78 protein-coding genes and 1 other RNA gene (1 of these 79 cut by a window edge) are annotated in these 83493 nt (G+C 57.2%); 44 read left to right on the forward strand and 35 right to left on the reverse strand.

The features are described 5' to 3' along the window. The 5 genes from RT657_RS15235 to RT657_RS15255 form a co-directional block, all read left to right on the forward strand. Positions 1 to 553, forward strand: the 3' portion of a protein-coding gene (locus RT657_RS15235) for a YfgM family protein (RefSeq protein ID WP_313655460.1). The gene continues 65 nt to the left of window position 1, outside the view; only the last 553 of its 618 coding nucleotides appear in the window; its start codon lies beyond the left edge, outside the window; its stop codon occupies positions 551 to 553. 19 nt (positions 554 to 572) lie between these two features. Next, on the forward strand, positions 573 to 1754 hold the full coding sequence (bamB, locus tag RT657_RS15240; RefSeq protein WP_313655461.1) for an outer membrane protein assembly factor BamB: 1182 nt from the start codon (positions 573 to 575) through the stop codon (positions 1752 to 1754). A 174-nt stretch (positions 1755 to 1928) separates the two neighbouring features. Next, positions 1929 to 3419, forward strand: coding sequence for a ribosome biogenesis GTPase Der (gene der / locus RT657_RS15245; protein WP_313655462.1), 1491 nt, complete (start codon positions 1929 to 1931; stop codon positions 3417 to 3419). Positions 3420 to 3511: 92 nt separating this feature from the next. Continuing rightward, the gene (locus RT657_RS15250) at positions 3512 to 3700 is read left to right on the forward strand and encodes a zinc-ribbon domain-containing protein (protein ID WP_313655540.1); all 189 of its coding nucleotides are present in this window, start codon (positions 3512 to 3514) and stop codon (positions 3698 to 3700) included. 300 nt (positions 3701 to 4000) lie between these two features. Beyond that, entirely contained in the window at positions 4001 to 6442 is a 2442-nt protein-coding gene (locus RT657_RS15255; RefSeq protein ID WP_313655463.1) for a glucose/quinate/shikimate family membrane-bound PQQ-dependent dehydrogenase, read from the forward strand. 40 nt (positions 6443 to 6482) lie between these two features. Here the strand turns inward: RT657_RS15255 and RT657_RS15260 are convergent, their stop codons facing one another. From RT657_RS15260 to xseA, 3 genes are all read right to left on the reverse strand, one after another. Next, positions 6483 to 6815, reverse strand: a complete 333-nt coding sequence (locus RT657_RS15260; protein WP_313655464.1) for a protealysin inhibitor emfourin — start codon at positions 6813 to 6815, stop codon at positions 6483 to 6485. Further along, entirely contained in the window at positions 6812 to 7825 is a 1014-nt protein-coding gene (locus RT657_RS15265) for a M4 family metallopeptidase (RefSeq protein WP_313655465.1), read from the reverse strand. The genes RT657_RS15260 and RT657_RS15265 overlap by 4 nt, the downstream gene beginning before the upstream one ends. Positions 7826 to 7933: 108 nt before the next feature. Beyond that, positions 7934 to 9307, reverse strand: coding sequence for an exodeoxyribonuclease VII large subunit (gene xseA, locus RT657_RS15270; RefSeq protein WP_313655466.1), 1374 nt, complete (start codon positions 9305 to 9307; stop codon positions 7934 to 7936). Between the two features lie 168 nt (positions 9308 to 9475). Here xseA and guaB point away from each other — a divergent pair, with 168 nt between their 5' ends. From guaB to RT657_RS15285, 3 genes are all read left to right on the forward strand, one after another. Next, on the forward strand, positions 9476 to 10942 hold the full coding sequence (gene guaB / locus RT657_RS15275; RefSeq protein ID WP_313655467.1) for an IMP dehydrogenase: 1467 nt from the start codon (positions 9476 to 9478) through the stop codon (positions 10940 to 10942). 68 nt (positions 10943 to 11010) lie between these two features. After that, positions 11011 to 12591 carry a glutamine-hydrolyzing GMP synthase gene (guaA, locus tag RT657_RS15280; protein ID WP_313655468.1) on the forward strand — a complete coding sequence of 527 codons (1581 nt, stop codon included), beginning with the start codon at positions 11011 to 11013 and terminating at the stop codon, positions 12589 to 12591. 299 nt (positions 12592 to 12890) lie between these two features. Continuing rightward, entirely contained in the window at positions 12891 to 13664 is a 774-nt protein-coding gene (locus RT657_RS15285) for a DUF3750 domain-containing protein (RefSeq protein ID WP_313655470.1), read from the forward strand. A 30-nt stretch (positions 13665 to 13694) separates the two neighbouring features. On the opposite strand, the gene RT657_RS15290 is transcribed toward RT657_RS15285, so the two are convergent. Then, positions 13695 to 13874, reverse strand: a complete 180-nt coding sequence (locus RT657_RS15290; protein WP_128085702.1) for a DUF2158 domain-containing protein — start codon at positions 13872 to 13874, stop codon at positions 13695 to 13697. Between the two features lie 192 nt (positions 13875 to 14066). Between RT657_RS15290 and RT657_RS15295 the strand changes: the two genes are divergently transcribed. Continuing rightward, complete coding sequence (locus RT657_RS15295; protein WP_313655471.1) at positions 14067 to 14312, forward strand: hypothetical protein; 246 nt, start codon at positions 14067 to 14069, stop codon at positions 14310 to 14312. Positions 14313 to 14332: 20 nt separating this feature from the next. Further along, a complete protein-coding gene (locus tag RT657_RS15300; RefSeq protein ID WP_313655472.1) occupies positions 14333 to 14830 on the forward strand; it encodes a DNA-binding protein in 498 nt (165 codons plus the stop codon). Here the strand turns inward: RT657_RS15300 and mgtE are convergent, their stop codons facing one another. The 5 genes from mgtE to ppk1 all read right to left on the reverse strand — a co-directional run bounded on the left by mgtE (position 14831) and on the right by ppk1 (position 20922). After that, positions 14831 to 16264: a magnesium transporter gene (gene mgtE / locus RT657_RS15305; protein WP_313655474.1), complete on the reverse strand. Its 1434-nt coding sequence runs from the start codon at positions 16262 to 16264 to the stop codon at positions 14831 to 14833. Positions 16265 to 16387: 123 nt separating this feature from the next. Further along, the gene (locus RT657_RS15310; RefSeq protein ID WP_313655476.1) at positions 16388 to 16573 is read right to left on the reverse strand and encodes a YfgG family protein; all 186 of its coding nucleotides are present in this window, start codon (positions 16571 to 16573) and stop codon (positions 16388 to 16390) included. A 100-nt stretch (positions 16574 to 16673) separates the two neighbouring features. After that, the gene (gene tehB / locus RT657_RS15315; RefSeq protein ID WP_313655477.1) at positions 16674 to 17288 is read right to left on the reverse strand and encodes a tellurite resistance methyltransferase TehB; all 615 of its coding nucleotides are present in this window, start codon (positions 17286 to 17288) and stop codon (positions 16674 to 16676) included. Positions 17289 to 17329: 41 nt separating this feature from the next. Further along, the gene (gene ppx, locus RT657_RS15320) at positions 17330 to 18856 is read right to left on the reverse strand and encodes an exopolyphosphatase (protein WP_313655478.1); all 1527 of its coding nucleotides are present in this window, start codon (positions 18854 to 18856) and stop codon (positions 17330 to 17332) included. A gap of 5 nt (positions 18857 to 18861) precedes the next feature. Continuing rightward, a complete protein-coding gene (ppk1, locus tag RT657_RS15325; protein ID WP_313655479.1) occupies positions 18862 to 20922 on the reverse strand; it encodes a polyphosphate kinase 1 in 2061 nt (686 codons plus the stop codon). Between the two features lie 151 nt (positions 20923 to 21073). On the opposite strand from ppk1, the gene RT657_RS15330 reads away from it, so the two are divergent. The 3 genes from RT657_RS15330 to pstB are packed head-to-tail and all read left to right on the forward strand — an operon-like array spanning position 21074 to position 25578. Next, positions 21074 to 23167: an ABC transporter permease subunit gene (locus RT657_RS15330; protein WP_313655480.1), complete on the forward strand. Its 2094-nt coding sequence runs from the start codon at positions 21074 to 21076 to the stop codon at positions 23165 to 23167. Further along, positions 23164 to 24798, forward strand: a complete 1635-nt coding sequence (gene pstA / locus RT657_RS15335) for a phosphate ABC transporter permease PstA (RefSeq protein ID WP_313655481.1) — start codon at positions 23164 to 23166, stop codon at positions 24796 to 24798. The genes RT657_RS15330 and pstA overlap by 4 nt, the downstream gene beginning before the upstream one ends. Before the next feature lie 12 nt (positions 24799 to 24810). Further along, a complete protein-coding gene (pstB, locus tag RT657_RS15340) occupies positions 24811 to 25578 on the forward strand; it encodes a phosphate ABC transporter ATP-binding protein PstB (RefSeq protein ID WP_409521007.1) in 768 nt (255 codons plus the stop codon). A 202-nt stretch (positions 25579 to 25780) separates the two neighbouring features. Here the strand turns inward: pstB and purN are convergent, their stop codons facing one another. Continuing rightward, entirely contained in the window at positions 25781 to 26419 is a 639-nt protein-coding gene (gene purN, locus RT657_RS15345) for a phosphoribosylglycinamide formyltransferase (RefSeq protein ID WP_313655483.1), read from the reverse strand. Beyond that, on the reverse strand, positions 26416 to 27456 hold the full coding sequence (purM, locus tag RT657_RS15350) for a phosphoribosylformylglycinamidine cyclo-ligase (protein ID WP_111139321.1): 1041 nt from the start codon (positions 27454 to 27456) through the stop codon (positions 26416 to 26418). Before purM ends, purN begins: the two co-directional genes overlap by 4 nt. 228 nt (positions 27457 to 27684) lie before the next feature. On the opposite strand from purM, the gene upp reads away from it, so the two are divergent. The 3 genes from upp (at position 27685) to hda (ending at position 30549) form a co-directional block, all read left to right on the forward strand. Beyond that, positions 27685 to 28311 (forward strand): uracil phosphoribosyltransferase, encoded by a 627-nt coding sequence (upp, locus tag RT657_RS15355; RefSeq protein WP_111139322.1) that lies wholly within the window; start codon positions 27685 to 27687, stop codon positions 28309 to 28311. Positions 28312 to 28456: 145 nt separating this feature from the next. Then, entirely contained in the window at positions 28457 to 29740 is a 1284-nt protein-coding gene (gene uraA / locus RT657_RS15360; protein WP_313655541.1) for a uracil permease, read from the forward strand. A gap of 107 nt (positions 29741 to 29847) precedes the next feature. Further along, positions 29848 to 30549 (forward strand): DnaA inactivator Hda, encoded by a 702-nt coding sequence (gene hda / locus RT657_RS15365; protein WP_313655542.1) that lies wholly within the window; start codon positions 29848 to 29850, stop codon positions 30547 to 30549. On the opposite strand, the gene arsC is transcribed toward hda, so the two are convergent. Together arsC and RT657_RS15375 are read right to left on the reverse strand one after the other, a co-directional pair. Beyond that, positions 30546 to 30887 (reverse strand): arsenate reductase (glutaredoxin), encoded by a 342-nt coding sequence (gene arsC, locus RT657_RS15370; RefSeq protein WP_313655484.1) that lies wholly within the window; start codon positions 30885 to 30887, stop codon positions 30546 to 30548. The two genes, hda and arsC, sit on opposite strands and share 4 nt — an antisense overlap. Before the next feature lie 28 nt (positions 30888 to 30915). Beyond that, positions 30916 to 32379: a M48 family metallopeptidase gene (locus tag RT657_RS15375; protein WP_313655485.1), complete on the reverse strand. Its 1464-nt coding sequence runs from the start codon at positions 32377 to 32379 to the stop codon at positions 30916 to 30918. 759 nt (positions 32380 to 33138) lie between these two features. Here RT657_RS15375 and RT657_RS15380 point away from each other — a divergent pair. The 3 genes from RT657_RS15380 to RT657_RS15390 all read left to right on the forward strand — a co-directional run bounded on the left by RT657_RS15380 (position 33139) and on the right by RT657_RS15390 (position 36320). Continuing rightward, complete coding sequence (locus RT657_RS15380) at positions 33139 to 33744, forward strand: DsrE family protein (RefSeq protein ID WP_313655487.1); 606 nt, start codon at positions 33139 to 33141, stop codon at positions 33742 to 33744. 31 nt (positions 33745 to 33775) lie between these two features. Then, positions 33776 to 34384, forward strand: coding sequence for a DsrE family protein (locus tag RT657_RS15385; RefSeq protein ID WP_313655488.1), 609 nt, complete (start codon positions 33776 to 33778; stop codon positions 34382 to 34384). A gap of 370 nt (positions 34385 to 34754) precedes the next feature. Further along, on the forward strand, positions 34755 to 36320 hold the full coding sequence (locus tag RT657_RS15390) for a sensor domain-containing diguanylate cyclase (RefSeq protein WP_313655489.1): 1566 nt from the start codon (positions 34755 to 34757) through the stop codon (positions 36318 to 36320). A gap of 64 nt (positions 36321 to 36384) precedes the next feature. Here RT657_RS15390 and bcp read toward each other — a convergent pair whose 3' ends face one another. Together bcp and RT657_RS15400 are read right to left on the reverse strand one after the other, a co-directional pair. Then, positions 36385 to 36852 carry a thioredoxin-dependent thiol peroxidase gene (bcp, locus tag RT657_RS15395; protein WP_111139330.1) on the reverse strand — a complete coding sequence of 156 codons (468 nt, stop codon included), beginning with the start codon at positions 36850 to 36852 and terminating at the stop codon, positions 36385 to 36387. Between the two features lie 154 nt (positions 36853 to 37006). Continuing rightward, positions 37007 to 37588 carry a glycine cleavage system transcriptional repressor gene (locus tag RT657_RS15400; RefSeq protein ID WP_313655490.1) on the reverse strand — a complete coding sequence of 194 codons (582 nt, stop codon included), beginning with the start codon at positions 37586 to 37588 and terminating at the stop codon, positions 37007 to 37009. Positions 37589 to 37731: 143 nt separating this feature from the next. On the opposite strand from RT657_RS15400, the gene dapA reads away from it, so the two are divergent. The 6 genes from dapA to ypfH all read left to right on the forward strand — a co-directional run bounded on the left by dapA (position 37732) and on the right by ypfH (position 44252). After that, positions 37732 to 38610 (forward strand): 4-hydroxy-tetrahydrodipicolinate synthase, encoded by an 879-nt coding sequence (dapA, locus tag RT657_RS15405; RefSeq protein ID WP_128086592.1) that lies wholly within the window; start codon positions 37732 to 37734, stop codon positions 38608 to 38610. Positions 38611 to 38624: 14 nt separating this feature from the next. Next, a complete protein-coding gene (gene bamC, locus RT657_RS15410; RefSeq protein WP_313655491.1) occupies positions 38625 to 39656 on the forward strand; it encodes an outer membrane protein assembly factor BamC in 1032 nt (343 codons plus the stop codon). Between the two features lie 145 nt (positions 39657 to 39801). After that, the gene (purC, locus tag RT657_RS15415) at positions 39802 to 40515 is read left to right on the forward strand and encodes a phosphoribosylaminoimidazolesuccinocarboxamide synthase (protein ID WP_313655492.1); all 714 of its coding nucleotides are present in this window, start codon (positions 39802 to 39804) and stop codon (positions 40513 to 40515) included. Positions 40516 to 40640: 125 nt separating this feature from the next. After that, the gene (locus RT657_RS15420; RefSeq protein WP_313655494.1) at positions 40641 to 41510 is read left to right on the forward strand and encodes a neutral zinc metallopeptidase; all 870 of its coding nucleotides are present in this window, start codon (positions 40641 to 40643) and stop codon (positions 41508 to 41510) included. Next, complete coding sequence (locus RT657_RS15425; protein WP_313655544.1) at positions 41510 to 43498, forward strand: GNAT family N-acetyltransferase; 1989 nt, start codon at positions 41510 to 41512, stop codon at positions 43496 to 43498. The genes RT657_RS15420 and RT657_RS15425 overlap by 1 nt, the downstream gene beginning before the upstream one ends. Positions 43499 to 43571: 73 nt before the next feature. Then, positions 43572 to 44252: an esterase gene (ypfH, locus tag RT657_RS15430; protein ID WP_313655495.1), complete on the forward strand. Its 681-nt coding sequence runs from the start codon at positions 43572 to 43574 to the stop codon at positions 44250 to 44252. A gap of 32 nt (positions 44253 to 44284) precedes the next feature. Here ypfH and RT657_RS15435 read toward each other — a convergent pair whose 3' ends face one another. The 6 genes from RT657_RS15435 to narQ form a co-directional block, all read right to left on the reverse strand. Beyond that, positions 44285 to 44473 carry a YpfN family protein gene (locus RT657_RS15435; protein ID WP_111139338.1) on the reverse strand — a complete coding sequence of 63 codons (189 nt, stop codon included), beginning with the start codon at positions 44471 to 44473 and terminating at the stop codon, positions 44285 to 44287. A 22-nt stretch (positions 44474 to 44495) separates the two neighbouring features. Continuing rightward, positions 44496 to 45623 carry a succinyl-diaminopimelate desuccinylase gene (gene dapE, locus RT657_RS15440; protein ID WP_313655496.1) on the reverse strand — a complete coding sequence of 376 codons (1128 nt, stop codon included), beginning with the start codon at positions 45621 to 45623 and terminating at the stop codon, positions 44496 to 44498. 1 nt (position 45624) lies between these two features. Further along, on the reverse strand, positions 45625 to 45993 hold the full coding sequence (locus RT657_RS15445; protein WP_313655497.1) for an ArsC family reductase: 369 nt from the start codon (positions 45991 to 45993) through the stop codon (positions 45625 to 45627). Positions 45994 to 46566: 573 nt separating this feature from the next. Continuing rightward, complete coding sequence (acrD, locus tag RT657_RS15450; protein ID WP_313655499.1) at positions 46567 to 49683, reverse strand: multidrug efflux RND transporter permease AcrD; 3117 nt, start codon at positions 49681 to 49683, stop codon at positions 46567 to 46569. Positions 49684 to 49850: 167 nt separating this feature from the next. Then, complete coding sequence (gene narL / locus RT657_RS15455; protein WP_313655501.1) at positions 49851 to 50480, reverse strand: two-component system response regulator NarL; 630 nt, start codon at positions 50478 to 50480, stop codon at positions 49851 to 49853. Between the two features lie 110 nt (positions 50481 to 50590). After that, entirely contained in the window at positions 50591 to 52279 is a 1689-nt protein-coding gene (narQ, locus tag RT657_RS15460; protein ID WP_313655502.1) for a nitrate/nitrite two-component system sensor histidine kinase NarQ, read from the reverse strand. Positions 52280 to 52541: 262 nt separating this feature from the next. On the opposite strand from narQ, the gene RT657_RS15465 reads away from it, so the two are divergent. The 5 genes from RT657_RS15465 to RT657_RS15485 all read left to right on the forward strand — a co-directional run bounded on the left by RT657_RS15465 (position 52542) and on the right by RT657_RS15485 (position 56555). Beyond that, entirely contained in the window at positions 52542 to 52814 is a 273-nt protein-coding gene (locus RT657_RS15465) for a YdgH/BhsA/McbA-like domain containing protein (protein ID WP_313655503.1), read from the forward strand. 279 nt (positions 52815 to 53093) lie between these two features. Next, complete coding sequence (gene ansP, locus RT657_RS15470) at positions 53094 to 54590, forward strand: L-asparagine permease (protein WP_313655504.1); 1497 nt, start codon at positions 53094 to 53096, stop codon at positions 54588 to 54590. Positions 54591 to 54733: 143 nt separating this feature from the next. Further along, positions 54734 to 55312, forward strand: coding sequence for a GDP-mannose pyrophosphatase NudK (gene nudK, locus RT657_RS15475; RefSeq protein WP_313655505.1), 579 nt, complete (start codon positions 54734 to 54736; stop codon positions 55310 to 55312). 123 nt (positions 55313 to 55435) lie between these two features. Next, on the forward strand, positions 55436 to 55588 hold the full coding sequence (locus RT657_RS15480; RefSeq protein ID WP_313655548.1) for a hypothetical protein: 153 nt from the start codon (positions 55436 to 55438) through the stop codon (positions 55586 to 55588). Next, entirely contained in the window at positions 55551 to 56555 is a 1005-nt protein-coding gene (locus tag RT657_RS15485; RefSeq protein WP_313655545.1) for a DUF1176 domain-containing protein, read from the forward strand. The genes RT657_RS15480 and RT657_RS15485 overlap by 38 nt, the downstream gene beginning before the upstream one ends. On the opposite strand, the gene ampH is transcribed toward RT657_RS15485, so the two are convergent. From ampH to amiA, 5 genes are all read right to left on the reverse strand, one after another. Then, the gene (gene ampH / locus RT657_RS15490; RefSeq protein WP_313655506.1) at positions 56552 to 57715 is read right to left on the reverse strand and encodes a D-alanyl-D-alanine-carboxypeptidase/endopeptidase AmpH; all 1164 of its coding nucleotides are present in this window, start codon (positions 57713 to 57715) and stop codon (positions 56552 to 56554) included. The two genes, RT657_RS15485 and ampH, sit on opposite strands and share 4 nt — an antisense overlap. A 256-nt stretch (positions 57716 to 57971) precedes the next feature. Then, on the reverse strand, positions 57972 to 59972 hold the full coding sequence (gene tkt / locus RT657_RS15495) for a transketolase (protein ID WP_313655507.1): 2001 nt from the start codon (positions 59970 to 59972) through the stop codon (positions 57972 to 57974). 57 nt (positions 59973 to 60029) lie between these two features. Then, a complete protein-coding gene (gene tal / locus RT657_RS15500) occupies positions 60030 to 60980 on the reverse strand; it encodes a transaldolase (RefSeq protein WP_128086606.1) in 951 nt (316 codons plus the stop codon). Between the two features lie 345 nt (positions 60981 to 61325). Continuing rightward, a complete protein-coding gene (gene hemF / locus RT657_RS15505; protein WP_313655508.1) occupies positions 61326 to 62240 on the reverse strand; it encodes an oxygen-dependent coproporphyrinogen oxidase in 915 nt (304 codons plus the stop codon). A 99-nt stretch (positions 62241 to 62339) separates the two neighbouring features. Further along, positions 62340 to 63188, reverse strand: coding sequence for an N-acetylmuramoyl-L-alanine amidase AmiA (gene amiA / locus RT657_RS15510; protein WP_313655509.1), 849 nt, complete (start codon positions 63186 to 63188; stop codon positions 62340 to 62342). A 208-nt stretch (positions 63189 to 63396) separates the two neighbouring features. On the opposite strand from amiA, the gene RT657_RS15515 reads away from it, so the two are divergent. From RT657_RS15515 to RT657_RS15560, 10 genes are all read left to right on the forward strand, one after another. Beyond that, positions 63397 to 63822, forward strand: coding sequence for a GNAT family acetyltransferase (locus tag RT657_RS15515; RefSeq protein ID WP_111139352.1), 426 nt, complete (start codon positions 63397 to 63399; stop codon positions 63820 to 63822). Beyond that, a complete protein-coding gene (locus RT657_RS15520) occupies positions 63812 to 64279 on the forward strand; it encodes a DUF2919 domain-containing protein (RefSeq protein WP_313655511.1) in 468 nt (155 codons plus the stop codon). The genes RT657_RS15515 and RT657_RS15520 overlap by 11 nt, the downstream gene beginning before the upstream one ends. A gap of 65 nt (positions 64280 to 64344) precedes the next feature. Continuing rightward, entirely contained in the window at positions 64345 to 64962 is a 618-nt protein-coding gene (locus tag RT657_RS15525; RefSeq protein ID WP_313655512.1) for an RpoE-regulated lipoprotein, read from the forward strand. Between the two features lie 261 nt (positions 64963 to 65223). After that, positions 65224 to 66225: a sulfate ABC transporter substrate-binding protein gene (locus RT657_RS15530; RefSeq protein ID WP_409521010.1), complete on the forward strand. Its 1002-nt coding sequence runs from the start codon at positions 65224 to 65226 to the stop codon at positions 66223 to 66225. After that, entirely contained in the window at positions 66225 to 67058 is an 834-nt protein-coding gene (cysT, locus tag RT657_RS15535) for a sulfate/thiosulfate ABC transporter permease CysT (RefSeq protein WP_313655546.1), read from the forward strand. Before RT657_RS15530 ends, cysT begins: the two co-directional genes overlap by 1 nt. Continuing rightward, the gene (cysW, locus tag RT657_RS15540; protein WP_313655515.1) at positions 67058 to 67933 is read left to right on the forward strand and encodes a sulfate/thiosulfate ABC transporter permease CysW; all 876 of its coding nucleotides are present in this window, start codon (positions 67058 to 67060) and stop codon (positions 67931 to 67933) included. The genes cysT and cysW overlap by 1 nt, the downstream gene beginning before the upstream one ends. Beyond that, positions 67923 to 69011, forward strand: coding sequence for a sulfate/thiosulfate ABC transporter ATP-binding protein CysA (gene cysA, locus RT657_RS15545; RefSeq protein WP_313655517.1), 1089 nt, complete (start codon positions 67923 to 67925; stop codon positions 69009 to 69011). The genes cysW and cysA overlap by 11 nt, the downstream gene beginning before the upstream one ends. A gap of 81 nt (positions 69012 to 69092) precedes the next feature. After that, on the forward strand, positions 69093 to 69977 hold the full coding sequence (cysM, locus tag RT657_RS15550) for a cysteine synthase CysM (RefSeq protein ID WP_313655519.1): 885 nt from the start codon (positions 69093 to 69095) through the stop codon (positions 69975 to 69977). 166 nt (positions 69978 to 70143) lie between these two features. Further along, a complete protein-coding gene (locus tag RT657_RS15555; protein WP_313655521.1) occupies positions 70144 to 70824 on the forward strand; it encodes a response regulator transcription factor in 681 nt (226 codons plus the stop codon). Next, entirely contained in the window at positions 70821 to 72161 is a 1341-nt protein-coding gene (locus RT657_RS15560) for an ATP-binding protein (protein ID WP_313655522.1), read from the forward strand. Before RT657_RS15555 ends, RT657_RS15560 begins: the two co-directional genes overlap by 4 nt. A gap of 59 nt (positions 72162 to 72220) precedes the next feature. Here RT657_RS15560 and crr read toward each other — a convergent pair whose 3' ends face one another. The 6 genes from crr to cysZ form a co-directional block, all read right to left on the reverse strand. Further along, on the reverse strand, positions 72221 to 72721 hold the full coding sequence (gene crr, locus RT657_RS15565) for a PTS glucose transporter subunit IIA (RefSeq protein ID WP_008926530.1): 501 nt from the start codon (positions 72719 to 72721) through the stop codon (positions 72221 to 72223). 42 nt (positions 72722 to 72763) lie between these two features. Beyond that, positions 72764 to 74491, reverse strand: a complete 1728-nt coding sequence (gene ptsI, locus RT657_RS15570) for a phosphoenolpyruvate-protein phosphotransferase PtsI (RefSeq protein WP_313655524.1) — start codon at positions 74489 to 74491, stop codon at positions 72764 to 72766. Between the two features lie 161 nt (positions 74492 to 74652). Further along, entirely contained in the window at positions 74653 to 74910 is a 258-nt protein-coding gene (gene ptsH / locus RT657_RS15575; protein ID WP_003848868.1) for a phosphocarrier protein Hpr, read from the reverse strand. Between the two features lie 172 nt (positions 74911 to 75082). Next, complete coding sequence (locus RT657_RS15580) at positions 75083 to 75277, reverse strand: hypothetical protein (protein ID WP_313655525.1); 195 nt, start codon at positions 75275 to 75277, stop codon at positions 75083 to 75085. 19 nt (positions 75278 to 75296) lie between these two features. Beyond that, positions 75297 to 76268 (reverse strand): cysteine synthase A, encoded by a 972-nt coding sequence (gene cysK / locus RT657_RS15585; RefSeq protein WP_313655526.1) that lies wholly within the window; start codon positions 76266 to 76268, stop codon positions 75297 to 75299. Between the two features lie 141 nt (positions 76269 to 76409). Continuing rightward, a complete protein-coding gene (gene cysZ / locus RT657_RS15590) occupies positions 76410 to 77177 on the reverse strand; it encodes a sulfate transporter CysZ (RefSeq protein WP_293772843.1) in 768 nt (255 codons plus the stop codon). Between the two features lie 218 nt (positions 77178 to 77395). Between cysZ and zipA the strand changes: the two genes are divergently transcribed. From zipA to RT657_RS15605, 3 genes are all read left to right on the forward strand, one after another. Continuing rightward, the gene (zipA, locus tag RT657_RS15595; RefSeq protein ID WP_313655527.1) at positions 77396 to 78409 is read left to right on the forward strand and encodes a cell division protein ZipA; all 1014 of its coding nucleotides are present in this window, start codon (positions 77396 to 77398) and stop codon (positions 78407 to 78409) included. Between the two features lie 75 nt (positions 78410 to 78484). Continuing rightward, positions 78485 to 80503, forward strand: coding sequence for an NAD-dependent DNA ligase LigA (gene ligA, locus RT657_RS15600; RefSeq protein WP_313655528.1), 2019 nt, complete (start codon positions 78485 to 78487; stop codon positions 80501 to 80503). Between the two features lies 1 nt (position 80504). After that, positions 80505 to 80723 carry a putative quorum-sensing-regulated virulence factor gene (locus RT657_RS15605; RefSeq protein ID WP_313655530.1) on the forward strand — a complete coding sequence of 73 codons (219 nt, stop codon included), beginning with the start codon at positions 80505 to 80507 and terminating at the stop codon, positions 80721 to 80723. Between the two features lie 24 nt (positions 80724 to 80747). On the opposite strand, the gene RT657_RS15610 is transcribed toward RT657_RS15605, so the two are convergent. After that, positions 80748 to 81758, reverse strand: a complete 1011-nt coding sequence (locus tag RT657_RS15610) for a bile acid:sodium symporter family protein (protein WP_313655532.1) — start codon at positions 81756 to 81758, stop codon at positions 80748 to 80750. 95 nt (positions 81759 to 81853) lie between these two features. On the opposite strand from RT657_RS15610, the gene RT657_RS15615 reads away from it, so the two are divergent. Continuing rightward, positions 81854 to 82774, forward strand: a complete 921-nt coding sequence (locus RT657_RS15615) for a LysR substrate-binding domain-containing protein (protein WP_313655533.1) — start codon at positions 81854 to 81856, stop codon at positions 82772 to 82774. Between the two features lie 2 nt (positions 82775 to 82776). Here the strand turns inward: RT657_RS15615 and RT657_RS15620 are convergent, their stop codons facing one another. Both RT657_RS15620 and RT657_RS15625 read right to left on the reverse strand, forming a co-directional pair. Further along, the gene (locus RT657_RS15620; RefSeq protein WP_313655534.1) at positions 82777 to 83118 is read right to left on the reverse strand and encodes a FlxA-like family protein; all 342 of its coding nucleotides are present in this window, start codon (positions 83116 to 83118) and stop codon (positions 82777 to 82779) included. A gap of 137 nt (positions 83119 to 83255) precedes the next feature. Beyond that, a non-coding RNA gene (locus tag RT657_RS15625) (RtT sRNA) lies at positions 83256 to 83387 on the reverse strand. Positions 83388 to 83493 lie beyond the last annotated feature (106 nt).

Here is an 83493-nt window from a genome sequence, read left to right on the forward strand (position 1 = left end):
TAAAGCGTTAGCCATTGGCGTGGTAATCGGCATTGCTGCGCTGGGGGGCTGGCGTTACTGGAGCAGTCATCAGGACGATACGGCGAAGACAGTCTCCGCAGAGTATCAGCAGCTCACCACCGCCATGCAGGCGGGCAAACCTGAGACGCTGGAAGCGGTTAACCGCTTTGCCAGCGAAAACAGCAATACTTACGGTGCGCTGGCTGCGATGGACCTGGCGAAACAGTATGTTGATGCCGGTCAGCTTGATAAGGCTGCAGCGCTGCTGCAAAACGGACTGAAAGATACTAAAGATGCCAATCTGCAGGCGGTGATCAACCTGCGCCTGGCACGCATTCAACTGCAACAGAATCAGGCGGACGCGGCGCTTAAGACCCTTGACGGTGTGAAGGGTGATGGCTGGACAGCCATTGTGGCCGATATCCGCGGCGAAGCGCTGCTGACCAAAGGCGACAAGCAGGGCGCGCGCGATGCCTGGAGTAAAGGGGTGGAATCTGACGCCTCTCCGGCACTGAAGCAAATGATGCAGATGAAGATGAATAACTTAAGCTAAGCCAGTCAAGAGAGAGCGCATGGAATTACGTAAATACCTGCTGCCGGGACTGATTTCAGTCACTTTGCTCAGCGGTTGTTCGCTGTTTAGCGGCGAAGAAGATGTAGTGAAAATGGCCCCGTTGCCTCAGGTGGAAAACCAGTTTACGCCACAGAAAGTGTGGAGCACCTCGGTAGGCGATGGCGTCGGTGATTTCTACTCAAACCTGCATCCTGCCTGGCAGGACAGCACGGTTTACGCTGCTGACCGCTTTGGTATTGTCAAAGCGCTGGATGCCGCAGACGGTAAAGAAAAATGGAAAGTCGATCTCTCTGAGAAAACCGGCTTCTTCTCGAAAAATCGCTCCGCGCTGTTATCGGGCGGCCTGACGGCGGATGGCGATCGCGTCTATGTCGGCAGTGAACGCGGCCAGGTGTATGCTCTGAACAGCAGTGATGGCAGCCTAGCCTGGCAGACCAAAGTGGCCGGTGAAGCGATGTCGCGTCCGGTCGTCAGCGATGGTCTGGTGCTGATTCATACCAGCAACGGTATGCTGCAGGGTCTTGACCAGAGCAGCGGCGTCGTGAAGTGGAGTGTCAACCTGGATATGCCTGCGTTGTCTCTGCGCGGTGAGTCTGCCCCTGCGGTCGCATTTGGTGGCGCCATCGTCGGTGGCGACAACGGACGCGTCAGCGCGGTCGTGATGAATCAGGGTCAGTTAATCTGGCAGCAGCGTATTTCCCAGGTGAGCGGCGCTACGGAGATCGACCGTCTGAATGATGTTGACACCACGCCAGTCATTGTCAACGGCGTGGTTTATGCGCTGGCTTACAATGGCAACCTGACGGCGCTGGATCTGCGTTCCGGCCAGATTTTGTGGAAGCGCGAAATTGGCGGCGTGAAAGATCTTATCGTCGATGCGGGCCGCATTTATCTGGTCGATCAGGATGACCGTGTGATCGCCCTGAACGCTGATGGCGGCGTGGCGATCTGGCGTCAGAGCGATCTGCTGCATCGCAACCTGACCTCACCGGTGCTCTACAACGGCTATCTGGTGGTCGGCGACAGCGAAGGCTATCTGCACTGGCTGAACACCACCGATGGTCGGTTCGTCGCGCAGCAGAAACTGGACAGCTCAGGCTTCCAGACCGAGCCGGTGGTCGCCAGCGATAAGCTGCTGATCCAGTCGAAAGACGGTGAGGTTTATGCGATTACCCGCTAACGGGTAAACGTCCGGCAGGTAAAATCCTCCGTTCCGACGGCTCCTGATTTCATCAGGGGCCGTTTCGTTTTTAGTCAGGCATGGTATTCTTTGCGCCTTAAGCCTGAACTTGACGGCCAGAGCCGTTATAATCACGCCATTCGGGCGATTCATTTTCAATTGAGGCATTTTGTTATGGTACCTGTGGTCGCGCTGGTTGGGCGTCCCAATGTGGGAAAATCTACGCTATTTAACCGCTTAACCCGCACACGTGATGCGCTGGTAGCGGATTTTCCTGGACTGACTCGCGATCGCAAATATGGTCGCGCCGAAGTGGAAGGGCGCGAATTTATTGTTATTGATACCGGCGGTATCGACGGCACTGAAGAGGGTGTCGAAACGCGGATGGCCGAGCAGTCACTGCTGGCGATTGAAGAAGCGGACGTCGTACTGTTTATGGTCGACGCGCGTGCCGGCATGATGGCGGCCGATCAGCAAATCGCGAAACATCTCCGTTCCCGTCAGAAAGCGACCTTCCTGGTGGCGAACAAAACGGATGGACTGGATCCGGATCAGGCGGTGATCGACTTCTACTCCCTGGGTCTGGGCGAAATCCATGCGATTGCCGCGTCCCACGGTCGTGGCGTCACCAGCCTGATTGAAACGGCGCTGCTGCCGTGGATGGAAAAGGTTGAAGAGGTCGAACTCACGGAAGAAGAAGAGAACCAGGCTTACTGGGCGGCGCTGGACGCTGAAGAGTCGGCGGAACAGCAGGCTGCAGAGGAAGAAGAGAATTTTGATCCGACTGGCCTGCCGATTAAACTGGCGATTGTCGGCCGTCCAAACGTAGGTAAGTCAACGCTTACTAACCGTATCCTCGGTGAAGACCGCGTTGTGGTTTATGACATGCCGGGCACCACCCGTGACAGCATCTATATTCCGATGGAGCGCGACGAACGTGAATACGTTCTGATCGACACCGCAGGCGTGCGTAAGCGTGCCAAAATCTCGGACACCGTTGAGAAATTCTCGGTCATTAAGACGCTGCAGGCGATCGAAGATGCCAACGTAGTCATGCTGGTCATCGACGCCCACGCCGGTATTTCCGATCAGGACCTTTCGCTGCTGGGCTTTATCCTCAACAGTGGTCGTTCGCTGGTGATTGTGGTCAACAAATGGGATGGCCTGTCGCAGGAAGTGCGTGACGAAGTCAAAGAGACACTGGACTTCCGTCTGGGCTTTATCGATTTCGCACGTATCCACTTTATCTCTGCGCTGCACGGCAGCGGTGTGGGTAATCTGTTCGAGTCCATTACCGAAGCCTATGACTGCTCGACCCGTCGCGTAAACACCTCGCTGCTGACCCGTATCATGAACATGGCAGCAGATGACCATCAGCCACCCCTGGTGCGCGGCCGTCGCGTAAAGCTGAAGTATGCGCATGCCGGCGGCTATAACCCGCCTATCGTCGTGATTCACGGTAATCAGGTTAAGGATCTGCCGGATTCTTATAAACGCTACCTGATGAACTACTTCCGTAAATCACTGAACGTGATGGGCACGCCTATCCGTATCCAGTTCAAAGAGGGTGAAAACCCTTATGAAGGCAAGCGTAACCTGCTGACACCGACTCAACAGCGTAAGCGTAAGCGTCTCATGGCGCACATGAAAAAGAACAAGCGTTAAACGGAGAGGGCCAGCAGGCCCTCTTTTTTTTGCCTGAAATCGGCTACCGGAGGCGTGGCAGATGTGAGCATTGTGAAACCTGCCAGTAACCGCTGTCGCCCCGCGACGGCGAATTGTTCTGTCCTTGCTGTGGAGCCCATTTTCCCGCACAGCCCTGCTGCCCGACGTGCCACGCTCCCCTTGAGGTAAGCAGAGCCTGCGGCGCAATGGACGCTTTCTGCCGCAACAGACATGGCCTGAACTCCCGCTCTCGCCTGCGTTTCCGCTTACCGGCTTGCTGAACCCGCTGTCCACCCTCTGCGGCAGCAGGATGAATCCCCGCTTATTTTGTAGCAAAAATGCTATTGCATCGTAACAAATGGGTTGTACATGTTCACTCTGTAATGTACCAGGTGGTACAATCCTGCCGCGTCGTGGGAGAGGCAGCGCAATTTATGCTCTTCCGGCCCCCAGAAACTCACGGACGCGGGTCTGTTTATATTCGATTTGAAACCGAGCGATGCTCTGTGCCGCGTTAATCGCGTGGCGGAGTCCGGATGCGTCCTGTCTGGCCGCTCTGTTTATTCAGGAGAGTAAGTGTTATGGCTGAAACATCCTCCCGCTCCGGAAAGGGGCTGGGAATTGCATCCGTACTGCTCGGGCTGGTGCTGCTTGCCACCGGTCTGTTTTTTGCCATCGGCGGCGGTAAGCTGGTCGCCCTTGGTGGCAGCGGATACTTTTTAATTGCGGGTATCGTCACGGTCCTCTCCGCAATTCAGTTCTTCCGGCGCAAATCGTCGGCAGTGGTTCTGTTCCTGCTGGTCTTCCTCGGCACCCTGATCTGGTCCCTGTTTGACGCGGGTCTGGCGTTCTGGCCGCTGGTCTCCCGTCTGATGGTGCCTGCCGGACTGATGCTGCTGGCCTTCCTGATCTGGCCTTCGCTGCGTAAGCACGAAGGTAAGCCCTCACTGGCAAAACCCGCTTACCTCTTCTCTGGGCTGCTGGCGGCTGGCATGGTGGCGACGCTGGTGCAGATGTTCCAGCCGCATCCGACCGTGGCAGCCACAGGCCAAGAGCTGCCGCTGATCCCCGTGGATAAGGCTAAACAGCAGAAAGACTGGGATAACTACGGCAATAACCCTGAGGGCAGCCGCTTTGTCGCGCTGGATCAGATCACCCGCGACAACGTGAAAGATCTGCAGGTGGCCTGGACCTTCCGCACCGGCGATACTCCGATCAGCCCGACCGGTAACGGCGCAGAAGACCAGCAGACCCCTCTGCAGGTCGGCAACACACTTTACCTCTGCACACCGCACAACAACGTCATCGCCGTGGAAGCCAACACCGGTAAGCCGATCTGGAAACGCGAAATCAACGCACAGGCGGAAGTCTGGCCACGCTGCCGTGGTCTGGCCTATTTTGATGCGACTAAACCGCTGCAGCAGCCAGACAAGCCAGGCTCCACGCCGGTGCCTGCCGCTGTGCTGCCCGCCGGAGACAGCTGTCAGCGCCGTATCCTGATGAACACCATCGATGCGCGTCTGATTGCCATCAACGCAGATAACGGTGAGTTCTGTGAGAACTTCGGTAATCACGGCACGGTCGATCTCAAAGCGGGCCTGGGTCAGGCACCGGATCCGCAGTATCAGCTGACGTCCGCGCCAACCCTGGCGGGTACCACCGTGGTAGTCGGCGGTCGCGTTGCTGACAACGTACAGACCGATATGCCGGGTGGGGTGCTGCGTGGCTTCGACGTTATCACCGGTCAGATGCGCTGGGCGTTTGACCCGGGCAATACCGACCCGAATGCGATTCTGATGCCGGGGAAAGATTACACCCGCAGTACGCCGAACTCCTGGGCACCGATGTCTTATGACCCGGCAATGAACACCGTCTTTATCCCGATGGGCAGCTCGTCGGTTGACCTCTGGGGCGCGAATCGTACCGAACTGGATCACAAATATGGCGCGTCAATTCTGGCGCTGGATGCGACGACCGGCAAAGAGAAGTGGGTCTATCAGACGGTTCACAACGATCTGTGGGACTTTGACCTGCCGATGCAGCCCAGCCTGATTGATTTCCCGCAGAAAGATGGCAGCACCACGCCAGCGGTCGTCATTGGGGGGAAAACCGGCATGATCTTCGTGCTTGACCGTATGACCGGCAAGCCGCTGACCAAAGTCGAAGAACTGCCGATGCCGCAGGGCCAAATCCCGAACGAGCAGTACACCAAAACCCAGCCACACTCGACCGGCATGCCGCAGATTGGCAATCAGACGCTGAAAGAGTCTGATATGTGGGGCGCGACGCCGTTTGACCAGCTGGCGTGCCGCATTGGTTTTAAATCAATGCGCTACAACGGCCTGTTCACGGTGCCGGGCACCGACAAGTCTCTGAGCTTCCCGGGTTCACTGGGAGGAATGAACTGGGGCAGCATGTCGACAGATCCGAACAACCATCTGTTGTTCGTCAATGATATGCGTCTGGGCCTGTGGGTACAGATGATCCCGGCTGACACCAACAACATTTCACGTGGCAGCAACGGTGGTGAAGCGATCAACACCGGCATGGGCGCGGTTCCGCTGAAAGGTACGCCTTATGCCGTGAACAAAAACCGCTTTATGTCACCGCTGGGCATCCCCTGTCAGAAGCCGCCATTTGGTACGCTGTCAGCGATTGATATGAAAACTCAGAAAATCGTCTGGCAGGTTCCGGTCGGCACGGTGCAGGATACCGGTCCGTTTGGTATCAAGATGCGCATGAAAATGCCAATCGGTATGCCAACGCTGGGCGGTACGCTGGCCACCCAGGGTGGACTGGTGTTTATCGCCGGTACGCAGGATTACTATCTGCGCGCCTTTGATGCCTCAACCGGTAAAGAGGTGTGGAAAGCACGTCTGCCGGTCGGCAGCCAAGGCGGCCCGATGAGCTACGTCTCACCGAAAGATGGTAAGCAGTACATCCTGATCTCAGCGGGCGGCGCACGTCAGTCACCCGACCGCGGTGATTATGTGATTGCTTACGCGCTGCCAGACAGCAAGTAACCGCTGACAAGCAAAAGGGCCGACATTGTCGGCCCTTTTTTTATTTCCCGTCACGCCAGAGCGCCTGCAGTTCAGGTGGCGCCACCTGTTCCGGAATCAGCAGCACAATGGTGCCCGACTCCCGGCGGGTTGCATACTGAATCTGAATGCGAAAATAGCGCTGATCGCCGCTGCCCACCTGCGCGGCTTTCTCCTCCGGTTCACCCAGAGGCATGGCCTGCTCCAGCGCGTGACAAACCCGCTGCTTTTCAGGCGCAGGCAGCTCGCCCAGCATAAAGCGCCGCTCGGCGCGCAGCCCCGGAATAAAAGCCATGCCGCCTTCCCGTGCGACGACGACGGTAGCATCATCGGTAAGTTCGGGCAGGTCACTCATAGCACGCCAACCTCCTTCCACGCCTGTTCAATAGCTTTGCTGACCGACTGATTAAACCGTTTTTCGCCGTGCTGAACCGTGAAGCGGGCAAAGGTTTTGAAGTCCGCATCCTGCGGGAGTTCGTCGTCACACAGGGTGTCATACCAGGCGTAGCCCGCCTGTTCCCACGCATAGCCGCCCAGCGCCGTGGCCGCCAGATAGAACGCCCGGTTAGGAATGCCGGAATTGATATGCACGCCGCCATTATCCTCGCGCGTCTTCACATAGTGATCCATGTGCGCAGGCTGCGGGTCTTTGCCCAGCATCGGGTCATCATACGCCGTGCCCGGTTCAGACATCGAGCGCAGGCCACGTCCATTGATGCCTTTTGCCAGCAGACCTTCGCCGATGATCCAGTCTGCCTCATCAGCACGCTGCTTTTTACTGAACTGCTTCACCAGCGAGCCGAAGACATCCGACAGCGATTCATTCAGCGCACCCGCCTGCTCGAAGTAGATCAGCCCGGCTTCATTTTCCGTGACGCCGTGGGCCAGTTCATGTGCCACTACGTCGATCGCAATCGTGAAGCGATTGAAGATCTCGCCGTCACCATCACCAAAGACCATCTGCTGACCGTTCCAGAAGGCATTCTGATATTTCTCACCGTAGTGGATGGTGCCCAGCAGCTTCAGGCCCTGACCATCCAGTGAGTTACGCTGATAGGCCTGCCAGAAGAAATCATAGGTGACGCCCAGATAGTCCCAGGCTTCATCTGCCGCCACGTCGTCATTGCCCGGCTGGCCCTCCTGACGGATGAGCTTGCCCGGCAGGGTCTGCTGACGTTGTGCATCATAAATTTCACGATCCACCTGACCGCCGACGGCCGTTTTTGCCACCGTGGGTTTTTGCCAGTGTTCGGCCATCAGGTGCTGAACGTGTGTCAGGGTGCGGCGCGCCTGCTCCTGCTGGTGGCCGGAACCGTGAGCAATGATCTTACGAAGGATATAGGGAGGAATAACGCAGTAAGCCATGTGAGACTCCTTGGCATCAGGGATGGTCCGGAAAGTATAGACTCTGAGGCGGGATGGGCCTCATGATTGAGGCCAGCGTTAATCAGGGAAACAGGCAGGGCGGCAGAATCAGGCGAGGTTTTTGCGACGGCGTTTTTTTTCTGGCACTAACTGCGTGACCTGGCTTTCGACCCAGCCATCATCAAGACGGGTGCGCAGCAGGTCGCCGCTCTGAAGCTGTCCGGTATTTTTCACCACCTGACCGGCCGTGTCGGTGGTCACGCTGAACCCCCGCGCCAGCGTGGCCAGCGGACTGACGCCTTCCAGCTGAGCGACCCGCTGACCAAAGATCTGTTTACGGCTGTTCAGCTGTTTTTCCATGCTCTGCTGCAGGCGATAGTGCCAGCTCTGCAGCTGTTTCTGCGCCTCAAACAGACGCTGCTGCGGCTGCTGCGCACTGAGGCGATGGAGCAGGCGATCCTGCTGGCGCGTGGCGTGACGCAGACGGTTTTCCATCGCTTCACCCAGACGCTGCTGCAGGCGGAACAGAGCGGTCTGCTGGCGCGCCAGGCGCAGCTGAGGATGCTGCTGTTGCAGACGATGCTCAAGACGGCTATAGCGCCGCTGCTGGCGGGCCAGATAGTAATCCATCGCCATCTCCAGCCGCTGCTGTTGCGACTGCAACTGGCGCAGCAGCTCAACCTGATTCCGGCTGACCAGCTCGGCGGCGGCGGAGGGGGTCGGCGCACGCAGGTCCGCCACAAAGTCGGCAATGGTGACGTCAGTTTCATGGCCGACCGCGCTGACAACAGGAATGCAGCTGGCAAAGATAGCGCGCGCAACGCGTTCGTCGTTAAAGCTCCACAAATCTTCCAGCGACCCGCCACCGCGACCGACAATTAACACGTCGCATTCGTTGCGCAGGTTGGCGATTTCGATCGCCCGGACGATAGCCGCCGGGGCATCAACGCCCTGAACTACGGTGGGATAGATCACGACGGGCAGGGAGGGATCGCGGCGATGCAGCACGCGCAATACATCATGCAGCGCCGCACCGGTGGAGGAGGTGATCACCCCGACCTGACGCGCCGGGTCCGGCAGCGGTTGCTTGTGCTGCGGCTCAAACAGGCCTTCGGTTGCCAGCTTTGCCTTCAGCCGTTCAAACTCCTGCTGGAGCAGCCCTTCGCCCGCCGGATGCATGCTTTCGGCAATCAGCTGATAGTCGCCGCGAGGCTCATAGAGGGTAATGCTGGCGCGGACCAGCACCTGCTGACCATGCTGAGGCCGGAAGGTCACGCGCCGGTTGCTGTTGCGGAACATGGCACAGCGAACCTGCGCGCCATCATCCTTCAGCGTGAAGTACCAGTGACCGGATGCGGGCTGGCTGAAATTGGAGATCTCGGCGCTGATCCAGACCAGGCCCATCTCTTTCTCCAGCAGCTGACGCACTGTCGTATTGAGACGGCTGACGGTAAAAATATTGGCAATGGGTGGCAGCGACATGTGACGAAGATCAAATTCCAAATCAGGAGGTTAATTCACCGATACTACAGTCCTGCCAGAGCGGATCAAGACTTTTCCGCAAAAAATAGTGGAGGCAATCGATTACGGCCTGTATAATGCCGCGGCAATATTTTATCTAATCTCAATCACCCGAGGTGGAGTATTGCCATGTTAAGAATCGCTAAAGAAGCACTCACTTTTGACGACGTTCTGCTCGTTCCTGCTCACTCCACCGTCCTGCCAAACACGGCCGACCTCAGCACGCAGCTGACCAAAAATATCCGTTTAAATATTCCTATGCTCTCTGCTGCGATGGACACCGTGACCGAAGCGGGCCTGGCGATCGCGCTGGCACAGGAAGGCGGTCTGGGTTTCATCCATAAAAACATGTCGATTGAACGCCAGGCGGATGAAGTGCGCAAGGTGAAGAAGCACGAGAGCGGCGTCGTGACCGAACCGCAGACCGTTCTGCCGACCACGCCGCTGTCTGACGTCAAAGCGCTGACCGAGCGTAATGGTTTTGCGGGTTATCCGGTAGTGAACGGCGACAATGAACTGGTGGGTATCATCACCGGTCGTGACGTGCGCTTTGTCACCGACCTCTCTCAGCCTGTTTCTGCCGTCATGACCCCGAAAGATCGTCTGGTGACGGTGAAAGAGGGCGAAGCGCGCGACGTTGTCCTGCATAAAATGCATGAAAAACGCGTCGAGAAAGCGCTGGTGGTGGATGACAGCTTCCATCTGCTGGGCATGATCACCGTTAAAGACTTCCAGAAAGCTGAACGTAAACCTAACGCCTGTAAAGATGCGCAGGGGCGTCTGCGCGTCGGTGCCGCTGTGGGTGCCGGTGCCGGCAATGAAGAGCGCATTGATGCGCTGGTCGCGGCGGGCGTTGACGTGCTGCTGATTGACTCTTCTCACGGCCATTCCGAAGGCGTGCTGTCACGTATCCGCGAAACCCGCGCAAAGTACCCGGATCTGGAGATCGTCGGCGGTAACGTGGCGACCGGTGCGGGCGCACTGGCGCTGGTTGAAGCAGGCGTGAGCGCGGTTAAAGTGGGTATCGGCCCGGGCTCTATCTGTACGACCCGTATCGTGACTGGCGTGGGTGTACCGCAGATCACGGCCGTTTCTGACGCCGTCGCCGCGCTGGAAGGTACCGGGATTCCGATCATTGCCGATGGCGGTATCCGTTTCTCTGGTGATATCGCGAAAGCGATCGCCGCCGGTGCATCCTGTGTGATGGTCGGTTCGATGCTGGCAGGAACCGAAGAGTCGCCGGGTGAGATCGAACTCTATCAGGGTCGTGCATTCAAATCCTATCGTGGTATGGGTTCACTGGGCGCGATGTCCAAAGGCTCCTCTGACCGCTACTTCCAGACTGATAACGCCGCGGACAAACTGGTGCCGGAAGGCATCGAAGGCCGCGTAGCTTATAAAGGCCGTCTGAAAGAGATCGTCCATCAGCAGATGGGCGGGCTGCGTTCGTGCATGGGTCTGACCGGTTGCCCGACCATTAATGACCTGCGTACCAAAGCGGAATTTGTCCGCATCAGTGGCGCGGGCATCAACGAGAGCCACGTGCATGACGTGACCATCACCAAAGAGTCACCGAACTACCGCATGGGTTCATAATCCCGATTTCCCGCCCGGCTTTAGCCGGGCGCTTTTATTGTTCAAGTCACCGTTCTGGAAAACCCTCAATGACGACGGAAAATATCCATAAGCACCGCATTCTGATTCTCGATTTCGGCTCACAATACACGCAGCTGGTCGCACGCCGCGTGCGCGAACTTGGCGTCTATTGTGAACTCTGGGCATGGGATGTCACCGAAGAGCAGATCCGCGCGTTCAACCCAAGCGGCATCATCCTTTCCGGTGGCCCGGAAAGCACTACCGAACTGAACAGCCCGCGCGCGCCTGAATATGTGTTTAACGCGGGCGTGCCGGTACTGGGCGTCTGCTACGGTATGCAGACCATGGCGATGCAGCTGGGCGGTAAAGTGGCGGGTTCAACCGAACGTGAGTTTGGTTATGCGCAGGTGGAAGTTACCACGCCAAGCGCCCTGGTTCGCGATATCGAAGATGCGATCAGCGCGGCCGGTAAACCGCTGCTGGATGTCTGGATGAGCCACGGCGACAAAGTCACGGCTATCCCGGCGGACTTCGTGACCGTTGCCAGCACAGAAACCTGCCCATTTGCCATTATGGCCAACGAAGAGAAACGTTTTTACGGCGTGCAGTTCCACCCGGAAGTGACTCATACCCGCCAGGGTCTGCGGATGCTGGAGCGCTTCATCATCGACATCTGTGAATGTGAAGCCCTGTGGACGCCAGCCAAGATCATCGAAGATGCGGTTGAGCGCCTGCGTGAGCAGGTTGGCAACGACAAAGTGATCCTCGGTCTGTCAGGCGGTGTGGACTCCTCCGTGACGGCGATGCTGCTGCATCGTGCGATTGGCGACCGTCTGACCTGCGTGTTTGTGGACAATGGCCTGCTGCGCCTGAACGAAGCACAGCAGGTAATGGATATGTTCGGTGACCACTTTGGCCTGAACATCATCCATGTCCCGGCCGAAATGCGCTTCCTGGATGCGCTGGCGGGCATCGACGATCCGGAAGCGAAGCGTAAAACCATCGGCCGCGTCTTTGTGGAAGTATTTGACGAAGAAGCGCTGAAGCTGCAGGACGTGAAGTGGCTGGCGCAGGGCACCATCTATCCTGACGTGATTGAGTCGGCGGCATCGGCTACCGGTAAAGCGCACGTCATTAAATCGCACCACAATGTCGGCGGCCTGCCGAAAGAGATGAAGATGGGCCTGGTTGAGCCGCTGAAAGAGCTGTTCAAAGACGAAGTGCGTAAGATTGGTCTGGAGCTGGGCCTGCCGTACGACATGCTGTTCCGCCATCCGTTCCCGGGTCCGGGTCTGGGCGTGCGCGTGCTGGGCGAAGTGAAAAAAGAGTATTGCGACCTGCTGCGTCGTGCCGATGCTATCTTCATCGAAGAGCTGCACAAAGCGGATCTTTACAACAAAGTCAGCCAGGCATTCACCGTCTTCCTGCCGGTTCGTTCGGTCGGTGTAATGGGCGATGGCCGCAAATATGACTGGGTTGTCTCGCTGCGTGCGGTGGAAACCATCGACTTTATGACCGCACACTGGGCGCACCTGCCGTATGAGTTCCTGGGCCGCGTCTCTAACCGCATCATCAACGAAGTCGACGGTATTTCCCGCGTCGTCTACGACATCAGCGGTAAGCCACCAGCAACGATTGAGTGGGAATGATCCCCCGCCGGCTGGTTAACGCCTGACCCTTCTGAAGCCCGCTGACCCGCGGGCTTTTTTACCAGCTTAACTTCCCGCAACGCCTGTTTTAACCTTTCAGCACATCCATACGTATCGCTGGCGATTTTCTGTTCACTTTGCCGGGAATTACGCTATTCTCCATGCTGTAAAAGCCTGTACCTGCCCCCTATTGTGTCCTGCTTTTATCCGCCGCTTCGATAACGTTTATTCTAAAGCCGCTTACTGAAATGCCTGCTGATCGGGCACGTCGTGATCCTAACGCCATCAGGAATGTTGTCATGCTCTCACTGAAAGTATTCAGCCTGTTTTTTGTTGCCGTCCTGCTGCTGTCACTCGGAGCCAGCATCGCGCAGGCGACGCGTCACGGCGAAACCGCAGAGCGGGGCGGCTGGGCGACGGCCCGCCGCGATTCGGCTGGCATTGCGCCCGATCCGCGCGCGCTATACAGCCTGGCTGTCGTACAGGTCTACGCGGCACCGACTTATGGCTGGAAAGGGCGGGTAGCGGTGCACCCCTGGATCATCTTCAAGCGTGCCGGTGAAACGCGCTACACGCGCTATGAAGTGATCAGCTGGGGCAGCGGCGATAAAGTCCGCCGCAATTCTAATCTGCCGGATGGCTACTGGTATGGCGCTAAACCCAGGCTGCTGGTGGATCACCGTGGGCCGGAAGCACAGGCGATGATTCCGCAGATTGAAGCCGCGATTCAATCTTATCCGTGGCCGACCACGTACCGCGCCTGGCCAGGGCCGAACAGCAATACTTTCCTGGCGCATATTGGCCGGGAAGTACCCGCCCTGAAGCTTGATCTGCCTGCGAACGCGCTGGGTAAAGATTACCGGCCGCTGTGGCGTCCGGTCGGTCTGCCGCCCTCCGGGCGCGGCGTGCAGGTATCGATTCTGGGTGTGGCGGGCGTGACGCTGGGCGCGGAAGAGGGGTTTGAGGTGAATCTTCTGGGGCTGAATATGGGACTCGATTTTATGCCATTCCGGCTGCGGCTGCCGTTTATTGGCGGTCTGGGCAATGATAATCTTCAGCAAAACAAACCCTGACAGTCAGGCCCCGACAGGGGCCATTTCATGTCAGCAGACGCCAAAATCACCCTCTTCGTGATAGAGGTTGACGCTCTCTGCGTTAACTTCTATCTCCTTCTTCGTCGCATCATCCACCCGTGCACACCACAGGGTGTCACCTTCGACCCGGAGCACCTGCATTTTAGGGCCGCCGGTTTTCGACTGAACAAAATCCTCTGCTTTAAACATTCTGCCTCCGCTGTTTGCTGTTGATGACGCCAGATGAAGCGTGCCGCTGACGATTTTTTGCGTACCGTTTTCCAGTTTATATCCTGGCAGTTTTACTGTGAGAAAAAGTCTGCGCATGCTGAGAACAAGAAAATATTTTTGCTGGTTGTCAGTTGACAACCAAATGATTCAGGCTCAGAATAGGGAAAAAATATGGCAAGGAAGCGGCACCCCAACAAAGAGATTGAAACGGCATTGCGCTACGCCGAATCACATGGCTGGCTGGTGGTCACCAGCGGTCATCACGCATGGGGAAAAATGTACTGCCCGAAAAATCTGCTGACGTGCCGATGCGGGGAATTTTGTCTGACCTGTATCTGGAGCACACCCAGAAACGCACATCAGCATGCCTGCGCACTGCGGCGCGTGGTCGATAATTGTCACTATCTGAAGTCCTGATGCAGCATAAGGAGAGATCCATGGAATATTGTTTTACACTGCGGTTCAGCCTGCCAGAAGGGCATGCCCCGGCAGATGCAATGCTGGAAACGCTGGCTGAAGCAGGCTGTGATGATGCGCTGATAGGCCTGGGGATGCCGGGCAGAATCGCCCTGGAATTTACCCGGGAAGCGGACTCGGCAACGGCGGCGCTGATTCAGGCGGAAGAGGATGTGCAGCGTGCCATTCCGGGTGCCACCCTGGTGGAGGCTGCGCCCGATTTTGTCGGCTTAACAGATGTGGCTGAGATTGTCGGTATGACCCGGCAGAATATGCGGAAGCTGATGCTCAGCCATCGTCCACCGTTTCCGCTGCCGGTGCATGACGGCAAAACCGCCATCTGGCATCTGTCGGATGTGCTGGAGTGGCTGAGCCAGCGCGGAGACTATGCGCTGCCTGCTGCCACCTGTGAGCTGGCCCAGGTCACACGGCAGCGTAATCTCAACGGGTCGCTGCAACGCTACGGCATACAGTCCTGATTAGTGCGGCAGCAGGAAGAGCGTCGCCAGCCCCAGGAAGATAAAGAAGCCGCCGGTATCGGTCAGTGCGGTGATCAGGACGCTGGAGCCCACCGCCGGATCGCGCTTCATTTTGGTCATGACCAGCGGCACCAGGACGCCCATTAGTGCGGCCAGCAGCAGATTCAGCGCCATCGCCAGCATCATCACGCCGCCAAGCGCCATATTGTCATACATCAGCCAGGTAATGGCACCCATGATGCCGCCCCAGAACAGGCCGTTGATCAGCGCAACGCCGAGTTCACGGACAATCAGAAACGAGAAGTTACCCGGTTCAACCTGATGTAAGGCCAGCGCCCGCACAATCATGGTTATCGTCTGGTTGCCGGTATTGCCGCCGATACCGGCGACGATGGGCATCAGTGTCGCCAGAGCCACAATCTGGGAAATGGTGCCTTCAAACAGGCCGATAACCCGGGAGGCAATAAAGGCGGTGCAGAGGTTGATAGCCAGCCAGGCCCAGCGTTTGCGCACCGATTTGCGTACCGGCGCGAACACGTCCTCTTCCTGACTGATCCCGCCCATTTTACGGATGTTGCTTTCGTTTTCGGCATTCACCAGGTCGATGATGTCTTCAATGGTGACACGGCCAATCAGTTTGCCCTTTGCATCAGTGACGGCGGCCGAGATCAGGTTATAACGTTCAAAGGCGCTGGCCGCATCTTCGGCTTTGTCATTGAGCTGAAAGGTGGTTGGCCGCGGGTTCATCACGTCGCTGACCCGTGTGGTGGGTTTATTCAGCAGGATATCGGTCAGCATCAGCTCGCCCAGCAGCTGATTCTGTTTATTGGTGATAAAGAGTTTATCGGTACCGCCGGGCATGCTTTTGCGCTTGCGCAGAAAACGCTGCACGGTCGCCAGCGTGACATCATCGCGCACCGTCAGGATATTGAAATCCATGACGCGGCCGACGCGGTCACGGTCAAGCTGCACCATGCTCAGCATACGGGCACGCAGTGCAGGCTCAACGGTCGCCAGCAGGCGTCCGGTCAGGTCGCGAGGCAGATAACGCGCCAGCCAGACCTGATCGTCGATATCCAGCGGCTGGATGGCGCGCAGGATGTCACGGTCGCTCATCTCTTCGGTAAGGCTGGCCCAGACCGTTTCAGAGGCTTCCACCAGCACATGGCCGCGCCGTTCATTCGGCACCAGCCGCCACAGCGCCTGACGCTCCTCTTCGGGCAAGGCTTCGAGAATATCCGCGAGGTCGGCGGCGTGCAGTTGCAGAATGTCCTGTTCCAGCGCATCGCGCCGGACCGCATTTTCACGTTGCTGCTCAGGGCTGAGATCGCCGGATTTCTCCAGAAGCGCATCAACCAGATCGTGCTCGTTGAGCAGCAGCGTCAGAATGCGATGACGTATTTCACTTAAACGTTGAGAATGAGAGGCAGACACAATTGATCCCTTTAGTCTGAAAGCACCAGCACGAAGTGTAGCGTTTCGCCTGAAAAAGGGATGCAAAAAAGCGTCCGGTTGTCTGGATTATGTTCAGGTTTCAGGCGAAAAAATCACGATTCGTTAGCGCGTGTCACCTGTTGTGATAGCAACCGGCTCGGGGATCGTTTTCTGTTGCTGATGATGCTCGAAGGCAGCAGGCAGGATAAAAATCAGGCGACTAAAAAGAATGATAAAACTGATCAGCAACACAATACGGGTCATGGTGCCGGTTTTCTGACGTCTTCGGGGAGAAATAGCGCTGTTCACGCGGGGTGGTTCCTGTAATGACCCATGCAGGGCGACTGCAATATTTAGTCACAGTCGCCTGATGAAATCAATCGCTGTAGAAAAAAACAGCAGATAAAGATCAGTAGCTCGCCTTCTGCGCCAGCAGCGTAGCGAAACGGCAGGTAATGCGGTTGCCGTTTTCGTCGGTGCGATGCAGCTGACCGGGATGCTCGTTGTACTTCACGATATGCCAGTTGCGGTAGTAGTGGCTGAGCTCACCTGACTTAAACGCAAAGGCGAAATCTGACGGGCAGGGCAAATCCGGCGTGTTCATCGCTGCAACAATCAGGTTGTAGCCGTTTCTGACGGTGCAGGCCTGCATATCGGCAATCAGCTGAGGAATGGTCTGCGGCTGCAGAAACATCATCACCACGGTCGACAGCACGAAGTCGAAGCCGCCATTGAAGCGCGTATTATTCAGGTCACGCTGCTCGGTATGAATGCCGCTCAGCGCCTCCCGCTCAATAATGGCCTGCAGGCGCGCCAGGCTCTGCGGGTTGTGATCCCACGCTGTGACGTCAAAACCGTGCTGATTCAGAAACAGTGTATTGCGGCCCACGCCGCAGCCCAGGTCAAGTGCCTTGCCGACGGTCAGCTTAGGCAGCGCCGCCACCACTTCAGAGTGGGGCGGCGTCAGGCCATAGGTTTCGGCGAAATAGTTATCGCCTGAAATCGGTGCGGTTGGTTGTGTCATCGTCTTCAGTTCAGTGAAAAGGGCGCCAGGCGCCCGGGTGATCAGGCTTCTTCTTCAAGGATCAGTTTCCATCCCGTGACGTCATTCCAGTAAACCTGCTCACGTTCAAGGTCGAGCTGGACCAGGTTGTTCTGACTGAAATAGCCAGCCGGGAAAACCAGCGTCCAGTGGCCGTCATCACATTTCAGGGTTAAGGAGTCGGGACGGGTAGTGGCCTGGCGCTGGTTATTCAGCAGCGTACCCAGGCGCAGCAGGAAAATCAGCGGCACAAACTGCTTTTTCTTAAACAGCGTGACGCGCGGCAGCTCATCGAGTTTCACCGCTTTACGGTGGAATCTGACCAGCGCCGCCAGCAGCATCTGCTGATCCTGATTGAAGCCTGGCAGGTTGGTATTTTGCAGGATATAGGCCGAGTGGCGCTGCAGAGCGCTGTGATTGATGGTCAGGCCCACCTCATGCAGCATCGCCGCCCATTTCAGCAGGGCAGCCAGCTGCGGGTTCGCCAGTTTCGGGTTCTGCTCGCGCCACTGCAGATAGAGCTGCTCGGTGGTTTCCAGCACCCGACGCGCCTGATCGCTGTCGATAGCGTAATGGTTCGCCAGGCTCTGCGCAGTCCGGCTGCGAATATCCTGATGACGGAAACGGCCTTCCATCTCATACAGCACGCCTTCACGCAGCGCGCCGTCGGAGAGGCGCAGCTCGCGAATTGCCAGCGCATCAAACACACCACACAGAATCGCCAGCCCCGGTACAAACACGCCTTTGCGCTCTTCCGAGAGGCCCGGCAGACTCAGGGCCGCAAAAGATTTGTGCTTCATTACCTCGTCATAGAGCTTGTCGAGACGCTCGGGCGTAATCAGCTTCTCTTTCTCATCCATCGCCTGCAGCACTTCGCAGGCGGCTTTGATGGTTCCGGAGGCGCCCAGCGCGTACTGCCAGCCGTGAAGACGATATTGCCAGGCCAGGGTTTCCAGCTTCTGCGCTGCCGCTAAACGGGCGCGGCGGAAGTTTTCGCGGCTGATTTCGCCTTTCGGAAAGTAGACCTGAGCGAAACTGACGCAACCCATACGACGGCTCTCGACCAGCTGCGGTTCAAAATCCTCGCCAATCACCAGTTCGGTGGAGCCACCGCCGATATCGATCACCAGCTTGCGGCCTTTCTCCGGCTGCGTGTGCTCCACGCCCATAAAGATCAGACGCGCCTCTTCATGGCCTGAAATCACCTCGATAGGGTAGGGGATCACCTCGGCAGCCCGCTGCAGGAAGGTTTCGGCGTTGACCGCTTCACGTAGCGTATGAGTACCGACGATCGTCACGTTGCTGGGACTGAACCCCTGCAAACGCTCGGCGAACAGGGCCAGGCAGGCCAGCCCGCGCTCCATCGCCTCCTCGCTGAGGTTGTGTTGCGCATCCAGGCCATCAGCCAGGTGAACGCGCTGCTTAAGGCGACCCAGTACCTGCATCGCACCATCGACAACCCGCGCAATCACCATGTGGAAACTGTTCGAGCCCAGGTCAATCGCCGCAAACTCCTGGGGTTTTGGCGTACTTTTATGAGAAATTGGCATAGGATTTATTCAGGTTGTTCCAGGGTCTTGATGTAATCATAAATCGCCAGCTGCGAGCGCACTTTACGACGATTGCCGCGCTGGACGTAGTGATTACTCAGCTCTTTATCGACGACGCGGGCTTTCACCGTATCACTCAACTGAATGGCAATGATGTCGAGTATGCGCTGTCGGATGCGGGGATCGAGGATCGCCACGGCCACTTCGATGCGGTAATCGATATTACGCGTCATCCAGTCAGCGGAGGAGAGGAACACCTTTTTATCGCCACCATTCTCAAAAATATAGACGCGATCATGTTCCAGATAACGGTCAACGATACTGATGACGCGAATATTTTCACTGATCCCGGGCAGGTCAGGTATTAGCGAGCACATTCCGCGCACCAGGAGGTTTACCTTCACTCCTACGCTGGAGGCTGTATAAAGCCGATCAACCAGCCCTTTGTCCACCAGATTGTTGATTTTCAGAGTAATGCCGCTGGGCTTATTCTGCTGGGCGTTGGCGATTTCGGTGTCGATGAGTTCATACAGCATCCGCCGCGAGTTCTGCGGTGACACCATCAGGTGATCGAAGGTCACAGGCCGATAGGGGTTCTCGATAAAGTTGAAGACCCGGCGCACCTCATTGGTAATACGCGCGTCTGCCGTCAGCAGGGAGTAATCTGTGTAGAGTCGCGCGGTTTTCTCGTTGAAGTTGCCGGTGCCGATATGCGCATAGCGCACAATCTCTTCGCCCTCGCGGCGCGAGATCAGGAACAGCTTGGCGTGGATCTTCAGGCCTGGCGCAGAGAAAATAACGTGGACGCCGGCTTCTGTCAGGCGCTTGGCCCAGTAGATATTGGCCTCTTCATCAAAGCGCGCCTGCAGCTCTACGACCACCGTCACCTTTTTGCCGTTATAGGCGGCATGGATCATCGCATCCATGATGCGCGAATGTTTCGCGACACGGTAAATGTTGATTTTGATCGCCAGCACGCTGGGGTCAAACGACGCCTGACGCAGCAGCTCCAGCACATGCTCAAACGTGTGATAGGGATAGTAGAGCAGCACGTCGCGGTTGCGAATCGCATCAAAGCCGTTGCGGAAGCCATCAAAGCCAATGTGACGGATCTGCGGCAGCGGGCGGTTAATCAGGTTGTTTTTGCCGACGTTCGGGAAGCCGATAAAGTCTTTGAAGTTGTGGTAGCGGCCGCCCGGCAGTATGGAGTCAAAATTCGAGATGGAGAGCTTGTGGCACAGCAGCTCAACCATCGCTTCCGGCATGTCGCGCTGATAGACGAAGCGCACCGGCTCTGCGGTCAGACGTTGCTTGAGGCTGGAGGACATCAGCTCCAGCAGGCTCGACTCCATCTCCGTCACCAGATCGTACTCCGCGTCACGTGTCATTTTCATCGAATAGGCGTTGAGCGCGTCGTAATCATAAAAGCCTTTAAAAATATCATCCAGGCAGTAACGCAAAATGTTATCCAGCAGGATCATCGGCTTGCGGCGGCGCGGCGGCTCTGCCGGCAGGTTAATAAAGCGCGGCACCTTATCGGACGGGATCTCCAGCAGCGCATAGCGGATGTCGTCACCGCGAATAATCTCTACCGCCAGATAGGTGTAATCGTCTTTAAGAAATTCGGTCAGGTCGGTTTCATGGGTGATCAGAATCGGCGAGATATGCTGACGCAACTCATGCTTGAAATAGTGGCGCAGCCACGCCTGCTGGTTAAGGGAGAGCTGACGTTCGTTGATCAGGAAGATCTGATTACGCGCCATCTCCAGCAGCAGCTCATTGTAGAGCGCATCAAATTCCTGATCGGACTTCATTACCCGCTGCTGGATTTTCTTAAACAGATGGCGTGGCGTACTGGCAGAACCCTGCTCTTCACCAATCAGGATCCGGCGTTTCAGATCGGCAAACCGCACTTTATAGAATTCGTCGAGATTGTTGGAGTAGATGCCCAGAAAGCGCATCCGCTCAATCAGTGGATTGCTTTTGTCCGCGGCTTCCTGCAAAACGCGTTCATTAAAAGATAACCAGCTTAATTCTTTTTCAATATAAAGCTTTACCTGACCCATTCTCACTCCATTTAGCGGTTGCAGGACTGAAGATCCAGTATCCATCAACATTATGGCGAGAGTATGGCAGCGTTGTCCAACGCCAGCAGTTGTCTTATCAATCGGCTACGGGCAACATAGCGGCTTATTTTGGCCCTGTTACCGGAACCGCATGAGCGTAAACCACATTCCTGTCCAATTCAGCGATCGTAAGCGTCGTGCCGTTGATCGGCTGACGCGGCGGCTGATCACCTGCTGTGGTGTGGCGATCCTGCTGTTGATGCTGCTGCTGTTTTGCTGGCTGATTGGCGTGGTACTTCCACTGTTCAGTGCGCCAGGCGTGCAGATGATGCCCGGTCAGCAGCTCTGGGATCGGACGCCCGCTGTCGCGACAGGGAATCTGGGCCGGGTCGGCTGGCGTATCAGCAGCCAGGGCGCCGCCCGGTTTATTCCGCTGGATGGTCAGCCTGCTGAACCGGCGCTGGCGCTGACGCCGCCGCCCGATGACGTGGTGCGGAGCAGTGATGAACAGACGCTGCTGCTGAACATGCAGGGGGCGCTGACGCTGATGCAGCCCACCGCTGACGGGCAGTGGCATTTTCCACTGGGCGACAAACCCTTTCATCTGCCCGGAGGCAGAGTGACGAAGATGGCGCTGGCGACGCGCCATGCCGGTCAGTGGCGCATTGCGGCGCTCACGGCAGCCGGGCTGCGGGTGCTGACGCTCGGCACCGATCGCCAGGCCTCCGTGTTCTCACTGCCGCAGGATCGGCTGGATCGGCTGGCTCTCTCGCCGACAGGCGATCTGCTCTACACCACGGAGGGCAGCCTGCTGCGGGTCTGGCAACTGGATGACGATCGGGCTCACCTGCGCGAAACCCACACGCTGGCGCATCCCCCGCAAAGCCTGCATCTGCTGGTGGGCGGCAGAACGCTGCTGATTCAGGATCGCACTGGCGTCACACAGTGGTTCGCTATTGCCGGTGAGCAGGGGCCGCGCCTGCAGCGTATCCGGACGTTTGCCGACAGCCAGAGCGATGACGGAACGCTACTGGTGACAGAATCACAACGGCGGGTGTTTGCGACGATCAGCAAACAGGGGCTGCTACGCCTCTTTGCCAGCAAGCAGACCGGGCCGATTCTGCAGCGTCAGCTGGCGCCTGGCGTTGTGCAGGCGCAATTTTCACCTCAGGGTGACTCGCTTCTGATTGAGCGGGCGGGAAGCTGGCAGCTCCTGCGGCTCGATAATCCCTGGCCGGACGTCACCTGGCGCAGTTTCTGGCAAAAAATCTGGTATGAAAATTACCCTGGCCCGGAGTGGGTCTGGCAGTCCACCGCGGCGGGCGACAGCTATCAGGCTAAGTTCAGCCTGATGCCGATGGTGACAGGAACCTTAAAGGCGGCCAGCCTGGCGCTGCTGTTTGCCACCCCGCTGGCGCTGGCCGCCGCGATGTACACCGCATGGTTTATGTCGCCCGGATTACGGCGCTGGGTTAAACCGGCCATTGAGATGATGGGCGCGCTGCCGAGCGTGGTCGTGGGGCTGATTGCCGGGATCTGGCTCGCACCGCATATCGGACAGGCGCTGGTGGGCGTGCTGCTGCTGCCGCTGACGCTGGCGGGCACGTTACTGCTGTGCGGCGTGCTCAGCGCACGCTTACCGTCGCGCTGGCGGCAGCCGGGCCGGGAGGTGCTGATTCTGCTGCCGCTGTTATTGTTGATCACGCTGCTGACGCTGTGGCTGCCTGTGCTGTTTATTCCGGATGCGGGTGACTGGCTGCCCCATTATGAGCAGCGCAATCTGCTGGTTGCGGCGCTGGCGATGGGCTTTGCGCTGGTGCCCCTGATTTTTACACTTTCCGAAGATGCTCTGTTCAGCGTACCGGCCGCCCTGGGGCAGGGATCGCTGGCGCTGGGGGCCACACCGTGGCAGACCCTGACCCGCGTCGTCCTGCCTGGTGCCTCGGCCGGTATCTTTGCCGCGCTGATGATCGGGCTGGGGCGGGCCGTGGGCGAAACCATGATTCTGCTGATGGCCACCGGTAACACGCCGCAGAGTGAGGGTGGGCTGTTCAGTGGCCTGCGCGCGCTGTCGGCAAATATCGCCATTGAGATGCCCGAAGCGGTGGCGGGCAGCGCCCATTATCGCGTGCTGTTTCTCAGCGCCCTGATGCTGCTGATCTTTACGCTGGTGATCAATACTGTTGCCGAACTGATTCGTCAGCGGCTGCGTCAGCGTTACAGTCAGCAGGAGGAGCAGGCATGAAGGCGATGCGACAGAACGACCGCTGGCGCTGGTTAACCGCCGGGGCCGTTACGGTCTGCCTGCTGGCCTTTACGCTGCTCATCGGGCTGCTGGCCTGGCAGGGTGTTCGGGCTTTCTGGCCGCAGCGCGTGGATCTCTATACGTTCAGTCAGCCGGAAGGCGGCGAGACACGCCTGCTGGGCGAAACCCTGGAGCATCAGCGCCATTTTCCGGCACCGGCAGATGAACAGGGCAACAGCGGTGGACAGGTGCATCGCTACCTGGTGAAAACCGGTAACCGCGACTGGGATGCGCCTGACTTTCGGGTCATCTACAGCCGTACCGCAGCGCAGGTCAGCCAGCCAGCGGAGATTGTGGTGCTGCAGCGGCGCAGCCACGGCCTGGCCTATGGCTGGTTTGTCGGCCTGCGGGAAGATAATGAAGAGTTAACCGCGCGGCATCCCGATGCGCTGTTGCACCAGCGGCTGAGGCAGGTACAGATGCTGGTACGGCAGGCGAATCAGATTCGCCGGGTCGATATGGCGCGCCTCAACAACCAGCGTGAAGAGCTCGATGAGCAGGCGGCCCGAAACCGTGCTGCCGGACGCTTCGATCTGCAGGCCGAATCGGAATATCAGGCCAATCAGGCCGCCCTGCAGCGCCGCTTTAATCAGCTGAGCGAAACGCTGGCGGCCCTGCAACTGCAGAGTCAGCGCGATCTGCTTATTCTGCGTGACGTTCAGGGCACCGAACATGCGATTCCGCTGACCGAAATCGTCGATAGCTGGCAGCCAAACGCCATGACGCTGAGCGGCAAAATGGTGCATTTTCTGCATCAGCTATGGCGTTTTGTCAGCGACACACCCGCCGAAGGCGAAAGTGAATCCGGGGCGTTTCCAGCGATCTTTGGCACTGTGCTGATGGTGCTGCTGATGTCGGTGGTGGTGATGCCGCTGGGCGTCGTCGCCGCCATCTGGCTGCATGAATATGCCGGACGTCATGCGCTGACGCGACTGGTGCGCATTGCGGTGGTCAATCTGGCGGGCGTCCCCTCCATCGTCTATGGCGTCTTTGGTCTGGGATTCTTTGTCTGGCTGGCGGGCGGCACCATTGATCGACTGTTCTTCGCCAGTGCGCTGCCAAACCCCACATTTGGTACGCCCGGCTTGCTCTGGGCGTCGCTGACGCTGGCCCTGCTGACGCTGCCTGTGGTGATTGTGGCGACCGAAGAGGGGCTATCCCGCATTCCCAACAGCCTGCGTCAGGGATCGCTGGCGCTGGGGGCTACCCAGGCGGAAACGCTGTGGAATGTGGTCCTGCCCATGGCGGTGCCCGCCATGCTGACCGGGCTGATTCTGGCCGTCGCGCGGGCCGCCGGGGAAACCGCGCCGCTGATGCTGGTGGGCGTGGTCAAGATGGTGCCGGAGCTGCCGGTGGACGCAGTATTTCCTTATCTGCATCTGGACCGCAAGTTTATGCATCTGGGCTTCCAGATTTACGATCTGGCGTTTCAGAGTCCGAATATTGAAGCTGACCGGCCGCTGGTCTTTGCGACCGCGCTGCTGCTGGTGCTGATTATTCTCTCACTGAATCTGCTGGCGATGGGTCTGCGTCACCGTCTGCGTGAACGCTATCGTCTTATGACTCAATAACAGGCTATGACTATGACGTCCGACACGGATATCGCGCTGACCGTTAACCAGCTATCGCTGTGGTATGGCGAGCGCCAGGCGCTGCAGGGTATTTCGCTGCAGGTGCCAAAAAACAGGATCACTGCGCTGATTGGTCCTTCTGGCTGTGGCAAGTCTACGCTGCTGCGCTGCTTTAACCGCATGAACGATGTGATCGATCACTGCCGGGTCGAGGGCGACGTGCTGCTGGGATCGCAGTCGATCCTGCGTCCTGAGCAGGATCTCTCGGCGCTGCGGCGGCGGGTCGGCATGGTGTTTCAGCGGCCCAATCCCTTTCCGAAATCGATTTATGAAAACGTGATCTACGGGCTGCGTCTGCAGGGCGTGCGCGATCGGCGGGTGCTGAACGAAGCCTGCGAACGGGCGCTGCGGGCGGCGGCGCTCTGGAGTGAGGTGAAAGATCAGCTGTCGCAGAATGCGCTGACGCTCTCGACCGGACAGCAGCAGCGTCTGGTCATCGCCCGCGCTATCGCGATTGAGCCGGAAGTGTTGCTGCTGGATGAACCGACCTCCGCGCTGGACCCCATCTCCACGCTGGTAATCGAAGAGCTGATGACCACGCTCAGGCAGCATTTCACGCTGGTACTGGTGACGCACAACATGCAGCAGGCGTCGCGCGTCTCCGATTACACCGCGTTTATGCATCAGGGCACGTTAGTGGAGTTTGACGAAACCGATCGCATCTTTACCGCGCCGAAACAGCGCCGGACCGAAGATTATATTACGGGGCGCTACGGCTGAGCCAGCATCGGGAAAGGGGCGACCTGAGGACGATCACACCGGCTCAGGGGGCCTGTGTCCTGCGTAAAGACGCAAAAGAGGCCCTCCATGACGGGCTCAACGCGGACGATTACGCACCTCATCCCTGAGGTGCGCCCGCTACCGGGCCATCGCTTCACATTTGTCAGCCGTCTGTGGGAAACGCCTGACGGCTTCCAGTACATCAGTCGTTAGCATAGCCCTGCGGCGGCAGCGGTTCGCCATCCAGCCAGGCTTTACCGTCGTGCATTGTCAGCCGGCCCTCAACAAACCAGCCGATCACCAGCGGATAGATGGCATGCTCCTGATGCTGAACCCGCTCCGTGATCTCCGCCTCCGTGTCGCCGGGAAAAACCGGGACTTTCGCCTGCAGGATCACCGGGCCACCATCCAGCTCATCCGTGACAAAATGCACGGAGGTGCCATGTTCGCTGTCGCCATTCTCCAGCGCCTGACGGTGCGTATGCAGGCCCGGGTATTTCGGCAGCAGAGAAGGGTGGATATTCAGCAGGCGATTGTGAAAGTGGGCGACAAAAGCGGGGCTGAGAATCCGCATATAGCCGGCCAGCACAATCAGATTGGGCGCGTACGCCTCGATCTCCGCAATGAGCTGGCGGTCGAAGGCTTCACGATCAGCGAAGTCGCTGGCGGCAAGCGCATGGGCGGGCACGCCCGCCTCCTGCGCCCGCGTCAGGCCATAAGCCGCGGCACGGTTGCTGAACACGGCAGCCACGCTGCCGTGAATCCGCCCGCTGGCGCAGGCGTCAAGGATGGACTGAAGGTTACTTCCGTTGCCGGAAATCAGTACAACCAGCTTTTTCATCCGTTAATAACCACACGCTCTTCAGCATCGGAGGCTTTGATCACGCCCAGCTTCCAGGCTTTCTCGCCCGCTGCCTGCATCAGCGCAATCGCCTTATCCGCGTCGGCCGGGCTCAGGGCGATGACCATGCCGACACCACAGTTAAAGGTGCGATACATCTCGAAACGGCTGACGTTGCCCGCCTGCTGCAGCCAGCTGAAGACGGCCGGCCACTGCCAGCTTTTCTCGTCGATGACCGCCTGGGTGTTGTCAGGCAGTACGCGCGGAATATTTTCCCAGAAGCCGCCGCCGGTCAGGTGCGCAATCGCGTGTACATCGACCTGCTCAATCAGGCTCAGGATGTTCTTCACATAGATGCGGGTCGGTTCCAGAAGATGGTCAGCCAGCGGTTTGCCTTCCAGCTGTTCAGACAGCGGATCGGTGTTGCTGACTTCCAGAATTTTGCGTACCAGCGAGTAGCCGTTGGAGTGCGGGCCGCTGGAACCGAGGGCGATCAGCACGTCGCCATCCTGCACCTTGCTGCCATCAATGATCTCTGACTTTTCCACCACGCCGACACAGAACCCGGCCACGTCATAATCTTCGCCGTGATACATGCCCGGCATCTCGGCGGTTTCACCGCCCACCAGCGCACAACCTGACTGCAGACACCCTTCAGCGATACCAGTGATCACCGCAGAGGCCGTTTCCACATCCAGTTTCCCGGTGGCGTAATAGTCGAGGAAGAAGAGCGGCTCGGCGCCCTGAACCACCAGATCGTTGACGCACATCGCGACCAGGTCAACGCCGATGGCATCGTGACGTTTGAGATCCATCGCCAGACGCAGCTTGGTGCCCACGCCATCGGTGCCGGAAACCAGCACGGGCTCACGGTATTTCTGCGGCAGCGCGCAAAGCGCACCAAAACCGCCCAGTCCACCCATCACTTCCGGGCGACGCGTCTTTTTCACTACGCCTTTAATACGGTCAACCAGAGCGTTACCAGCATCAATATCAACACCGGCGTCTTTGTAACTGAGAGAGGTTTTGTCGGTCACTGCGAGGTCCCCACGCGAGTTGCGGTTGGTGGTTTAAAATAAAGCGCGGCAATTCTATCAGTGCAGGCAAACGTTTGCGAGTCCGGGATTGCGCATCGGCCGAATTTCATCAATCCTCTGTTTGTCCCTGTAAAAGCCGCGGTATTGCGCAAGGAGAGGTGGCGCGCCGTCCAAAAGGCGGTATAATCCCGCGATTTTTTTAGCTCAACTCATTCCGGGAGAACACCAATGAAGATCGTGGAAGTCAGACACCCGCTGGTCAAACATAAACTGGGCCTGATGCGTGAGCATGATATCAGTACAAAGCGTTTTCGCGAGCTGGCGTCTGAAGTGGGCAGCCTGCTGACCTACGAAGCGACCGCCGATCTGGAAACAGAGCGCGTAACCATTGAGGGCTGGAACGGCCCGGTAGAGATCGACCAGATCAAAGGCAAAAAAATCACGGTGGTGCCGATTCTGCGTGCCGGTCTTGGCATGATGGAAGGGGTGCTGGAGCACGTTCCCAGCGCCCGTATCAGCGTGGTGGGCGTCTACCGCGACGAAGAGACGCTGGAGCCGGTGCCTTACTTCCAGAAGCTGGTGTCTAACATCGAAGAGCGGCTGGCACTGGTCGTCGATCCGATGCTGGCTACCGGTGGCTCTATGATCGCCACCATCGATCTCCTGAAGAAAGCGGGCTGCTCCAGCATCAAAGTGCTGGTACTGGTTGCTGCACCGGAAGGGATCGCGGCGCTGGAGAAAGCGCATCCGGACGTTGAGCTCTACACCGCGTCAGTGGATCAGGGGCTGAACGAAAAGGGTTATATCATTCCCGGACTCGGCGATGCCGGGGACAAAATTTTCGGAACCAAATAAATCGCATAGCCGACCAGAGAGTCGGCTTTTTTTTGGCAAAAAAACGTTCCCGCAACGGGTCGGGTTTGCCGTAAGGCTGACCGGCGCGTCTGCTGCTGTAGCAGCGGCGCGGACCTGCGGGAGAGATAACCTAAGGGGATAAATGATGACTCGTCGCGCCATTGGCGTCAGTGAACGACCGCCGTTACTGCAAACCATTCCGCTCAGCCTGCAACACCTGTTCGCCATGTTTGGCGCCACCGTGCTGGTGCCGATTCTGTTTCATATCAACCCGGCCACCGTGCTGCTGTTCAACGGGGTAGGCACACTGATTTATCTCTTTATCTGTAAAGGCAAAATTCCCGCCTATCTGGGGTCGAGTTTTGCGTTTATCTCGCCGGTGCTGCTGTTACTGCCGCTGGGCTATGAGGTGGCGCTGGGCGGATTTATCCTGTGCGGTGTGCTGTTCTGCATTGTGGCGCTGATCGTTAAACGTGCCGGGACCGGCTGGCTCGACGTCATGTTCCCGCCCGCAGCGATGGGGGCGATTGTCGCCGTCATCGGTCTGGAGCTGGCGGGCGTGGCCGCTAACATGGCGGGCCTGCTGCCCGCTGAAGGCAGTGCGCCTGACAGTAAAACGGTGCTGATTTCGCTGGTAACGCTGGCGGTGACGGTATTCGGTTCAGTGCTGTTCCGCGGTTTCCTGGCAATCATCCCGATTCTGGTTGGGGTAGTCGTGGGGTATCTGCTCTCCGCATTTATGGGCATCGTGGACTGGAGCGGCGTCGCGCGCGCGCCGTGGTTTGCCCTGCCAACGTTCTACACGCCACGCTTTGAGTGGGTGGCGATGCTGACGATTCTGCCTGCGGCGCTGGTGGTCATTGCCGAGCATATCGGTCATCTGGTAGTGACCGCGAACATCGTGAAGAAAGATCTGATCCGCGACCCGGGTCTGCATCGTTCGATGTTTGCCAACGGCTTATCGACAGTGATCTCCGGCTTCTTCGGTTCCACGCCGAACACCACCTACGGAGAAAACATCGGCGTGATGGCGATTACCCGTGTCTACAGTACCTGGGTTATCGGCGGTGCGGCGGTTCTGGCGATTCTGCTCTCCTGCGTCGGCAAACTGGCGGCGGTGATTCAGGCGATTCCGGTGCCGGTCATGGGCGGTGTGTCGCTGCTGCTGTATGGCGTGATTGGCGCATCCGGTATCCGCGTGCTGATCGAATCTAAAGTTGATTACAACAAGGCGCAGAACCTGATCCTCACCTCGGTGATCCTGATCATCGGCGTCAGCGGCGCGAAGGTGCATATCGGCGCGGCAGAGCTGAAAGGCATGGCGCTGGCGACGATCGTGGGTGTTGGCCTGGCGCTGATCTTCCGTGTGATCTCGTGGCTCAGACCGGAAGAAGTGGTGCTGGACGCTGACGAATCGCGCGAACCGTGATCCCGGCCTGAGTCACGGGATCGGGGCAGGGACGCCCCATTCATCTCTTTCTGAAAACTGTGTTAGACTTCCCCCGATTTTTTGCTTGTTCTCTTGCTGAGGTGCTTCTGAACACGCCGGCACAATTGTCATTGCCACTCTATTTACCAGACGACGAAACCTTCTCCAGCTTCTGGCCGGGGGAAAACCCGTCGCTGATTGCCGCACTGAAAGGCGCTCTTAACCAGCAACACGGCAGCTATCTCTACTTCTGGTCACGCGAAGGAGGAGGGCGAAGCCATCTGCTGCACGCCGCCTGCGCGGAAATGTCAGCGCGCAACGAGGCGGTCGGCTATGTGCCGCTCGATAAACGCACCTGGTTTGTGCCGGAAGTGCTGGAAGGGATGGAGCAGCTTTCACTGGTCTGCATTGATAACATTGAATGCATTGCCGGTGAGCCGGAGTGGGAAATGGCGATCTTCGATCTTTATAACCGTATTCTGGAAACCGGCAACACACGGCTGTTAATCACCGGCGATCGACCACCGCGTCAGCTTAATCTGCAACTGCCCGACCTCGCATCCCGGCTGGACTGGGGGCAGATCTATCGCCTGCAGCCGCTTTCCGACGAAGACAAACTCCAGGCACTTCAGCTGCGTGCCGGACTCCGCGGTTTTGAACTGCCGGAAGATGTGGGCCGCTTCCTGCTGAAGCGGCTGGATCGTGAAATGCGCACCCTGTTCGATACGCTGGATCGGCTCGATCGCGCCTCTATCAGCGCCCAGCGTAAACTTACCATTCCGTTCGTGAAAGAGACGCTCGGCCTTTAAAGAATGTCGAGCACCGCTTCCGGCGGGCGACCGATTCGCGCCCTGTCGCCCCTGATCACAATGGGTCTTTCAATCAGCACCGGATTGCTCACCAGCGCATCCAGCAGCGCACTTTCGCTTTTGCCACTGAGCGCCAGCTCGCGATAGAGCGCCTCTTTAGTCCGCATCAACTCCCGGGCACTCTGCATCCCCAGCTTCTGCAACAGGATTTGCAGCGTTTCGCGATCGGGCGGCGTCTGCAGATAGAGCACGACCTCCGGCTCAATCCCGCGAGCGGTCAGCAGCGCCAGCGTTTCGCGGCTCTTGCTGCAGCGCGGGTTGTGATAAATCGTCACCATCCTGACTCTCCTTATAGGGCAGTGGATTTCACCCTTTCTGATACTGTTTAAAGCGCTGCTGTAACTGGCGCAACTGGTCGATACGGGCGTCGTAGCGCGCCTGCTTCAGGCTGCCGAGCGGCACCTGGGCGCTGGCGCTGCTGAGGGTCGTGATGGCCTGGTCGAGCTGGCCATTCAGCGCCAGGCTCTCCGCGCGTGCAGAGAGCTCTTCATCGTTCAGCCCCTGCCCGGCAGACGCCTGAGCCAGCAGATCCCAGCCGTTGGGATCATCTTTGTTGGCCCAGGTGTAGCGATTCAGAATCCGGCTGGCGCTCGCGTACTGCTTCGCTTCAACATAGGCATTGGCAAGGTTGAGCTGGATGACCGGGCTGTTTTTTGCTCCGCTGGCGGCGCTCAGCAGCGCGATGGCCTGCTGTGGCTGATTCAGGCCGATGTCGATGTCCGACATGATATCCAGGAACCAGACATTGCCGGGCTGTTTCGCCAGTAACGGCGTCATGATGCGTTTCGCATCGGCAAAGCTTTTCGCCTGAAGAAACTGTATGGCTTTGCCATATTGCGATGCCATCTGCTCACGGGCGTTGCCGCCCGCATACTGGCTCAGCAGCTCGTCGGTGAGCTGATTGCGCCCTGTCGGGTACATCCCCAGCGCACGCACTTTTGCCAGATAGAAATCTTCCGTCGACTGCACCACCACGGGCCGCATCTGGTTCGCCCGGTTACGGGCATCCGCCAGACGGCTGTCAGGCAGCGGGTGCGTCAGCAGGATTTCAGGCGGCTTCGAGGAGAAGCGACTCTGATCGGCCAGTTTCTGCAGGAAATTCGGCATCGCCTGCGGATCAAATCCGGCACGCTGCAGAACCTGAATCCCGATACGGTCGGCCTCCTGCTCATTGCCCTGGGTAAAGCTGATGATGCCCTGCTGCGTACCCGCCAGGGTGCCGGTCAGGGCGGCCATCCCTGCCTGCGGGCTGGCCATTGCCAGCAGAATCGATCCCAGTGCGCCAACCCAGGTCAGCGGCGCATTGCGTTTCTGATCTTCCATTGCGCGTGCCAGATGGCGCTGGGTAACGTGTGAAATTTCATGCGCCATCACCGATGCGAGCTGGCTTTCATTCTCGGTAAAACGGAACAGCGCCGAGTGCAGCACCACGTTGCCCCCGAAGAAGGCAAAGGCGTTGAGCTCATCGTTCTGAATCAGGAAAAAGTGGAAGGGCGTTTTCACGGCGTCGGCATGTGAGACCAGGCGCTGGCCCAGCTGATTGATGTACTGATTCAGCAGCGGATCGTTAATCAGCGGGGCACTGGCGCGCAGCTGGCGTACATAGAAGTCGCCCATCTGCAGCTCCTGATTGATCGACAGCGTTGAACCGGCCGTGGTGCCGATATCAGGCAGCGAATCGCTGACATCGGCGTAAGCCGGTGACAACGTCGTGGAAATAAGGGCTGGAAGGAGCGCGGCGATCAGCGTTTTCTTTAAGCGGTTCAACATGCCTTAATCCTGTAGAGAGGCTCTGAGAGTGGACAGATGCGCAGCGGGAACGTTCCCTTTTTCGCCAGGCACAGCGGTCCGGCCCTATCTTAACCAGAGCACTAAAAGAAAGAAACGGCGTTTTCTGTCGGCTGCCTGGCGTAAATTCTGCAAGATCGTGGATTTTGGCGAAAAAAATTGAACATCCTGGAAACCTAAACGGTAGTTAAACGACACCATCCCCAAAAGGATTACCGCGTGAGAAAGAGGGAATAGGACGCGTTATTCAATGGATCCCGTTATGCTTCGACGTAATAAAGACGATTCTGCTGTCGGTTAATTAAAAAGATAACCACTCTTTGTTTAAAGTTATGTAAATTTGCTCAAAAAAATTGAAAATGGCACGTTTTTTTCCAGGTCTACTCTGAAAAAGTTGCCGAAAAGATACCCTGGCATTCCTGTTTAACATCAAAAAATTAAATCGTGAGTGACGTCGCCGGACGAGTAATTCAGCTAAGCATGGCTGCGTTTTATTCATTAGCAGAGAGAGCGCGTCAGAAAAATAAGTAAATTATCAGCGCCATTTTTTAAAAGAACGCGTTTCCCGCTGCATGAAACTTTTCGATTAAGTCTGCCTGTGAATCATTTTAGGCAGTTATCACTGCTGTGATGGTCTGAATTTACCCAGGCGAGAATTATACCGGTGCTGTGATATAGATAGCCGACCTGATTCAGTCCTGAATCTGCCAGCCATTATTTGATTTGCCGGAGAGAAGTAATATGCGTTCAGTGGTTTCATACGCGTTAATCGCCATTATTGGCGGCGTCGTTGGCGCGGCTGTCACTCAGAGTGGCGTTATTTATGACAAAGTCTCACGCCATTTTGCAACCGAGCCTCAGGAAGCCGAAGGATTCTGGAGCACACCCGCCATTGAAGGGTATGGCAAAATTCATTATGAGCCTGACGCCGCGTTTAAACCGGTCGCGGGCCTCAGCAATAAAATCGTTTTCCAGATCACCCGCAGCGACGGCGCCATGACCGCCCCCAATCTGGGACTGGAGCGCGTGGCGCGCGTGGTGAATCTCTATATCGCCTCGGGTGTGCCAGCGGATCAGCTGAAGTTTGTGGTTTCAGTCACCGGTGATGCGACCCCGGCCATGCTGGACAACGCCCATTTCAGACAGTTTTATGGCATCGACAATCCAAACCTGAAGCTGATTAATGAGCTGAATCAGGCGGGTGTGAAAGTATCAGTCTGCGATCAGTCTGTGGCCTTCCATCACTACCCCAATAACTGGATTGATAAATCGGTCATCCATGCGCTTTCCAGTCCGACTACCGTATCAACCCTGCAGAATCAGGGTTACGCGTGGCTGGCAATGTAATGAATATTTTATATAACCGGGAGAAGAGTGAATGCGTCCAGCAGCATTAGTTGTTATGGCGGCCGTGGCCGGATTTATTGGTGGCAACGTTTTACAGGTGCCAGCGTTATTTGAAAAAGTCAGTGGCAAAGTGGCCGATAATAAAACTGAGCCCGCTGATTTCTGGAGTACGCCAGCAATTGAGGGGTATGGAAAAATACACTATGTGGATACCCCCGCATTTAAACCCGGCACTACCGCAGGCCTGAGTAATAAGATTGTTTTCCAGATCAACCATAATGACGGGGATATCCGCAAGCCGAATCTGGGGCTGGAGCGCGTGGCTCGCGTCACCAACCTCTATTATGCGGCGGGTGTGCCACTCGACCAGCTGAAGTTTGTGGTTTCAATCAATGGCGATGCGGTCTCTTCGGCTCTGAATAATGCACAGTTCAGTAAAGCCTACGGGGTTGATAACCCGAACCTGAAGCTGATTAGCGAACTGAAAAAAGCGGGCGTTCAGGTCACTATCTGCGACCAGTCCGTGGCGTTTCATCAGCTCGAGCGCAACTGGATCGATCCAATGGTCACACACACCATCTCCAGCGGCACCACCGTGGCGACGCTGGAAAACAGTGGCTACGCTTTCCTGATGCTGTAAGCGCCTGACAGCGGCGTCACGGCCGCTGTCATCTGCTGGTTTCCCGGACCATTCACTCTCTGGCAACGCTCTCCTGCACAATCCTGCCTTTTCCTGGCGGTTTCAGCCCGCGCAGCCTGCTGCCGTCGGTTGTTAATGACGGGCGCAAGTCGGACAGCCCGGAGTCTTCCCCGTTCATCTTTGTGCGCTGAAGCAGTGGCATAAAAGGATTCAGGGCCAGGCTAATCTGCAGGCTGTGCGGTAAAATTTGTCTTAATGCTGCTTAAAAGAGGTGACACCGTGTAAACTTAAGTCCGGACCTCAGGGCTTCTGACACAGTAAAACAATCAGGCATTCAGGACATGACACTCTTCTTCAGGGCGGCGACGCCATGCTAAAGCTCTTTCGGCTTAAAGCCGATTTGCGCAATCTGATCGCCCTGCTGGTGATTGCCAGCATCGTCATCACGCTGACCAACACCCTCTACGCCACCTGGCGCGTACAGCGGCAGGTGCTGATTGATACCACGCTCGAGGCTAACCGGGCCTATGCTGCCAAGCTGGCCTCAACCAGCGAAATTTTCTTTCAGCTGGCGCAGTCTCAGCTCCACTACAGCGCCAGTCAACTGAGTCGTGACTTTAACAATGAAACGTTGCTGAAGAGCGAGGTTAACCGCCTGCGTGAACAGACCACCAGTTTCAACTCGGTGGCGGTGGTGGATGCGCAGGGGATGGTCAAAGCCATCTCCCCGGAATCACTGACGCTGCAGGGGATGCATCTTACCAGCGACGCCTCGCGGGAAGCACTGACTCTGCGGCAGCCGATCATCAGTAAGCCGACACTTTCTGCTGCCAATAACCTGCTGGTGTTTGTCTCCTGGCCTGTCTGGAGTGGGGAAGGTGACTATCTTGGCTATGTTGGCGGCACGATCTATCTGAAGAAAAAAAGCATCCTGAACACGCTGCTGGGAGAGCAGTTCTATCGGGATGGCACCACGGTTTATGTGCTCGACAGCAATAATGAGGTGCTCTATCACCAGAATCGTCAGCTGATTGGCAAAATTATGCCCGCTATCGTCAGCCCGCATGATGAGCAGACCAATGGTTCGCTGATACTCAGCGGCTCAGGGGAATCCATGCAGCTGGCCGGGTTTGCGGTGGTGCCGACTACGGGCTGGACGGTAGTGGCGCTCAAGCCGATCAATGCCACGCTGAATCCGCTCTCGGGCCTGTTAATGAAAGTGCTGAAGAATTCGGTCCCCTTAGCACTGGTGACGCTGCTGGTTGCCGTGTTGCTGGCGCGGCTGATTGCCCGTCCGCTTTTCCAGCTAGCCCGTAAAGCCAGTCAGATGGATGCGCAGGGGGTGTCAAAAGAGATTGGTGGCATCACCGCGTGGTATTTCGAGGCTGCGCAGGTTAAGCGGGCTCTGCTTACCGGCATTGGTCTGGTGCAGGATAAGATTGGTCGCCTCAACTCAGAAGTGCAGACTGACCCGCTGACCCGGTTGCTGAATCGCCGGGGTCTGAACGCGGTGCTGGAGTATTACCGCACGCTGCGTCAGCCCTTTGCGGTGCTGGCGCTGGACATCGATCATTTCAAAAGCGTTAACGACAGCTGGGGCCATGACGTAGGCGATCGGGTCATTCAGCAGGTGGCGAGCACACTGCGCGCCAGCGCCCGTCACTCTGATGTGGTATGCCGCAATGGCGGAGAGGAGTTTCTGATGCTGCTGCCGGGCACGTCACTGGAGGAGGCGCAGGTCATCGCCGAACGTGTGCGGCTGGGCATCGCCGAAGCATGGCTCACCGATGTCGGCAGGATCACCCTTTCTATTGGCGTGGCGGCCTGGAACGGGTCGACGGAGGGCGGGCTGGAAGGCAGCTTAAAACAGGCAGATGCAGCGCTTTATCAGGCGAAAAATGCCGGACGAAACTGCGTCATTGTCGCAGCATCCTGAAGGCAGCATAAAAACAGCGAAGGGCAGGCAGGGCACAGCAGCCACGCTGCTGTGCCCCTGAACATCAGGCTGACTTAACGTACTCCAGCACCATGTCGTGATGATTTGAGGTTTTAAAGTTATCAAAGACTTTTTCAACCTTGCCCTCAGCATCAACCAGGAAGCTGATGCGATGAATACCGTCATAGGTTTTCCCCATAAACGTTTTTTCACCCCAGACGCCAAACGCCTGGCAGACTTCATGGTTTTCATCTGAGAGTAGGGTAAAGTTCAGCAGCTCTTTTTCAGCAAAGCGTGACAGTTTTTCTGGTTTGTCAGTGCTGATACCCAGCACTTCCACGCCCGCTTTTTTCAACTCATCCATATTGTCACGCAGACCGCACGCCTGCACGGTGCAGCCCGGTGTCATCGCCTTCGGGTAGAAGTAAACCAGAACGCGCTGTCCCTGGAAGTCGGTCAGATTCACGTGTTCGCCATCCTGATCGGGCAGGCTAAATGCGGGTGCGGTATCTCCGGCTTTCAGTGGATTCATCACATCTCTCCATTTTTTATTCAGGCTGTGGGTAATACACTATCCGGCCAGAAACGGCCAGAGGCTAAATAACCTTTGCGGCGTATTTCACCACATAGCCGCGCGCCTGGCCGCCAGTAAAGTGGAGAAACAATGCCGGTTTACAGACCAAAGCTTAGCGTACCGGGCTGACAGATTCGCTGCTGTCGGCATCTGACGCGCTATAGAAGCGCAGTGACCCCTGAGCATTCAGTTCCTGACATAGCGCATTAAAGGCCTGCTCAAACGTCGTGCCACGGGTTCGCGTCGGGCTATGGGCTGTCATTTGAATATAGAGCGTCGGCGGCAAATCGTGTTGCGCGGGCGTAATGCGCGACACCAGCTCCGCCACATTCATCTGATGTTTGTCGATCAAATCGGTAAAGCGTTCGATAGTATGCGGCGAATCAGCGACCTCAACCTGAATAAACGCGGTGTCAGGCATGGGTGGTCGCAGCCGGGCATTGGTGCGCTTCATCACGATCAGCAGCTCCAGCTCTGCGCCTTTCAGCGGCAGCGTCGACTCAATCAGCGTAATGGCGTTCCAGCTACCTGACAGCAGCATAATAAAGGTGAACTCATCCCCAAGCATGGCAAGACGGCTATCTTCGATATTGCAACCGCAGCTGCTGACGTGTCGGGTAATGGTATTGACGATACCCGGCCGGTCAACACCGAGTGCGGTGATGACCAGATGATGGGGCTGAGATGGCGACAAAATGGCTTTTCCTCTGCTTTCGCTAATAACCATAAGGTAAACATAAAAAAAACTGCTGACAAGCGCGGGAATAGCGTGGCTGGCTTGCTTTTCCCTAAGTGTAAAACGTACCATGAAGCACTTGTTTGTCGAGGGGATCGCCAATGTTTACGGGAAGTATTGTTGCACTCGTTACGCCAATGGATGACAGCGGTAATGTCTGCCGGTCGAGTCTGAAAAAACTGATTGATTATCATGTCGCCAGCGGCACCGCGGCGATCGTTTCCGTGGGCACCACAGGCGAATCCGCTACCCTTAGCCATGAAGAACATGGTGATGTGGTGATGCTGACCCTGGAGCTGGCCGATGGCCGTATTCCGGTGATTGCCGGTACCGGCGCCAACGCCACCGCGGAAGGCATCTCTCTGACGAAGCGTTTTGAAAATTCTGGTGTGGTAGGCTGTCTGACCGTCACGCCTTATTATAACCGTCCGACCCAGGAAGGGTTGTTCCAGCATTTTAAAGCCATCGCGAACAGCACCAGCCTGCCGCAGATGCTCTACAACGTGCCTTCACGCACCGGTTGTGACATGCTGCCGGAAACCGTCGCCCGTCTGGCTGAAATCAAAAATATTATCGGAATCAAAGAGGCCACCGGGAACTTATCACGGGTTAGCCAGATCCAAGAGCTGGTTGATGACGATTTCATTCTGGTCAGTGGCGATGACGCTACTGCTCTGGACTTTATGCAACTGGGCGGTAAAGGCGTCATTTCGGTGACGGCTAACGTGGCAGCACGTGAAATGGCTGAACTGTGTCAACTCGCACAGCAGGGCAATTTCGTCGAGGCCCGCCGCCTGAATCAGCGTCTGATGCACCTGCACCAGATGCTTTTCTGTGAACCCAATCCTATCCCGGTGAAATGGGCTGCGAAACAGCTAGGATTAATCGCTAACGACACGCTGCGTCTGCCAATGACGCCACTGACTGCAGCCGGCCAGCCGAAAGTGGAGCAGGCGCTGGTGAAAGCGGGTTTGCGATAATTTAGGGAGTTTGAATGAATTACTCAGTAAAGCGGTCAACAGTAGCCACAGTAGTGGGGCTTTCTACTCTGATGCTGTTGTCGGCCTGTTCCAGCGATCAGCGTTATAAGCGCCAGGTCAGCGGCGACGAATCTTATCTTGAAGCCACCCAGTTGAGCGAACTTAAAGCGCCTGCCGGAATGATCCTGCCGGTTCAGCGCGGTGACTACGACGTGCCGCGCACCACCAGCCAGGCGCCAGTCGGCAAACAGCTTGACATTCGTCCGCCCGCCCAGCCGCTGGCGCTGATGAACGGCACCCGCGCGCAGTTCAGCAACAACAGCGGCGCCCTGATGATCGAAAACAGCCGGGGTTCAGTCTGGCCTCAGCTCGTTAACGTGGTGCAGTCTTATAAGTTCCCTATCGCTTCACGTAATGACGCCGGCCAGCAGCTGACGACCGACTGGGTGCAGTGGAACCGCGCCGATGAAGACCAGCAGTACCGGGGTCGTTACCAGATCAGCGTGCAGTCGCAGAGCTATCAGCAGCAGGTTATCGTGCGTCTGCTGGAACTGCAGCAGGCGGGTAAAACCATTACGTCGCCAGTGCAGATCCAGCGTTACACCGCGCAGATGCTGAACGATCTCAGTACCGGTATGGATAAGATCGAAACGGCCAGCGAAAACGCAGCGTCCGGCCGCGTGACCGGATCGATTGATGTGCAGAGTGGCGCGGATGATACCGGTCTGCCGATGCTCATCCTGCGCACACCGTACAACGTGGCCTGGCAGCGTCTGCCGGACGCCATGAAGCGTGTCGGGATGGAGGTTACGGATACCACCCGCTCAACCGGCAGCCTGAAAGTGACCTACAAGTCACTGAGCAGCAGCGACTGGGATGCGATTGGCGCGAAAGATCCGGAATTGCCAAATGGCGATTACAAGGTGCAGGTCGGCGATCTCGACAACCGCACCAGTCTGCAATTCATCGACCCGAAAGGGCATGTGCTGACTCAGTCGCAGAACGACGCGCTGGTGGCCGTGTTCCAGGCGGCGCTGAACAAATAAAGTTGCCTCAGGCCGGAGATTCTCCGGCCTTTTTTTTTTGTTTTTGGCATAATAGCGCGCGGCGAAGTAAACGATTGCGTCAAGGCAATCGCCGCAGCGGCACTGGCCGCTGACCACCCGTTATTTCAAGTCTGGAGTGAACAAGATGCAAAAGCGAGCTGAGTTGTATCGCGGTAAAGCGAAAACCGTATACAGCACCGATAACCCGGATCTGCTGATACTCGAATTCCGCAACGATACGTCAGCAGGTGATGGCGCCCGAATCGAGCAGTTTGATCGCAAAGGAATGGTTAACAACAAATTTAACCACTTCATCATGACCAGATTGCAGGAAGCGGGGATCCCGACCCAGATGGAAGCGCTGCTGTCGGATACCGAAGCACTGGTGAAGAAACTGGAGATGGTACCCGTAGAGTGCGTGGTGCGTAATCGTGCTGCAGGCTCGCTGGTAAAACGTCTGGGCGTGGAAGAGGGAATGGTGCTCAATCCGCCGCTGTTTGATCTTTTCCTGAAGGATGATGCAAAGCATGACCCGATGATCAACGAATCCTACTGCGAAACCTTTGGCTGGGTCAGCAAACAGAATCTGGCGCGTATGCAGGAGCTGACTTTTAAAGCCAACGATGTGCTGAGCAAACTGTTCGACGACGCAGGGCTGATTCTGGTCGACTTCAAGCTGGAGTTTGGTCTGTTCAACGGCGAAGTGACGCTGGGCGATGAGTTTTCGCCAGACGGTGCGCGCCTGTGGGACAAAGAGACGCTCGACAAAATGGACAAAGACCGTTTCCGTCAGAGCCTCGGCGGCGTGGTGGAAGCCTATGAAGCGGTCGCGCAGCGACTGGGTGTCACACTCGACTGAGTCTGCTGCCCACAACAGCAAAAGGAGAGCCCCGGCTCTCCTTTTTTCATTTTGGCGTAAAGCTGGTGATTGCGTCATCACACAACTAAAATCATGCCATCTGAAAATGTCTGAGGGAATACAGCATGCGCTGGCAAGGGCGTCGCGAAAGCGACAATGTAGAGGACCGTCGTAGTCAATCGTCCGGTTTTGGAGGCGGAGGCCGCCAGATTCGTCTGCCGCGCGGCAAAGGCGGCATTGTGCTGCTGATTGTGGTTGCCGTGGCCGGTTATTACGGTTACGACCTGACCGCGCTGCTGACGGGCGGCGACGTGGCACCGGGCAGCCAGCAGCAGCAGACGCGCAGCGTCAGTGCTAATGATGAAGAGGCCGCAAAATTCACCAAAGTGATCCTGGCGACGACCGAAGATACCTGGGACAAACTGTTCCAGCAGATGAACAAACAGTATGTCGCCCCCAAACTGGTGATGTACCGTGGCGCAACCCGCACCGGCTGCGGCACCGGACAGTCGGTGATGGGGCCGTTCTACTGTCCTGCCGATCAGACCGTCTATATCGACCTCTCCTTCTATGACGAGATGAAAACCAAACTCGGCGCGGGCGGCGACTTTGCGCAGGGCTATGTCATCGCGCATGAAGTAGGCCATCATGTTCAGAAGCTGCTGGGTATTGAACCGAAAGTGCGTGAGATGCAGCAGGGCGCCAGTCAGAAACAGGTCAATCAGCTCTCTGTGAAGATGGAGCTGCAGGCAGACTGCTTTGCCGGTGTCTGGGGACACTACATGCAGCAGCAAAACATCCTTGAGGCGGGCGATCTGCAGGAAGCACTGAATGCCGCCGAGGCAATTGGCGATGACCGTCTGCAGCAGAAAGGCCAGGGCCGCGTCGTGCCGGACAGCTTTACGCACGGTACTTCAGAGCAGCGCTACACCTGGTTTAAGCGTGGATTTGACGGGGGCAATCCGGGGCAGTGCGACACCTTCGCCAGCAACTGATGTCTCTGCAGCAGCTGACGCAGGAGATGGAACAGGCCGGTGTACGCCGTCTGGCGGTGATCAGCGGCGACCCGGCCTGGTGTTTATCACAGGCGACAGCGTGGCGTAACACGCTCGCGGGGGACTGGCTGACCGTCAGCCCGGCACCGCTGTTTGCGGACCAGGCTGACGCGCTGGCTCTGCAGGTGCAGCCTGCGGCAGTTCGTACGCTGCTCGGGCGTGAGTTTCGTCATGCCCTGTTTGACGCCCGCCACGGCTTTCACGCCGAGGCGTTCGCGGCGCTGGCCGGTACGCTTACCGCCGGCAGCTGGCTCCTGCTCATGGTGCCGCCCTGGGATCGCTGGGCGCAGCAGCCCGATGCCGACAGCCTGCGCTGGGCAGATGTCGCCGACCCCATCGTCACGCCACATTTTGTCCACCATCTGCAACAGCGCATCACGGCGGACGACCAGGTCCTGCTGGCGCGTCAGCATCAGCCCTGCCGTTTTCCGCCCCAATCCGCCTGGCCGCAATGGCACTGTCAGGCGCCGCAGCAGCAGCAGGCGATACTCGACCAGCTGATGGCGCTGCCGTCGGGTGTGGCGGTGCTGACCGCTGCCCGGGGCCGCGGTAAATCGGCGCTGGCGGGCATGCTGGCGCGCCAGGCGGGTGCCTGTCTGGTTACGGCGCCCGCCAGAGCCTCCACAACGGTACTGGCTGCCTTTGCCGCGGAGGCGTTTCACTTTATGGCGCCGGATGCACTGCTGGCGCTGGAGACGCCACCCGCGGCGGCGTGGCTGATTGTGGATGAGGCCGCGGCCATCCCGGCACCGCTGCTGCAGGCGCTGGTAAGCCGCTATCCCCGCACGCTGCTGACGACTACCGTTCAGGGCTACGAAGGCAGCGGGCGCGGCTTTATCCTGAAATTCTGCGCCGGTCTTGAGAACGTGCACTATTTCACGCTAAATGAGCCGCTCCGCTGGTCGCGTGCCGACCCGCTGGAGCAGTGGCTGAACCAGGCGCTGCTGTTTGAGGATGCGGCGGTGACTGAACCAGCATCCGCCGCGCCGGTTACGCCGCAGCGGGTCGCGCAGGATGATTTCAGTGCGCTGGATGCCGCTTACCGTCTGCTCACCAGCGCACACTATCGCACTTCGCCGCTGGATCTGCGTCGCCTGCTGGATGCGCCCGGTATGCAGCTGTGGCGCGCTGGCACGCTGTCAGCCCTGCAGGGCGCGCTCTGGCTGGTGGAGGAGGGCGGGCTTGAACCGGATCTGGCACAGGCCGTCTGGGCAGGCACCCGGCGACCCCGGGGTAATCTGGTGGCGCAGTCGCTGGCGGCGCACGCGGGACTGGCGGAGGCAGCGACCCTGCGGTCGCTGCGGATCAGCCGCATTGCCGTGGCGGCGGAGAGCCGTCGTCAGGGCATTGGTCAGCAGCTTGTTGCGGCCGCCGCCAGTGCCGCGACCAGGCATGACTATCTTTCCGTCAGCTTCGGCTACACTCATTCACTCTGGGCCTTCTGGCGCGCCTGTGGTTTTACACTGGTGCGGATAGGCACCCAGCGCGAAGCCAGCAGCGGCTGCTATGCCGCAATGGCGATACGGCCCTGTTCGGCGGCAGGCGAGGCGTTGCAGCGTCGCGCAGCCGCGCAACTGGCGCGCGACTGGCCACGGATGCGGCACATTATTGATCTGGAACTGGCGCTGGAAGCGGTCGCTGACGAGGGCCTGACCACCCAGGATATTCAGCTGGCCGCTGGATTTGCCTGGGCGCAGCGGCCACTGGAAGCGAGCCTGCCGGTACTGCAGCGCCTGGTTGAGGCCGTTGTCGTGCCCGACCCGCTGCTGGCGGCGGCGGTAAAAACCCCTGACGCGCTCAGCCCGCTGGCTCAACAGGCGGGCCTCAGCGGACGCAAAGCGCTGATCGCCGCGCTGCGCCAGCGGGCCGCAGCCGGACTCCATGCCCTGGGCGTGACGGCGGATCGACTCTGCCTGCCGTTGAAATAATTCGACCATCGGGTTCAAATAATCGCCCTGTCATTTTGCGTTAGGCAGCGTAGAGTGGCTTCAGGAGGTCAACATGACACTGAAATATGTAATCGTTCAACAGCCTGCTATCACCGCTCAGCTTTTTCTGCTCTACCACGGGGTCGGCGATAATCCTGATTCAATGGGTGAAATCGGCAGCTGGTTTGCCAGGATCTTCCCGGACGCGCTGGTGGTCTCCGTCGGCTCGCCGGGCGCCGGGCGTCAGTGGTTTGGCGAAACGGACCTGCACGATCAGACTATCCAGCAGCGGGTGGATGCGGCGATGCCGCAATTTATGGAGTCGGTGCGTCACTGGCAGAAAAAGAGTGGCGTGCGGCCGGAGGCGACAGCCTTAATCGGCTTTTCGCAGGGCGGCAGTATGGTGCTTGAAGGGGTCAAGGCGCACGCCGACCTGGCGAGCCGTGCGGTGATCTTTAACGGGCGGTTCATTACGCTGCCGGAAAAGGCCAGCACCCGCATCACCATCCATCTGATTCATGGTGATTATGATGAGCAGATCCCGCTTTATCATGCACAGCAGGCGGAGCAGCGCTTGATCGCCCGCGGTGGCGACGTGACGCTGGATATCGTCGACGATCTGGAACACGCTATTGACCATCGCAGCATGGAGCTGGCGCTTAACCATCTGCGTTATACGGTGCCGAAACGCTACTTTGATGAAGCGCTGAGCGGCGCAAAACCTGGCGACGATGACGTGATCGCGATGATGTAAAAAAAGCCCCTGCATGGCAGGGGCTTCTTGTTTTACTTCTTCTTCGGCCAGTCGTCTTCATCATCCCACTTATCGTTGAAATCACGATGCGGCGGCAGATCCGGTTTATTCTCCATAAACTTTTTGTGATCGATGCGTTTCAGATCTTTATAGACGTTCATCAGCACGCCAACCATCAGCAGGATCACCAGGATCCACCAGTAATCTTTAATAAATTCCATCTGCTGCTCCTTAAAACCGCCATCAGGCGATCAGTTGTTCCATGATGCGTTGGTACATCCGGCTCAGCATCTGCAGGTCGGAGGCTTTCACACACTCATTGATTTTATGAATGGTGGCATTCACCGGCCCCAGTTCCACTACCTGCGCACCCATCCGGGCGATAAAGCGGCCATCAGAGGTGCCGCCCGTGGTCAGCAGCTGCGGCTTTATTTCATTATAGTGCGCGACGGCTCTCACGACGGCATCAACCAGCTTGCCGCGTGCGGTCAGGAAAGGCTGACCGGAGAGTTTCCACTCGATGGTGTAACGCAGCTGGTGACGATCCAGCAGCGCTTCCACCCGCTGACGGATCAGTTCATCAGTCAGTTCAGTGCTGAAGCGGAAGTTAAACTGCACAAACAGCTCGCCGGGGATCACATTGTTGCTGCCGGTGCCCGCCTGCACGTTGGCAATCTGCATGCTGGTCGCCGGGAAGAACTCGTTCCCCTGATCCCACTCGGTCGCCACCAGCTCATTCAGCGCAGGCATCGCGCGATGCACCGGGTTATCCGCCAGATGTGGGTAGGCGACGTGACCCTGCACACCGTGAATGGTCAGGTTGGCGGTGATGGAACCGCGGCGGCCATTCTTGACTACATCACCGACGACTTCAGTGCTGGAGGGTTCACCGACCAGGCAGTAATCGAGCCGTTCCCGGCGCGCCATCAGCCGTTCCACGACCTTCACCGTACCGTTGGCCCCGCTGGCCTCTTCATCCGAGGTGATCATAAAGGCGAGGCGTCCTCTGTGATGCGGACGCGCCGCCACAAAGCGTTCGGCCGCGACGACCATTGCCGCCAGCGACCCTTTCATATCGGCAGCGCCACGGCCAAACAGCATGCCATCGCGGATGGTGGGTTCAAACGGTGGATTGATCCAGCGGCTGGCATCACCTGGCGGCACCACATCGGTGTGGCCGGCAAATGCCAGCGTTTCCCCTTCACCCCGGGTAGCCCAGAAGTTCAGGGTGTCGTCGATATTCATGGTTTCTATCTTAAAACCAATGGCTTCAAGACGGGCGATCAGCAGAGCCTGACAGCCGGCATCATCGGGGCTGAGAGAGGGGCGACGAATAAGCTGCTGCGTCAGCTCAATGACCGGGCAAAACATATTATGACTTCTCCTGAATAGCATTCTGATAGGTGGCTTCGCTAAAACCGGCGAGCAGGGTGCCATCCGGAGTGCGCAACAGGGGGCGCTTGATCATGGCAGGATGGGCCAGCATCAGCGTACGGGCGCTGCTGGCGTCGGTGACGGCTTCACGCTCAGCCTCAGGCAGTTTGCGCCAAGTCGTGCCGCGGGTGTTGAGCAGCGCCTGATAGCCCAGCGCTTCAATAAATTCCTGCAGCAGGGCTTCGCTCAGCCCATCGGCACGATAGTCGTGAAAGTGATAGTCGATACCCGCCGCCGTTAAAAAACGCCGGGCTTTTTTAATGGTGTCGCAATTTTTAATTCCGAACATCACCCACTGCGTGCACATCGCCTGATCCTTATTGTCATGTAAAGCATTAAGCTGAAAAAAGCAGCCAGTGCGCGAGTTTAGCATAGTGTGATCCGTTGCGGCATCTATGCGGGCGCGGCAAATGAGCCAAAATAAACCCGCAGACATACGGCGTCGTTCTGCGGGTAAACGCTATCAATTTCATTCGCAATCATTTCACAGCTCATCATTGCTGTATTAAGAATTTCGCTATGTTGAAAAAATCGTCTACCGCTGAGCTTAAAAAAAATAACTTCAGTTACCTCATAAGGTTGCTGAAATGTGCGTCAGCTTACAAAATCAGCAACATTCATGTTTTCTGACCCGCTGCCGATAACATTAACAGGTGTAACCGTATTCACCTGATTAAAAAAAGGGCGTAACATAGCCATCACAATAAGAGAGGGCATGATGATTGACACCGAAATGGGAACCTGGAAAGAATTTATCGAAGCGATGTTACGTAATAAGTAACACGCTCTGAAAAAAGCAGGACCATCCCGCTTGCTGGAATTCTTACCACACACAGAAATAAGGCGGTCACTGATCTCAGTGGCCGCTTTTTTTTAGGCACTAATCGTGCCCTTTCTCTTTCAGCGGGAAACGACGGCGGACCAGCACAAAGAACAGTGGCACAAAAAAGATCGCCAGCAGGGTGGCAGAGATCATTCCGCCCATCACGCCGGTTCCCACGGCATGCTGACTGCCGGAGCCTGCACCGCTGCTGATGGCCATCGGCAGCACCCCGAAGATAAAGGCCAGCGAGGTCATCAGAATCGGCCGCAGACGCTGACGCGACGCCTCCAGGGTCGATTCCACCAGCTCACGGCCTTTGCTGTTAATCTCGTTGGCAAATTCCACAATCAGAATGGCATTTTTGGCCGACAGGCCTACGACGGTCAGCAGGCCCACCTGGAAGTAAACATCGTTTTCCAGACCGCGCATCCAGGTGGCAAGCAGTGCGCCGACCACCCCCAGCGGCACGACCAGCATGACGGAGAAGGGGATGGACCAGCTCTCATACAGTGCGGCCAGGCAGAGGAACACCACCAGCAGTGAAATGGCATAAAGCGCCGGCGCCTGGGAGCCGGAGAGCCGCTCCTGATAGGAGGCACCGGTCCACTGGAACCCGACGCCCAGCGGCAGAGCGTTCACCAGCTTTTCCATCTCATCCATCGCCGTGCCGCTGCTGACGCCGCTGGCCGCTTCGCCGACAATCTCCAGTGAGGAGTAGCCGTTATAGCGTTCAAGACGCGGTGAACCGGTCTCCCAGCGGCTGGTGGCGAAGGCGGAGAAGGGCACCATGCCGCCGCTGCTGTTGCGCACGTACCATTTGTTGATGTCATCCGGCAGCATGCGAAATTCAGCGGCGGCCTGCACATAGACCTTCTTCACCCGGCCACGATCCAGGAAGTCGTTGACGTAACTGGAGCCCCAGGCGGTGGTCAGGGTGTCGTTAATGGTATCCAGCGACACACCCAGCGCCTGGGCTTTACGCGCATCCACATCGATCTGCAGCTGCGGACTGTCATCAAGGCCATTGTGGCGCACCCGCGACAGCGCCCTGTCGTTACCGGCCATCTCCAGCAGCCGGTCGCGCATCGCCATCAGCTGAGTGTGTCCGATACCCGCATGATCCTGCAGTTGCAGATCAAAGCCGGAGCTGCTGCCCATGCCGGTGATAGCGGGCGGGCTGCTGGCAATCACCCGCGCCTCGGTAATTTTCTGAAACGCCCGGGTCGCGCGTTCAATAATCGCGAAAGAGGTGCGATCGGCGCCAGGCCGCGCTTCCCAGTCTTTTAGCCGCACAAACAGACGCGCCACGTTCTGTCCATTCCCACCCGGACCGGCGCCGATGGTGGCGAAGACCGACAGCACGTTCGCTTTCTCTCTGGTCAGGTAGTAGTTCTCGACCTTTGCCACCACGCTGGAGGTCTGCTCAAGCGTGGCGCCTGCCGGAAGCTGAACCTGTGTCAGGAAGACGCCACGATCCTCCAGCGGCAAAAATGAGGTGGGCAGACGCAGAAACAGAAAAGCCATCAGGCCGATAAGGGCGAGATAGAGCAGCAGCCAGCGACCGCCCCGGCGCAGCAGCGCCGCCACACCGCGCTCATAGCGGTCTGCATTGCGATTGAAGTGACGGTTAAACCAGCCGAAGAAGCCGCGCCGCGCATGCGGCTCGCCCTGGGCGACCGGTTTCAGCAGTGTGGCACATAGCGCCGGCGTCAGGATCATCGCCACCAGCACAGAGAGCACCATCGCCGAGACGATGGTAATGGAGAACTGGCGATAGATAGCCCCGACGGTGCCGCCGAAAAACGCCATCGGCACAAACACCGCAGAGAGCACCAGCGCGATACCGACCAGCGCGCCCTGAATCTGGCCCATCGATTTTCGTGTGGCGGCGCGGGGCGAAAGTCCCTCTTCCTGCATGAGACGTTCCACGTTTTCCACCACCACGATGGCGTCATCCACCAGCAGCCCGATCGCCAGCACCATGGCAAACATGGTCAGGGTATTGATGCTGAACCCGCAGGCGTAGAGCACGCTGAAGGTGCCGAACAGCACCACCGGCACGGCGATTGTCGGGATCAGGGTGGCGCGGAAGTTCTGCATAAACAGATACATCACGCCGAACACCAGCACGATTGCCTCCAGCAGCGTCTTCACCACGTCTGTAATGGATGCCTTAACGAATGGCGAGGTTTCATAGGCAATTTTTGCTTCCAGCCCGTGCGGGAAATAGTGCGATAACTCCTCGATGCGCGCCCGCACCAGCTTGTCGGTGTTCATTTCGTTAGCGCCGGACGCGAGCTTCACGCCCAGACCGGAGGCGGGCTGACCGTTGTAGCGGCTCAGATAGTCATACTTCTCGGCGCCCAGCGCCACGCTGGCGACATCTCCCAGCGTCACCACGGAACCGTCGGGATTGTTTTTGAGGGTAATCGCCCGGAACTGCTCGGGGGTCTGCAGCATCGACTGAGCGTTGACCGTGGCGTTCAGCGCCTGCTTCTCCACCGACGGCAGGCCACCGACCTGACCCACGGCCACCTGACTGTTCTGCGACTGTATGGCGCTGACCACATCACTGGTGGTCAGCGCGTAGGCGATCAGTTTGTTGGGATCGAGCCAGATGCGCATCGCATACTGCGAGCCGTAAGCGTCCACCTGGCCAACGCCGTCGATGCGGCTCAGCGGATCCTGGATATTACTGGCCACATAGTCTGAAATATCCTGCTTATCCATGCTGCCGTCCGTGGAGACAAAAGCCACCATCAGAATGTTGCTGTCGCCGGTTTTATTGACCGTGACGCCCTGTGACTGCACCGCCTGCGGCAGTTTACGCAGCGCCGACTGCAGCTGATTCTGCACCTGCTGACGGGCTTCATCAGGATTCGTGCCGGCACGGAAGGTGAGAGTGATTTGCGCCTGGCCAGTGTTGCTGCTGTTCGACGACATATACATCAGGTTATCGATGCCGGTCATGTTCTGCTCAATCACCTGAGTAACCGTATTTTCCAGCGTCTGGGCTGACGCGCCTGGATAGTTAGCGGTGATCCGCACGTTGGGCGGCGCCAGGTCGGGATACTGTTCCACAGGCAGCGACATGATCGACAGCAGCCCGCACAGGCAGAGCAGAATCGCCAGCACCCAGGCAAAGATGGGGCGGTCGATAAAGAAATTCGACATTAAATCGACACTCCTCAGTACTTATTGTCATCGGTCAGCCCCACCAGCCACGGGCGCACTGGCAGACAATCGCATGGTCTTTGCCACGATTCATCTCCGCCATTTACTCTACGTGCGGCGGCGGGGGAAATCGTGGAGAAATTGAGGAGAAAATGTAAATTCGTTGGCTATTTGCGGCTTTCCAGCCACATCACCGTGGCCGCCACCCGTGAGCGGACATCCAGCTTGCGCAGCAGGTTGCGGATATGCACTTTGACGGTCTCTTCTGAGATATGCAGATTGGCGGCAATCTCCTTGTTTGACAGGCCGCGCGCCACCTCCTGCAGAACATCCTGCTCACGTTCGGTGAGCTGACGCAGTGGATCGGTGCTGTGCGGGCGTTGGGCCAGATAGCTGGCGACGCTTTCGCTGAAGACCTTTTCACCACGCGAAGCCTGAAGGATATGTTCCAGCAAAATATCGGGCTCGCAATCTTTAAGCAGATAGCCATCGGCCCCGGCATCCACCATGGCAAAAATATCGCTGCGTGCGTCGGAAACCGTCAGCACCAGAATGCGTGAATGAATGCCATCGTGACGCAGCGCCTTCAGCGTATCCAGACCGGACATGCCTTTCATGTTCAGATCGAGCAGAATAAGGTCGGGCTCCTGACGGCGCGCCTCTGCCAGCGCCTCGGTGCCATTGCTGGCTTCAGCGATGACCGTTAATCGGGGCGCCAGCGTCAGCAGCTGACGCACACCGCGGCGCATCAGCGGATGGTCATCCACAATCATCAGGGTCAAAGCAGGCTGTTGCATAGTTTCTCCTTTTATCGGTTTCAGACACTGGCGGCCCTCCGCCTGTTCGGTTCCGCAACCTCGGCTGCCAGAAACCCGTGGATTGTTTTAATAAAACTTGCGCTGACGCGTTATTCCAGTGCGCGTGCAGGCTGTGCTGGAAAGCGCAGCCTGACCTGGGTACCGCACTCCAGGGCAACGATGGTCAGCTCGCCCCCGAGCCGCTCGGCGCGTTCCGTCATAATCGTCAGTCCGTAGTGGCCGGGTGGTTCATCTGTGCTGTCGATACCAATGCCGTCATCTGTAATCGTCAGTAAGTGCTCACCATTTTCACTATGCTGATACTCCACCCGGATACGCTTTGCGCTGGCGTGCCGGATGGCATTCAGCAACGCCTCACGGGCAATCTGCAGAACATGCACCTGCTGCTGGGCTGCCAGGCTCCGGAGGCCATGCTGATGGCGGAATGTGATTACTGCGGCGCTTTTCTCCTGCAGCGAAGCGATCATCGCCTCCATCGCCGCGACCAGATCTGCCTGTTCGATGGTGAGGCGGAAGGTGGTCAGCAGCTCACGCAGCTGGCGACAGGCGTCGGCCAGCGCCTGGTCGAAATCCGCAATAATGGTGTGCGCAGCGCAATCCTCTTTATTCACTGTGCGGCGCAGCAGCGTCAGCTGGATGCGTAAAAAGGAGAGGGACTGCGCCAGCGAATCATGTAACTCACGGGCGATCGTGGTGCGCTCTTCAATCAGCAGCATCTGCTGGTACTGCTGTTGTGTCTGCCAAATCCAGAGTGTTCTTCCCAGCATTCCCGCCAGGCTGCGCATCAGCGCGTCCGACGGAGAGCGGTCGGCGATCTGCCAGCGCAGTTCGCCAGGCGGGTGCCCGGCCTGCTGTAACGGCAAGGCATACCACTGGCCGGGAAACTGTTCATCACCGGCGCAGAAGGAAAACGGCGGGCTGTCGATCCGGATAGCCGTCAGCTTCTCGCGCTTCAGCACTGTGGTTAACACTGCTTCAAACAGCGCCGGATGCAGCGGGCTGGCGGTCAGCCTCTGCGAGCTTTCATAAAGCAGCGACAGGGTGCGATTGGCCTCAGTCAGCTCTTCCGTTTTGGTGCGTACCGTGCTTTCCAGCAGCTGATAGTGCGAGTGCAGACGTGCCGCCATGCCGCTAAAGGCGTGAGAGAGCACCCGCAGTTCATTCTGCTGCTCGACCTGCAGCGGCGGAAACGCAAAATTGCCGCTCTCAACATAGCGGCTGGCCGTAACCAGCGCATTCAGCGGGCGCACCACCTGCTGGCGGGTAAAACGAATCGTCATCAGTGCCAGCGCCACAATCGCAATCACCCCCGCCAGGCTGCTGGCGGCTACCAGATGCATCTTCAGTTCGGTATAGCGTTGCAGGCCCAGTACAAAGCGGTCGATTTCACTGACGTAGATCGGGATCTGCTGCTCGTAATCCATGATGTTGCCCTGCTGTAACTGTTTCTGCAGCACGGGCCACGCGGCGCGCAGTCGCTGATAGCGAATGCTTACTTCACGGGGCACCCAGGGGTGATCCAGTTTCTGCAGCACTGGCGCATCCAGCGTCTGCTGATAGCGCACCAGATGGTCAGGCAGGTTCTGCGGCTGACGGCTGGCATCCCAGGCCATGCGATAGCTTTGCATACGCAGGGAGCCCGCCAGATTGATTGCCTCAGCATCACGCTGGCTGCTGAGCAGTGTGATGAGTGCCAGGCCGGTCGTCAGCAGCGACAGCAGAACAATGGCGATGAGCGCCTGAGCGATGCTTTGAGTTACGGAACGTTTAACAATCACATGAATAGCCCTGTTTGAAGTGCGGGAATTATAAGAGTGCCGTCACGTCACGCCAATGATCCATGCCCTGTTTATCGCACAGGGCGTTACACATCGCATATAAAATGACCGCAACTGACAGTTCCCAGGAATGGCTGCGGTTCAGTGGTTAAAAAAAGAACAGTTTTACATCAGTCTGATGTTGCTTTTCATTGCAGCGCCAATAATTTCTCCAGTCATTACTGAGTACCCGACTCCCCGAATGCAGATTAAGGAGCATCCAATGAAAAAACTGACTGTTGCACTGGCGGGCGCACTCCTGGCTGCCACCTCATTTGGTACATTTGCTGCTGCGCCGGTCGATCCTTCTCAGGCGCAGAACATGCAGAGCATCGGCAGCGTATCCGTATCCGGCGTTCGTGGCTCGCTGGATGATGCCAGCCGCCAGTTGTCGCAAAAAGCGGAAGAGATGGGCGCCAGCCACTACCGTGTCATCGGTGTCGATAATCCCGGCGACTCCAGCCTCTGGAGCGGCACCGCAGAGGTTTACCGCTAAGTCCGCCTTCCTGTTTCCATCCCTGTAGCGTTTACCGGCCTGAATTGGCCGGTTTTTTTGTTTTTGTGCATCAGGATGGATTCTTACAAATCAGCCTGTGCATCCGCCCGGTATATTTTGCTTCGTTCTTGCAGAACGGGTAGGATTCATCGCCGTAAATTCCCGCGTTACCTGGCCCTCACTCACAGGCCAACGCACAGAGGAAATCACCTCATTTCACAGGGCATTACGCCTGCGCTGGGGTGGCAACGACTGATGGTTCGGACAAACAGGAATGCTATGAAATCTAAAAAGAAAACCCCAAGCGAGATGCGCGCTGCGAAACGACGCTGGCTCAACTCTCATGATGCCGGTTACCAGAAAGCGATGGGTAACCGTCATGTACAGATGATTGCGATCGGCGGTGCCATCGGTACCGGTTTGTTCCTGGGCGCAGGTGGCCGTTTACAGGCTGCCGGCCCTGCATTAGCCATTATCTATCTGGTCTGTGGCATTTTCTCCTTCTTTATTCTGCGCGCGCTGGGCGAACTGGTGTTACACCGTCCGAGCAGTGGCAGCTTCGTGTCTTATGCCCGTGAGTTCCTGGGTGAGAAGGCCTCCTACGTGGCGGGCTGGATGTATTTCGTCAACTGGGCAATGACCGGCATCGTCGACATCACTGCGGTGGCGCTCTACATGCACTACTGGGGCGCGTTTGGCGATGTGCCACAGTGGGTCTTTGCGCTGGGGGCGCTGGCAATTGTGGGCACCATGAACATGATCGGCGTGAAGTGGTTCGCCGAGATGGAGTTCTGGTTCGCGCTGATCAAAGTGCTGGCGATTGTGGTATTCCTGGTGGTGGGCGTCGTATTCCTGGGCACCGGCAAACCACTGGATGGTAACAGCACCGGCTTCCATCTGATCACTGATAATGGCGGTCTGTTCCCTCACGGCTTGCTGCCTGCGCTGGTTCTGATCCAGGGCGTGGTGTTCGCTTTTGCCTCTATCGAGCTGGTGGGCACGGCTGCAGGGGAGTGTAAAGACCCCGAAACCATGCTGCCGAAGGCGATCAACAGCGTAATCTGGCGTATCGGCCTGTTCTATGTGGGTTCAGTTGTTCTGCTGGTGCTGCTGCTGCCGTGGAACGCCTACCAGGCGGGTCAGAGTCCGTTCGTGACCTTCTTCTCAAAGCTTGGCGTGCCTTACATCGGCAGCATCATGAACATCGTGGTGCTGAGCGCGGCGCTCTCCAGCCTTAACTCAGGCCTCTATTCAACCGGACGTATCCTGCGCTCCATGTCGATGGGCGGTTCTGCGCCGAAATTCATGTCAAAGATGAACGGTCAGCAGGTGCCTTACGCGGGTATTCTGGTCACCATCTGCGTCTACGTGATCGGTGTGGTGCTGAACTACTACGTGCCTTCTCAGGTGTTTGAGATCGTCCTGAACATCGCTTCGCTGGGCATCATCTCTTCATGGGCCTTTATCGTGGTCTGCCAGCTGCGTCTGCGCAAAGCGATCAAAGAGGGCAAGGCGGACGATGTCAGCTTCAAGCTACCGGGCGCGCCGTTTACCTCATGGCTGACGCTGTTGTTCCTGTTCAGCGTGCTGGTACTGATGGCGTTTGACTATCCGAACGGCACCTATACCATCGCCTCCATTCCGCTGATTGCCGTCGTACTGGTGCTGGGATGGTTCGGTGTGCGTAAACGGGTGAACGCGATTGCCGCGACAGAACACGATCATCACGAAGAGGATGCGAAGCCTGCGCAGCTGGCTGACGACATCTCACGCTGATCGGCCCTGCCGTAATCAGGTCAGCCCTCGGGCTGGCCTTTTTTATGGCCGTAATTCGCCACGCTATAGACGAAAATAGGATAGTTTTCCCGCCTGCCACCCCCTATGATGAAAGGCTCCCTTTATGCGGTAGCGGAGTCATCGTGTCGTTTAAGATCAACATCATCAAAGACAAACTCCTGTCTGAAAACTGGTTTGTGCTGCGCAACTACACCTACGACATTACCGACCGACGGGGGGAACCGATCCGCCATAAGCGTGAGGTTTACGATCGCGGAAACGGGGCGACCATTCTGCTCTATAACCGTGAAAAGAACAGCGTGGTACTGACGCGCCAGTTCCGCATCGCCACCTATGTTAACGGAAACGACAGCGGCATGCTGATCGAAGCCTGTGCCGGTCTGCTGGACGATGACTCTCCGGAAGATTGCATCCGCAAAGAGGCGATCGAAGAAACCGGTTATGCGGTGGGCGAGGTGGAGAAGCTCTATGCCTGCTACATGTCGCCGGGCGGCGTGACGGAGCTGATCCACTTTTTTGCTGCCGAATATCACGAATCGCTGCGCGAGAATGCAGGCGGGGGCGTCGACGATGAGGCGATAGAGGTGCTGGAGCTGCGTTTTCCTGACGCGCTGGCGATGGTCGCTGATGGCCGTATCTGCGATGGCAAAACGGTCATGCTGTTACAGCATGCGCTGATCGCGGGCTGGCTGACGCCCTGACTGGGCCGGTGATTGTGCAGAGCAGGGCGGAAACAGAACCTAATCCTGTTATGCACGCTTTTTAAGCAGTTAACTGCGCTTTTTGCACCGGTTCACAGATTGCGAACTTTGCCAGGCCCATTGATGCGCTATCCTCTTCTCTCTGACTATTCGGAGATCGATTTTCTTGATGTCGTACTGGATGAAATCGCTGTGGCTGTTGCCGTCTTTGTGGGTTGCCTCTGTTCAGGCGGAACCACTGCAAAAGTCATTCAACGACTGGCAAATCACCTGTAACAACGAAGCCTTTTGCGTGGCGCGTAATATCCCTGGCGATAAAGGGCTGGTGATGACGATTTCGCGTCATGCGGGCGTTAACGATCGCCCGTTACTGCGAATCGACTATGGCAGCGCCTACAGTGGCGCCTTGCCCGGCGGTCCGCTCAGGGATAACCTGCTGCTCGATCAGCGCCGCCTGCAACCTGACCTCAAACACTGGACGGTCGAACCTCACCATCTTGCGACCAGTAATGCCATCGCCATTGATGAATTTTTTGATCTGGTGATGGAGGCGAAAGCCCTGCAGCTCACCTACGACCCTGATGCACTCATCTCACTGCGGGGCATGAAAGCGGCTCTGCTGCTGATGGATGATACGCAGGGGCGGGTCAATAGCATGAGTGCCTGGATCAGGCGTGGCGAACGCGCCAGCTGGGACGTTCCGCCGCCGCCTGCACTACCGCCTCTGCCACCTGCCGTGATGCCGCCAGCAGCACTGACGCGCGAGGAAACCAGCGGATTAATCGATTACGGAACCTGGCGTGTGAATACTGATGCCTGCTCACTGGACCCGCTGCGCCGCGAAGTCAGCGTGGCTCCGCTGACCGACCAGCGCGCGCTGCTGCTGGTCAGCTGTGAGAGAGGGGCCTATAACGTGATCGATCTGGCGTTTGAAGTGACGCGCAGCCCGCCTTATGTGGCGCGTGGCATCACGCTGACCCTGCCGTTTACGCCCCCGGGCACCAGTGACCGGCAGCTGGAGCTGATAAACGCAGACTATGATGCGGCCAGCGGCCAGCTTTACACGTTTGGTAAAGGACGGGGACTGGGAGATTGCGGCACTGCCACACGCTGGCAGTTCGATGGCACCCGCTTTGTATTAGCGGAGTACGCGGAAGAGTCCACCTGTGACGCCTGGCACAGCAGTGACGACTGGCCAACCCTGTGGGTCAGCCAGTCTGATGGCAGTGTTCAGCAGCGTTAGCGGATCGCCTGCACCATCATTGGTGAGCCGGACTGGTTGCCGACCAGTTCGGCCAGCATATTATTCACACCGTCGCTCATTGGCGTAAAGCGGGTCAGCGGCGAGCGGGTCACTACCACAAAGACGCCCACGTTATGCTGCGGCACCATCGCCATATAGGTGATGAATCCGCCGCCACCGCCGGTTTTCTGAATAATGCCAGGGCGGCCGTTTTTGGGGCCCATATAGACCCAGCCCATACCCAGCGCATCCGCTTTGCCTGGCACATCCATACCTTCCACTTTATTCAGCTGGTCGCGACGATAAATCAGCGTCTGCAGCCGGTCAATCTGCGGGGTACGGTGGTTAACTGAAGAGTTTAAAAACTGCTGCATCCAGCGGCCCATATCATCCGGCGTAGAGTACACACCGCCGCTGCCAATCGCCGCCAGAGTGTTGTTACAGGGGCTGGCGCCTTTTTCCGCCACCATCAGGCGACCACACTGCTCTGGCGACGGCGTGAAGGTCGTATCTTTCATGCCGAGCGGGCGGGTGATCAGCTGCTGAAGCAGGGCAGGATAGGGCGTGCCGCTGGCGCGTGCCAGGGCGTCGCCCAGCAGATCGTAGCCCAGGTTAGAATAGGCGGCACTGCTGCCCGGGGCCGCTTTGAGATTCGCATGTGACAGCCAGCTCCAGCGTTCGCTGCGTGTCGGCCAGACAAACACCGGCCGCTGCGCTTTGCCGCCAGGCTGCTCACGTGGCAGTCCGCTGGTATGGGTCGACAGGTTAATCAGGCGAATTGGCTGACCATTCCAGGCGGGAACGCGGGTGCCGGAAGGCGCATATTTGCTCAGAGGATCGTCAAGGCGAATCTGCCCGCGCTCTGCCAGCTTCACCATCACTTCGCTGGTCATCAGCTTACTCAGTGAGGCGATGCGAATCAGCGAGTCTTTTTGTGGGCGGACGTTGTTGCCGGGACGGGTTTCACCAAAGCTGGCAAAGACCCGCTGATTGCCATCAATCGCCACCAGCGCCATGCCGGTTGCACCACTGCCATAAAAGATATGCTCGGCATAGCGATCGACAATCTGTGAAGCCAGCAGCGGATCGGGCGCGACCTGCGCCATGCTTTTCAGGGGAAGCAGTGAAACCATCAGGACCAGTAAATAGGAAGTGCGCATGTTCAACGGAGGTGGCTTCGCTCTAAAATTCAGTGAAAATCTGCCTTAAGCTGGCGGGGACAGACCCGGTCAGCAGGGTATTATTCCAGCCAGATAGCTGCAGGAACAGACGCACAGCCGTGCAGAGGCAGCATTAAACAGGAACTCTATAGTAATCAGTTTGCGCAGGGCGTGAAGAGGGAAAGAGAGTTTTTTTTTCTGTTGCGGGCAATAAGCGAAAAGGGCCCCTCCCGCGTTGACGGGAAGGGCCAGCGCATTATGCAGGTTTCAGTAAGGCTTCTGCATGGCTGACGATGTTTTCTACCGTGAAGCCAAACTCCGCGAAGAGATCGCCTGCTGGCGCGGATTCGCCGAAGGTGGTCATGCCGACAATCGCGCCCTCAAGGCCGACATACTTGAACCAGTAATCGGCAATGCCCGCTTCGACCGCCACACGCGCTTTCACACCAGAAGGCAGAACGGATTCGCGGTAGGCGGCATCCTGCGCATCAAACAGGTCGGTTGACGGCAGTGACACGACACGGACCTTGTGACCACCCGAGGTGAGCTTCTCTGCCGCGCCCAGGGTGATCTCCACCTCTGAACCGGTGGCGATCAGAATCACGTCTGGCGTACCCTCGCAATCCTTCAGCACATAGCCGCCGCGTTTGATGTTATCGATCTGCTCCGGGGTGCGTTCCGGCTGCAGCAGATTCTGACGGGAGAGGATCAGCGCGGTCGGACCATGATGGCGTTCGATTGCCGCTTTCCACGCTACCGCCGTTTCCACCTGATCGCACGGACGCCAGACGCTCATGTTCGGCGTCAGGCGCAGGCTGGCGATCTGCTCTACCGGCTGGTGGGTCGGGCCATCTTCGCCCAGACCGATGGAGTCATGGGTGTAGACCAGGATCTGGCGGGCTTTCATCAGCGCCGCCATACGCGCGGCGTTACGCGCATATTCCACGAACATCAGGAAGGTCGCGGTGTACGGAACAAAGCCGCCATGATGCGCGATGCCGTTACCAATCGCCGTCATCCCGAATTCACGGACGCCGTAGTGGATATAGTTACCGGCCGGGTCCTCTTTGATCGATTTAGAGCCTGACCAGATGGTGAGGTTACTCGGCGCAAGGTCAGCGGAACCACCCAGGAATTCTGGCAGTAATTTACCGTAGGCTTCCAGTGAGTTCTGCGAGGCTTTACGGCTGGCAATTTTTTGCGGGTTAGCCTGCAGTTCCTGAATGAAGCGGGTTGCTTCCGTTTCCCAGGTCGAAGGCATCTCGCCATTCATGCGGCGTTCATACTCTTTCGCCAGCTCAGGATGGGCCGCTTTATAGGCCGCAAATTTTTCATTCCAGGCTTTTTCGCGCTCGGCCCCGGCGGCTTTGGCATCCCACTGCTGATAGATCTCAGCCGGAATCTCAAACGCCGGGTAGTTCCAGCCGAGCTGTTTACGGGTCAGGGCGACTTCGGCCTCACCCAGCGCCGCGCCATGTGACTCCTCTTTACCGGCCTTGTTTGGTGAACCGAAGCCGATAATGGTGCGGCAGATAATCAGCGACGGCTTATCGGTCACGCTCTGCGCTTCCTGGATTGCCGCACGGATAGCATCGGCGTCATGACCATCGATGTCGCCAATCACATGCCAGTTGTAGGACTCGAAGCGTTTGTGGGTGTCATCGGTAAACCAGCCTTCCGTTTCACCGTCGATAGAAATACCGTTGTGATCGTAGAAGCCGATCAGCTTGCCCAGACCCAGGGTGCCAGCCAGTGAGCAGACCTCGTGTGAAATCCCCTCCATCAGACAGCCGTCACCCATAAACACGTAGGTGTGGTGGTCGACGATCTCATGATCCGGACGGTTAAACTGCGCCGCCAGGGTGCGTTCAGCAATCGCTAAACCGACGGCGTTAGCCAGCCCCTGGCCCAGCGGACCGGTGGTGGTTTCTACGCCTGGTGTGTAGCCGATCTCCGGGTGGCCCGGCGTTTTGGAGTGCAGCTGACGGAAATTTTTCAGCTCTTCAATCGGCAGGTCGTAACCGCTCAGGTGCAGCAGGCTGTAGAGCAGCATAGAGCCGTGGCCGTTGGAGAGGATAAAGCGGTCGCGATCAAGCCAGGCGGGATTGGTCGGGTTGTGCTGGAGGAAGTCGCGCCATAGCACTTCGGCGATGTCGGCCATGCCCATCGGGGCACCGGGGTGGCCTGAGTTTGCCTTCTGTACCGCATCCATACTGAGTGCACGGATCGCGTTTGCCAGTTCTCTGCGTGAGGACATAAAGTTCTCCCTTATTAAGCATCAGGGCGGGAAAGTCCCGCCCGACTAAAATCAAGACTACAGGCGTGCGGCAAGCACATCTTCCAGCTTCTGCTGGTCAACGGCGAACTGACGGATGCCGTCAGAGAGTTTTTCCACTGCCATCGGATCCTGGTTATGTTCCCAGCGGAACTCTGCTTCGGAGAGCGGTGACGGCTGATGGAAGCCTTCGGTAGAGGGTTCCAGTTTGCGCTCCAGCGGCGCATCGCTGTTCTGCAGCTCTTCCAGCAGGTTAGGCGAGAGGGTCAGGCGGTCGCAGCCGGCCAGCGCCACAATCTGCTCCACTTTACGGAAGCTGGCGCCCATGATGATGGTGCTGTAACGGTGCTTTTTGTAGTAATCATAGATGCGACGCACGGATTTCACGCCCGGATCTTCATCCGCCACGTAGGGTTCCATCGGCTTACGCGAGTTATACCAGTCGTAGATGCGGCCCACGAACGGGGAGATCAGGTAGACGCCCGCTTCGGCACAGGCACGCGCCTGGGCAAAGGAGAAGAGCAGCGTCAGATTACACTGGATACCGTTCTTCTCCAGCTCTTCCGCCGCGCGGATGCCTTCCCAGGTGGAGGCCAGCTTGATCAGCACGCGGGAGCGGTCGATGCCGTGCTCCTCATACATCCGGATCAGTTTTTCTGCTTTGGTCACACACATGCCACGATCGAAGGAGAGGCGCGCATCCACTTCGGTCGAAACACGGCCCGGTATGCTTTTCAGGATCTCCATACCAAGGTTGATCGCCACTTTGTCGCTGGCATTGATGATCTGCGTCTCTTTGCTGCCGCCCTGCTTTTTCGCGTACTCAATCGCGTCGTCCATCAGGTGCTTATACCCTTCCAGGCCGGACGCTTTCAGAATGAGTGACGGGTTAGTAGTGGCATCTTCGGGGTGATAATGACGAATCGATTCGATATCACCACTGTCAGCCACCACGGTGGTGAACTGTTTTAGGGCTTCTAACTGGTTCATTTCTAAACTCCTTGAAAAGAAAAGTGACAGCGAACAGGGAGCACCTCAGGCCTCGCAGCCGGTCTGTGGCGGATTCTGCTACCGGTAACGTGAACCCATAACATTGCAACAGCGCCTTTCTGATGAAAATGCGGTTTCTCTGATTGTTGCGCTGCGGGGCGGTGCGAAGAAGCCGTCATGCGATGTAAACCGTGAGTGCGCCATACTCCATCCTTAAGCATAGCAGTCAGGACAAATGACGCAGGCAACACTGTAGCAATCCGTGCCCCGTAATTCGGAGGATGTAAAAGGGGAGAGCGGTAAGCGCAGCGCGGGGGCAGACCCGCACTGCGGCGGCGGAGACAGTCAGAGGGGCAGGTTGAGCCAGTTTTTCACCGGCAGGAAATCGCGATAGAGGGCAGCCTCTGGCGAGCCCGCTTCGGGCTGATAATCATATTCCCAGCGCACCAGCGGCGGCATCGACATCAGGATCGACTCTGTGCGGCCGCCGGTCTGCAGACCAAACAGCGTGCCACGATCCCAGACCAGATTGAACTCGACATAGCGGCCACGTCGATAGAGCTGGAACTGGCGCTCGCGTTCGCCAAACGGGTGATTTTTACGGCGCGCCACAATCGGCCGGTAGGCATCGATAAAGCCACGGCCCACCGCCTGCATAAAGCTGAAGCTCTGCTCAAAGTCAGGCGTATTGAGATCGTCAAAAAACAGGCCGCCGATGCCGCGCTGTTCATCCCGGTGCTTCAGGTAGAAATAGTCGTCGCACCACTTTTTATAGCGCGGATAGACATCCTCGCCAAACGGCTGGCAGAGGTCAGCGGCCGTCTGATGCCAGTGCAGCGCATCTTCTTCAAATCCATAGAACGGCGTCAGGTCAAAGCCGCCGCCAAACCACCATACCGGATCGGCGCCTGGTTTCTCGGCGATAAAAAAGCGCACGTTGGCGTGGCTGGTAGGCACGTAGGGGTTATTCGGGTGGATGACCAGTGACACGCCCATCGCTTCAAAGCTGCGACCCGCCAGTTCGGGACGGTGTGCCGTCGCCGAGGCGGGCATCTGATCGCCATGCACATGGGAGAAGTTTACGCCCGCCTGTTCAAACACGGCACCGTTGCGCAGGACACGGCTCTGGCCGCCGCCGCCGCCGGGACGCTGCCAGCTATCTTCGGCAAACTGTGCGCCGCTATCTTCAGCCGCCAGCTGGTTACAAATCTCATCCTGCAGGGCGAGCAGGAACGCTTTTACGCGGGAAATATCAGCCATCTTTTCGCTTATCGTCGGTTTAGTCTGAGCGGATTATACGCCAAACCGCGCCGCTTGCATGAGTGCGGCGCGAGGCAGCGTGCAAACCGGCCCGCCGCATCAGGCGTTGCGCCGGTCAAACTCATCAAAGTAATTCACGATGCCGCTGGCAATCGCAGAGGCGATTTTCTGGCGAAACGCGGTGGTGCCGAGCAGTTGCTCTTCACGCGGATTGGTAATAAAGGAGGTTTCGACCAGCACTGACGGAATAGACGGTGACTTCAGCACCGCAAAGGCCGCCTGCTCCGTATGCTGGCTGTGGAGATGATGCACCGGACGGATCTGATCCAGTACGTGCTTGCCCAGCGTCAGGCTGTTCCTGATGGTGTCGGTCTGCACCAGATCGAACAGAATCTGCTGCAGATAGTGATCCTGCTGCTGCGCTTTCACGCCGCCCACTTTGTCCGCGTCGTTCTCGCGCTGGGAGAGATAGCGCGCCATCGAGCTGCTGGCTCCGCGGTTAGAGAGCGCAAACACGGAGGCGCCGCTGGCCTCGGGACTGGTAAACCCATCGGCGTGGATAGACATAAACAGATGCGCGCCATGCTGATGAGCGATCTCCACACGCTGATAGAGCGGAATAAAGTGGTCGCTGTCGCGGGTCAGACGCACTTCGATACGCGGATGACTCTGAAGCTGACGCTTCACGTTACCGGCAATCTCCAGCACGATGTGTTTCTCTTCCGAGCCCTCTTCGCCAACGGCACCCGAATCGATGCCGCCATGACCGGGATCGATCATCACGATGCGTTTACCATTTTTTGACGGGGAGGCCGGGCGCGGATGACGCGGGCGCTCTGAAAGAGCCGACTGCTCTCTGGCCTGAACCGCACGTGGCGATAAAATGGCCAGAGCCAGCCCGGAAAGCAGTAACTGACGACGGTGAATCAAACGTTTAAGCAGATGCATGTGCGGGTCCGGTAACAAAAATCCTGCCGGTGTTATAGCCTAAGGCTCCGCTGCCTGCGATCACAGAACCATTTCAGGGCATTACTTTGTATTGCAGGCCGCAAACAGAAAATTTGCGCTTTTTTATTTGCCGCCCGTCAGACCAGGGTTGCGTGTAGCAGAGAATGCGTGATAATCAGCAAATTGTGCTTATTTACAGGTAAAGAAGATGGAAATCCGCGCCTTCCGCCAGGAAGATTTTGAAGAAGTGATCACCCTGTGGGAACGTTGCGATTTGTTACGGCCATGGAACGATCCGGAGCTGGATATCGAACGCAAGATGCAGCATGACCCCGATCTCTTCCTGGTCGCGGAAGTGGGCGGGGTGGTCGTGGGTACGCTGATGGGCGGTTACGATGGTCATCGCGGTGCGGCTTATTATCTGGCCGTGCATCCTGACTATCAGGGACGTGGTTTTGCCAATGCCCTGATGAACCGCCTGGAGAAAAAGCTGATTGCACGCGGCTGTCCGAAACTGCACCTGATGATTCGTGAAGAGAACGATCAGGTGGTGGCGTTCTATGAGAAGCTCGATTATGAACCGGTGGATGCGCTGCTGTTTGGCAAACGTCTGATCGAAGATCGTGAGTACTAAACCGTCGCCGCGCTACCTGCCGGACGAATATGACGCCAGAGGGCAGCTACGGCTGCCGTTTCTTTTCTGGCTGATCCTGTTGCTTCAGGCGCGGACGTGGCTGCTGCTGGTGATGGCCGGCGCGTCGCGCCAGCAGGGCAACGATCTGCTGGTGCTCTTCTATCCGGATCGTCAGGCGTTCTGGACAGGTCTGGCGCTGGGCTTACCGGCGCTGGCGGGCATGCTGCTGACCGGCTATCGCCTGCGCCTGCCGCGACTCTGGCAGCACTGGCGCAGCGTGCTCTCGCTGTCGCTGCTGATGAACCTGATCTGGCAGGCGATGCAGTTTGTTCAGGGCGACCTGCTGAATTCGCCGCTGCCGCTGATGCTGACGCTGTTCGACCTGCTGGCGCTGCTCTGGCTGCATTTCAGCCAGCGCTGCCGCGACTGCTTTCTGCCCGAACAGCATCTTAATTAAACTTTTTGGCGCTTTGCGACTCCAATCAGTTCCGCCTTTCCGGCCTCGTATTCACAGGAGTTTTCATGAAAGCTGTTCGTTCCACGTTACTGCTCGCCGCTGTGGTGTTAAGCGGCTGTGCCAGTTCGGGTTCCGGCGCAGACAGCAGCCAGCAGGTAAGCTGGTGGAATCCGCTCAGTTATCACTGGTCCTCGGCGCTGCCGTGGAACTGGTTCGGTGTCTCACTAACTGCCACTGAACAGGGTGTGGGCGGCCTGACAGCCTCGACCGCCATGAAAGAGGACGCGATCAGTGCCGGGCTGAATGGCGACTATACCCTTCGTCAGGGGATGCGCAGCCAGAATGGCCAGGTGGTCTCTTTCTGGCAGGCGCTCAGTGACGGCAAGGTGAAGCTGGTGATTGAGGGGCAGTCGCAGGTCGAGCGTATTGAGGTGATGGACAGCGCGATTGTCAGCCACGATGGCAGTAAAGTGGGTGACGCCTTCAGCGAGAAGTTCACGAAAGCCTTTAACAACTGCACCCTGGCCAGCGGCGCGGATGCACGTGACGTGGCCTGTCGTGCGCCTGGCAGTCAGCATTTGACCTATCTCTATCACGGCAACTGGCATGGACCAGAGGGATTGATGCCATCTGACGATACGCTGAAAAGCTGGAAAATCAGCAAAATCATCTGGCAGCGTTAAGTGCCTGCCTGTCAGCGAGCCGCCCGCGCGGCGGCCGCTGACGCCTCCCCCGATTCTGTTCCGCACACCTCTTATCACCGCCATCGGCTTTTGCTGAATTCAGCATAAACTCTGCCGCCGTCTTATGCTTTTTTCGACTTTGAAATCATCAAACGATATATAAAACCGTTACTCGTTTTCGCTGAGTTATAAATAAACTGATGCTTCAGCGGGCGAGATCCGCATCAAACTTTTTCAGGGTGCCAAATGACATTACAAGCGATGAATAAAGTCGTGAGCGGTATCGCGTTGTCGCTGAGCCTGGCTGGCGCAGTCAACGCCACTGAACTTCTTAACAGCTCTTACGATGTGTCACGGGAGCTGTTTGTTGCCCTGAATGCCCCCTTCGTTAAACAGTGGGACGCCGCGCATCCGGCAGATCCGCTGACCATTAAGATGTCGCACGCCGGTTCATCGAAACAGGCGCTGGCGATTCTGCAGGGACTGCGCGCGGATGTGGTGACCTATAACCAGGTCACGGATGTGCAGGTGCTGCACGATAAAGGCAACCTGATCGCCGCAGACTGGAAAAGCCGTCTGCCGAACAACAGTTCGCCTTTCTACTCCACCATGGCGTTTCTGGTGCGCAAAGGCAATCCAAAACAGATTCACGACTGGTCTGATTTAATCCGCAGCGATGTGAAGCTAATTTTCCCTAACCCGAAAACCTCTGGCAATGGCCGCTATACCTATCTGGCCGCCTGGGGCGCAGCGGATAAAGCGGACGGGGGCGACCAGGCTAAGACCCGGGCCTTTATGGCGCAGTTTCTGAAAAATGTGGAAGTGTTCGACACCGGCGGCCGCGGCGCGACCACCACTTTTGCCGAGCGCGGGTTGGGCGACGTGCTGATTAGCTTCGAGTCGGAAGTGAATAACATTCGCAACCAGTACGGCAAAGATGAGTATGAAGTCATCGTGCCGAAAACCGATATTCTGGCGGAGTTTCCGGTTGCCTGGGTGGACAAAAATGTCGCCCTCAACAACACCACAGCGGCCGCCACTGCCTATCTGAACTACCTCTACACGCCAGAAGCGCAGAATATCATCACCGGTTATTACTATCGCGTAAATAACCCTCAGCTGATGTCGGCGCAGAAAGATCGTTTTCCGCAGACCACGCTGTTCCGGGTAGAAGAGGCGTTTGGCGGCTGGGATAAGGTGATGAAGACTCATTTCGCCAGTGGTGGCGAGCTTGACCAGCTCTTAGCGGCGGGGCGCGAATGATGTTTGCAGCCAGCCATAAACGCGTTCTGCCTGGTTTTGGGCTCAGCCTCGGCACCAGCCTGCTCTTTACCTGCCTGATTCTGCTGCTGCCGATCAGTGCAGTCATCATGCAGCTGTCTCAGATGACGCTGCAGCAGTACTGGGATGTGGTGACCAATCCGCAGCTGGTGGCAGCCTATAAAGTAACGCTGCTTTCGGCCGGCGTCGCCTCCCTGTTTAATGCCGTTTTCGGCATGCTGATGGCGTGGATCCTGACCCGTTATCGCTTCCCGGGACGCGCGCTGCTGGATGGCCTGATGGATCTGCCGTTTGCTCTGCCGACCGCCGTGGCGGGTCTGACGCTGGCCGGACTCTTCTCTGTCAGCGGCTGGTACGGACAGTGGTTTGCCCATTTCGACATCAAAATCTCCTACACCTGGATTGGTATCGCCATTGCGATGGCTTTTACCAGCATTCCGTTTGTGGTGCGTACCGTTCAGCCAGTGCTGGAGGAGTTAGGCCCGGAGTATGAAGAGGCGGCCGAAACCTTGGGCGCTACGCCGTGGCAGAGCTTCCGCCGCGTCGTGCTGCCGGAAGTGGCCCCGGCGCTGCTGGCAGGCACGGCGCTCTCGTTTACCCGCAGCCTGGGGGAATTCGGTGCCGTCATCTTTATCGCGGGCAACATTGCCTGGAAAACGGAAGTAACGTCACTGATGATTTTTGTCCGTCTGCAGGAGTTCGACTATCCGGCGGCCAGCGCCATCGCGTCGGTTATTCTGATGGCCTCACTGATTCTATTGTTTGCGATTAACACATTACAGAGCCGCTTTGGCCGTCGTCTGGGAGGCCACTGATGGCTGAGGTTTCGCAACTTAATCACGCGGCGCGTCAGCCGGTGAACTGGGCCAAATGGCTGCTGATTAGCATCGGGGCGCTGGTTTCGATTCTGCTGCTGGTCGTGCCGATGATCTCTATCTTCTGGGAAGCACTGAATCAGGGGCTGATCGCGGCCCTCAGCAATCTTTCTGACCCGGACATGTTGCATGCGATCTGGCTGACGGTAATGGTGGCGCTGATCACTGTACCGGTTAACCTGGTATTTGGCACGCTGCTGGCCTGGCTGGTTACGCGCTTTACCTTCCTGGGGCGCCAGCTGCTGCTGACCCTGTTTGATATTCCTTTTGCAGTGTCGCCAGTGGTGGCGGGGCTGATGTATCTGCTGTTCTGGGGCGTTAATGGGCCGGCGGGCGGCTGGCTGGATGCCCATAACATTCAGATTATGTTTTCCTGGCCGGGCATGGTGCTGGCGACCGTGTTTGTGACCTGTCCGTTTGTGGTGCGCGAACTGGTACCGGTAATGCTGAGTCAGGGCAGCCATGAAGATGAAGCGGCGGTGCTGCTGGGCGCTTCCGGCTGGCAGATGTTCCGGCGCGTAACGCTGCCGAACATTCGCTGGGCGCTGCTGTACGGCATTGTGCTGACCAATGCCCGTGCGATTGGTGAATTTGGTGCGGTCTCAGTGGTTTCGGGATCGATTCGCGGTGAAACCTATACTTTGCCGCTTCAGGTTGAATTATTGCATCAGGACTACAACACGGTGGGCGCCTTTACCGCGGCCGCGCTGCTGACCCTGATGGCAATTGTGACGCTGTTTCTAAAAAGCATCCTGCAGTGGCGCTTAGAGCAGCAGCACAAACGTCTGCAACAGGAGGGAAATCATGAGCATTGAGATTAACAAGATCAACAAATCCTTTGGTCGCACCTCGGTGCTGAACGATATCTCTCTGGATATTGCCTCGGGTGAAATGGTGGCGCTGCTTGGCCCATCAGGCTCGGGTAAAACCACGCTGCTGCGCATCATTGCCGGGCTGGAGCATCAGAACAGCGGTCAGATCCGTTTTCATGGCACTGATGTCAGCCGCCTGCATGCGCGCGATCGTCAGGTCGGGTTTGTTTTCCAGCACTATGCACTGTTCCGCCACATGACCGTCTTCGACAACATCGCCTTTGGTCTGACCGTCCTGCCACGCCGTGAACGTCCTTCTGCGGCGGAGATCAGACAGCGTGTTACCCGTCTGCTGGAGATGGTGCAGCTGGGCCATCTGGCGAACCGCTTTCCGGCTCAGCTCTCGGGCGGTCAGAAACAGCGTGTGGCGCTGGCGCGAGCGTTAGCCGTTGAGCCGCAAATCCTGCTGCTGGATGAACCTTTCGGTGCGCTGGATGCACAGGTGCGAAAAGAGCTGCGCCGCTGGCTGCGTGAGCTGCATGAAGAGCTGAAATTTACCAGTGTATTTGTGACCCACGATCAGGAAGAGGCGATGGAAGTCGCCGATCGCGTGGTGGTGATGAGTCAGGGTAATATCGAACAGGCTGGCACGCCAGACGATGTGTGGCGTGAACCGGCGACCCGCTTTGTGCTGGAGTTCCTGGGGGAAGTGAATCGCTTTGATGGCGAGATCCAGGGATCGCAGTTCCACGTCGGCGCGCACCACTGGCCGCTGGGCTACACCTCTGCCCATCAGGGTGCGGTTGAGCTGTTCCTGCGTCCGTGGGAGATCGACGTGTCGCGACGCAGCAGCCTGGAAACGCCTCTGCCGGTTCAGGTACTGGAAGTCAGCCCGCGCGGTCATTTCTGGCAGCTGGTGGTTCAGCCTGTTGGCTGGCAGAGCGAACCCTTCTCGCTGGTGTTTGAAGGTGAGCAGACGGCCCCGATTCGCGGTGAGCGTCTGTTTGTGGGGTTACAGCAGGCACGCCTCTATAAGGGCGACAAGCCGCTGCGCGCAGTTGCCTTTGCGCAGAGCGCCTGATATTTTCACATCAACAGCGGGCGGGAGTGTCACTCCCGCCTTTTTTTCGCCTCTCGTTTGTAACAGGCCAGGAACCACACCGTGACGACTCTTGAAAACACCATCGGCAATACGCCGCTGATTAAACTGCAGCGCCTGACGCCCGCCAACGGCAGTGAAGTCTGGCTGAAGCTGGAGGGGAATAACCCGGCCGGTTCGGTGAAAGATCGTGCGGCCTGGTCGATGATCCATCAGGCGGAACGGCGCGGAGAGATTTCACCGGGCGATCAGCTGATCGAAGCTACCAGTGGCAACACCGGTATCGCGCTGGCGATGATCGCGGCCATGAAAGGGTACCGTCTGCGTCTGCTGATGCCGGACAACATGAGTCAGGAGCGGCAGGATGCCATGCGGGCCTATGGTGCGGAGCTGATTCTGGTGCCCCGGGAGCAGGGTATGGAAGGCGCCCGCGATCTGGCCCAGGCGATGGCTGCACGCGGTGAAGGCCGGGTACTGGACCAGTTCAACAATCCCGACAATCCGCTGGGTCACTATCAGACCACCGGCCCGGAGCTCTGGCAGCAGTCGAACCAGCGCATGACCCATTTTGTCTCCAGCATGGGTACCACTGGCACGATCACCGGCGTCGGACGCTACCTCAAAGAGCAGAACAGCGGCGTGCAGGTAATCGGTCTGCAGCCCAGCGAAGGCAGCAGCATTCCGGGCATCCGCCGCTGGCCGCTGGCCTATCTGCCGGGAATCTACCGACCCGATCTGGTGGATGACGTGATGGACATGACGCAGAAAGAAGCGGAAGAGACGATGCGGGAGCTGGCACGGCGCGAAGGGATTTTCTGCGGCGTCAGTTCGGGCGGCGCGGTCGCGGGGGCATTGCGTATTGCACAGACCAATCCTGGCAGCGTGGTGGTGGCGATCGCCTGCGATCGTGGCGATCGTTATCTCTCAACCGGGCTCTATCATCAGTAACCCTGACTGAGACGGCATCAGACCTGTGTGCGTTTACCGCCCACAGGTTTTTTTTTCGCCAGAATTGCCCGCTACGGGGATAATGAATCTGTAAGGATCGCGTAAATCAGGCTGCGTGAACGTCAGCGACAGGACAAAATAGCGCCAGTTCTGCTGAGAGATAACCATGAAAATTTTGCTTGTTGATGATGATGTTGAATTAGGCACGATGTTAAGCCAGTACCTGATTGCAGAAGGGTTCGACGCCCAGCTGGTTCTCACCGGCAGCGCCGGAATAGAGGGGGCGCTTTCGGGCGCTTACACCGCCCTGATTCTGGATATCATGCTGCCTGATATGAGCGGTATTGACGTGTTGCGCCAGGTGCGCCAGAAAAGCCGCATACCGGTGATTATGCTGACTGCCAGGGGCGACAATATCGATCGGGTAATCGGTCTGGAGATGGGCGCGGATGATTATATGCCTAAGCCCTGTTATCCGCGCGAACTGGTGGCGCGTCTGCGTGCGGTATTACGCCGTTTCGAGGAGCAGCCACCGCTGCCCGAGTCGAAAGAGCCGCTGCGCTGGAGCGAGCTTTCGCTCAATCCGGCTACCCGCGTGAGTGAATGGCAGGGCAGGCCGTTTGACCTGACCGCCTCGGAATTTAACCTGCTCGACCTGCTGCTGCGCGCGCCGGACAGAGTGGTTTCAAAAGATGAGCTCTCAGAGAAGGGGCTGGGCCGCCCGCGTGAAGCCTATGATCGCAGTGTCGATGTGCATATCAGCAACATCCGTCAGAAGCTCAGTGCGCTGACCGCAGACAGTATTAACATTGAAACCGTCCGCAGTATCGGCTATCGCATACGATGAGGCAGAACTACCGGGGACGCATGTTCTGGAAGATCTTCATCGGCTTCTGGATCGTGTTTGTCATTATGAGCCAGCTGATCTGGCTTGGCTTTACGCTGTCAGGTAAACGGCATGATCCGCCGGAAATCGTCGCGATTCGGCGCATCGTCGATTTGCAGATGACCTCTGCCGCGTCAGTGCTGGAGCGCAGCGGGCCTGAGGCGCTGACGGCGATGCTGTCGGACTGGAGCGAAGGCGACCGGCAGTTTTTCCACGTCACCCAACTGGCACAGCCTCCGTCCGCTGAGAATCGCGTGAATCAGGCTATCCACGGGCGCTTCCCTGAAGAGGTGGTACGCTGGGTGCAGGGCGCCGATGGCAAATCCTATCAGCTGCGCTACGACCTGGATGGCATTCGCAAAGACAGCACCATGACCCGGATGCCGCGCCGGTTTCTCAACATTCCTGAACCGATGTTTATTTTTGCCGGTTCAGTGGGGCTGCTCTTTAGCCTGCTGCTGGCCTGGAATCTTACGCGTCCCCTGCGTCAGCTGCGGGAAGGCTTTTCCCGGGTCGCGGAAGGGGATTTACGCGTCCGGCTTTTTCCAGTCATGCGCAGGCGCCGCGACGAACTCTCTACCGTTGCTGAAGCTTTTGATGCCATGGTTGAGCGGCTGGATACCCTGGTACGCGCCCGTGAAGAGCTGCTGCATGATATCTCGCATGAGCTGCGTTCACCGCTGGCCCGGCTGCAACTGGCCACCGGACTGGCGCGCCAGACACCCGAAAATGTTAACAGTTCGCTTGATCGCATTGATGAAGAGGCGCGCAGGCTGGATAAAATGATCGGTGAGCTGCTGACACTGTCACGGGCCGAATATGAAAGCATTCCGGATGAGCAATATGTCGATCTGACCGGTCTGCTGCAGGCCGTGATCGCCGATGTCCGCTATGAAGCGCAGGTGCCTGGCGTGCAGGTAGCCCTTCAGGTTGACGGTCGGGTAGATTACACCGTCCGTGGTAATGCGGAGCTGATACGGCGCGCGACAGAGAATGTGCTACGCAACGCGTTGCGCTTTTCTCCGCCGGGGCAACAGATTGAGGTATATCTGCGAACGGAACAGCAGTGGCTGGTGATTCAGGTGCGCGATCAGGGACCGGGCGTTGATGAGGAGAAACTCTCCAGCATCTTTGACCCGTTTGTGCGGGTTAACTCGTCGCTGATGGGAAAGGGGTATGGTCTGGGGCTGGCTATCGTGCGCAAAGTGATACTGGCACATCATGGTGAAGTTGAGGCCCGGAATCGGCCAGAAGGGGGACTGGAGCTCACACTGCGTCTGCCACGCTGGCGGCCCTGAGAGAGCACAGCAGAAACAATAACGGCACCCGAAGGTGCCGTTATGTTACAGATAAACGCTTACTTTCTGATGCGAATCACCGGAGTTTCACCCACGGTCACCTGGCCAGACAGCTTAATCAGTTCCTTGATTTCATCCATGTTGGAGATGACAACCGGCGTCAGGGTTGATTTTGCTTTCTCTTCCAGCAGTGGCAAATCGAACTCGATAACCACATCGCCTTTTTTGACCTTCTGGCCTTCTTCAGCGATACGCTTGAAGCCTTCGCCTTTCAGTTCAACGGTATCGATACCGAAGTGTACGAACAGCTCAATGCCGTTGTCAGATTCAATCGAAAAAGCATGATTGGTTTCAAAAATCTTACCGATAGTCCCATCAACAGGCGCAACCATTTTGTTGCCGCTGGGCTTGATGGCAATACCGTCGCCCACGATTTTTTCTGCAAACACCACATCTGGTACGTCTTCAATATTCACGATTTCGCCTGACAGAGGCGCTACGATATCAATAGTCCCAGCGCTATCCGTTTTTTCGCCAAAAAGTTTAGAAAACAAACCCATGATCTTCTCCTAAGCAGTAATTTGGGGCCAGCATCATGCAGATTAGCAGAGCGTTTTTTCCTTAATGAATTTGTTAACCAGATTCATTAAATCTTCCGCTGTCGGTTGAGCCAGGGCCTGCTCTGCCAATGCCTTCGCATCTTCAAAGTTAGTATTACGAATGATTTTCTTGATGCCAGGGATAGAAATGGCACTCATGCTGAACTCGTCCAGCCCCATTCCCAGTAACAGTAGTGTAGCACGTTCATCACCTGCCAGCTCACCACACATGCCGGTCCATTTACCTTCAGCGTGAGATGCATCAATGACTTGCTTAATTAAGTTAAGCACAGACGGCGTCATTGGATTGTACAGGTGTGAGATCAAATCATTACCACGATCGACCGCCAGAGTATACTGCGTCAGATCGTTTGTGCCGATACTGAAGAAGTCGACTTCCTTCGCCAGATGATGCGCGATTACAGCCGAAGCTGGCGTTTCCACCATAATACCGACTTCAATGCTTTCATCAAAAGCTTTGCCTTCTTCACGCAACTGCGCTTTCAGCAATTCCAGCTCTGCTTTCAGGCTGCGGACTTCTTCAACTGAGATAATCATCGGGAACATGATGCGCAGTTTACCGAAAGAGGAGGCGCGCAGGATGGCGCGCAGCTGCGCATGCAGAATCTCTTTGCGGTCCATGGCGATACGGATTGCGCGCCAGCCGAGGAACGGGTTCTCTTCTTTCGGCAGGTTCATGTAGGGCAGATCTTTGTCACCGCCAATATCCATGGTACGCACGATGACGGCCTGTGAGCCCATCGCTTCAGCAACGGCTTTATACGCCTGGAACTGCTCTTCTTCGCTTGGCAGCGAGTCGCGGTCCATAAACAGGAATTCGGTGCGGTAGAGGCCCACACCTTCTGCGCCATTGCGTTCAGCACCAGCGATATCGCGCACGGTACCGATGTTGGCGCAGACTTCAACCTGATGGCCATCCAGCGTGACGGCTGGCAGATCCTTCAGCTTGGCTAACTCATGTTTTTCCGACAGATACTGGTTCTGTACGGCTTTCAGCTCTTCCTGAATCGCTTCAGAAGGATTGACGTGAATCGTGTTGTTGACGCCGTCCAGAATCAGGAAGTCACCGTTTTTGATTGCGGTGGTGACGTTGCCGGTACCAACAATCGCCGGAATCTCCAGCGAACGCGCCATGATAGAGGTGTGTGAAGTACGGCCACCCAGATCGGTAATAAAGCCCAGCACCTTTTTCAGGTTCAGCTGTGCGGTTTCTGACGGCGTTAAGTCTTTGGCCACCAGAATGGATTCTTCCTGAATCGCGCTCAGGTCAACGATGTGCAGACCGAGGATATTTTGCAGCAGACGCTTACCAATGTCGCGAACATCAGCCGCACGCTCTTTCAGGTATTCGTCATCTAACTCTTCCAGGGCTTTCGCCTGGCCATCAATGACCGAGTAGACAGCGGCATCGGCAGACGCGTGATCTTTTTTGATCAGGTCGATGATTTCCTGCTCCAGCTCTTCATCTTCCAGCAACATGATGTGGCCTTCGAAGATCGCTGCTTTCTCTTCACCCAGGGTTTCACCCGCTTTGACGCGAATCGCTTCCAGTTGTGTGGCCGCTTTACTACGACCATCAAGGAAGCGCTGAACTTCCTGATCAACCTGGTCATCAGAAATTTTCTTGCGGTTGATGACGATCTCGTCTTCTTTCAGCAGCAGTGCTTTGCCGAAAGCGATACCTGGTGATGCTAAAATGCCTGAAATCATAACGCTACCTTTTAATCACGATGGCTGATGGGACTCTTTGCGGTGCCATTGTCGCGGGACACGTACTCTACGAAAGCAATAACGCGGACAGGTTGTCCGCGATCAAGATGTTTGCACTCAATGGCGCAGAGGAGTCGATTTGCTGGAGAGCTGAGCGGAGATTACTCCAGTTCAGCCATCAGTTTGACCAGATGCTCAACGGCCTTCTGCTCATCTTCACCTTCTGCAGACAGTGTCACAACGGTGCCCTGAGTCAGACCCAGAGTCTGCAGTTTGAACAGGCTTTTCGCACTGGCTGATTTACCGTTAGAGGTCACAGTAATTTCTGACTGGAAAGCTTTGGCTTCTTTAACGAATTGCGCCGCTGGGCGAGTGTGCAGGCCGTTTGGTGCAGTAATGGTAACTTCTTGCTGGAACATTCTATTTCCCCAACGTTATCAGAATGAGTTTTATGGATCTAAAGTCTAGCCTGGAGCCTCTACTTTAGCCTGTGTCGGTGCGCGGGTATAGCATCCTGCTGACCAAAGACGCCTCTGCGTCAATACGACAATCCGTTGCGTCTCAAAACCGATTCTACACGTCACCGGTTAATTATGCCGTGATTCGCCGTTTCACTGAATCCGTAAATCGATTCAGCTTGATCCACTTCAAAGGCGGATTAATTTCAGGCATCGAAATAATTGGCAGTCTAAATACCAGAGCGGCATCACTGAAATCAATCTGCCGGGTGATGAAAGTGAGATCTGCGCCACAAAAAAGCACCCGTGCGGGTGCTTTTTTACTCATTTTAAGACTTTCGCCGCGACTAAGGCTGCAGCTCTTTTTCGGTGAAAAGATCGGCAAACAGCGCGGTGCTCAGGTAGCGTTCACCGGAAGAGGGGAGGATAACGACGATATTTTTATTGGCGAACGTCTCATCTTCCTGCAGCTTCAGCGCAGCGGCTACGGCAGCGCCGGATGAGATACCCGCCAGGATACCTTCCTCTTCCATTAACCGGCGCGCCGTGCTGATCGCCTCTTCGTTGGTAATCGCCACGACGCGATCCACCAGGTTCAGCTCGAGGTTACCCGGAATAAAGCCTGCGCCGATGCCCTGAATCTTGTGCGGGCCCGGTTTAATCTCATCACCCGCCATCGCCTGGGCAATCACCGGAGAGTCGGTTGGTTCGACCGCAACGGTAATCAGATCTTTTTTACCTTTGGTGTTTTTAATATAACGACTCACGCCAGTCAGCGTGCCGCCGGTGCCGACACCGGCGATAAAGACATCGACTTCGCCATCGGTGTCTTCCCAGATTTCCGGACCCGTGGTTTTTTCATGAATTTCCGGGTTAGCCGGGTTACTGAACTGCTGTAGCAGGACATATCTGTCCGGATCGCTGGCCACAATCTCTTCCGCTTTGCCGATAGCGCCTTTCATGCCTTTAGCACCTTCGGTCAGCACCAGCGTCGCGCCCAATGCTTTCAGCAGCTTGCGCCGCTCCACTGACATGGTTTCCGGCATGGTCAGCGTCAGTTTATAGCCACGTGCGGCCGCCACATAGGCCAGAGCGATACCCGTGTTACCGCTGGTCGGCTCTACCAGTTCAACTCCGGGTTTCAGAATACCGCGTTTTTCTGCGTCCCAAATCATATTGGCACCGATACGGCATTTAACGCTGAAGCTCGGGTTACGGGATTCAACTTTCGCAAGAATGCGGCCGTTACCGATGCGGTTCAGTCGAACCAATGGCGTATGACCAATTGTCAAAGAGTTGTCTTCATAGATCTTACTCATAGCCTGCCCTTAACTGTATGAATTATTGGGAACCCTATGAGCATACCTGTTCTGCCTGGGTGCGGAAGGAAAGAAATCGTATATCTATATGTCACCCGGCAATAAGCCTCTCTGAAAAGAGCATAAGGCGTAGTGCTGGTTTTAGCGCACATCACTGCGGGCCAGTTGCGACCGATAACGATCGACCCACATGGCTGTCGCACCACAGACTGCGACCGGCATGATGACCAGGTTCAGTACCGGGATCATGGTGAACAGGCTGGTCAGCGCGCCAAACTGCATGTTGGCCGTTTTGTGCTGACGCAGGGCGTTACGCATCTGCCGGAACGGGACTTTATGGTTGTCGAACGGATAGTCGCAATACTGGATAGAGAGCATCCAGGCGCTGAACAGGAACCAGAGCACAGGCGCAATGGTCTGACCAAAGCCGGGAATAAAGTAGAGCAGCAGCAGACCCAGCGCGCGGGGCAGGTAGTAACCCAGCTTCTGGAGTTCCCGCTTCATAATGCGCGGAACATCTTTGACCATTGCTGCCCAGCCACTGTCAGGCAGCGGCTTGCCGGTCAGACGCCCTTCAAGTTGCTCTGCCAGCAGGCCGCAGAATGGGGCGGCGATCAGATTGGCCAGCGTCGAAAAGAAGTAACTGAACACCAGCACAATGGCAATGACGGACAGCGGCCATAACAGATAACTCAGCCATTGCAGCCAGTCGGGAATATGCGCCATCAGGCGCGGGATCCAGTCGCCCAGCCGATAGAACAGCCAGACGAAAGCACCGCCCAGCATAATGATGTTGATCAGCAGTGGCATCACGACAAAGCGCCGAAGGCCAGGCAGACGCACCAGTTTCCAGCCCTGGTTAAAGTAGTGCATGCCATTAAAATCTGAGACGGAATTCTCACGGGCCATAAAGCCATTTCTCCTGAAGGTGTGAAGGCGCGCTCACTATAACCTGGCTTTTTCGCCAGACCAGATGCCGTTTGGGTAAAAAAACAGCGAAAAAGCGTGGGTTATCTATCTTATTTGTCAGAAAATAGTGCACAGACTTGCACTTGTGTAGCAGGGCAAATACAGTTAGAGGATAAAGTTTGCCGCGGTGGCAAGGTATTGGAACAACAGAGAATACAATGATGCAGGATTTGCGTCTGATATTAATCGTTGTTGGCGCGATCGCCATTATAGCGCTCCTTCTTCACGGACTGTGGACCAGCCGTAAAGAGCGTTCGTCAGTGTTTCGCGATCGCCCGCACAAACGTCTGAAACAACGTGATGACCTTGATGAGCAGGACCTGACCGACGACGAAGATGACGGCGTCGGCGAGGTTCGTGTGCGTTCTGAGCGCAGCGTACATCAGGAACCCCGTTTCGATGAGATTCGTGAGCCTCAGCCAGAAGCGCCGCGTAAGCAGGCGCCTGCCGAGCCTGTGCGTCAGCCTGCGCCACGTCCCGCACCGCAGCCTGAGCCTGAGAGCGACCCGCTTTTCAGTTCAGCACCGCAGCCTGCTCCGCAGCCGCGCCCTGAACCGGCTCGCCAGCAGCCTGAACCGGCTCGTCAGCAGCCTGCGCCGGCTTTTGTCGCGCCGCCTGTGCAGGCCGATCCGCTGCTGGACCTCGATCCGCTGGAACCGGTACAACCTGCACCGCCGTTCCAGGCAGAACCTGAGCCGCAGCCTGCGCAGCCCGAACCGGCTCCGGCGCCCGCACCGAAAGCTGCAGCAGAAAAACCCAAAGAAGCCGTGCTGGTTCTGCATGTTGCTGCTCACTCCGGTGGTGAACTGAACGGTGAAGCATTGCTGCAGGGTATTCTGCAGGCAGGCTTCCAGTTTGGCGAAATGAACATTTTCCATCGCCATCTTAGTCCGGCAGGCAGCGGGCCCGTGCTGTTCAGCCTGGCTAATATGGTGAAACCTGGCTCGTTCAATCCCGATCTGATGACCGACTTCAGCACCCCGGGCATCTCTATCTTTATGATGGTGCCCTCTTATGGCGATGCGAATCAGAACTTTAAACTGATGTTGCAGTCGGCACAGCGTATTGCTGATGATGTCGGTGGCGTTGTGCTGGATGATGAGCGTCGTATGATGACGCCGCAGAAGCTGGAAACCTACAAAGCGCGAATCCGCGATGTGGTTGGCGTCTGAGAACTGTGCTAATCACATTCTGAACTGTTAAAACAAACCCCCGCCTGTCGGGGGTTTTTTATCTGATGGGGCTTTATGAAATCCGTTCAGGATCACATCACCGAACTGCGCACCACGTTGCGCCATCACGAATATCTCTATCACGTTATGGATGCGCCGGAAGTACCGGATGCTGAATATGATCGGCTGATGCGCGAACTGCGCCAGCTGGAAGAGGATCACCCTGAGCTGATTACGCCGGACTCGCCCACCCAGCGCGTCGGGGCGGCACCGCTGACGGTATTTGAACAGGTGCGTCATGAGGTGCCGATGCTGTCGCTGGACAATGCCTTTGATGAAGCCACGTTTATGGCCTTTAACAAGCGCGTACAGGATCGGCTGAAAAGCAGCGATGACCTGACCTACTGCTGTGAACTCAAGCTTGATGGCGCAGCGGTTAGCCTGATGTATGAAAATGGCCTGCTGGTTCGTGCCGCGACGCGCGGCGACGGCACCACCGGTGAGAATATCACCGCCAATGTCCGCACCATCCGTGCGATTCCGCTGCGGCTGAAAGGTGACAATATTCCTGCCCGGCTGGAAGTACGCGGTGAAGTCTTTATGACGCAGCGCGGCTTTGAAAAGCTGAATGAAGAAGCGCGCCGCACCGACGGCAAAGTCTTTGCGAATCCACGTAATGCAGCAGCGGGTTCTCTGCGTCAGCTGGATCCGCGCATCACTGCCAGACGTCCGCTGACCTTTTTCTGCTACGGTTTTGGCCTGCTCGAAGGCGGTGAAATGCCGCACAGCCACATGGGGCGTCTGCAACAGTTCAAAGCCTGGGGCCTGCCGGTCAGCGATCGTATTAAGCTGGTGCATAACGCGGAAGAAGCCCTGGCGTTCTACCGCGATATTGAGCAACAGCGGCCGACGCTCGGATTCGACATCGACGGCGTAGTGATCAAGGTCGATTCCCAGGCGCTGCAGGAGCAGCTGGGCTTTGTGGCGCGCGCCCCGCGCTGGGCGATTGCGTTTAAATTCCCGGCACAGGAGCAGCTGACCTGGGTGCGGGATGTTGAGTTCCAGGTCGGGCGCACGGGGGCGATTACGCCTGTCGCGCGTCTTGAGCCGGTGCAGGTGGCGGGCGTGATTGTCAGCAATGCAACGCTGCATAATGCGGACGAGATAGAACGCCTGGACTTGCGTATCGGCGACCGGGTAGTCGTTCGCCGTGCAGGGGATGTGATCCCGCAGGTGGTCAACGTCGTCACCGCTGAGCGCCCTGAAGAGACGCGGGAAGTGGTCTTTCCCACTCATTGTCCGGTCTGCGGCTCCGAAGTGGAGCGGGTCGAAGGCGAGTCGGTTGCGCGCTGCACCGGCGGGCTGATCTGCGGTGCTCAGCGTAAAGAGGCGCTGAAGCATTTTGTCTCACGGCGGGCGCTGGACGTGGATGGCATGGGCGATAAGATTATCGATCAGCTGGTTGAGAAAGAGTATGTCAGCACGCCAGCCGATCTGTTCCGGCTTACGGCGGGCAAGCTGACCGGGCTGGATCGCATGGGGCCAAAATCGGCGCAGAATGTGGTCGACGCGCTGGAAAAAGCGAAATCAACCACCTTAGCGCGTTTCCTCTATGCACTGGGGATCCGCGAAGTCGGTGAAGCCACCGCAGCAAACCTGGCTAACCATTTTGGCGAGTTGCAGAAGGTGATGGATGCCGATCTGGATGCGCTGATCGCGGTGCAGGATGTTGGCAAAGTCGTCGCAACTCACGTGCGCAACTTTATGGAAGAGGAGAGCAACCGCGAGGTTATCCGCCAGCTGACGGAAGAGATCGGCGTGCACTGGCCGCAGGTGGTGGTGGTGAAAGCTGAAGAGATAGACAGTCCGTTCGCCGGTAAAACCATCGTGCTGACCGGCTCACTGTCGCAGATGAACCGCGATGATGCCAAAGCGCAGCTGATCGCGCTGGGCGCTAAAGTCAGCGGCAGCGTGTCGAAGAAAACCGATCTGCTGATCGCCGGTGAAGCCGCCGGGTCAAAGCTCGCGAAAGCGCAGGAGCTGGGCATTGAGGTGATTGATGAAGCCGAAATGATTCGTTTGCTGGGTGCCTGAGATGGATGAGCATCAGCTGGCGGCGATAGCCAATACGCCAATGCCGTTTGGCAAATATAAAGGGCAGATGCTGATTGATCTGCCGGAACCTTATCTGCTCTGGTTCGCCCGCAGTGGCGACTTTCCATCCGGTCAGCTGGGCGATCTGAGGCAGCTGACGCTGGTCATCAAAACAGAGGGTCTGGAGGGGTTAGTCAGGCCGCTCCAGACCCGCAGCTAACCGCGCCCGCGCAGGCGGGCACGGTTATTTCTGTGACTCCATCACGGACGCTTTCATCTGCAGCGCCTGCTGTTTCTCATTGCTCTTCTTATAGCGTCCGGCAATAAATGAGCAGACCATCAGCTGCACCTGATGGAAAATCATCAGTGGCAAGACAATCATCCCCACCGTACTGGCCGGGAACAGGATGTTGGCCATTGGCACACCGTTCGCCAGACTCTTTTTCGAACCACAAAACAGCACGACGATCTCATCGGCGCGTTTAAAGCGGAACAGGCGTGACGCCAGCAGATTGATAATCAGTACGGCGGCGAGCAGCAGGAGGGAACCTGCAATGATCCACATCAGCGTTGTCAGCCCCACGCGATGCCAGATGCCATTGACCACCGCTTCACTGAAAGCAGAGTAAACCACCAGCAGGATTGAGGTCTGGTCGGTTTTACCAATCAGGCTGCGATGTTTCTCAACCCAGCCACCAATCCAGCGACGTGAGAGGTGTCCCAGCATGAATGGCACCATCAGCTGCAGCATAATCTTACCAATCTGTTCCAGGCCATCGCTGGGCGCGCTGCTGTGAATATCCATTACCAGATTGACCAGTAGCGGCGAAATAAAGACACCCAGCAGGCTGGATGCCGAGGCGCTGCAGACAGCGGCCGCAACATTACCGCCAGCCATTGAGGTAAACGCGATAGCGGACTGGACCGTGGCGGGCAGAATGCAGAGATAGATAAAGCCGGTATAAATTTCCGGGCCGACATCCACCGGATGCCACCACACCAGCAGCAGGCCCAGCGCCGGGAAGATGACGAACGTACTGCACATGATCCAGAGATGCAGCTGCCAGTGGCTGCTGCCCGCGATGATCTTTTCCCGTGACAGCTTGGCGCCATGCATAAAGAACAGCAGCGCGATGGCAGCCGTTGCAAGATAGCTGAAGATATCAACATAGATCCCTTTTGCGGGCAAAAAAGTGGCCAGCAGCACGGTAATGATGAGTTTTACCATCATCGGGTCGAGCTTTAAAAAACGCATTGTTAAATTCCGGTAAATTTTTCAATAGCGCGATTGTGCGCGAAATGTTTTTAGAAATAAAATTGATTTATTGAATTAATCTATGAGAAGAATCGATGAATTATACTTTCCGGCAGCTTCGTACCTTCATCGCCGTTGCGCATTACGGGGGATTCAGCCAGGCGGGGCAGGCGATAGGTCTGAGTCAGTCGGCGGTCAGTCACAGCATTAAAGAGCTGGAGGCAGAAACCGGCGTGCGGTTACTGGATCGCACCACCCGTGAAGTGATGCTGACTGAAGCCGGTAAACAGCTGGCATCACGCATGGAGCGGCTGCTGGAAGAAATTCACACAACGCTGCTGGATATCCGCAGTTTTGGTGAGCAGCGCAGCGGCACGGTCAGAGTCGCGGCAAGCCAGACCATTTCGGCCCATCTGATGCCCCAGTGTCTGGCCGCGAGCCAGCACCACTTTCCTGATATCAAAGTTATCCTGCACGATCGTGCCCAGCACTGGGTGCTGCAGAGTGTACGTAACGCGGAAGTGGATTTCGGGATCGTCATCGGTCCGCTCAGCGACACCGATTTCGACAGTATTGCGATTCTGGATGAGCCTTTCCTGCTGTTATGCCGTGAAGATGATCCGCTGGCGCAGGTGGAAAGGGCGACGTGGTCGATGCTGGAAGGGCGGACGATGGTGCTGCAGGATTACGCCTCTGGCAGCCGGGTGCTGATTGATGCGGCGATGCAGAAGCAGAATGTCAGAGCCGAAGTCGTACAGGAGATTGGTCATCCCGCGACACTGTTTCCCATGGTTGAAGTGGGAATTGGCATCAGTATTCTGCCCGCGCTGGCGTTGCCTTTGCCCGCCGATCGTGCATTAACAGTGCGGCGCATTTATCCGGAAATTAACCGTAGCCTGACGCTGATAAAACGCAAAAATCGCTCGCTGACGCCTGCTGCTGAAGCTATCTGGCAGGAAGTGCGCCAGCAGGCGGCGCTGCTGGCGCAACAACGTGTGGCCAGGCCTGCATTTTAGAATCAGATATAAACGTTCACCTGATTAGCATCGGTTGGACGGTTAATACCATCTGCCTTTTTCTCACTGACTGGCATCATGTCACCCTTCGGCTGATCCTGTTCGGCCTGGGTCTGTTCCAGCTGCGCAATCTGTGCCTGAATCATGGTGATTTGTGACTGATACATCTGCTGCATTTCTGCTTTCTGTTCGTCAGTCAGCTCTTTATTGTCCGCCAGCTCTTTAACCTGCGTTAAGACGTTCTGAATCTGCTTATTCAGCGCAGAGATTTGTGAGGCGATACTGCCGCCACCGTTGTCACCGCCACTGACAGCACTGCTTAAAATTCCGGAAATTGAAGACATCATTTTCTCCCTGTAAGTCGTCACCTGGGTTATCGGCACGCAGCGGAACGACTTGAGTGTCTAGGGCGTTAAGATCGGGTAAATGTGGTCGTGGTATCAGAATGAAAAAAGCGCCTTAAAGGCGCTTTTTTCTGAATGGGTGGGGCGTGCAGGATAGCCATCGGCCCGATGGGCCTTGCCCTGCGGGTGAGGCTGTCGCCTCAGCCTGAATCGCAGGCGATTCAGTCGGACCTGCTGCAGGTTCTCATCCTGCCCGGTTATCTCCGTGCTTCAGAAACGAAAAAAGCGCCTTAAAGGCGCTTTTTTCTGAATGGGTGGGTCGTGCAGGATAGCCATCGGCCCGATGGGCCTTGCCCTGCGGGTGAGGCTGTCGCC

Source organism: Pantoea sp. (assembly GCF_032114055.1).
In the GTDB taxonomy this organism is placed as follows: Bacteria; Pseudomonadota; Gammaproteobacteria; order Enterobacterales; family Enterobacteriaceae; genus Pantoea.

Coding starts and splice junctions, on each gene's coding strand:
- der (WP_313655462.1), top strand. CDS start 1,929: ATGGTACCTGTGGTCGCGCTGGTTGGGCGTCCCAATGTGGGAAAATCT.
- tehB (WP_313655477.1), bottom strand. CDS start 17,288: ATGACACAACCAACCGCACCGATTTCAGGCGATAACTATTTCGCCGAA.
- dapA (WP_128086592.1), top strand. CDS start 37,732: ATGTTTACGGGAAGTATTGTTGCACTCGTTACGCCAATGGATGACAGC.
- guaB (WP_313655467.1), top strand. CDS start 9,476: ATGTTAAGAATCGCTAAAGAAGCACTCACTTTTGACGACGTTCTGCTC.
- crr (WP_008926530.1), bottom strand. CDS start 72,721: ATGGGTTTGTTTTCTAAACTTTTTGGCGAAAAAACGGATAGCGCTGGG.
- pstB (WP_409521007.1), top strand. CDS start 24,811: ATGACGTCCGACACGGATATCGCGCTGACCGTTAACCAGCTATCGCTG.
- RT657_RS15295 (WP_313655471.1), top strand. CDS start 14,067: ATGGCAAGGAAGCGGCACCCCAACAAAGAGATTGAAACGGCATTGCGC.
- pstA (WP_313655481.1), top strand. CDS start 23,164: ATGAAGGCGATGCGACAGAACGACCGCTGGCGCTGGTTAACCGCCGGG.
- purN (WP_313655483.1), bottom strand. CDS start 26,419: ATGAAAAAGCTGGTTGTACTGATTTCCGGCAACGGAAGTAACCTTCAG.
- amiA (WP_313655509.1), bottom strand. CDS start 63,188: ATGCATCTGCTTAAACGTTTGATTCACCGTCGTCAGTTACTGCTTTCC.
- ansP (WP_313655504.1), top strand. CDS start 53,094: ATGAAATCTAAAAAGAAAACCCCAAGCGAGATGCGCGCTGCGAAACGA.
- guaA (WP_313655468.1), top strand. CDS start 11,011: ATGACGACGGAAAATATCCATAAGCACCGCATTCTGATTCTCGATTTC.
- cysK (WP_313655526.1), bottom strand. CDS start 76,268: ATGAGTAAGATCTATGAAGACAACTCTTTGACAATTGGTCATACGCCA.
- dapE (WP_313655496.1), bottom strand. CDS start 45,623: ATGTTTTGCCCGGTCATTGAGCTGACGCAGCAGCTTATTCGTCGCCCC.
- cysT (WP_313655546.1), top strand. CDS start 66,225: ATGTTTGCAGCCAGCCATAAACGCGTTCTGCCTGGTTTTGGGCTCAGC.
- RT657_RS15390 (WP_313655489.1), top strand. CDS start 34,755: ATGCTAAAGCTCTTTCGGCTTAAAGCCGATTTGCGCAATCTGATCGCC.
- xseA (WP_313655466.1), bottom strand. CDS start 9,307: ATGTCGCTGCCACCCATTGCCAATATTTTTACCGTCAGCCGTCTCAAT.
- cysZ (WP_293772843.1), bottom strand. CDS start 77,177: ATGGCCCGTGAGAATTCCGTCTCAGATTTTAATGGCATGCACTACTTT.
- RT657_RS15425 (WP_313655544.1), top strand. CDS start 41,510: ATGTCTCTGCAGCAGCTGACGCAGGAGATGGAACAGGCCGGTGTACGC.
- bcp (WP_111139330.1), bottom strand. CDS start 36,852: ATGAATCCACTGAAAGCCGGAGATACCGCACCCGCATTTAGCCTGCCC.
- RT657_RS15435 (WP_111139338.1), bottom strand. CDS start 44,473: ATGGAATTTATTAAAGATTACTGGTGGATCCTGGTGATCCTGCTGATG.
- RT657_RS15385 (WP_313655488.1), top strand. CDS start 33,776: ATGCGTCCAGCAGCATTAGTTGTTATGGCGGCCGTGGCCGGATTTATT.
- RT657_RS15480 (WP_313655548.1), top strand. CDS start 55,436: ATGCGCTATCCTCTTCTCTCTGACTATTCGGAGATCGATTTTCTTGAT.
- RT657_RS15530 (WP_409521010.1), top strand. CDS start 65,224: ATGAATAAAGTCGTGAGCGGTATCGCGTTGTCGCTGAGCCTGGCTGGC.
- ppx (WP_313655478.1), bottom strand. CDS start 18,856: ATGCCAATTTCTCATAAAAGTACGCCAAAACCCCAGGAGTTTGCGGCG.
- ptsI (WP_313655524.1), bottom strand. CDS start 74,491: ATGATTTCAGGCATTTTAGCATCACCAGGTATCGCTTTCGGCAAAGCA.
- RT657_RS15265 (WP_313655465.1), bottom strand. CDS start 7,825: ATGGCTTACTGCGTTATTCCTCCCTATATCCTTCGTAAGATCATTGCT.
- RT657_RS15260 (WP_313655464.1), bottom strand. CDS start 6,815: ATGAGTGACCTGCCCGAACTTACCGATGATGCTACCGTCGTCGTCGCA.
- RT657_RS15605 (WP_313655530.1), top strand. CDS start 80,505: ATGGATGAGCATCAGCTGGCGGCGATAGCCAATACGCCAATGCCGTTT.
- RT657_RS15445 (WP_313655497.1), bottom strand. CDS start 45,993: ATGTGCACGCAGTGGGTGATGTTCGGAATTAAAAATTGCGACACCATT.
- RT657_RS15330 (WP_313655480.1), top strand. CDS start 21,074: ATGAGCGTAAACCACATTCCTGTCCAATTCAGCGATCGTAAGCGTCGT.
- RT657_RS15615 (WP_313655533.1), top strand. CDS start 81,854: ATGAATTATACTTTCCGGCAGCTTCGTACCTTCATCGCCGTTGCGCAT.
- cysW (WP_313655515.1), top strand. CDS start 67,058: ATGGCTGAGGTTTCGCAACTTAATCACGCGGCGCGTCAGCCGGTGAAC.
- RT657_RS15560 (WP_313655522.1), top strand. CDS start 70,821: ATGAGGCAGAACTACCGGGGACGCATGTTCTGGAAGATCTTCATCGGC.
- uraA (WP_313655541.1), top strand. CDS start 28,457: ATGACTCGTCGCGCCATTGGCGTCAGTGAACGACCGCCGTTACTGCAA.
- upp (WP_111139322.1), top strand. CDS start 27,685: ATGAAGATCGTGGAAGTCAGACACCCGCTGGTCAAACATAAACTGGGC.
- purC (WP_313655492.1), top strand. CDS start 39,802: ATGCAAAAGCGAGCTGAGTTGTATCGCGGTAAAGCGAAAACCGTATAC.
- arsC (WP_313655484.1), bottom strand. CDS start 30,887: ATGGTGACGATTTATCACAACCCGCGCTGCAGCAAGAGCCGCGAAACG.
- RT657_RS15255 (WP_313655463.1), top strand. CDS start 4,001: ATGGCTGAAACATCCTCCCGCTCCGGAAAGGGGCTGGGAATTGCATCC.
- RT657_RS15465 (WP_313655503.1), top strand. CDS start 52,542: ATGAAAAAACTGACTGTTGCACTGGCGGGCGCACTCCTGGCTGCCACC.
- RT657_RS15300 (WP_313655472.1), top strand. CDS start 14,333: ATGGAATATTGTTTTACACTGCGGTTCAGCCTGCCAGAAGGGCATGCC.
- ppk1 (WP_313655479.1), bottom strand. CDS start 20,922: ATGGGTCAGGTAAAGCTTTATATTGAAAAAGAATTAAGCTGGTTATCT.
- RT657_RS15420 (WP_313655494.1), top strand. CDS start 40,641: ATGCGCTGGCAAGGGCGTCGCGAAAGCGACAATGTAGAGGACCGTCGT.
- bamB (WP_313655461.1), top strand. CDS start 573: ATGGAATTACGTAAATACCTGCTGCCGGGACTGATTTCAGTCACTTTG.
- ypfH (WP_313655495.1), top strand. CDS start 43,572: ATGACACTGAAATATGTAATCGTTCAACAGCCTGCTATCACCGCTCAG.
- tal (WP_128086606.1), bottom strand. CDS start 60,980: ATGAACCAGTTAGAAGCCCTAAAACAGTTCACCACCGTGGTGGCTGAC.
- RT657_RS15290 (WP_128085702.1), bottom strand. CDS start 13,874: ATGTTTAAAGCAGAGGATTTTGTTCAGTCGAAAACCGGCGGCCCTAAA.
- ptsH (WP_003848868.1), bottom strand. CDS start 74,910: ATGTTCCAGCAAGAAGTTACCATTACTGCACCAAACGGCCTGCACACT.
- RT657_RS15580 (WP_313655525.1), bottom strand. CDS start 75,277: ATGAGTAAAAAAGCACCCGCACGGGTGCTTTTTTGTGGCGCAGATCTC.
- RT657_RS15525 (WP_313655512.1), top strand. CDS start 64,345: ATGAAAGCTGTTCGTTCCACGTTACTGCTCGCCGCTGTGGTGTTAAGC.
- cysA (WP_313655517.1), top strand. CDS start 67,923: ATGAGCATTGAGATTAACAAGATCAACAAATCCTTTGGTCGCACCTCG.
- RT657_RS15610 (WP_313655532.1), bottom strand. CDS start 81,758: ATGCGTTTTTTAAAGCTCGACCCGATGATGGTAAAACTCATCATTACC.
- narL (WP_313655501.1), bottom strand. CDS start 50,480: ATGCAACAGCCTGCTTTGACCCTGATGATTGTGGATGACCATCCGCTG.
- bamC (WP_313655491.1), top strand. CDS start 38,625: ATGAATTACTCAGTAAAGCGGTCAACAGTAGCCACAGTAGTGGGGCTT.
- ampH (WP_313655506.1), bottom strand. CDS start 57,715: ATGCGCACTTCCTATTTACTGGTCCTGATGGTTTCACTGCTTCCCCTG.
- ligA (WP_313655528.1), top strand. CDS start 78,485: ATGAAATCCGTTCAGGATCACATCACCGAACTGCGCACCACGTTGCGC.
- tkt (WP_313655507.1), bottom strand. CDS start 59,972: ATGTCCTCACGCAGAGAACTGGCAAACGCGATCCGTGCACTCAGTATG.
- hemF (WP_313655508.1), bottom strand. CDS start 62,240: ATGGCTGATATTTCCCGCGTAAAAGCGTTCCTGCTCGCCCTGCAGGAT.
- RT657_RS15515 (WP_111139352.1), top strand. CDS start 63,397: ATGGAAATCCGCGCCTTCCGCCAGGAAGATTTTGAAGAAGTGATCACC.
- RT657_RS15555 (WP_313655521.1), top strand. CDS start 70,144: ATGAAAATTTTGCTTGTTGATGATGATGTTGAATTAGGCACGATGTTA.
- acrD (WP_313655499.1), bottom strand. CDS start 49,683: ATGTCGAATTTCTTTATCGACCGCCCCATCTTTGCCTGGGTGCTGGCG.
- zipA (WP_313655527.1), top strand. CDS start 77,396: ATGATGCAGGATTTGCGTCTGATATTAATCGTTGTTGGCGCGATCGCC.
- RT657_RS15620 (WP_313655534.1), bottom strand. CDS start 83,118: ATGTCTTCAATTTCCGGAATTTTAAGCAGTGCTGTCAGTGGCGGTGAC.
- RT657_RS15380 (WP_313655487.1), top strand. CDS start 33,139: ATGCGTTCAGTGGTTTCATACGCGTTAATCGCCATTATTGGCGGCGTC.
- RT657_RS15375 (WP_313655485.1), bottom strand. CDS start 32,379: ATGTTGAACCGCTTAAAGAAAACGCTGATCGCCGCGCTCCTTCCAGCC.
- RT657_RS15285 (WP_313655470.1), top strand. CDS start 12,891: ATGCTCTCACTGAAAGTATTCAGCCTGTTTTTTGTTGCCGTCCTGCTG.